Source organism: Sporosarcina aquimarina (genome assembly GCF_019748715.1).
Classification (GTDB): Bacteria; Bacillota; Bacilli; order Bacillales_A; family Planococcaceae; genus Sporosarcina; species Sporosarcina newyorkensis.
Genome location: NZ_JACLBZ010000017.1, coordinates 1 through 94,980 on the forward strand (window position 1 = coordinate 1; position 94,980 = coordinate 94,980).

Genomic DNA, 94,980 nt, shown 5'->3' on the forward strand with positions numbered 1-94,980 from the left:
GCTCTAGGCCCTGCGAATAAACACCGGTTGCCCCGAATACGATTTCTGGTAGTTGACCGTCTAGTTTCCTAACCGCACACTAAGTAACCCGAACCTTTTGTATTTTTTGCGATCGTTCGTCTTTCATTATGAACAAATTAGTTTTGTCCCAGCCCCTTTTTTATTGGTAAAAATATCAGGGGGTAAGTGGCTGGTATGGTATAATTATGGAAAGGTTCGACTTTTGAATTAACTTCTGTCTTTCCTTAGGACTAAAGCAGAGGAGGATGAAAATGGAGGATATAAATTGGTTGAAACAAGCTATCTCTAAATTAGATGAGCAAGAAGCAAAGGCGCTATTGCATGTGTTGCTAGTGCGTTCTGAACAGCATGAAGAAAATGAACTGAGCGAAATACTGCAGTCGGTGAAAGAATCATTGCGTCGTCTTTCAAAAAATGATGGGAAAATAGAAGGTCTGGAGACTGTACATATTGTGTTCGGAGATTCTACGGGAGGGAGTTTAAAAGCTTCATTTCGTGAAACTTCATACGAATTAACAGAGGAGATTATCGTATTATCCGACAACTTTTCGGTCGGTCCTATAGAATCCCTTCATACAAGAAAAGGGCTTGAATCTCGTTTTCAATGGTTTAAGGAGAATTATCATCCGTTCTTCGATGATTTTAAACAGTATAAAGCAGGTATGGTAAAAGCGGTTGAGAAAATAAAAGCAATAACACCTGATCAACAGGTCGTTATTTGGACCGGTGAGAACGCTGCAGAGCAAACAGGGTTACGCATCGTACTTTATTTATTGGACAAGAAACCAAATAAAGTCCTAGAGCTCAATACATTTAAAGCTTTCCATGAAAACTTTATGTATTCGCAACTTGAAGAGGAGTTGTTTCCTCGTACATCTGGCGAACTGACTCCCGAGCGACTTCTGCTATTCTATGAACAATTTGAACTTAGACCAATGCGTTTAGCGAAACGGCATGCGCTTTGTGACGAAGGGAAGAACTTATTGCGAATGGAAAGTCTTTTGAGAACATGGGAGCATGGGGAACTGTGGCATTCAAATGTCGATCGAGACGATGATATCATTATTCGTTGTGCAAAGTACCTGCATAAAGAACAAAGTACATATAATTTTATGAAATCAGCTCGCTTGATTGGCGAAGTGATCGGTCATATGCAGCAATATACGGGAGATGAGTGGATAGAATTTCGACTCCGAGCGTTGATTTCCAAAGAAGTTTTTGTATACAGAGGGGATCTTCAGGCAATGCGGCTATATGAAGTAAAATTAAATGAAGAGTTCCTGCGTTGAGTTTCATAAAGTACTGAATTTTTTTAATACGAAATAATTAGGAGGAAATATCATGACAAAACATAAGATTTATACAATGAGTGTTGCAAAGGTCTATCCCCATTATATTGTGAAAGCGGAGAAAAAAAGGCGTACCAAATCAGAAGTCGATGAAATCATTCGTTGGTTGACAGGATACAGTCAAGAAGAGTTTGAAGTACAACTGGAAAACCAGACAGACTTTGAGACCTTCTTCGCGGAAGCTCCTCAATTGAATCCTGCAAGGGCTTTGATCAAAGGAGTAATCTGTGGTATTCGAGTGGAAGAAATTGAAGAACCGATAATGCAGGAAATCCGCTATTTGGATAAGTTAATCGATGAGTTGGCAAAGGGAAAAACGATGGAGAAGATTTTGCGGAAAGGATAATTAAAAGCTAGGGATAGTGATTTTTAATTGAGCTTTCTTTTGTTAGGAATACAGGATCTGTAAAGAAGTAACGTCATATTTTATGAAAATTATTAAAATCGAAAATGACTGAGGTGAAAATTATGGTGTTTAAAAAAGTTTCACTCCATATGATATGGCCAACCTTATTTTTTATCGTACTTGTTTCCAACTTTGCATTATACCGTTCTTCTTTGGGAATCAGCATATTGCCGGCTAATACCAATCCTGTGGTTCTGGGTTCACTAATTGACCTAACCATTGTAGCCCCGATTTTATTTTTAGCTTGGCAACGAAAATTAAGTTGGAAGTCTCTTCTTACCTTGATGGCAGGAGGACTGATCGTCGCACGATTTATGATTCCGATGCAATATCTAGCTCCCTTTAAGACGCTTACACTAGTAGGTTTTGTTATGGAGGGTGCGATCGTTTTACTCGAGGTATTATTGTTGTTCACTCTCTTTAACTATTTACCTGAAATCATCCGCATTGTAAAGAAGAATCCAATTCCGCTTTTATTCTCTTTTTCAAATGCGGTAGAGCAAAAAGTAAGAAAACATCCGATTATACAAGTTATATGTTCCGAAATGCTTATGTTCTATTATGCTTTTAGTCTTTGGAAAAAAGAACCTAAGTATAAAGAAAATACGTTTACTCTCTATAAAAATTCAAGTTTAATAGCATTTCAAGTGATGATGATCCACGCCATCGTGGTGGAAACACTGGGTGTTCATTGGTGGTTGCATGATAAATCTTTGGTTTTATCGCTAATATTGTTAGTTTTAAATATATATTCTGTTGTTTTATTTTTAGGCGATATTCAGGCAATGCGCTTTAATCCCCTGCAAATTGAAAATGATCGTATGTATGTTTCATTGGGATTAATGAAACGTATGGAAATAAGGTGGGAGGATATCGAAGAGGTAATAGAAGATCGTTCTATATTGGAAAAAAAGCTGTCAAAGAACACTATTGATTTTGTGGCCCGCGATTTTGAGAAGACTTATCCAGATGTCATAATAAAATTAAAGCATCCAGGAGAAGCAACTTTGCTAATGGGCATAAAGAAAAAATATGAGCAAGTTGCTATACGAGTGGATGACTCAGTCAAATTTAAAGAAGTATTAAGAACAAAATTATAAGCCAAAAGCATTAATACTGATCTGCCGGCGTTTCCGAGATAATATATTTAACTGAACTTAAAACTATGAACTGTAGATGCGGTAGTAAATCTCCCACAAATGGTCGTGCTTGTTGGACAAAATTATACCTGAAGCGGATCGGAGTACAATGTTAATCTAATCAAGAAAGGATTGATTAACGATGAGTGTTCACCTTTTTAATTTCTTGTTTTATATTTTCCCGACAATCATTTTTGTCATTGCTTTAATTGGGATTGGATGGAGTGTGAGGAAAAGTAAGAGATATTTGATCGGTTATATTCTACTCTTGCTAGGTGCGGGAACCCATTACTATGGGTTACTAATCGTGCGGGCATGGGATGGGATGGCAATATCCCTGTTTTTGGGGGGTGGCTCTATTTTACTTGGTTTGTTAGTTCTTTTTATAACTTTAATTTATACGAAACTGGCAGCTAAACTAGTTTAAAATAAAATCCTCGTTCAACAGTAGTATCTGTGGCAGATCATTGGTCAAATATTTGTGGGTAGTTTCATCCTTTTATTATGTAGTGCAAAATTTATTAGGAAAGGAAACTGCGTAATGAATCTAATCATCGTGTTGTTCAGCTCCATACCTAGCTTGTAAGTAGCTCTATAATCCTTTGAGGCACCTTGCAAGCTTGGGTTGATCAAAGGAGCTGAATATATGTGAAAGACCGGTCAAGAGCGTATACTCGCCACCAACGCGAGCGAATTATTAAAAAGAAAGTATCGATTTTACGGGATATTCTTGGATACGAAGAACGGCATTTGCCCATTCGGGGGACCTTAAGCAAAGGAAAAGTACACTGTTCATGCAAGCTTTGTCGATATGAGCAAGTTCATGGTATACCTAAAGCCAAACATCGGGTGATATGGGAGGCGATGGAGAAGGAAATGGACATCTAGTCAATAAAGAACTGCCCGAAAAGTCAGGTAGAACCGACCGTTCGGATAGTTCTTTTTATTATTATCTTAACTTTCAACTCTATGCTGTTCATATCGATGCTGTGCCGTCGCGCGCGTCAGTTCATCTAGCAATTGCGGGTCAATTACTGTCTCATAGGCATTCAGTGTTTGCTGTAGTTGCTCAGGAGTTCGAGCGCCAATTAATGCAGAGGCTACAGCTGACTGCTTCAATGCAAAAGCAATAGCGGCTGCATGCAGATCCGTTGTTTTTTCAGAAAGCGCCTGCACAGTCTTCTGAAGATCCGTTTCTGAATAGGACGCGAAACCATTCATCTTTTCAGCTCGTGCATTGCCTTCATCTGTCAACAAGCCTTTCGCAATTGTACCTCGTGTAATTACGGATGCACCGTGCTGTTCAATCATCGGGAAATATTCTTCAGGTCTACGGTCCAGTAGGCTGTATTGCATCATGACAGAGACTGCACTGCCCTGTGCCAGAAACCGCTTAATGACAGTAGGGCGTATGGAAGAAATGCCGTATTCCCGAATGATCCCTTCTTTTTTCAACACCTTGAACGCTTCAATCGTTTCTTCCACGTTGTCTTCCATCGTGCCTCCATGTAGTTGGTACAAATCAATATAATCGAGTTGTAAACGCTGTAGGCTTTGCTTTACTGCTTTCATGATATGTTGTTTTGATGGATCCCACTTCCAGCCTTCCTCGCCTGCTGTCCATTTATTACCCGCTTTCGTCGCAATAATCAGATCTTTTCGTCTTTCTTTTAAAATAGTTCCTACAAGTTCTTCATTTGTTCCTTTATCATACAGATCTGCCGTATCGAAATAGTTGATGCCATTATCAATGGCAGCATCGAGTACCGATTGAGCCGCTTTCAGGTCAGTAGGTAATGACATACAGCCGAGTCCCAGTTCGGAAACTTGTAAATCACTGGAACCTATTTTTCGCTTCTTCATTTGCATCCCTCCTATACCTTTCATGGTACAATGAATTCGAGATAGAAAACCAATGGAAAGGGTTGAAAGTTTTGAAGTTTGAAGAACGCACCCTATCGACAGAAAAGATCTTTACAGGTAAAGTGATTTCAATGCAAGTGGATGAGGTCGAACTGCCTGACGGAAAAATTGCGAAAAGAGAACTGGTGAAACATCCGGGCGCTGTCGCGATCATCGCAATTACCGCAGAACGTAAACTGGTCTTAGTGGAACAGTTCAGAAAAGCGCTGGAACGAACGATGCTTGAAATCCCGGCAGGAAAAATCGAGCCAGGAGAAAAACCGGAACTGACAGCGATCAGGGAACTGGAAGAAGAAACTGGCTACCGTGCGAATTCATTTAAATATCTCCAAACCTTTTCCACCTCACCGGGCTTCGCGGATGAAATTATTCATTTATACATAGCGGAAGATTTGGAAAAAGTCGATCAACCTGCTGCAGGTGACGAAGATGAATTTATCGATGTACTGGAAGTGACAGTGGAAGAAGCAGAAGAATTGATCGCGAACGAACGAATCTATGATGCTAAAACGGTTGTCGGGGTTTGGTATGTAAAAAGTCTTCAATTTGATTAAAATTGAGCTAATTTAGGACGGACAAGCATATGTTGTAAAAACGATGCGGAGGTGTCCTAATTATGGCTCGATCATTGTCTTTTATTTATTTATTCGTTATACTCGCAATCAGTTATATTGGAGGGGCGTTGTTATTCAGGGAGTGGCCGATCAATGCATTGGAAACAATCGTCGGATTATATGATCAGCGAGTAGTGAAAGGGTCAGAAGCGTCCATCTGGTCTCCTTTAATCGTGACGTTTACTTTCATTACGTTGATCATCATTCTGTCTAAATATAAGAGAGTCCGTTTTATCCTTCCGTTGATCGGGGCAACGAAGTGCGTACTCTTTGGCCTTTCCTCTACATATTTACTGTCGACTGGCATGAAGCTTGTAATGTATGCCGTTTGGTGGTTCCCGTTTCAATTGGTCGGTTGCTTTCTTTACCTTATCTTATGCACCGTATTGAACCCGCCATTCTTTGTTGCACCGGCACTCAAGAAAGATCGTCCGCTTTCTGCTATTCCGTTGCTGATCGGATTGCTTTTAATCATCCAGCTATTGGAACTATTGATCTTTTATTTTATAAAATAAGCTCTATTAATAACCAGATAGAACTGATCATTTCCTTTCTATTGTCAACTTGAAAGACAGTTTGGTATAATGGAGACAATTTGAGGGGGGCGTCGTATGGAAAGCCGAATCGAACGGATCAAGAAGCAATTGCACGGGGCCAGCTATAAGTTGACGCCTCAGCGTGAAGCGACTGTAGCCGTTCTTCTTGAGAATAAAGAAGACCATTTAAGTGCGGAGGATGTATTCCTCTTAGTAAAAGAGAAAGCTCCAGACATTGGGCTTGCTACTGTTTACCGCACGTTGGAATTACTGACTGAATTAAAAGTTGTCGATAAAATTAATTTTGGCGATGGCGTTGCACGCTATGATTTGCGGGAAGAAGGCGCAGCGCGTTTCCATCACCATTTGATTTGCCTGGAATGTGGCGTCGTTGATGAAATTCAAGAAGACTTACTTGGTGAAGTGGAAAAAGTAGTGGAGAGCCGTTATGGATTTACGGTGAAAGACCACTGGCTGACCTTCCACGGAATTTGCAAACGTTGTAAAGATACAGAAAAGAAGAAAGAGGACGATGGGATGGCATAAGTGCTATCCTTTTTTACTTTTTCATTGGAAAGGGGTCACCTTTTATGAAAGAAGCACGGTTTGCGCTGGAAGACTATGTACACTTTTTGACAGTGGAGCGTCAGCTAGCACAGAATACAGTGAAATCCTATCAGCGAGATCTGACTTCCTACATACGCTATCTAGAAAGTTTACAGTTGGAAACGCTTAATTCGATTGAACGTTCCACTGTTTTACAGCATATAAAAAAGCTAAAGGAAAGCGGCAAGTCTTCTCGCACACTTTCACGACATATTTCTTCAATCCGTTCGTTCCATCAATTTTTAGTGAGAGAACAACTCACGACACATGACTGTACCATCCATTTGGAACTTCCGAAAATTGAACAGAAGTTGCCGGATGTCTTGTCCATCCCAGAAATAGAGCAGCTGATGGATGTAGTGGATTGTACTGCACCCCAAGGATTACGAGATTTAGCACTTCTGGAGTTGTTATACGGGACCGGAATGAGGGTAAGTGAATTGATAGCGATTGATTTGGCTGATCTTCATTTGACAATGGGATTTGTCAGGGTCTTTGGTAAGGGAAGCAAAGAACGGATTGTGCCATTGGGACGTTCTGCAATTGATGCTTGTGGCAGTTATTTGAATGACGCGCGCCCGAAGTTTATTGGAGCCGGGCAGGACCCGGATGCTTTATTTGTCAATATGCATGGAAAGCGATTGACAAGACAAGGCTGTTGGAAGATTCTCAAGGATGCGGGGCAGAAAGCGAATATTCAAAAGGTGATTTCTCCGCATTTGTTGCGCCATTCATTCGCCACTCATTTAATCGAAAATGGAGCAGATTTGAGGGCAGTCCAGGAAATGCTTGGTCATGCTGATATTTCTACGACACAGCTTTATACGCATGTCAGCAAAAAGCGTTTGAAGGATGTATACAGCATGTATCATCCAAGAGCGTAATCCACTATATTGGAGGTTTTTTTATGAAAAAATTACGTTATAACCGAGTTCATTTAATCGTACTAGATTCAGTAGGCATTGGGGAAGCACCCGATGCCGAGGCTTTCGGGGATGTTGGAGCCAATACTCTTGGACATATCGGGGAAGAAATGGATGGTTTAAAGATGCCGAATCTGGAGCGGCTGGGACTAGCCAATATTGCGCCTGTCAAAGGATTGGTACCTCAAAAAGATGCATTGGGATATTATACAAAGATGGAAGAGGCATCAGTCGGTAAAGATACGATGACAGGGCATTGGGAAATCATGGGCTTACGCATAGATAAGCCGTTCAAAGTGTATCCGAATGGTTTTCCGCCAGAATTGATCGAGGAGCTGGAATTGAAAACGGGCCGTAAAGTGATCGGTAACAAGCCGGCAAGCGGAACGGAAATCATTGAAGAACTCGGTCAAGAACATATGGAAACGGGTGCAATCATTGTTTACACTTCTGCGGATCCTGTTCTTCAAATTGCTGCCCACGAGGAAATCATTCCAATCGAAGAACAATATCGTATTTGTGAAATTGCCAGAGAATTGACGTTGCGTCCGGAGTATCTGGTTGGACGTATTATTGCGCGTCCATTCGTTGGTGAACCGGGTAATTTTAAACGGACGACAAATCGTCATGATTACGCGCTGAAACCGTTCGGTAAAACAGTTATGAACGAGTTAAAAGATAAAGGATATGACGTTATCGCAATCGGTAAGATTGCAGATATTTATAATGGAGAAGGCGTGACAGAAGCCATTCGTACAAGCGGGAATATGGATGGAGTGGATAAACTGGTCGATGTGATGCAAAAAGAATTCGAAGGAATCAGCTTTATCAATCTAGTCGATTTCGATGCACTTTATGGCCATCGTCGTGATCCGATCGGTTACGGCAAGGCATTGGAGGAATTCGATGCGCGTATGCCGGAAATTATGGCAGCCCTTCAGCCGGACGATTTATTGATCATTACAGCAGATCACGGTAATGATCCAGTTCATGAAGGTACAGACCATACGAGAGAATATGTACCGTTGCTCGTCTATTCACCTGGCAATAAAGGGGCTGGGGAATTGCCGATACGTAAAACATTCTCTGACGTCGGCGCAACCATAGCTGAGAATTTCCAGGTAGACAAACCTGAATACGGAGAGAGCTTTTTATCTTTATTGAATAGGGAGGACTAATCGGCATGCTGCGCATAGTGGATATCATTGAGAAGAAACGAGACGGGGAAGTACTGACAAAAGAAGAAATCGAATTTTTTGTCACTGGCTATACAAATGGATCCATACCGGATTATCAGGCAAGTGCGTTTTTGATGGCTGTCTTTTTTCAGAAGATGACAACGGAAGAGCAAGGCCATTTAACAATGGCTATGGCAGAGTCAGGCGATCAGATAGATTTGTCAGCCATTGAGGGAGTGAAAGTGGATAAGCATTCCACTGGAGGCGTGGGGGATACGACTACGTTGATTTTAGCTCCGTTAGTCGCCGCTTGTGGTGTGCCGGTTGCCAAAATGAGTGGTCGAGGACTTGGCCACACAGGCGGTACGCTTGATAAGCTCGAAGCAATTGAAGGATTCCATGTGGAAATTTCGACGGAGCAGTTCATTCAGCAAGTGAATGAACTAAAAATCGCCGTGATCGGACAAAGCGGAAACTTGACACCTGCCGATAAGAAGTTATACGCGCTGAGAGACGTCACGGCGACAGTGGACAGTATCCCGCTTATCGCAAGCTCCATTATGAGTAAGAAACTTGCGGCGGGTGCAGATGCGATTGTCTTGGATGTCAAGACGGGCGCCGGCGCGTTCATGAAGACATTGGAAGACTCTCGTCAGTTAGCGGACGCGATGGTGGCAATCGGCAATGAAGTAGGACGTAACACGAGTGCCGTCATCTCGGATATGAGTCAACCGTTAGGGCTCGCTATAGGTAACGCGTTAGAAGTAAAAGAAGCGATTGAGACACTGCAAGGTAAAGGACCAGCCGATTTGACGGAACTTTGCTTAGTTCTTGGCAGTAAAATGTTGCTGGCTGCCGGCAAAGCAGCATCCGATGTAGATGCACGGGCTCAGTTGCAAAGCGTCATTAAAAATGGTGAAGCGTTACGCCTATTCGGCGAATTAATCAAAGCACAAGGCGGTAACGCGGAAGTTATAGCAAATCCTGATCTCCTTCCGCACGCACAGTATCAAATCGAAGTACCTGCTAAACAAAGCGGCTATGTAAGCGAGATCGATGCAGACGAGGTAGGAGTAGCAGCAATGCTGTTAGGAGCCGGTCGCGCCACAAAAGAAGATGTCATCGATTTGTCAGTTGGAATTGTCTTATGCAGAAAAATCGGAGACTACGTCAAAGAAGGCGAACCACTCGCCATTCTTCATTCGAATAAGCAGCAAGTGGACGATTCTATCAAGCTGCTGCAGGACCATATATACATCTCCGCCGAAAAAGCAGAAGCACCATCCTTAATTCATTCTTTATAAATAATAAAGCCATATGTCCAGGTGATTCCGCGAAGAAGGAATCTGCCGGGACATATGGCTTTTTTTGTTGTTTATGTGTAAAACAGTTTTTCAATGTACATACTCTTATTTAGCTTGAGATAGTTTAACCAATTGTAAAGCTAAGTGAACTCCAGTGTACTCTTGGCGGGAGGCAATCCCTCAGCGGCGCAGCGGTATCAATGTGCATCCCAGTGTCCCTTATCTTGGACACATTAAAAGTCGAGCGACGAGACAACAAAAGAGTAATGTCGTTGAATACACTTCGGCGCTAGCGGATGGCTCCCGCGATAAGCCAGTCAGGAAGACCGCCTGTCTGTCTCATCACTCCGCCTACCGCTTGTAAGGCGCCTACGTTCAGTAAGAGGAAGAGATAAGGTAACTTCTCCTTGCAAACTGAATTCAGACTACTAAGCAGACACTGAAGCATTGAAAATTTTAAACGCTACGCACCTTATTTTCACCATACCAGCGCAGCCGCAACTGCGGGGTCAGCCGTAGCCATGAGACAGCTAGCATGCTTTTGCTAGTTGGCTCTTGGCGGGAGGCAATCCCCCAGCCGCGCAGCGGTGTCAATGTGCATCCCAGTGTCCCTTATCTCGGACACATTAAAAAGTCGAGGGACGAGACAACAAAAGAGTAACGTTGTTGAACTTACTTCGGCACAAGCGGTAGGCGCCAACGTTCAGTAAAAAGAAAAAGCAGACGCATGATTTTTGCCGTACCAGCGGCGCCGAGACTACTTTTCAATGTCGTAAGTTAAGAAGTTTTAACGTCTCATGACTAGTTTTGTCAAAAGTAAAGGATTCGGGTTCTAAATGTGGAATGATAGCTTCATGAAGGAGGCGTTTGAACACATGGCAACTATTACCCAACTGGAAAATGGCATTGTTTTGATCACGCTGGCAGGTGAACTCGACAACCATGAAGCCAATCAAATTAGAACTGAAGTATCAACCGCAATATTCACAGGAAAAACACGCGCAATCATTTGGGACCTATACAAGCTAGGCTTTATGGACAGCGCAGGCATTGGCCTCATACTTGGCAGAATGCGTGATCTTGCACCCGTCAACGGAGAAACCTTGATACTTAATCCGTCACCAACAATGGAGAAAATCTTTCAATTTTCAGGCCTGAGCGCTGTGATTAGAAAATGTACAGTCGAAGAAGCAATCGACGAAATCGGAGGGGTTGTACATGAAAAATGAGTTGACCTTATCGTTTCTGGCGATCGAAGAAAATGAAGCACTTGCACGCATGGCGATGACTTGCTTCATCACACCGTTAGATCCGACTTTAGAAGAAATTTCCGAATTTAAGACCATCGTATCTGAAGCTGTCACGAATGCGATTATTCATGGCTATGAATGCGATGGAAAAAGTTTGGTAACCATTCATGCGACGATTGAAGACCGCCTCATCAAAATGACTGTAAAGGATGAAGGAATGGGGATTTTTGACGTAGAGCAGGCGATGGAGCCGATGTTTACGACAAAGCCGCAAATGGAGCGTTCAGGCATGGGCTTTACTATTATGGAAAGTTTCGCTGATTGTATCCGTGTAGATTCTACCCTCGGAGCCGGGACTATCGTGACATTCGAAAAGAACTTTTCGCCGGTCACAGAAGTAAGTAGAATGAGGTGACATATGGAAGCATCTGTTGAGAAGCAACACGCTCTACTGTCCCAAGAGAAGATGAGAGAACTCATCAAAGAATCACAAACGGGTGACAAAGAAGCTAGAAGAATGATGGTAGAAGGCAACACGAGACTTGTGTGGTCTATCGTTCAGCGATTCGCTTCGCGTGGTGCGGATTTAGAAGATTTGTTTCAAATTGGCTGTATTGGCTTGATGAAATCAATAGATAAATTCGATCTTTCGTATGAGGTGAAGTTTTCAACGTATGCAGTTCCGATGATCGTAGGAGAAATTCAACGCTATTTGCGTGATGACGGTATGGTGAAAGTAGGCCGGACTATCCGTGAGCTGAGCTATAAGATTCGACATGCGACGGATGATTTCATTAAGAAAAATGGTCGCTCCCCTTCCATCTCGGAAGTAGCGGAATTACTCGAAGTAACGGTGGAAGATGTTATATTAGCGTCTGATGCGTTGCGTGACCCGGCTTCGTTACATGAGCAGTTATATGAAAGTGATGGAGATAGTCTGACCTTAATGGATCAGCTACGTGACGACCGTTCAGAGCGGGTTTTCGATCATATTCCATTGCGAGACATCATTACTCGTTTGAATAAACGGGACCAAACAATTATTTATATGCGTTACTACTTAGATTACACCCAAAGTGACATCGCTGAACGGATCGGTATCTCACAAGTACAAGTTTCCAGATTGGAAAAGAAAATCTTGGCCCAGATGAAAACTTGGATGGGAGCGAATGCCGAAGAGGCACTCGAGAAGGTGAGGAGAAAATAATTTGACCAAGAATCTATTTAAGTCTATAAGAGAAGGGGAAAGGTGGTTCATCAACCAGTTTGGCGAAGACGAAACATATGACGCTACACGTCGGTTGATTCACCTGTGGGATAAAGAGATACTTCTTCTGTATATGAATGGACTAGTAGATGGCGAGGTCTTAACTACCTTACTGACAGAAATGCAATACCGCAATGAATTATTTAAAGATGCTTCTTCCGACGAAGGAACAGATCGTGCGATGATCGATTATTTTCCATATCATGCGCTTGAGGTAGTCGAGGATGAAGATACGCTGGCAAAGGTTATATTAAGCGGATTAGCCGTTTTCGTCATGAGTGATGGATTCACATTCACTTTAGATGTTCGAAATTATCCAGGAAGACAACCAGAAGAGCCGGACACCGAAAAAGTTATTCGCGGTTCAAGGGACGGTTTCACGGAAAATATTTTGACCAACACGTCGTTAATTCGCAGAAGATTGCGTGCTACAGAGCTTCGTTTTGAAATGCATGAAACATCTGTAAAAGGAAAAACGGATATTGCCATTGCTTTTTTGAAGGGCGCAGCGAATGAAGAGCATTTGGATTTCGTGCGAAAACGGCTGGATGATCTAAAAACTGATGGCCTCACGATGACGGACAAATCATTGGAAGAATTCTTATTCAAACAAGGATTCCATCCAATGCCGTTCGTTCGTTATACCGAGCGGGCAGATATTTGCGCGGCTCATTTACTGGAAGGTCATATCGCGATTATTGTAGATACATCACCTTCCGTCATTCTGGTGCCTGTCACACTTGTTCATCATCTGCAGCACGCAGAAGAGTACAGGCAAGCACCCTTGATCGGAACATTTATTCGTGGAGTGCGTTTTATCGGCACATTTTTCAGCTTAGTGATGCTGCCGTTTTGGTATTTACTCTCTACCAAAAGTGAATTCGTTCCGGAAGCCATTAAATATATAGGACCGAATGAATGGGGTGAAGTGCCGTTATTTGTGCAGCTGATCTTGGCGGATGTAGGGATAGAGATTTTACGGATGGCGGCCATCCATACACCGACCCCGCTATCTACTGCGATGGGGTTGGTGGCTGCTATTGTCATCGGACAAGTTGCAATAGACGTGGGACTTTTTTCTTCTGAGGTCGTATTGTATGTCGCTGTCAGTGCAATTTTGACATTCGCGATTCCTTCTTTTGAATTAAGTATAACGACGAAAGTTTTTCGGGTTTTCTTGTTAGTTTCCGTAGCTTTGCTTGGAGCACCTGGGTTTTTCCTTGCGTTTGCTTTTATTTATTACTATTTATGTTCTTTGAAACCGATGAATGTGCCGTATTTGTGGCCGTTCACCCCATTCTTCCCGAAAGCCTTGCTTCGTGTATTGATTCGATTCCCGATGACAATCGATGATCCGCGGCCGTTTGTTACAAAATCCCCTAATCGTGACAGGATGTCTTGAATGCTTAGGACCTGTTTGGATCGAACATTGCCTCTTTCCGTATTCTTATGATAAAGTTTATCTAAGAGAATTCGGGAGGGGTATGTAAGATGCATCTTTATGGGACACAAACGGTGGATGAAAAAGGCCATTTAACAATCGGAGGAGTGGAAGTCACCGAGATTGTTTCACAATACGGAACGCCTGTCATGGTATATGACACGGAGTTGTTCAAGGAACGCGCGTCAGGTTTCAAAGAGACATTTGAGAAAAAAGGCATGAAGGCGCAAGTGGCGTATGCGAGTAAAGCTTTTTCTTCCATTGCGATCTATCAATTGGCAGAGCAGCAAGGGCTGTCTCTTGACGTCGTATCGGGTGGAGAATTATATACTGCTGTTGCAGCAGGCTTTCCTCGCGAGCGCATCCACTTCCATGGAAACAATAAAAGCAGAGAAGAGATTACTTATGCATTTGAAGAACAAATCGGCTGTATCGTAATCGATAATTTTTTGGAAATCGACATCATTAAGGAAATCGCTTCTGAGCGCAAGCAGAAAATGAATGTCTTGATTCGCGTTACACCAGGAGTAGAAGCTCATACCCATGATTATATTACGACTGGACAAGAGGATTCGAAGTTTGGTTTTGATTTGAAAAATGGACAAACTGATCAAGCCTTTAACGCGTTGCTCGATCATGAATTCGTTAATTTTCTAGGGATGCATTGCCATATCGGATCACAAATATTCGAAACGGATGCATTTAAATTTGCGGCAGAAGTATTGATGGAGAAAATGATGGAGTGGCGAACAGTTCATCAGTTTATTTGTCCGGTATTGAATTTAGGCGGCGGATTCGGCATTCGTTATACTGAGGAAGACCATCCACTTGAGCCGGCAGTGTATGTGGAAGAAATGGCTGAAGTTGTGAAGTCGATGGCAGGGGAATACGAATATCCGGTTCCTGAAATTTGGATTGAACCTGGCCGGTCTCTTGTCGGCGATGCCGGCACGACGATTTATTCTGCTGGCAGCACGAAAGAAGTGCCTGGTATCCGGACATATGTAGCAGTTGATGGCGGGATGTCTGACAATATTCGCCCGGCATTGTATGATGCGCACTATTCAAGTGCCATCGCCAACCGGATGAATGAGCCGCACGATCAACAGTGGACTGTCGCTGGGAAATGCTGCGAGTCAGGGGACAAATTGATTGAAGAAGCCTTTTTGCCTAGAGTGGAGACTGGTGATCTGCTAGCTGTTTTTTGTACGGGTGCGTATACGTATTCCATGGCCAGCAACTACAATCGTTTGCCTAGGCCAGCTGTTGTATTCGCGGAAAAGGGTCAGCACCAACTAGTGGTGAGACGGGAAACCTATGAAGACATTATTAAATTGGATCTTCCGCTACATCAGCAAGCGAAGGAGATTTCTCAATGAGGAAGAAGAATCTGATCCTTTTCCTAGCGATTCTCGTCATTGGTTTAATTTGGGGAGCTGCCTATTGGTATTTTGTTGTGCCAGTGATTGATCCCCGGTAACTGTAAAGTGATGAGTTGAATATAATGGAATGTTCATGTAAACTGTACAAAGGATTTCTGAAAAGAAGGGGTTACTATTGAAACTTATACGTTTTAAAAAGGCGCATGAGAAAATTGCTATGGGTTTTTTATCGTACATCCCTAGCGAAAAAATGTTGCGTAAACTACAAGAAACCATCCAACTATATCTTTGTGATGAGGATTGGCAGCTATTTCTTTATAAAGAGTCAGAGGATTATATCGGATTGATTGGTGTAGAGGTACATGAACACGATAAAACCTACACCATTCAGCATATTTCGGTCAATCCATCTTTTCGTAGCGAAGGAATTGGCTATGATATGGTAAAAGAACTGGCGCTAATCTATCCCGGCTATCAATGTCAAAGTACTGATTTCACTGAGCAGTTTATAGAAAGATGTAAACGAAAAGAAGAAGGCGCAGATATTTAACTGCTGCCCTTCTTCTTTTCTTCGCGTTGAATGAGAATATCAGACCGATCTCTTTGCATATGTTTATGAATGACAGATGCGCTGTTCTTCGGAAGAAGTGAAATCGTCGGCTTGGCTTTTTCAGACAGTTCCAGAAGTGCTGGTGAAATCGGCAGAAGGAATGGAGTAAAGATTGCATCGCCCTCAAGACGGTCCAAGCTGTCTTTCAAGTGGTCGATCAGTTGATTCACTGCTACCTCTTCTTTGTAGACGCTGTATTCAATCGGCATTTGTTGAAAACGATGAAGTGCTTTTGTCAATGTGCGAGCCGCACCTGTTAAGTTGCCTCTGCGCCAATGGTATAATCCAGTAGCCATAAGAATATAGCCGGTCAAGGGATGTTCTTTCGAAAAATCCTCTTGCATTTTCCAATATTCTTCTAGCACTTCGTGGCATTCGAAATAATCTTGATTGTCGTTGAAATACACAATAAAATGTAGAAATAGAGGATGAGAGTAAGGATGCATCCTAAATCATTCCTTTCTGTTAAGGTAGGTAGTTAAAATGAGTTATAGTGTGAAATTAGAAGTTTTTGAAGGGCCGCTAGATTTATTATTGCATTTGATCAATCGATTGGAGATCGACATTTATGATATCCCCATGGCGGAATTGACACACCAGTACATAGAGCATCTATATGCCATGCGCGTTCTCCAATTAGACGAACTAAGTGAGTATCTTGTATTGGCGGCCACTCTCCTGGAAATTAAGAGTAAAATGTTGTTGCCGGTCAATGAAGAGGAAGCATTTGACGATGATTTCGACTATGAGGAAGAGGACCCTCGTGAAGAGCTCATTGCCAGATTGATTGAGTACCGGAAATACAAAGAAGCGGCGAATGTATTGCGAGAATCTGCTGCGGACCGCGATGAGCATTTCACGAAAAAGCCTGAAGATCTATCGGGCTATGGAGAACTGCCAGTTCAGGAATCAGAAGATCCGTTAAACGTCTTTGATTTAATCGGTGCTTTCCAAAAGATGCTTCATAGAAAAAAACTTCGCTTGCCCCTAACAGCGAGTATAACAAAGACAGAGCAATCTGTCGGGGATAAGATGTCTGTCATTATGAGTAAGCTGGAGACTTGTGGCGGTGAATGCGAGTTTCATGCGCTTTTTGAGACCGAAACTACAGCAGAATTGGTGTTGACATTCCTATCACTGCTCGAACTGATGAAACTTCAGGAAGTTACAGTTCGACAAAGCAATAATTTCGAAGAGTTGCTAATCTCATTGATTCAAGGAGATGTATAAATTGGAAATAGAATCACAGCTCTTGAGCATGACGGAGAGTTTTTTATTTGTAGCAGGTGAGGAAGGACTGACTCTTACTCATTTGGCTGCTTTATTGGAACGTAATGAAGATGAGACGCTAAAAATACTGACTGCTTTGCATGAGGACTATGATCAGGACTCGAAGCGAGGCATCACCTTGAAAAGTTATGGCGGCAGCTACCGATTGGTGACGAAAAGTGAATTGGCAGATGAGATCAAGAAGATGTTGGAGAATCCGAAGCCTTCAACATTTACTCAAGCAGCATTGGAAGTTCTTGCGATCATCGCATATAAACAGCCGGTTACAAGGGTTGAAGTAGATGATTTGCGGGGTGTGAAATCTGAACGGGCTCTGCATTCATTGACAGGTAAAGGTTTTGTGGCGGAAGTTGGGCGAATGGAAGGACCGGGAAGACCGATTTTATACGGTACGACGGATTTCTTCCTCGATCGTTTTGGTCTTGCGTCTTTAAAAGAATTGCCGCCACTTTCTTTGGAAGAAGAAAAGGAGCAGGAAGATCCAGACTTATTTATGACAAAGTTTCAGGAAGCATTCTCAATTCAAGACGAAGGAGGAATTGACGCTTGAGAAAGTCTTCAGTCATTGTTTTGTTGTTGTTGGGATTCGTGCTATTCGCTTCACCCCAAGCTGCAAGTGCGGCAGGATCAGCTTGGGCAGTGATCGACGCTGAAAACGGCAGACTGCTAAAAGGAGAGAATGAACATCAACCCTTGCCTATTGCGAGTCTAACGAAGATGTGGACGGCCTATACATTTTTGGAGTCGCAATCGGAAAGTCAGGAAACAATCATTTCAAAAGAAGCGGCGTCCGCAGAAGGTTCATCAATCTACTTGGAATATGGCAACGCTATGCAAACGGACGATTTACTCTATGGACTGATGCTTCGTTCAGGGAACGATGCTGCTCAAGCACTAGCTGAACATGCGGGCGGGTCTGTAGAAGGCTTCGTTCACTTGATGAATGAAAAAGCGCAAAGCCATGGATTAGAACAAACCTATTTTACAAACCCATCCGGCCTACATGATGATCGACATTTATCTTCAGCGTACGATACGGCTAAAATGCTTTATTATGCGATGGAAAACCCGAAATTCCGGAAGATTGCTACTACGACGAATTATCCATTTGAGACGGAACACGGCAAAAACAGCTGGCAAAATAAGCACCGTTTGCTGCTATCCGAACCTACAGCAATCGCTGGCAAAACGGGCTTTACAAAGGTGGCCGGTCGAACATTAGCTACGTATTTCGAAAAAGATGGTAAGTCCGTTATTGTTGTAACGTTAAATAACGGAGACGACTGGAAAGTACACAAACATTTATCGCAACAAGCGTTTTCCGAATATCAAAACCATACCATCGCAAAAAAAGGACGCTATCAAATCTTCCCTCATATGACCGCAAAACTAGATACTCCCATTAAATTACTCGTATCAAAAGAAGAGAAAAAACACCTATCCAACGTTTTACAAATACCCCAAACCGAAGAAACTCAAAAAAAAGGTTTCTGGTCGATTTACTTGGACACAGAACCGATCAAGACAGTAGCGGTCGATATCGAAACGGAAAAGTGAATTGAATACACACAATTTCGAAGATTGTCCTGTCTAGGTCAGTCTTCTTTTCATTTACCGCAAAGTGTGACATAATTTTTTCAGTATCAATTAAAGTAGAATAAGTTAGGTATGTCGTTTTTTACCGACCTTCATACAGAAGTAACAACGCATCATCTACACGCAGAGTTCTATTTAGGTAACATCAAGGAGGAAACCATGGAAAGATTACAAAAAGTATTGGCGCAGGCCGGCATCGCATCTAGAAGAAAGGCAGAAAAACTCATCGTTGACGGCTTGGTCAAAGTAAATGGCAAAGTCGTGACGGAACTTGGAACAAAAGTTAGCAGAATGGACACAATTGCAGTAGAAGGTGTTCAACTGACAAAAGAATCGCCTGTCTACTACTTACTCTATAAACCACGTGGCTATATTTCCACTGTACAAGATGACAAAGGACGCAAAACAGTAATTGACTTAGTACCGGAAGTTAGCGAACGGATTTTCCCTGTCGGCAGACTGGACTATGACACGTCGGGCGTGTTGTTGCTGACAAATGACGGAGATTTCTCTTATTTGATGACACATCCGAAATTTGAGATTCAAAAAAGGTATGTCGCAAAAGTTAAAGGAATCCCTACGCGAGAAAATCTTAAAAAACTAGAGACAGGCATTGAGCTGGAGGATGGTAAAACAGCGCCTGCTCAGGTGAAAATGACAACTGTCGATAAAAAAACCAACTCTGCGATTGTAGAGATCACCATTCATGAAGGACGCAACAGACAAGTCCGCCGAATGTTCGATGCGATTGGCTGCCCTGTGCAGAAGCTAAAGCGTGAGCAGTTCGCCAATTTGACGACACGCGGGCTGAATGCAGGAGAAGCGCGAGAATTGACGACCCATGAAATTAAACAACTGCGTGTTCTTGCGGAAACCGGGAAGATCGGCTAAGAAAGCCTCAAAAGTTCACAAACCTATCACTAGTGCGACGTCAACTGAATTTGCGTTTTGGTATAATAGCGATTGGAACGTATTTACGACGGGAGGTATTATGATTGGCCAAGAAAAATAAAAAACAGATCAGGCTAATTAGCAGGACAGTCCTTCTATTAATTATGGCAGCCATCATTGTATATGCGATTACTTCAAAAGACAGAGTGAAGGTCTTAGCAGAAGGGGACAAGGCTCCTGACTTCGAGCTTGTAGATCTGGAAGGAAATGCACATCGTCTATCGGATTATAAAGGTGAAGGTGTGTTTTTGAATTTCTGGGGAACTTGGTGTCCGCCATGTAAGAAAGAAATGCCTCATATGGAGGATATGTACAAAGATTTTGAAGCAAAAGGTGTACATATACTGACAGTCAACGTAGGAGAGCCGAAAGTAAAGGTAGAACTCTTCCGAGATGACTTGAACCTCTCATTCCCGATGTTATGGGATAAGAATAAAACAGTAATGGATCTTTACAACATCAAACCGCTGCCTACCACCTTCTTGATTAATCCCGAAGGCAAGATTACGAAGATTATTAAGCAAGGGATGAGTGAACAGCAAATAAGGGAGTATTTAGAAAGTATTCAACCAAAGTAAGGAGTTTGTTACTCAATGAGCAATATTAAATGCCAATGCGGTCATGAAAACCCTTATGGTACGGAACTTTGTGAGAAGTGTGGGCGTCCTTTGTCTGAAAAGGCAAAGAAAAGTGACATAGTGGATATGCGATACGAAGGATCTTCCAGAAGATCCCAGACGTATAAAAGCTCGATTGTCGATAAAATATGGAACTTTTTCTCCAGTGTGAAGATTGGTGTCAGTATAATTGTAGCTGTACTGGCTGCTTCAGCGATCGGAACCATTTTTCCGCAGAAATTCTACGTCCCCGCTACAACGGATGCCGAGTATGCGGAATACTACGAACGTCTATATGGTGTGGTAGGAAAGATTTATTATCAGCTCGGCTTTTATGATATGTACAATAGTTGGTGGTTTAAAGTACTGATTGTCATGCTGGCAACTTCAATTATCATTGCGAGTATTGACCGTGTGGTACCTTTATATAAATCACTGAAAAAGCAACGTACACGTCGCCACCCATCCTTCATGAAGCGCCAGCGTATTTATGGAGAAGGGGATGTAGAAAACACGGAAGAGGCTCTTGCCAAGGCAGAAGAGAAGTTGAAAGAACTGCGCTATAACGTGAAAACAGAAAATGGTGCTATTTTAGCAGAAAAACATCGTTTCTCACGTTGGGGCCCTTATGTAAATCATACTGGTTTGATCATTTTCTTTGCGGGAGTTCTATTGAGAGGGATTCCTGGCTTCTACGTCGATGAAGCGATGTGGCTGCGTGAAGGGGAAACGCGTAATATTGTAGGAGCGCCTGGCTATGTACTCGAAAACCGAGGATTCATTTTAGAGAATTATACGAAGGACGAAGCTGAAGAAGTTTTCGGTGAGGCTCTAGATAAAGTGGGCTCGATTGTAAAGACGTATCAGACAGATGTCACCCTTTACAAAGAAAAAGAAGGCGCATTACCGGGGAGTGACGACCTCGAAAAAATGCAGGATTATTCTATTGTAGTCAACAAGCCGTTGAAATTTAATGGCTATAATGTTTTCCAGATGGACTATAAGCTGAATGAATTGAGTACCATGACTTTTCATTTGGTGAACAAATCAACGGAAAAATCATTAGGTGAGTTCACAGTTGATTTGAGTAAGCCTGAAAAAGAGTATGATCTTGGAAATGGTTCGTCCGTTAAGATGATTGGATTCTATCCGGATTATGACGGAGTGAAGGACGGTGAACCTTACTCTAAATCGCCAGTTCCGAATAATCCAGCGTTCATTTTCCAAATGAAGACACCGGATAAGCCGGAAGGTGAAAGAAGTTTCGTTGCGATTCGCCAAACGCTGGAAGTGGAAGAGAACGATTATGCCGTTAAATTTGCTTCTGCTGAAACACGTAACATATCAGGTTTAACGATCCGAAAAGACAAAACGCTCTATATTTTGCTATTGGGTGGTCTGATCTTCATGATTGGTGTCATCCAAGGATCTTATTGGCAACACCGCCGGATTTGGGTCCAAAAAGATGCGGAAGGTCATATATTGGTTGCGGCCCATACGAATAAAAACTGGTTCTCTTTACGAAAAGATCTGGATAAAGTTCGAGAGTCTGCCGTCTTGCCTGCTTATATAGATCGTCAAGATCCTGAATTGGACAAGCAAGAACAGGAAGGGGACGAAAAGTAATGGATTTAGTTGCTGTCAGTAGTAACTTGTTGTTTGTATCATTTGTTTCTTATTTAGTGGCGACATTATTTTTTGGCGGAGCCATCAAAAAATCGAAAACTGAAAAGGCCTACCATAACAGTAAGTGGGGAACGATTGGATTAGTCATTACAATTATTGGATTCCTTGCTCACTTAGGCTATTTCTTTACGAGATGGGCCGCATCAGGCCACGCACCTCTCAGTAATATGTTTGAGTTCACGACTGCATTCGGGATGATGCTCGTAGGGGCATTTATTCTGTTATATATTATATACCGGACACCTTCGCTTGGGTTATTTGCTTTGCCGATTGCGATTATCATTATTTCATACGCAACGATGTTCCCGAGAGAAGTTACTCCGCTAATCCCTGCATTGCAGAGTAAATGGTTATTCATCCATGTAATTACAACGGTTATTGGTGAATCAATACTAGCAATCAGTGCTATAGCAGGCCTTGTGTTTTTAGTGAAAAATATAGATATGACAAAGAAATCTAAACAACGTTTTTGGATTGAAGCTGTTATGTATACATTAATACTTGTACTTGGTTTTGTCGTAACATCCACGACATTCAAGGTAATGAATTATGAAGCAGAATTTACGTATATTGATAAAAATCAGGCACCTGCTGAAATTACGTATCATGTTCCTCCGTTATTCGGAATGAATGAATACGAAGCGATGACGCCCGATGCTATGACTCCTTGGATTGAGATGCCGCCAATTGTAAACGCACAAAAGTTATCCTCTCTTGTCTGGGCCGTTGCGGTAGGTTCTGTGCTTTATCTGTTATTACGTTTAATTGCACGCAAACCAATCGCCGCAGTATTCCAACCGCTTGCAAAGAAAGCGAACTCTCAGCTGATGGACGAGATCGGCTATCGTTCAGTCTTAATCGGTTTCCCTGTCTTCACGCTCGGTGCATTGATTTTCGCAATGATTTGGGCGCATGAAGCATGGTCACGGTTCTGGGGCTGGGACCCGAAAGAAGTTTGGGCGCTCATCACTTGGTTATTCTACGCTGCATTCCTTCACCTGCGTTTGTCTCGCGGTTGGGAAGGAGAAAAATCAGCATGGCTGGCAGTGATCGGTTTCGTGATCATTATGTTCAACTTGATTGCAGTTAACTTGATTATTGCAGGCTTGCATTCATACGCGTAAGCTTAGACTGCATGGCAAAACTTGTCATGCAGTCTTTTTATCTGAATTCAGATGAAAACTCTCACCTCTATTGTTTGTAAGATGTATGTGAATTTATTACTGAGCGGTAGGTATTCAGACGCCTGCTGAGCACAGATATAGCTTCCGGCAGATGTCATGGATTTTTAATGGATCATTACGAGTGCGCTCGAAAGAATCCGGACGCAATTACGCCGAGGCGTAATTGATTTCTTTTAAACACTAGAAATTGTACAATGGACATAGAAGATTGTCGAAAGGGGTAATGATTTGTGGAAGAAACAGTGAAATTATTAGTAGTGGATGATGAGGATCGGATTCGCCGACTGCTGAATATGTATCTATCTCGCGAAGGTTATGAAATCGACGAAGCGGTGGATGGAGCAGAAGCTTTGGAGAAAGCGTTTGCTGAACAGTATGATTGCATATTGCTTGATGTCATGATGCCTGAAAAAGATGGGTTGGAAGTGTTGGCAGAACTGCGTGAACATAAGCAAATGACACCTGTCATTCTTTTGACTGCAAAAGGTGAAGAATCCGACCGTGTAGGCGGATTTGAAAGCGGTGCGGATGATTATATCGTCAAGCCATTCAGTCCGAGAGAAGTGGTACTGCGTGTTAAAGCGATGCTTAGAAGGTCGGTTTCTTTCCCGAATGTTTCATCGTCTACCACATCGAAAGATTTAGTCGTATTCCCTCAATTAACAATCGATCACGATGCACACCGTGTAACGGCGGAGGGTAAAGAAGTGAATTTGACGCCGAAAGAATATGAATTGCTCTATTTCTTGGCGAAATCTCCGGATAAAGTGTTCGATCGCGAGCAGTTATTGAAGGAAGTTTGGCACTATGAGTTTTTTGGAGATTTGAGAACGGTAGATACGCACGTCAAACGACTTCGAGAAAAGTTAAGTCGTGTATCTGAAAGGGCAGCCAAAATGATCGTCACCGTCTGGGGCGTCGGTTATAAGTTCGAGGTTCCGAACGAATGATTAGAATATGGAATTCAATTGTCGGGAAGCTATGGGCCACCATATTGCTTCTCGTTTCATTTGTCCTGTTTATCGTGACATTGCTTCTGCTGGAGTTTCTGGATAATTTTCATACGAAACAAGCAGAAGAATCCTTGCAGAGGGAAGCTGCCACCATCAGCAAAATTGTCAATGATCATGAAGGACAAACTACGAGTTCCATGCATTTGATCATAGAAGACATACTGGACACCGAGACCAATGCGATAATAGTGGGTCAAGAAGGGCAAATTCTTTATTCGTTCCATACGGCTGCAAGTAAAGAAGAAATTGAAAAAAAATTGTTATCTGAACGAAGTCTTTTTGAATCACCGGAAGTTGGCGATCAGATTGTAAAGGAAATGATCCTTCCATCTTTAGACGAAGACGAAGTAATGGGGCAATATTTGATTCTTTCTTATCCTTATGAACAATTTTCAGGAGAAAAAGCAAGTGTCCTCATGTACCAAAGTTTGGACGCAGTACACCGCACGACGAAAAGTACAACTAATATTGTATTCTTATCAGCATTCATTGCATTCATACTAACTACATTTTTTGCCTTTTTCTTATCGACACGGATTACGCTGCCGTTACGGAAAATGAAACAAGCTGCATTCGAATTGTCCAAAGGGAATTTTGATACTCATTTGCCAGTTGCACAAAACGATGAAATTGGTCAACTCGCAACAGCATTTAATCAAATGGGACGTCAATTAAAATACAATATGGAGTTAATCAAACAGGAGAAAGAACAATTATCCAGTATTCTAACTTCCATGACAGATGCAGTTGTTACGTTTAATCAGGATTATTCGATATTGCTGAAGAATCCACAAGCCGAGCTGTTATTAAAAAAATGGTATGGCTACAATGAGAAAAAGCATCATCCTCTGCCAAAGGAAGTCTTCCATATGTTGGAGCATGCGATCTCATTTTCGGAGGAAGTGGAAGATGAGCTTGAATTAGGTGGACAGTTCTATGTCATTTCCATCAGTCCTCTCTATAGCGAAAATAATATTCGAGGTGCGGTCGCTGTATTTCGGGATATGACGGAACAGCATAAATTGGATAAATTGCGTTCAGACTTTATTGCCAATGTCTCCCACGAATTACGGACTCCTATTTCAATGTTGCAGGGGTACAGTGAAGCGATTATTGACGATGTGGTCAGCAGTGAGGAAGAACGCATGGAAATGGTTCGAATTATTCATGATGAATCCAAGCGAATGAGTCGCTTGGTGACAGACTTGCTGGACTTGGCAAGAATGGAATCGGGTCATATCCAGTTGCATGAGAACCCATTACCGATCTTCGAATTTATGAATCGTATGGTAACAAAATTTTCTCAAGTAGCAAAAGACGCGCAAGTGAATCTCACCTTAAATACAGAAGAATCATCAAATCTAGTTATACTTGCCGATGAGGATCGCCTTGAACAAGTATTTACCAATTTGATTGATAATGCGATTCGTCATACACCTAATGGAGGTGAAGTGACACTAGGAATCCATCGATCGAATGGGATGCTTGATCTGTCGGTTTCTGATACAGGCGTAGGGATTCCTGAAAAAGACTTACCATTTGTCTTTGAACGTTTTTATAAAGCAGACAAAGCGAGGACGCGAGGTAAAGGTGGGACAGGTTTAGGTTTGGCTATCGCAAAAAACATCATGGATGCACATCACGGATCAATTTTGGCGAAACATGGAGATGAGAAAGGAACCGTCTTCATTTGCTCACTTCCATTTGATTCTCCAAAGAATTGAAACCTTTCCTCAAATGAATCGACTACTATAATAGAGCGAGGGGATTAAATGGATGATTCCGTTTTCCTGCGATTGTACGAAGAATATAACCGAGATGTATTTAATTTTTTGATCTATTTGACTCGTAATCGAGACATAGCCGAAGATTTAATGCATGAAGTATATGTTCGCGTACTGAAATCATACAGCAACTTCGAAGGAAAAAGTTCAGAGAAAACATGGCTGTTTGCAATTGCGAAAAATGTCTCGATTGATTATTTCCGTAAACAAGCAACCATGAAGAAGCATACAGATCTTCATTTCGATTGGGAAACACAGGAATTGGTTGCACACGATCTCCTGCCTGAGCAACTTATCGAATCGGATGAAGAGAAACGACTAGTTTTGGAAGAATTGCATAACTGTACAGGCGATCAGAAAATGGTCATTTTCATGCGGTTCTTCCAAGACCTCACGATTGCTGAAACTGCAGAAGTTTTGGAATGGACAGAGGGTAAAGTAAAAACTACCCAGCATCGTGCAGTAAAGGCTTTGAAGGAAAAGGTAGAAGCACGTTCGGTGAGAAAGGGGCGATCAAATGAGTAATGATAAGTGGAATGAAGAAAAAATTGAAACTACATTACGCGAAATGCCTACGATTTCAGATCACCGCTCTAAAGAGGATGTACTAGCAAGACTTAAGAAAGATCCGAGAGTAAACGAAGAACCCCAGCCAAAGAAGAAGCGGATGAAAGCGAAATGGCAGCCGATTCTTGTGGCTGTTGCAGCGATTTTATTGCTCAGTATTTTAGTGCCGACGTTTCTCAATCCATCGAATCAAGTATCGATGGATAAAGCAGAACCGGTGGATAATGCGGACCCTGCTCCGGCATCACTGGAAGAAAATTCAGAATCAACCGAGTCAAGTCAAGATATGGCGACATTCTCTAAAGCTTTACCGACGGCCCCTCATTATGCCGTCTATCCGTCTGACGTAGCTAAACAGAAGGCTTTTCATATAGGTCTGGCGACGAATCAGGCAACGGTTGTACCTGTGACCTTCCTTATATCGAATGAGTTGGTAGAAAGTGATTTAGGAACGATACAGCCGGATGCTGTTGCACTTTACAATATGTATGCCGGAAAACTAGATGAGGAATCACTCGGCTTCACTGAGTATCACCCGTTTAACGCGGTGATTTCATCGAATGAAAAACAAGTATGGATGAAATTTGCTGCAGACCATTCGTACGACATGGCGAGCGCTACGCTAGAGATGTTGAATCAAGCCGTTCAAGATACGTTTTACGGATTTGATGAAGTCAAATTTCTTCGAGAAGACGGATCGCCTATTGTATTTGATCAGATCGGTGAAGCGAGCAAACCTATTGTGCTGAAAGGCTCTAAATCGCAACAAGCCTATTATCGATTCACTCAAGAAAATGGGGAAGAGTTGCTTTCTTCGAATTTCGGTAAATCCTTTAAATCGCCACAAGAAGCTTTGTTGAGTATGAAGAAAAAGCCGAATGACATTTATTCTAGTGTCGTTCCAGAAGGCGTAGATTTTAAAGTCTCGGAAGACAAGGAAGTGCTCCATGTGGAATTTAGTGATGTATTAGATTTGGATAGTATGCAAGTGGAAGAGGCTATGCAATTAATCGAAGGTATTTTATTGACTGCTGCAAGCTTTGATCGACAAGTACAGTTCGATCAAATAATGCAAGAGCAATGGCAGGATTTTGATTTTACACAGCCGCTGCCGAAACCAATTGGAGCGAATCCGAAATTCCTTATTCTCAAATAATTCTGTTTTGTAGACTCAAGTAGTTTACAAAACAGTTTTTTTTAGTTACAATAGGAATATAACATAATATTGATTCATCTTCGGGGCAGGGTGTAATTCCCGACCGGCGGAAATAAAATAGTCTTCTATTTTTAGCCCGCGAGCTTAACAGCTGATTCTGGTGAGATTCCGGAGCCGACAGTATAGTCTGGATGGGAGAAGGTGAAGGTGCAGCCATCTTTTTGTGTACGCAAAATGATGCTTGTTTAAACTCGGATAAATCCTTGAAAATTTATCTGTTATTAACAGTGCATTTAACTCTCCCTAAAGCGATTTGCTTTAGGGATTTTTAGCGAAGCAGCAGATGAGCAAGCCTTTCCTCTTTTGAAGTGAATCGCAAAAGGAGAGAGGAACAAATGAAAAACATGAAGTTACGCAAGTTAATTTTGATTGCTGTTTTAGGAAGTATATCCACCGTTTTAATGCAGTTTAACTTTCCATTGCCTGCATTGCCTGGATTTCTGAAGTTTGATTTCAGTGAAGTTCCAGCTGTCGTCGCAATCATGACAATGGGACCAGTTGCAGGGATCGGTGTGGAATTATTGAAGAATATCATGTATTGGTTTTTATCCGGTAGTCCAACGGGTGTTCCTGTAGGTGAAATTGCAAACTTTGCAACAGGTGTCATGTTCATCATGCCGATTTATTGGATCTACATGAAATATCGTTCGACAAAAGGGCTGGCGGCAGGTTTGATCGCAGGTACAACAGCAATGGCGATTGGTATGAGTGTCTTGAATTACTTTGTGTTTTTCCCGATGTACACTTATTTCCTTGGTATGCCAGCTGTAACAGGTGATGCACTTTATAAAATGGTCATTTTAGGGATCTTGCCATTCAACCTCATTAAAGGTGTCATATTATTGGCGATTTCGTTGATGTTATATAGAAGTATGGAGAAGTGGATTCTCCAGCAACAGAAGAAGTTATTAGTTTAATTAAACAAACGGCAGTTTCTTTTTAAAAAGGGGCTGCTGTTTTATTTTTTGATTTGGTGCTCGTAACATGGTAAACAATGTTGGATTACAAAGTTTAGTTGTTATACCAATAGGTTTTAAATTGTCTAACCAAAAAACGATAAACCTTAATCCCCCGAGGTTTATCTCTAAAGGTAAAGGAGCCAAGGGTATATGAACAGTCCAATTTAAGAATCCCAAGCTTTCTAAGTTAATTAATTTTAATTGGGGGATATACAATTGAATAAAAACTTCATTTTACTCATAACAGGGCAGTCACTTGCAAGTATTGGTGATGTTCTGTATATGGTTGGCATTATAAGCACGATTTTTGCGTTAACAGGATCTGCAACGGCTGCGTCCTTTGTGCCTTTTACAATTACGTCCTCGATGTTTTTATCGAGTCTTTTGACACCTCTAGTAATAGATAAAGTTAATTTGAAGTGGTTACTGACTGGATCACAATTGGGAAAAACAGGCCTGATCGTAGTACTAGGACTATTTTTAAGTGGGATATCAGGAGCAAATTATTATTTGGTGTTTCTTGTCATCTCTGGCATTGCGTTCCTTGACGGATGTGCTAATCCGATAAAACTAACCATGATACCGCAGTACGTAGAGCCAGAAAGATTAGTTCGAGCGAACGGTGTAGCTGAAACGATATCCCAATTCATTCAAACGGTGATGTGGTTTGTAGGCAGTTTATTTTTGATTTTCATGGATGCACAGCAGTTAATTTGGGTTGTTAGTCTCATGTTTGCACTATCAAGTATCATGATGTATTTATTGGATAATGTAGAACGTCAGAGAGCGAAACAGGAAAGAAAGCTCGATCGGATTAAAGTTGGTTGGAAAACCTTGTTTGATGTCCCTGTATTACGGAAAATAGCATATATGGAAGTCTTGGAAACCGTGGCTGCTACAGTTTGGATTGCCGCTATTTTGTATGTGTTTGTCAGTGATGCACTGCACGTAGACGAAAAATGGTGGGGCTTCATCAACGGCTCCTTCTTTTTAGGGCTAATAATCGGAAGCATCTATTGCATAAAATACTCTTCTCTAGTCGAAAGAAAGCTTGCCAAAATAATTTTCATTGGCTCTTTATCTAGCTTTTTTATAACTATATTATTTAGTGCAACCAGCAATCCGATGATTGCTTTATTGTTGGCAGTTGGAATTGGTTTATTCGGGCAGTTAAAGAGCATTCCTCAACAAACAGTAATTCAAACCAGCGTAGCGAAGGAAAAGTTGTCTACTGTATATACATCTTTGGGGGCGATTTCTACAGGGATATTCGGAATATCCTCTCTTGGTATGGGTATTCTGGCAGATTTATTTGGGGTCAGGAGTGTTTTTCTTGTTTCGGGACTAATGCTTGCTATCGTCACGTTGATTGTATATAAGAATAAGCATTTGTTTGTTCGGAACATAATGGAATAGTATTTTAACATGTGGGTTTGTTGTTTTACGAACCCACATTCTCACTTAGTTAATTAATTTAATATCTTCTGCAAAGAGTGCTATAGCTAAATGAAAATTGTGCCATCAGATCATTTATCAACTTACAGATGATAAATTAGTAAGTCACATTATTTTACTAGGAGGAGCTCCCATGAATCTTGGAACTGAATATTTGAAAGTTGTGCAGGAAAGGTTTAGAAGTGTTAAAGATCTTGGAGATAAGACGATAAATCAATTGACAGAAGACGACATTCATTGGAAGTTAAACGAAGCTTCCAATAGTGTTGCGGTTATAGCCAAGCATTTAAGCGGAAATATGATATCTCGATGGTCGGACTTTTTAACTTCGGATGGAGAAAAAACCTATAGGAATCGTGATCAGGAATTTGTGGATCATGTTTTATCGAAACAAGAATTAATAATAGTTTGGGAAAATGGTTGGAATACTCTATTCGGCACATTACAAGATTTAGATGATAAAGATTTAGTAAAGAAGGTAACAATTCGTGGTGAAAGTCATACGGTGCTAGAAGCGATTGAAAGGCAAATGGCTCACTATGCTTATCATATAGGGCAGATAGTTTATATTGGTAAGCAGTTAAAAGGGGACATTTGGGAATGCCTTAGTATCCCCAAGGGAGCGTCTGAAGAATACTTACAGGAAAAGCTGAAAAGGCAAGAGTCATAAAGTTCTTGATACTTCACGTCATATCCCGGCCGCAATCCAATGTACTTTAATTGTTTAGAAACATATTCTTTTCATAACAATCAAAAAACAACACATCCTGCGTTCGGAAGTGTTGTTGTTCATGAATCAATCTTCATATTTTAATGGATCGCCTTCAAAAGGAGCATCCGCAATTTTAATTGAATCAGTTGGACAGCCATCGAACGCATCTTCGAGATCTTCCATCAGTTCTTCTGGAACTTCAGTGTTTCCCATGTTATCATCTAAAATAACAAACGCGATTCCCTCGTCGTCATAATCATAGATATCCGGTGCAGCAGCCCCGCATGCACCGCAAGCTATACATGTATCCTGATCGACAATTGTGTACTTTTTGCTAGACATTGTCTTTCTCCCTTCTTCCATTCACTCAACCTATTTTGCATCTACTCTATTCTAAAGCTGTTTTCATCACTTTTCAACAATAAAACTCTATTTCTTCGGGAGGAAGCGTAATTGGTTTTTATTTCAATCTTATTAACGATGTTTCAGCGCCTTCATGGCGAACGATCTGCACAAGGAGTGTATCATATTCTTCGCGGCAAAAGATCCGGGCAAACATTGCAGGATGTCGAAAACTATCAATTGAAACCATTTTATTCGTTATTTCCAAACCTATCAACCGATGGTTATCGTCGACAAATTGAACGTTTGATAGCAGAAGGTTTAATACGTATTGAAAATCAAGTCGTTTACGTTACAGATAAAGGCCGCAAGAATATGCTGCATGCGCCATGGCGTTTCAATGGGTGGGAATACCGTGGCGGAGAAAGGGAATTCGTTAAGCGGCTGGCACTTACTGTACAAACATTATCGTATATTCGGACCGGGCAGACAATGTTTGCGCCGATACAAAAGGAGTTGCATATACAGCAATTCGTCAAAGAATTCCTTCGCAGACAGACGGTATCGGTGGATGAACTTGCAAAAAGAGTCCATAAAGAATTGGTACAGATTCTATCTGAAGCGAATCTGACCGATCTGCAACGAACGATTCTTTCATATAGGTTGACTGGTGTGCAATTGACGGCTTATACATGGGAGCAAATAGCGGAAGCGCTGAATTCGCCTGTCACAAGTGTTCAAATCTATTTCCTGGAAAGCTTACATATCGTACTAGATTTCATTGAAGAACATGAGGACATGCCTTTAGTGAAAAGCTTGGCTGTAGGGTGCAGAGTGGAGAACTATTTGACGCAATCTGCAGAACGATCGCGTAAATTGGTTCAACAAGGGTATTCTATAGAGCAGATTGCTTCGCTGCGCAATCTGAAACTCAGTACAATAGAGGATCATATGGTGGAAATGGCTGCAAATGTAAAAACTTTTCCGTATGAAGAATTTGTCACCGCTGAACAGATCCAGAAAGTTTGGCAGCAAATTGACCGGTTGCAGACAAAACGATTGCGTGTATTAAAAGAGCGGTGTGCGGAACTATCATATTTTCAGCTTCGGTTAATTATCATCCATGGAAAGCGGGTGGACAGTTGATGGACATACAAGACGTTTTACAGCAAAGGTTTGGCTATGTTGCATTTCGGCCCGGACAGGAAGAAGTGATCCGTCATATTGTAGCTGGCAGGGATGCGGTCGCGATTTTTCCCACCGGGATGGGCAAGTCACTTTGTTATCAACTTCCTGCCTACGTAATGGATGGCGCAGTAGTCGTAATCTCCCCACTGGTTGCATTAATGGAAGATCAAGTCGCTAATTTACGTAATCATAAAGAAAAAAGAATTGTTGCGATAAATTCATTTTTATCGAGACAAGAGAAAGAATTGGCTCTGAATACATTGCATCAGTATAAATTCATTTTTCTGTCACCTGAAATGCTTATGCAAACAGCGGTTCAACAATTGATCGAGCAATTGAACGTGGCGTTTTATGTAGTGGATGAAGCACACTGTATATCGGAGTGGGGATTCGATTTTCGTCCGGATTATTTGCGGATGAAAGAAATTTTCGCAGGATCGAAAAGGGCACCTGTTTTAGCTTTAACCGCGACGGCAAGTGAAAAGGTAATAGAAGATATCACGTCTTATCTGCAGCTCAATCAACCGCATATCGAACGTCAGCCGATCGATCGGCCTTCTATATCTTATCGTGTATTGCATTTAGAAAATCAATTGGCGAAAACAGACTGGATCATTGAAAGATTGTCCGTTACGATCGGTCCAGGCATTATCTATGTCGCTTCTAGAAAGCGAGCGGATGAATTGGCGGCGGTCCTGCAAGAAAAAGGGATCCGGGTGGCGAGTTATCATGGAGGCAAGGAACAAGATGAACGTTCCATCATTCAAGAACAGTTTGTACAAGGTGACCTAGAGTGGATTTGTGCAACCAATGCGTTTGGGATGGGAATCCATAAAGACGATATCCGTCAAATTATCCACGAGCATTTACCGGCTACTCCATCCGCTTATGTACAAGAGGTAGGCAGGGCGGGACGCGATGGAGAAAAAGCAGCCGCAACACTTCTTTACAGTGAAAGAGATATACAAAAATTGAAATTCATCGTTTTTGAAGACTTACCTGACGAACAACAAATCCGTTATTATCATTCATTGATGCAGACGGGGGTAAGTGGATCGCTTGCGACTGAACAATCCGGACTGACAGAAGTGGCGGCCCGACTGCTGGATTATTATTTCGAGCAGTTTGACGAGGAAAATGTCATTCGTCAAATTCGTCAAATCTTTCAAGTGAAAGAACGACAAATCGCGGACATGGAGAGATTTGTGAGAAGTGAAGATTGTTTAAGAGAAAAGCTTCTCAGTTATTTCGGTGAAAAATCTGCTACAACTTTCGATTGTTGTTCACAATGTCAGAATATCGCCGATGAATGGCTGGTTAGGACGACAGTTGAACAAAAACGTTCGACTAAATTGGATTGGAAAGAAAGACTGCATCAATTACTAGGCTAAGCCTTCTGTCCTTATTTACTTTTCCGACAAAATTCGGCATAATGGAAGTATGAATACGTTCGGATGATGTCTATTTCTTGATAGTTTTGAGAAATGAATTACATCACATAATTGGAACTGACATTATGAGATGTGAAGGAGAAGTTGCATATGAAAAAAGATGACTATGAACTGGATTTTGAGCAAAATCGTAAAGAGATTACTATAGAAAAAGAGTCTGATAAACTACCTTCTCGTTCAGAAATTCATAGAAAGAAAAAGAAGGAGAATCAGAATCGGACGAAGTTAATTAATATTCTTCTTGCTATATTTACGTTAATACCGATTGTGATTTTAGTATACGTTTTATCCGATTTATATTCGCCTGCCGTCCCGAACCAAGTGCCGGTCGAAAAATCGAAGGTTTCAGTCAGCAATAATTCCGTTGCAGATGGCAATTTGACCGGAGTTGCTAAGGGAAATAAAGAGCAACCGGCAGAAACAAAAAAACCAAATGCGGATGCTGCTAAAAAGCCTGCAGTCGAAGTAAAGCCTGAAAAGCCGGTGGAGAAACATAAGCAGCCAGCCAAGCAACCGGAGCCGAAACCAGAAGCAAAACCAAAACCAAAACCAAAACCTGAAGCAAAGCCAAAACCAGTGGAAAAGCCAGCACCCAAGCCGGTGGAGAAGCCTGTGGAAAAACCGGCGCAAAATAAACCTGCTACGGGTGTTAGACATCATGTCGTCAAACCGAACGAGACGCTGTACCGTATTTCTGTCAATTATTATGGAAGTGGCGCTCATGTTCAGAAGATTCAACAGGCGAACGGCTTATCGTCCAATAATATAAGTGTGGGGCAGACACTTGTGTTGCCTTAGGTTACGTACAATTGAGCAACATTTTATGACTTTTATCTAAAAATTGATATGATAATGATGGTTTTTTTACTAATATTTTAAAAGCAAAGTGGATGCTTTGCTTTTTTCTATGGGAGCTGTGTGATGAAAAGGTATCAAACGACTTTGTTATCCGTCTTAATGTCTGGCGCTGGCCTGCTGGCATATATGTTTTCACTCGCACATCGGAACAGAGTGTTGACGCACACAGTTGCTTTAGAAGGCGCAACTGCCAAGAAGTTGACGGTTTTTTTTATTTCTGATATTCATAGGCGCCGGCTTTCAAACGGGCTGATAAATAAACTTCGTACTTTTCCTGTTGACGCAGTCATTGTAGGGGGAGATGTGGCTGAAAAAGGAGTGCCGCTTTCTCGTATAAAACGAAATTTTCAACTGTTGGCCACGGTTGGTCCTCTTTATTATATTTTCGGAAACAATGACCAAGAGGTGGGAACAGAGGAGCTCTTGAAAATCATTGAAGAGTCAGGCGGAGTGACGCTTGTCGATCAAACGATACGTATTCCAGGGCATCCGACATGGGGACTATGCGGATTGGAAGACCCTTCAAATGGTACAGTTGATGTCGATCAGGCAGTTGCCTCGACAATTGGTTTTAAACATCTCATTTTAGCAGCCCACAATCCTTCTCTATTTCGTAAGATTGAAGGGCGTATGAAGCCGGATCTCATGTTGGCTGGTCATACGCATGGGGGACAAATCCGTTTAGGTAAATGGGGATTGCAAGATTTAGGTGTTTTTCAAAAAACAACAAATGGTGCCAAGTTGATTAGTAATGGTTTTGGCACTACGATGGTGCCATTACGGCTTGGTGCAAAACCTGAATGTCATGTAGTGGAAATATATTACTGAGCAGATGGGGTAAGGAGAGTAGATTTCATGTATTCTGTTGACGCAGTAATTGTCGGCGGCGGTCCGTGTGGCTTATCCGCAGCAATCGAATTACAAAAAATAGGGTTGTCCGTAATTGTCATTGAAAAAGGAAATATCGTTCATTCCATTTACAATTATCCGACCCACCAAACATTCTTTAGTTCCAGCAGCAAATTATCGATCGGCGATATTCCATTCATTACGGCGATTGATAAACCAAAGCGAAATGATGCATTGGTGTACTATCGCACGGTGGCTCAACTTAAGAATTTGCGAATCAATAGCCACGAACGAGTAGAAAACGTTCAAAAGCAAGGGAACGGATTCATTGTCCAGACTGATAAAGCGACATATGAAGCTTCCTATGTAGTGGTGGCAACGGGTTATTACGATCAACCGAACAGTCTGAACGTCAAAGGTGAAGAGTTGCCGAACGTTTATCATTACTTTAAGGAGGCCCATCCTTATTTTAATAAAAATGTTGTTGTGATCGGCGGCAAGAATTCAGCCGTTGACGCGGCTTTGGAGTTGCAGCGAGCAGGGGCGCATGTTTCGGTTATTTATAGAAAAGACAGCTATTCAGCGAGTGTAAAACCATGGATTTTACCAGGGTTTGATAGTTTGGTGCGAAATGGACAAATTCAAATGTATTTTAATGCGTGTGTCACGGAGATTACGGAGACGGCTGTAACCGTCACTCAGCAAGGAAAGACGTTTGATTTGGCAAGTGATTACGTCTTTGCGATGATCGGTTATCATCCGGACCATCCTTTTTTACGCAGAATAGGTATACAAGTGGACGAAGCGTCAGGACGTCCGATTTTTAATGAAGAGACGATGGAAACGAATGTGGAAAACCTTTTTATCGCAGGTGTGATAGCTGCGGGCAATAATGCCAATGAAATATTTATCGAGAATGGCCGCTTTCACGGCGGGATGATTGCAGCAGCGATCAAACAACAGAACGAATGAGAAAGCCGCCGGACTGAAAAACGTCCGGCGGTTCTTTAGTAGGAGAACTATAATACTAGAGTGCTGCAAGTAGGTTTTGTGATACACTAGCGTCATGGGGAGGCGCCTATGTTTATTCTACTTACTGTCGCGATTGCGCCAGGGCTAGCACTTTTCAGTTACTTATATCTCCGAAAGCAAATCGCAAAAGAGCCATCGCGAACATTGTTTCATGCGTTTATGTATGGAGCTATTATGACTTTTCCGATTTTGTTCATTCAGCACGTTTTTGAAGAGGAACATGTATTTTCTAATGAATTTTTACGTAACGTTTTATTTACTAGTAGTTTAGAAGAGTTTTTCAAATGGATCATCATTTTTATCCTTGTATACAAAATCATTGATTTTGAGGATGCGTACGACGGAATTTTGTATGGCGCTAGTGTTTCGCTAGGTTTTGCCACCGTTGAAAATATTTTATATCTTCTTTCATTCGGACTGGACACAGCATTTATCCGTGCGTTGCTGCCCGTATCGAGTCATGCTTTATTTGGCGTTGTGATGGGCTATTATTTTGGTAAAGCCAAGTTTTCGATAGAATCCGAAAAAGGCAGATGGGTTTGGATTGCCTTTTTAGCTCCGTTCACGCTCCACGCATTCTATAATGCAATCTTGTTCTTATATGACTATTGGCTATATTTAATGATTCCTTTTATGCTGTTCCTTTGGTGGTTTGGTTTGACTCGTGTGAAATATGCCCATACATTTGCGATGCAACAATTTAGAAAGAAAATAAATGCAAAACCAGAAAATCCGTCTACTTAGGCGGATTTTTTATTTTTTATCATAAAATTTAAAGCATTGGACAAACTAGAACAAAGCAGAAAAATTTGGAGGTGGATGTTACATGAAGCGAGTTGCTGTACGCTTCCTATTTTTACTCATCGCCGGTGTAATGGTTCTTTCATTATTTGTCATTCAAACGGAAGCATTCAGTGCGCGTGACTTGGCAAAAGGTGCTAAAGGCGATGATGTTATTGAATTGCAGGCAAGGCTGCAGTACATCGGATTTTATCATGGTGAAATTGATGGTAACTTTGGTTATGGAACATACTGGGCATTACGGAACTTTCAAGAACAATATGGCATGCCGGTAGACGGTATTGTTGGTAAAAACGTCAAGAAGAAGTTGCAGGGAATCTCCGATTACGATGAGAAGTATGTCAAAGGGCAAATTGCAAAAGGGAATCAATTTACGTATTATGGCGGCCAGCCTTTAGAGGCGCAAGTCAAGAAAGGCAGCAAACCGCAGAAACAAATGCAGACACCTGCGAAATATTCGGATCAGGATATAAAGTTATTGGCCAATGCGGTTTATGGGGAAGCACGGGGGGAGCCTTATGAAGGGCAAGTTGCGGTGGCAGCTGTAATTTTGAATCGGATTGAACATGCTGATTTCCCAGATACCGTCGGGGGAGTTATTTTCCAACCAGGAGCCTTTACCGCTGTATCAGATGGACAAATTTGGCTGACCCCGAATGAAAGGGCAAAAGAAGCTGTCATCGATGCGATCAATGGCTGGGACCCATCTGAAAATGCGATTTATTATTTCAATCCAATTACAGCAACGAGTAAGTGGATCTGGTCACGACCGCAAATTAAGAAAATCGGACTGCACATATTTTGTAATTAAAGGAAAGGAGGGCGAGGCGACGATATGAAAAGAATGCTCTTTATTATGACCTATTCATTCATAGTACTCGGGATTTATGCCTTTGGTAAAACTCAAGAGACCGAGCAGTTATCGGTGGCTTTAAATACACAGTATTCAAAAAGTATTTCGGACGCTTCACAAAAGCTAGGCGAACTTGAAGAATCGGTTAAAAAATCATTGCTGTTTGAAGACGAAAAAAGCTCAGCTAAAGAGCGAGAAGATGTTTGGCGACTGTCATCGGATATCAAAGCTTCAATAGGTGCTCTTCCTGTGAATGAGAGCTTTTCAACTTCTTGGATGAACTATTTAGGCCGTCTCGGGAATTATGCGAAAGAATCTACAGAGCAAGGCAATAAAGATGATTATTATGCTGTCATGAAACGGGCTTCGGATAACTTGGATGAACTCTCAAGTGAATGGCAAGTGGCTACTTCTGATTTATTATCAGGCGATATGACAATGCAGCATTGGGAGAATAAACTTGGCAGCAACGTCGAAAATGAAGGTAATTGGGGTAAAATGGGGGCATCCATCAAACAATACGGAGAAGCTGTATTTCCTTTGACGGCAAGTGAGTCGGATGCGCAAAAGAAAAAAGAATTACGTAATATTAAAGACCAGAAAATTACAGAAGACGAGGCAATCGAACGATTTAAAAAGCTTTTACCTGAAGTCTCGAATGATGTAATTGCCGCAGAGAAAAGCAGAAAAGGAGCACCCTATCCTTTTTATCACATTCGTTTTTCCGAAAATTCATCAATTGGATATATTGACATCACCCAAAAAGGCGGACATATCTTATCGTATTTGGTAGAACGTCGAATGGGAAAACCAACAAAGTCATTTGAAGAATTAAAGAAAATGGCTGCGGTGTTCCTAGATAAGGCGGATTACAAAGACGTTGTATTGGAGGAGTCCAGGGAAAATGATGTGGCATGGCATTTTGTTTTCGTCAGGGTGAATCCAGATAACAATGCAAAAGTATTTTCTGATCCGATTCATATTAAAATGGCGAAGGATAATGGGGAAGTATTAGGGATGGATACATCTGAATATATTCGTAAAGAAACACTAAAACCGCAACCCATCCGGGACGTGAATTGGAAAGAGTTTTTCCGAACGGGCGTAAAGGTAATGGAAGAAGAGCTTGCATATGTTGAAAATAAGCAATTAGAGCAACGTTTGGCTCATTATCTTACAGTCGTTTCCAATGATAAAAAACCAGAGACCTATAAAATTGTAGTGGATACGGACACATTAGAAGTAATTAAAACCGAAAAACAATAAGAAATAGATTGGAAAACTCTTCACCGCGTGACATAATAGTATCAAAAGTAACTATTGGCAGGTGGAGAGATGAAGTTAACAATTGGTACGGTGTTGACGATTGAGAAGGATTACACAGAGGAATCCGAGAAGTTTAAATCCCGTGTTGTAGATATCGAAGAAGATCATACTCATTTTATGATGGACTATCCAATTAGCATGGAGACTGGGAAAACGGCTTTCTTCATTGATGGCACCCAGTTATTGATCACATTTGTTGATGACCTCAAAATGTCCTATGCATTTCGTACCGAAATTCACAGCAGGATGAATCGAACAATTCCGATGTTAAAACTGAAATATCCTGGAGATAAAGAACTGATCAAGATTCAGAGACGTGAATTTGTCCGAGTCGAGACATCATTGGATGTAGCCTTACAAGCTGATTCAGAATCGTTGCAATTGGTTTCATCCGACTTGAGTGCAGGCGGGTTGGCAGTCAATATGAAAAATCATGAGTATTTCCCCCAACAAACAGAGTTGGATTTGATGATTGTACTTCATTTTTCCAAAAATGAAATCAAATATATTTCCTGCAAGGCGAAGGTCGTAAGAAATTGGGAGCAGGACACTCGCCGGCTAAGCTCTTTAAAGTTTGAAGAAATTGATGAAAAAGATCGCCAGCATATCATTCGGTATTGTTTTGAACGTCAATTAGAGTTGCGTAATTCTTAAGGAAAAGTCTATCTTCAAAAGACTTTTCCTTTTTGCATATGGTACAATAAAGGCGAAAATGGAGGGGTTTTTAGCATGACTGGTGGAATGAGAATTGCAATCGACGGACCTGCGGCAGCCGGTAAAAGTACAATTGCTAAATTAGTGGCGAGAAAATTAGGATACACTTATATCGATACAGGAGCGATGTATCGGGCCATCACGTATAAAGTACTTCAAAATGCCGTGGATCCACATGATGAAGAAGCCATCGCTCAACTTGTGGGACAAGCAGAAATTGAGTTGCAACAAGGTGAGCAAGCGCAAAAGGTAATTTTGGACGGTCGCGATGTGACGGAGGTCATTCGTTCACATGAAGTGACTTCCCAAGTTTCCGCAATTGCGGCACTTACGTCAGTTCGTCAACTTTTAATGAAAAAACAACAGAACTTAGCAAAAGATTCATCTGTCGTAATGGACGGCAGGGATATCGGCACGTCTGTGCTGCCAGATGCGGAATTGAAGATCTTCATGACGGCATCCGTGGAAGAACGAGCAGAGAGACGTTTATTAGAAGAAAAGCAACGGGGCAATACAGTGGATTATGAAACATTGAAAGGAGAAATATCAGCGCGAGACAAGGCAGATAGCGAACGCGAAATTTCTCCATTAAAAAAAGCAGAAGATGCGATTATAATTGACACAACGGGGAAAACAATAGAAGAAGTGACAAATAGTATCGTTGAATATGCCGAAAAGAGGTTAGCTCGATGAACTTATATCCTTTAGGCAAATTTTTGATCAGTACGATTTGTTATCCACTTTATCGAATTAAAGTAATTGGCAAAGAAAAATTCCCTAAAGAAGGCGGGGTGCTTTTATGCACCAATCATATAGATAATCTTGATCCGCCTGTAGTCGGAATCACTTGCCCGAGAACCGTTCATTTCATGGCGAAAGAAGAACTGTTCAAAAAGCCGATTCTCAAGTCCGTTCTGCCGCGAGTACAAGCGTATCCAGTGAAAAGAGGCATGAGCGACCGTGACGCCTTCCGGACGACGATCAAATTACTTCGTGATGGGAAAGTTGTCGGCCTATTTCCTGAAGGTACAAGAAGCAAGACAGGGGAGCTCGGTAAGGGGTTAGCGGGAGCAGGTTTCTTTGCTTTAAAAGGAGGCGAAGCAAAAGTAGTACCTTGTGCAATCATCGGCCCGTATAAAGCTTTTTCACAACTGAAAGTCGTTTATGGCGATGCAATTGACATGACGCCTTTTCGCGAAAGAAAAGCTTCTGCTGAAGAAGTGACAGAAGCGATTATGGCAGAGATCTCCAAGTTGATAGCGCAACACAAATAAAAGAATAAGTGCAATTTTTTGTTTTTAAGTGTAGATTCGAATACTATAGAGATAAGATTCATTATGGAGGAGGACTACATATGACTGAAGAGATGAATATGGATGAAGTAAAAGAATACCGTGAAGGTGATCATGTAACAGGTGTAGTTACAAAGGTTGAAGAAAAATCGGTAACTGTTGAAATCGCAGGCGCTCCATTTGATGGCGTCATTCCGATCAGTGAACTCTCAAGCTTGCATATTGAAAAAGCAGCCGATGCAGTCGAGGTCGGTGATGAATTGAAGTTAGCGATTACAAAAGTTGAGGACGATGCATATGTTTTATCGAAGCGCCAAGTTGACGCGGAAAATGCATGGGATTCATTAAAAGAACAATTTGAGAACGGTGAAATCATCGAAACAGAAGTAAAAGACGTAGTGAAAGGCGGACTTGTCGTAGACTTGGGAGTTCGTGGATTTATCCCGGCTTCACTAGTTGAAGATCATTTCGTTGAATCATTCGAAGATTATAAAGGACGTACGATGACATTTAAAATTGTGGAGATGGATCAAGAAAAAAATCGATTGATTCTATCACATCGCGCGGTCGTCCAAGAACAAAACGATAAGAAAAAAGAAGAAGCACTTTCGTCGATCCAAGAAGGCGATGTTTTAGACGGTACTGTACAACGGATCGCTTCATTCGGAGCTTTTGTTGATATTGGCGGCGTAGATGGCCTTGTCCATATTTCACAAATTTCCCATGGACATATCGAAAGTGTCTCCGATGTCTTGAAAGAAGGAGACGAAATTAAGGTAAGGGTCTTGTCTGTAGATCGCGATGCTGAACGTGTATCTCTATCCATCAAGGACACGCTGCCTGGACCTTGGGAAAATGTCGCTGAAAAAGCGCCGATCGGTTCTGTATTAGAAGGAACAGTAAAGCGTCTAGTGGCATATGGTGCATTCGTGGAAATCTTCCCGGGTGTCGAAGGACTTGTCCACATTTCAAGGATTGCACATACGCATATCGGTACACCTCACGAAGTGCTTGAAGAGGGGCAGACGGTTCAGGTGAAAGTACTCGATGTCAATCCAGAAGAGAAACGAATTTCATTAAGCATCAAAGATCTTTTGGAAAAAGAGGACGATCCTCGCGAAGAGAACTTCAGCTATGAAATGCCTGAAGAAACAACCGGCTTTTCATTCGGAGATGTCATCGGCGATCAGCTGAAGAAATTCAAAGAATAATATTATCAATGATGAGTCGATTGTGATCAACTAACAACAACTTAATTACTATGTATGATGAGAATGATGATGCTTTCATATGCATCATCATTCTTTTTGTGTATAATATTCAAAGATAGGTCGGAAGGGTGTAATGAAACAAATGAAAAAACCAACAGTAGCAATCGTAGGGAGACCGAACGTCGGGAAGTCGACAATTTTCAATCGCATCGTAGGCGAACGGATCTCCATAGTGGAAGATGTGTCCGGCGTGACACGAGATCGCATATACAGCCCGGCGGATTGGCTGAATTATGAATTCAATTTAATCGATACGGGCGGAATTGACATCGGTGACGAACCATTGCTGGAACAGATCCGTGCTCAAGCTGAAATCGCCATCGATGAAGCGGACGTCATCATCTTTTTGACGAACGGGAGAGACGGCGTAACCGATGCGGATGAACAAGTAGCCAGAATGCTTTATAAAACAAAAAAGCCGATTGTCTTGGCAGTTAATAAAGTGGATAATCCGGAAATGAAAGAAATGATTTATGATTTCTACTCACTTGGTTTTGGAGAACCATATCCGATATCCGGTTCGCACGGGCTAGGTCTGGGTGATTTATTGGACGCGGTCGCAGAAAGCTTTAAGGAAATGGATCTTGAAGAGGAAGATGAAGACACAATCCGTTTTTGCTTGATAGGACGGCCGAATGTCGGAAAATCGTCACTTGTTAACGCGCTTCTCGGGGAAGACCGCGTAATTGTCAGTGATATTGCTGGTACGACTACCGATGCGATCGACTCTGTTAAAGAAGTGGATGGGCAGCTTTTCAAGATAATCGATACTGCCGGTATGCGTAAAAAAGGTAAAGTGTATGAAAACATGGAGAAATACAGTGTGCTCCGTGCACTGAAGGCTATTGATCGATCTGATGTCGTCCTAATCGTCCTTAACGCGGAAGAAGGAATTCGTGAGCAGGATAAGCGGGTCGCAGGATATGCTGAAGAGGCTGGGAAAGGTGTCTTGTTCGTTGTGAACAAATGGGACACATTGGAGAAAGACGATAAGACGATGAACAAATTTATCGACGATATCAGGGACCAGTTTCGTTTCTTGGATTATGCACCGATTCTTTTTGTGTCTGCTAAAACAAAGCAAAGAGTGCATACATTATTCTCCAATATTCAAATGATTAGTGAAAATCATGCATTGCGCATCCAGTCGAGTGTCTTAAATGAAGTAATCGAAGATGCTGTAGCGAGAAACCCTGCGCCTGCTGATAAAGGGAAACGTTTGCGGATCTATTACGCGACACAAGTTGCCGTCAAGCCGCCGACTTTTGTTGTATTCGTCAATGAACCATCGCTTATGCACTTTTCTTATGAACGTTTCTTGCAAAATAGATTGCGGGAAGCTTTTGGCTTTGAAGGTACGCCGATTCGCTTGATCACGAGAGCAAGAAGCTAAGTACTAGATAAGAAAGGGTTGGGGTAATGGAAAACATCTCTATAATAGGAGCAGGAAGCTGGGGAACAGCTCTTGGATTCGTACTCGCTGAAAATGGGCATGACAGCTTGATTTGGACAAGACGTGCTGAGCAAGCGGATGAAATCAACCAACAGCATTCGAACAGTCAATATCTGCCTGATGTGAAGCTGCCCGAAAATCTTACATCCACTAGTGAACTGGACAAGGCGGTGCAGCATGCGAATATAATCGTCCTTGCTGTTCCGACAGTTGCCATGCGTCAAACGTGCAAAAAAATTCAAGCTGTACTTAAAACTCCTACAATTTTTGTTCACGTCTCAAAAGGTATTGAACCAGATTCCTTAAAACGGATTTCGGAAATTATTGAAGAAGAAGTGGATGAATCGCTTCGCTCTGCAATTGTCGTATTATCAGGTCCGAGCCATGCGGAGGAAGTAGTGCTCCGTCATCCAACGACTGTGACAGCCGCTTCATCCAATATGGAGGCGGCAGAGCGTGTACAGGATTTATTCATGAACAATTATTTCCGAGTCTATACCAATGCTGACGTAGTGGGTGTTGAGCTTGGCGGTGCGTTGAAGAACGTCATTGCGTTGGCTGCAGGAATATCGGATGGTCTGGGTTATGGCGACAATGCCAAAGCCGCACTTATTACACGAGGCTTGGCTGAAATTACGAGATTGGGTGTTAAGATGGGAGCGGAACAACAAACGTTCTCAGGTTTGACAGGTCTCGGTGATCTTGTCGTAACGTGCACGAGTGTCCACTCACGAAATTGGAAGGCGGGCAATCGCCTTGGCAAGGGACAGTCACTGGAGAAGGTGACGGATGAAATGGGAATGGTGATAGAAGGCGTGCGCACAACAAAAGCTGCCTATCAGCTGGCAGACCATTTCGACACGACCATGCCGTTGACGGAAGCTTTGTACTCGATTTTATTCGGAGGCATTCCACCGAAGCAAGCAGTCGACCAATTGATGAGCCGCGGGAAGAAACAAGAAATCGATATGTTCTTTGGCGGTATATAAATAGTAGGAAGGTGACAATTTTGTCCTCGTTAGATAAAATGTGGCTATCTTTTTACGCGATGGGTTTTATGGCGATTTCAATGGGCTTGATCTATACAAGTCGTTATAAATTGAAAAATCGCGTACTTAAAATCTTGTTTGCCATTATAGCCTATGTATTATTAATTACTTCGTTCTTTGCGATGGTCTATTTAGTATTCAATGGACCTACTGGAGGAGCATAAAATATGAATAGAAAAGTAATCGTATTAACTGTCATGTTGTGTGTTGGATTGCTGTTGTCGGGCTGTATATCACGTACACCTGAAGAAAAACAAGTAAGTGAAACGCCATATCCTGACCAGTTGGAAACAGTTCAAAAAGCAGTGGATAGTTACCAAGAACAAGCAGGTGGTCTATTGCCGATCAAAACGCGTGACATGGAAACCGATCAATATATCAAATATCCAATAGAGTTTTCAAAAATCGTACCGGATTTCACTGAAAAAATTCCATCCAATGCTTTCGAAAACGGTGGAATCTTTCAGTATGTCCTTACAGACGTTGAAGAAAACCCGACTGTGAAACTTGTAGACCTCCGAATAGCAGAGAAATTACGTGATTTGAATTTGCGGAAATTCATCAATGGCGAACTGCCATTTTTAGACCCGGTAGGCGAGTTTGTCTATGAAGTGGACTTTAAGAAAATGGGTTTCAAAGAACCTTTAACTGTAGAAAGCCCATACTCTAACGCTCACCTGCCAATTGTCGTAGCAGGAGACGGCCATTTCTACGTGGACTACTCCATAGATTTGAATAAGATTCTTACGGAAGAAAAACCTGAAGTCGAGCAAGGAACGGACATCCGCTACCTGCTTTCCGAAACCTCAGCCATTCTACCAGCCTACTCATTGCCATATACTGTGAACGAAGACAATGAGCCGGTATTTATGAAGAAATAATTTTTTTGTTTTGCTGGAAGTTGTTCAACTGATCGCAGTGGAAGTTTTGTTTTTGTATCACTTTGCAGAACGGACTATCTAGTTGATTGGAGTGGAGGGCGGCGACTCCTGCGGGATTAGCGTGACAGGTGAGACCCTGGACTGAGCGAAAGCCGTAGCGAAGGACGGCTTTTGCGGGTAAAAGCGAAGCGTTAGGAGCACACGCTCTTAGAAGGAAGCGGCTCACCGCACGTCCCGCGGAAAGCGTCCGCCCGCAACGGAAATCAATGGTGCCCCCACACTTAGTCATAAATAGCTAGATATTGAAAAACGTTTCATGCTTTATTATGCATGAAACGTTTTTCTGTTTCATAAACTACTATGCGGAGAAAAAGGAGGGCGAAAGATGAAAGAAGAATTATATGAAAATCTTGCTAGAAGAACAGACGGTGATATTTATATAGGTGTGGTAGGCCCTGTGCGTGTAGGTAAATCCACCTTTGTCAAACGAGTCATGGAAGAAGTCGTTATTCCGAATATGACCGATGCAAACGACCGTATACGCGCGCAAGACGAGTTGCCTCAGAGTTCCCCTGGCCCGGTGATCATGACGGCAGAACCGAAGTTTGTGCCCGCTCAAGGCACAAACGTATCAATTGGAGAAGGAGAACTGGCATTTCAGATTCGACTAGCGGATTGCGTAGGCTATGTAATCGACGGCGTCAAAGGCTATGAAGACGAGGAAGGACCGAAATATGTTCATACCCCTTGGCACAATGAACCGATCCCGTTCGAAGAGGCGGCAAGGATCGGCACAGACAAAGTCATCCGGGATCATTCAACGATCGGAATATTGCTGACAACGGATGGTACCGTTAATAATATTTCTCGCTCTGCTGCGGAAGTCGCGGAGAATGAAATCGTCTCTAAGCTGCAGGAAATTGGTAAACCGTTCGTCATTGTATTGAACTCAAAAATGCCTGCGCATGAGCGTGCACTGGATTTAAAACAGCAACTGCATGAAAAATATGGCGTTCCTGTCATTGCGATCAGTGCTGATCAATTGAACGCTGCGGAAATTCAGCTGATCTTAAAAGAAGCACTGTATGAGTTTCCGATCACTGATATTGAACTGCAACGTCCGGACTGGATGGAAGAGCTGGGGGATGATCACAAACTGAATGCTCGAATCGACCATGTCATCAATGATGGTTTCCTGGGTGTTTCAAAAATACGTAAAGTACAGGAGATTGCTGAATTATTGCAAGAAGAGGAGTTTGTACGGCAGGCTGACGTCGTAGAAGTCGATGCAGGTAAAGGAAAAGCGATCGTTAATATAGATATGGATGAACGTGCTTATATTGCCGTATGTGAAGAGTTTATGGGTAAAGAGATGCGATCCAAAAAAGATTGGCTCGTCTTCATAAAAGAAGCCGTGAAAGCCAAGAAGTCCTATGATATGTATGCGGAAGCGATTGATACAGCAAAGCAGTCGGGCTATGGTGTTGCCCTCCCTACGATCGCAGACTTCCAGCCGACACCGCCAGAGCTGATCAAACAAGATACATTCTATGGTGTCCGAATGAAAGCGAAGGCGCCTTCGCTGCATATAATACGAATCGATATGGAAGCTGAATTTTCTCCGTTGATCGGTTCGGAATTCCATAGTCATCACTTACTTAAAGAATTGAAAAATGCTTATTTACATGATCGGGATGCTCTATGGGAAACACAGTTGTTTGGAACCCCGCTGCATGAAGTGATGAAAGAAAGTATTCGTTTCAAGACCGCAGCGGTCCCGGACAAAGCTAGAAAACGACTGAGAGAAACAATTGAACAAATGGTGAATGACGGCAATAAAGGCATGATCACATTTATCGTCTAATGAATCAATTACGCCTCAGTGAGGAAGTGTCCAGATTTCGAATCGAACCTGTTCGTATAACTCTTTTCGAAATCTGTGACGTTCAATTCCAAGCGCCCGTCTCTCGGGTCACTTCGGGAAAGTCTCCAGTGCCTGTCAAGACTAATCAGGGCTTTCCACTTTTGACGACATTTGCTGAACAAGGAACTACTCCGAATTCATCCCATCTCCTATTGGAGAAAGAAATAATCTGCTGAATAAAGATAATGTAGAGAAAGATCCGACAAAAGCGGGTCTTTTTTCTATTGTTTTTCCTTTAAAAAGGGAGAAAAGCACAGAAAAACTGTTTATCGCGATAAAGCGCAATAATATTGTTGCACCGCCGTTTTTCTTATGTTACTCTTTTTACAGTGTTAACAGCAATAGCATCCCCTTTTGAGAGGAGGTGAACGGTGTGAATAAAACAGAATTAATTAACTCTGTAGCAGAAGCGGCAGGTCTGACGAAAAAAGACGCGACTAAAGCTGTTGAAGCTGTATTCGATACAATTCAAGCGACTCTTGCGAAGGGTGAGAAAGTTCAATTGATTGGTTTCGGAAACTTTGAAGTTCGTGAACGCGCTGCCCGTAAAGGACGTAATCCACAATCGGGTGAAGAGATCGAAATCGCTGCAAGTAAAGTTCCAGCTTTTAAAGCAGGTAAAGCACTAAAAGACGCAGTAAAATAATTCGAGATTTTACATAGGAGTCCGTCCAGCGAATCTGTCAAACAGATGGCAATGGATGGACTCCTTTACGTTTGTACATAATCAATTACACTCGGTGTAGTGGCGTCCCGGTTTTGAAGTAAGTGTGCTCGGTTCACTCCTTTCAAAAACTGTGAAATCCGCCGGCGTGTCTGTTGGATAAAGAAAAGTACCCTAACTGTACGGAATGTGTAGAATATGCTACTATTTTGGTGAAATAGGTTTTGTTCCTATAAGGAGGACATACTGTGATGAATGAGCAAGATTTAAATAAAATAGAACAAGCAGTCACGATGATCTTGGAAGCCATCGGCGAAGATCCAAGCCGTGAAGGCTTACTTGATACGCCCAAGCGTGTCGCCAAAATGTATCATGAAGTATTTGAAGGATTGAATAAAGATCCAAAAGAATATTTTGAAGTAGTCTTTCATGAAAACCATGATGAAGTCGTACTAGTAAAAGATATTCCATTTTACTCTATGTGCGAACATCATTTGGTCCCGTTCTTCGGAGTTGCCCACGTTGCGTATATTCCGCGTGATGGAGTGGTGGCTGGATTAAGTAAATTAGCTAGAGCCGTGGAGACGACTGCAAAACGCCCGCAGCTGCAGGAACGCATTACATCGACAGTCGCAGATGCGATGATGGAAATGCTGAATCCGATCGGTGTCTATGTCATCATTGAAGCTGAGCATATGTGCATGACGATGAGAGGTATTAAAAAACCTGGTTCTAAGACGATCACAACAGTAGCTAGAGGAATTTATGAACATGACGACGTAAAACGTGCTGAAATTCTATCTCTGCTCAAAACGAACTGAGGCCTTTGCGGAACGCTCGATTTATATGCTATCATTAAGACCATATAGAGACTGGAGATGCAAAGATGACACAACCTGACTATTTAGTTATTAAAGCGAAAAAAGACGGAGTAAATGTCATTGGGTTGACGAGAGGCAACGACACAAAGTTTCACCATACTGAGAAGTTGGATCGAGGAGAGGTCATGATTGCTCAGTTTACAGAGCATACATCTGCCATTAAAATTCGGGGTGAAGCTGAAATCCATACAGCTCATGGAATCGTTTCGAGCGAAGAAAAAGAATGACCGGCAATTTAAGGCTGATGGGAATGGAGTTTACTGATGGATACAAAAGGATTCACTGACCAAGTCGACAATTATATACAAAACTTGCGAAGCGCTATTTATCAACCGATTGTCGAGCGAGATGCGGGACATGCACCAATCGATAGACAAAAGGCATTTTTGCTTTTACTGCCTATGTTGAATGGAGAGTCATGGACGGATGAAATGCATCAAGCGTCTTTAGCAATTGGCGCAATTCACACGGCGTTTGATATTCATGATCAAATCGATAGTACAGATGCTTCATCCAAGGAACAGCAGCTGATGGTGCTTGCTGGTGATCATTTCAGTGGCATTCATTATAAGCTATTGGCATCCATTCCAAACTTCCATCTCATCCGTTCTTTATCTGTTGCGATCGGCAGGATCAATGAATGCAAGACAACTTTGCTGCAAGAACCTCCAAATTCCATTGAGGATCGGTTACAATTGATTGGTGAAGTGGAAAGTGCTTGCATAATAGAGTTTTATCATACGTTCGGTTTTACCCGATATATTTCTATTGTTGAAGTGCTGTTTCCTTTAATTTGGCTGATAGAAAGCGGTCAACAGGACTTGAATCGAATGAAATTTCCGCATTTAGCTCCGAATGCAAGAGATACGGAAAAATGGATTCAGCAATTGCAGGAAAACTTAGATGATAGATTACACAATAACTTTTATTTACATAAACCTTTAGTCGATCAAGTACTGAAGATGGCAAAGCAAGGGGCAAGCAAACTGATTTAGAAAGTAGGGGCAAATCGTGGCGGTCTCAAAAGAAGAAAAAGTTCATAACGTCTTTGAAAAGATTTCAACAGACTATGATAAAATGAATTCCGTAATCAGTTTCAATCAGCATATAAAATGGCGGAACGATATTATGGTTCGGATGAATGTGCAGCCGGGCTCAAAGGCATTGGACGTCTGTTGTGGCACAGCGGATTGGACGGTAGCGTTAGCTAAAGCGGCAGGTCCTGCTGGCGAAGTGACAGGACTTGATTTCAGCGCAAATATGCTGGAATCAGGCAGAGAAAAAGTGGCTCCCTATCCGAATATTGAGTTAGTTCAGGGGAATGCCATGTCACTACCTTTTCCAGATAATTCATTTGATTACGTAACGATCGGATTCGGCTTGCGGAATGTGCCGGATTATCTAACTGTTCTGAAAGAAATGCATCGCGTACTAAAACCAGGTGGAATGGCTGTGTGCCTGGAAACCTCTCAGACTAAAATACCTGTTTATCGTCAGGCGTTTCGATTTTATTTTAAATACATCATGCCGTTATTCGGGAAGCTCTTCGCAAAAAGTTATAAAGAATATTCCTGGCTGCAAGAATCGGCGAATGATTTTCCGGGGATGAAAGAGCTGGCACAGCTTTTTGTCGAAGCGGGCTATCAAGAAGTTTCGTATAAGTCTTACAGTGGCGGGGCTGCGGCGGGACATATCGCATACAAATAATGAGTAAATGGGAGAAGGTAATGGGTTTGGAAAAAATTAAGTTGATGTCACTTTACACGGATTTCCGGAAAGATGTGGCCTATATTGAAAAAGAGCTTGAACGTTCCGTGCAATCTTCTTCTCCCATTGTTCGTCAAGCTTCTTTACATTTATTAAAAGCTGGCGGGAAAAGAATTCGTCCCATTTTCGTTATTTTGGCCGCACAATTCGGCAACTACTCCCTCGAAAAAGCAGCAAAGGTAGCTGTGTCGCTTGAATTAATTCATATGGCATCTCTTGTACATGATGATGTCATAGATGATTCCGACATGCGACGCGGTTTAGAGACGGTTAAGGCGAAGTGGAATAACCGTGTAGCCATGTATGCCGGTGATTTCATCTTTTCACGTGCGCTGACTTCTATTGGCAGCATTGAAAAAGAAGCGGTACACCGAATTTTGGCGGAGACGATGTTGGAAATATGCAAAGGTGAAATCATTCAAATTGATTTTCAGAGACAAACCGACCAAGGCATGCGGGATTATCTGCAACGTATTAAGCGGAAAACGGCACTATTGCTAGCTTCCAGCTGTGAACTGGGTGCATTGAGTGCGGATGCGGATGCGGAAACTGTACGGAAACTCAGAAGATATGGCTATTTCACAGGAATGGCTTTTCAGATAGTGGACGATATCCTCGACATCACGTCAACAGACGCGGAGCTTGGTAAGCCAGCGGGCAGTGACTTATTGAATGGTCATATTACGTTACCTATTTTATACATAAAAGACGATGCTGAATTCAGACCGTATATGGAACGTGCATTCGCTGGAAATATGCTGGAGTCCGATCGGCAAAATATGCTACTCTACATCCGGCAGAGCGACGCAATAGACAAAGCACAGCATGTCAGCGATCTTTATTTAGAAAAGGCGCTAAAAGAACTTGATGGTCTCCCGAATGGCAAGTCGAAAAAAGCATTAATCCAAATTGCAGACTTCATCGGGCAACGAAAATATTGACGAATCTTGTTTATAGTTGAAAGAAAAAGACGTCAGTGGTACGATTTAAAAGGGTTATTCCCCGATAGACAGATGAAGGAGTGTTTTGACAGATGGAAAGAACATTTTTAATGGTAAAACCAGACGGCGTACAACGTAACCTGATCGGTGAAATTGTCAGCCGCTTTGAAGACAAAGGGTATCAAATGGTAGGCGGGAAATTAATGAACATTTCCGAAGAGCTTGCACAACAACATTATGGTGAACATAAAGAACGCCCATTCTTTGGTGAACTTGTAGACTTTATCACTTCTGGACCAGTATTCGCAATGGTTTGGGAAGGTGAGAATGTCATCTCAACTGCACGTTTGATGATGGGTGCTACGAATCCAAAAGAATCTGCTCCTGGAACTATCCGTGGAGACTTCGCTGTAACGGTAAGCAAAAATATTATTCATGGTTCAGATTCACCTGAGTCAGCAAGCCGCGAAATCAACTTGTTCTTCAAAGAAGAAGAGCTTGTGACTTATGACAAATCAGTGAACAGCTGGATTAACTAATCGCCAAAAACAGCCGAGCGAATTTCGCGTGGCTGTTTTTCTTATACATACGGCATGCTTTTTCCGTTATAATAGGAACATACATAGAAAGATAGGGCAGTAGGAGGGCTTTGCATGTCTGATTATTCGATATTAATTCAAGGGATTAAAAGGAAGACCGGCATTGATTTATCGTTATATAAAGAAGCCCAGATGAAACGTCGATTGACTTCCTTATATGAGAAGAAGGGCTTCCGGGACTTCAGAGAATATTTTGAAGCGATTCAATCTGACAAAGAGATGTTGGATGAATTCTTGGACCGCATGACGATTAATGTTTCTGAATTTTACCGCAATGCAATCCGGTGGAATGTGCTGGAGAACAAGATACTACCGCAATTATTGGAGAAGAATAAGAGATTGAAAGTGTGGAGTGCTGCTTGTTCCACTGGCGAGGAGCCGTATTCATTGGCAATGGTGATGGCAACGCACATTCCATTGCGAGATATTTCAATTTTGGCTACTGATTTGGACGCTGGCGTCATTAACCGTGCCAAAGTAGGGTTATATGGCGAACGTTCGTTAAAAGAAGTGCCAAAATCAATCGTCAGTAAATACTTCGTCAAAGAAGGGCAATCGTATCAAGTGGTAGAGGAGATCAAGAAAACCGTAACATTCAAACAGCATAATTTGCTGGAAGATCGTTACGATTCGAATTATGATCTCATCGTTTGCCGTAATGTCATGATTTATTTCACAGAAGAAGCAAAAGACCAGATTTATACGAATTTTTCTAAGGCATTAAAGCCAGGGGGCGTTTTATTTGTCGGCAGTACAGAGCAGATATTCAACCCTGAAAAATACAACTTTGAATCAGTGGATACATTCTTTTATAGAAAAAAATAATACGAACATTCAAGGGGGAACTGAACATGCGTTTTATTACAGCTGGAGAATCACATGGTCCACAATTGACAGCTATCATTGAGGGCTTACCTGCACAAATGGAATTGACGGCAGACATGATCAACAAGGAATTAAAGAGAAGACAAGGCGGTCATGGAAGAGGTCGAAGAATGCAGATTGAGAAAGACCGTGTAGAAATTTCTTCAGGTGTACGGCACGGTAAGACAATCGGTTCTCCTGTCACACTAACAGTCGTAAACGATGACTGGAAGCACTGGACGGGGATTATGGGTATCGAACCTTTGGCAGAAGATATGAATCCTGAGGACGTCAAACGTCAAATTACGAGACCGCGCCCAGGCCATGCAGATCTAGTCGGCGGCATGAAATATGGACATCGCGATTTACGGAATGTGTTGGAACGTTCTTCTGCACGTGAAACGACAATGCGGGTTGCAATCGGCGCGGTTGCCAAGCAATTCTTGCGTCAGCTAGGCATAGAAACAGTTGCTCATGTGACAGAAATCGGAGGAATCGAGACGGATCCTTCTACATATGCAAACCTTACGATTGAAGACTTGCGTCAGACTGTCGAGGAAGACCCAGTGTATTGTGCAGACAAAGAAGCTTCGGCCAAAATGACAGAGGCAATTGATGATATTAAAAAGCGGGGCGACACGCTTGGTGGAGTCGTCGAAGTGATTATTGAAGGGTGTCCTCCTGGGATTGGCAGCTATGTACAATTTGATCGGAAAATGGACGGCAAATTGGCTGGCGCGATGATGAGCATCAATGCGTTCAAAGGTGTTGAAATTGGATTAGGCTTTGAGATGGCAAGGATGCCGGGCAGTGAAGTGCACGACGAAATTAGTTGGGATTCAGAGCGGGGGTACTACCGTAAGTCCAATCGCTTAGGCGGACTGGAAGGCGGTATGACGACTGGAATGCCTATCGTTGTACGAGGTGTAATGAAGCCGATTCCAACATTGTACAAGCCGCTTGAGAGTGTTGATATAGATACGAAGGAGCCGTTTACAGCAACAATCGAGCGATCGGACCCTTGTGCAGTGCCTGCAGCGTCTGTCGTGGCAGAGCATGTCATTGCGACAGAAATGGCTAAAGCGATCATGAATGAGTTCCGTTCTGATACGATGGACGGTCTGCAAAAGGACATTGAACAATATAGACAGTATGTAAAGGAGTTTTAAGATGGAAAAGTTAACGGTTTCCGTCAAAGAGCATCAGTACAATGTTTATGTGGGTTCAAAAACGTATGAATTATTTGCTTCAGAATACGCGGACCTGATTAACAGCACGGATAAAATCGGCATTATTGCAGATTCACATGTAGCTGAACTGCATCTTCCGTTATTGAAAAATGCGCTTGCACGCACAGGACGCGAGATTTCGGTCAAAATCGTGCCGGGTGGCGAAAGCTGTAAAAGTTCCGACGTGTATGTTGATTGCCAGTCGTTTCTGCTGACGGAAGGATTCACACGTAATTCGCTTCTCATTGCTTTTGGCGGCGGCGCCTGCGGAGATTTGACTGGTTTTGTTGCAGCAACTTTCATGCGAGGCATTCGCTTTATTCAATGTCCAACAACAGTGCTCGCTCATGACAGCGCGGTTGGAGGAAAAACGGCGATTAATATGCCGGAAGGAAAGAATATGGTAGGAGCTTTTCATCAGCCGGCTGCAGTGTTGTTTGATACAGATGTCTTCAAGACGCTGCCGGCTTCTGAAATGCGTTCAGGGATGGCTGAATTGATTAAGCACGCGTTTATTTCCGATGCGGTCTGGACTGAGCAGCTTCTCGTAGAAGAACAATTTTCCACGCCATCGATCGAGTGGTTAGAAAGTGAATTAATGCAAGGGATACATGTGAAAGCGCAGATTGTCGGAGAAGATGAATTTGAGCATTCCACGCGTAAGTTTTTGAACTTCGGCCATACGTTCGGCCATGCGGTGGAAGCGGCATCGGGATACGGCAAATTGAGCCATGGGGAATGTGTCATGATTGGGATGGGTTATGCGTTTCTTCTTAGTGAAAAACATGGGGATATTTCGGCTGATTTCACGAATCAATACTTACAATTTGCGAAGCAAAACGGCTATACATTTGAACCGGTATTTTCATATAGCTTCGATGAGTTGTTGTCGTATATGCAGAAAGATAAGAAGGCTTCATTCGGAAAGATGAATTTTGTCTTGTTAAAAGAAATCGGACAGCCATTTGTCAAGGAAATTACTACTGAGCAATGCAGGGAAGTGTTTGAAGAGTTTAAGCAGAAACTAGAGAGCGGGGGGATTGTGTGAGTGTCAGAGGTATTCGAGGCGCGACGACTGTAGAAAAAGACGAAGCACAGGAAATATTGAAGGCAACTGAAGAACTTGTGTTGGAAATGGCGAAGGTGAACCGGTTTGATCCAGAAGATATCGCTTCGGTCATCGTGTCTACGACGGTGGATGTCAAAGCGGCATTTCCCGCTAAAGCCATTCGTTCGATAGAAGGTTGGACGTATGTTCCTGTCATGTGTACACATGAAATCGATGTTCCAGGTTCCATGCGTAAATGCATCCGGGTCATGATGAACGTCAATATCGAAACGAAGCAAAGTGATATCCAACACATCTACCAAAATCATGCAGTTCAATTACGACCGGACCTACAAAAATAACTCATTTCTAAAAGGGGGCCCCAAAATGAATTGGAAGCCGATTTTATCAACTATGAAACCATATACTCCAGGCCGTTCAATTGCTGAAGTAAAACGTACATACGGACTGCAGGAAGTAAACAAGCTCGCATCAAATGAAAATCCGTATGGTTCTTCTCCCGCAGTCGCAGAGTATCTACGCTCTAAAGCGGATCAATTTGAAATGTATCCAGATGCGTTCACTGCTGGCTTGCGCACGAAGCTGGCAGAATTTCATCAGGTCGATCCGATGGAAATTTTATTCGGTAACGGTTCCGATGAAATGGTAACGATGATCTCAAGAGCGCTTTTGCAGCCAGGTACAAACACCGTAATGGCTTCCGTTACATTTCCTCAATATGCACATAATGCGAAAATTGAAGGTGCTGAAATCCGTCAAGTGCCTATGCTCGATAATGGGGATCATGATTTAGAAGGGTTTTTGAAGGCAGCGGATGATCATACAGCCATTATTTGGGTATGTAATCCGAATAACCCAACAGGTAACTTGCTATCGAGCAAAAAGATCAAAGATTTCTTAGATCAGGCACCTAAAACGGCTCTTGTGGTTCTTGATGAAGCGTACTTTGAATATGTCACGGATCCTGGACAGGAAGATGCGATGAATTGGATCCATGATTACGACAATTTAATTGTGTTGCGGACGTTCTCCAAGGCGTACGGGCTGGCTAGTTTCCGTCTTGGCTATGGCGTTACGAACAAAGCCAATATGGCAGAATTAAATAAAGTACGCAATCCATTCAATAATAACTCTCTGGCTCTTGCAGCGGCAGAAGTGGCGCTTGGAGACCAGCAGTTTCTTCAAGACTGTGTGAAGAAAAATCACATAGAACGTAAACGGTATGTCGACTATGCAGAGAAAAATTCTATAGCCATCTATCCTTCCGAAACAAACTTTGTATTGATAGAAGTACCGATGGATTCCGATGAAGCTTGTGAAAAACTGTTACAGCATGGGTTTATCGTACGCAGCGGGAAATTGCTCGGTACTCCGGGGTATGTCCGTGTGACGGTAGGGACTGAACAGCAAAATACCGATTTCTTCAAAGCATTTGATCAATTATTAATTACTGAATAAGGATAGATGACGATGAAAACGACTGTAAGTATTATAGGACTGGGATTGATCGGAGGATCACTCGGTCTCGCATTGAAACGAAATCCAGATGTTCACCTAGTTGGTTTCGACCGCTCGTATGCGACTGCTGACGAAGCGTTCCGACGAGGCATCATTGACACAATTGCACCTTCAGCAAAATCAGCCTGCGAGCAGGCTGACTTTGTCATTTTCGCAACGCCTGTCAATACGACAGTGGCGATTTTCGAAGAGGCACTGGAGTGGACATTCAAAGAACATGCGATTGTCACAGATACCGGCAGCACGAAGAAACCAATCATGGATGCAGCTGTCGCCCTACAAGAAAAAGGCATTACTTTCATTGGCGGCCATCCAATGGCGGGTTCCCATAAAAGTGGTGTTTCCGCAGCAATGGAACATCTTTTTGAGAATGCCTATTATATTTTGACTCCAAGTAAAACAACGACTGAACATCAAATTACGCTTCTTGAAACGTTGCTTGAAACAACGAAAGCGAAACTCATCGTGCTGCAGGCTGAAGAGCATGATCGGATGACGGCCATTATCAGTCACTTTCCGCACCTTGTTGCCTCTTCATTGGTCGGCCGGTTGGCTGCACAAGAAGAGCAACAGCCTTTTGTCAAAAGGCTGGCGGCAGGCGGTTTCCGTGACTTAACTCGCATTGCATCTGCAGATCCTGTTATGTGGCGGGACATCACAATCCAAAATAGAGATGAACTGCTCACCCAAGTGGATGGCTGGCTGGACCAAATGAATACTATTCGGTCGATGCTTGTAGAAAATAACCCGGATCAAATTTTCGATTTCTTTTCTCAGGCTAAAACGTATCGGGATAAACTGCCTTCAACGTATGAGGGAGCGGTTCAAGGTGCATTGTATATGACATTTGATTTGCATATTGATATACCTGACCACCCAGGAATCATTTCTGAAATTACAAAAATCCTGGCTGACGCGGATATCAGTTTGACGAATATCCGGATTGTGGAAACACGCACGGACGTCTATGGGATTTTGGTGATCAGCTTCCAATCGTCAGCTGAGCGCAAGCGAGCCCGGCAAGTGCTGGCGCAAGCAACGGATTATTCCATGCATGTTCTTTGATTTATGCATGTATTTTTAAAGGAGGAGAGCGGTATGTCAGAACAAAAGACGGTTTCATTTGAACGACCTGTCCTCCGTGGAACATTGCAAGTGCCAGGAGATAAGTCGATTTCTCATCGTGCAGTCATGCTCGGTTCCATCGCTACAGGAAAGACGACAATCTCAGGTTTTTTGGATGGAGAAGATTGTCTGAGTACAATCGATATGTTTCGAAAACTCGGCGTATCGATTACCCGTGAAGGAACGGATGTTGTAGTGGATAGTCCTGGTATTTCCGCATGGCAAACTCCGACTGAAACATTGGATGCAGGTAATTCAGGAACGACTGCACGTCTTATGCTCGGTATTTTATCCGGATCTCCTGTTACTTCAACGATGTGCGGAGATCAGTATTTATCCAAACGTCCAATGAAACGCGTGACTGGACCACTCGGGTTAATGGGAGCTAACATTACAAGTGATGAACACGATGACTACTTGCCGTTGACAGTACACGGCACAAAGCTTGCGGCAATTGACTACCAAATGCCTGTTGCCAGTGCACAGGTGAAATCCGCTGTGTTGCTGGCAGGTCTTCAGGCAGAAGGTGAAACATCTGTCACTGAAATGGTTGTTTCACGAGATCATACAGAGCGTATGTTAAATCAGTTTGGTGCTGAGCTTACACAAGAAGGAAAGACAATTCGCATTCAGGGCGGGCAGCAATTATCCGGGACGGATGTGGTCGTGCCTGGGGATATTTCATCCGCAGCTTTTTTCATGGTCGCGGCCGCTATGGTAGAAGATAGCGAAGTATCATTCGAAAAGGTTGGATTGAATCCGACGCGTACAGGTATACTTGATGTATTGAAGGCTATGGGCGTGCGTTTGGAGCAGTCACAGGAGCAAGGTTTTTCTGGCGAACGCTACGGTACCGTGAAAATTATGTATTCGAAGTTAAACGCTACGGAAATTGGCGGTGAGCTGATTCCGAGATTGATCGACGAACTTCCGGTATTGGCTTTATTGGCCACGCAAGCAAAAGGCAGAACAATTATTACGGATGCCGAAGAATTACGTGTCAAAGAAACCGATCGCATAGAAGCTGTCGCAACAGAACTGCGCAAACTTGGTGCGGACATTGAAACAACTCCCGATGGTATGATTATCAACGGACCGACGCCGTTAACTGGTGCTACCCTTCAATCGTATGGCGATCATCGGTTGGGAATGATGGCGGCGATTGCCGGTTTGATCACTTCTGGTCCGGTTCATATTGAAAATCCTTCATGCATCGCAATATCTTATCCGCAATTCTTCGAGGATCTTTCAAATCTCGCGAATGGATGAAGTTCAACAGAAAGTTCAGGTGAAAAAATGAATACATTGCAAGATATGGAGCAGCTCTTATTGGATGGGGACTTGAATGCCCTGAACGATGGAATAGAAAAGCTTCAAGCTACAACGGAATACGATCTTCTGTATGACGTCGCAAATCTTTTGATCGAGTATGGATTTATCGGGCAAGCAGATGGGATTTTCTCTCACTTGCTGCTCGTTTTTCCCGATGAAGCACAGTTGAAAATCGATCGTGCCGCTGCATTGCTTGAATTGGGTGAAGAAGATGAAGCATTGCTCTTATTGACGGAAATTGGACCGGATGAAGAAGAGTATGTGCAGGCACTCCTTACGCAGGCGGACTATTATCAAATGGTTGGTCTGGCGGAAACTGCGCTTGCCAAGGTCCGTGAAGCGAGTGAGTTGGCTCCGCATGAACCAGTCATCCAGTTGGCCCAGGCAGAGTTGCTGTTGGATTCCGGTCGGTACAGTGAAGCGGTACGGCTCTATAAAAAGCTTCTCGAAACGGCTGAAGAATTGGCAGGCGTCAAATTGACATCTCGCCTTGCGGAAGCCTACAGTGCGGGTGCAGCATACGAAGAAGCGATTCCGTACTATGAAGAGTTGCTCAATCAGGAAACGAATCCTGAAGAGCTGTTTGGACTAGGATTGGCCTATTATCAGACAGAACGTTATGCTGATGCAATTAGTCGATTAAAACAGTTGATTGAAATGGATCCTGATTATTTTTCCGCTTATATGCTTGCGGGTCAAAGTCATGCTCAGTTGAACGAAGATGACAAAGCCTTGGAATTTTATAAAATGGGGATCGAGCGGGATACATTTGATAAGGAGCTACAGCTTGCTGCTGGAAAGTCTGCTTTGAAACTTCAGTTGCCGGAAGAGGCTGAACGCTATCTGAAAGAGGCACTCGTTCTTGATCCGGAATATATCGATGCGCTGGTGACTCTGGCTTCCTTGTATAACCAAAGGGAAGAAGATGAGCTGTTAATCGAATTACTGACATACTCAGAAGCCGATCAGTTGGAGATCCCTCTCCTCCATGCATTCCTTGCGTATGCTTATGAACGGACAGAAGTATATAAAGAGGCATATGAAATGTACCGGAAAGCATATGATGGGATGAATGAAGATGCTGGCTTTTTAGACAGTTATGCGAAATTCTTACTGGAGGAAGGCAAACACGCAGAAGCGCAGCGAGTGATTCGACAACTCGTCAAGATCGCTCCCGATGCAGAAGAGTGGACAGCATACTTAGAAGCGCAATCTGAAGAGGAGGTGTGAAATGAAAGCCATGGTTCCTGTAACCGCTAAAAAAGATTTTTTGAGGTGGTTTTTAAAACGCTACAGATTGAAGCGGCGGGAATGTGTATGGATTTTAAATTATCTTCTTAGCAATGAGCATTTATTGACCAATGTTCACTTTACAGACGAGGCTCATCACTGTCCGCGGTCAATGATTATCTCCACCACAGAAGTAGACAGTATCCCATTTCGATTTTACAAAGGAAATTTAATGACTGCAGATGCCGAGAAATCATTTCACGATTTGCGGTTGCATCCTGATGAAAAAATGTTCATTCAATTGAACTTCAGGGATAGCAATAAATGTCCGGAGTATGCGAGTGTTGCAGAAGAAAATCCATATCTGCCTGAAGACATTCTAACCAAAAAGAGAGACCAGGAAATAGCCGAACGCCTGCTTGAAGAAAGCGTGACGCTCATGACCAATGAAATGTTATTAAAGAGGATTGATGAAGCGCTTGATAATGGGGACCGGGAGCTCTTTATCAGCTTGACTGCTCTGTTGAACGAAATGAAAAAAGACAAAAACCAATGACTTCACCGAACGCGGTGGAGTCATTGGTTTGCCTTGCTGGAAATTTTGAGCTAAACTCTTATGAAGCAATGACGGGAGGGAAGAAAATGAATTGGGTACCAAAAGATGTGGATACATATATCAGTCAAAAAGATTATATCGATACACTCGTAGTGCCATTGATCTCAATTGATACAAGGCCGGAAACAATGAAAAATAGCGCATCTTCCTCAGAGTTTTTAATGAATCTATCGATGTTCATCGAGAAGCAATTCAAAGGCAGAATGATGTTCCTGCCTCCTGTCTCGTACACGCAGTCAACAGATCTCCAACAACTCGCAGATACGCTGTCGGAAGATCTCAAGCAATCGCCTTTCACATACATCTTCTACTTGACAACCGATTCGAAATGGACGTCTGTGACGTTAGAAGAAAAAGTGATCTGGCTGCCATCCATTCCGTTAGAAACAATGGACAACCATTTGCGTCAAACGATCATGGAAGATCAACTGAGACAAGTCCTTACGCACTTTATGGAAGAGTGGAACGTGCAGTGAGTCAGCTTTAGAACATTAAAAGCTAACAAAGTGAGCGGTCCGGGATTTGCGCTCCAGACGGTACGCTTTCCGGGGGGGGGGGGGCTCACCGCGCGCCCCGCGGAAAGCGTCCACCCAGAGTGAAAGCTGTAACGAAGAACGGCTTTTGCGAGCACATCTTTGGTCTAAATCCCCGGACCGCTAGCTAAAATTTTACTTATACTAGCCCAGTCCAGTTAAGAAAGAATTTCATCCAAACCACCTATTTGAGAAAAATTAAAGAACCTTTCTCGTTTGTCACCAAATCTTAATATTTGTTCACAAACTTAAAGGCCATCTAAAAGCATTATTGAATTTACTTTCATCTTGATATATCATAGATATGTCCTAGTATTACAATTAGCAAAAGAATGTCCGTGGGACTGACTTTGGAGTAAGAGGAGGGAAATTACTGATGAGCAATAAAGTGTCTAGACGCACGTTCCTTAGCTATACACTAATGGGAACTGGTGGGTTCATGGCTTCTGCGATGCTGATGCCGATGATTCGCTTTGCAATTGATCCTGTATTGGCGAGTGCTGGCGGTTCGGATTTTATCCCGACACCACAAAAAGCCGACGAGTTAACTGAAACTCCGGTTCGCGTAGACTATACAATCAAAGATCGACAAGACGCATGGTATACTTCTGATGTATCGAACACGGCTTGGGTCTACAAAGAAGGCGACAAGGTCATAGCACTTTCTCCAGTTTGTAAGCACCTTGGGTGTACAGTGAACTGGGAAGGCGATGAGCATAAAAATGAGTTTTTCTGCCCATGTCACGCAGGACGTTACAAAAAAAATGGTGATAACATTCCAGGAACACCGCCGCTTGGACCGCTTGATGAGTATGAAGTTGAAGTCATCGACGGGTTTGTCAATCTTGGTGGAGTAATACCGAACACATTAGTCTAAAGGGTAAGGGGGTACGACCGTAGTGTTAAATAAAATTTATGATTGGGTGGATGAACGGTTAGATATCACTCCAATTTGGCGAGATATCGCTGACCATGAAGTACCTGAGCACGTAAACCCTGCACATCATTTTTCTGCATTCATCTATTGTTTCGGAGGTTTGACGTTTTTCGTAACGGTGATCCAAATCTTGTCTGGTATGTTCCTGACAATGTATTATACACCGGATATCGAGAACGCATGGAAATCAGTTTTCTACCTTCAAAATGATGTTGCATTCGGTGAACTTGTGCGTGGGATGCACCACTGGGGAGCTTCGTTAGTTATCGTCATGATGTTCCTACATACTTTACGTGTATTCTTTACAGGGTCTTATAAAAAGCCTCGTGAATTGAACTGGATCGTCGGCGTCATGATTTTCGGCGTCATGATGGGTCTAGGGTTCACAGGATATCTATTGCCTTGGGATATGAAGGCTCTATTCGCAACAAAAGTTGGGATTGAGATTGCCGCGTCAGTACCTTTCATCGGAGAACAGATTAAAATTCTTCTCGCGGGTGATTCCACGATATTAGGTGCACAGACGTTAACAAGATTCTTCGCGATTCATGTATTTTTCCTACCGGCTGCTTTGCTTGGGTTGCTTGCAGCACACTTTATCATGATCAGAAGACAAGGTATTTCCGGACCACTATAAGAACCAATTTATTGGTTAGGGTCATCTGAAATTTAAGAAGGAGGGAATAACATGCACCGCGGAAAAGGGATGAAATTTGTTGGAGATTCGCGCATCAAAGCTACGAATAAAATGCCGAACACTCCAAAAGATTACTCAGAATATCCGGGTAAAACCGAAGCATTCTGGCCAAACTTTCTATTGAAAGAGTGGATGATCGGAGCGATCTTCTTGATCGGTTACCTAATCGTCACACTTGCACACCCGTCACCGCTTGAGCGTCAAGCGGACCCGACGGATACAATGTATATACCGGTTCCAGACTGGTATTTCCTATTCATGTATCAATTATTGAAATATGAATTCGCATCCGGTCCTTATAACGTGATCGGTGCGATCATCATTCCTGGTTTGGCATTTATGGCATTAATGCTGGTTCCTTTCACGGATACGACGAAAGAGCGACGTCCGTTTAAGCGTCCATTGCCAACAGGCTTCATGATTCTTTCATTCTTGGCGATGTTCTACTTGACTTGGGAGTCCGTTGTGAACCACGACTGGGAAGCAGCAAAAGTTCAAGGTGCGATCGTTGATGAAGTGGAATTTGATGAAACAGCCGAGGGCTATGAGATTTATCAAGGTTCTTCCTGTATTGGCTGTCACGGGGACTCATTCCAGGGTGGTTTGGGATTACCGTTGACGAACACAGGCATGACTGCAGATGAAATTATTGAAATTGCTCATGATGGCCGTGGATCTATGCCTCCTGGTACATGGGAAGGTTCGGATGAAGATCTTCAAGTACTTGCTGAGTTCATTGAAGGTTTGAATACGGATTGATGAAAAAAGAGTCAGGAAACTGACTCTTTTTTTCTATATATCCAGTTTGAATGATGCATAATCATAATACATACAGAATCAGCAATAAAAACGAGGGGGTATGTTTTTGCGCATCCTATTTACGCAACTGTGGTTCATCCTGTCCCATAAATCATTTTTATGGATACTTCTATTCATCAATATATTCGGTACGGTATACGGATATGACTGGTATATGTGGCAGCTGGAAATAACGGAACCAAAATTTTGGATATTTGTTCCCGACAGTCCGACAGCTACTTTGTTTTTCTGTTTGGCGATCATTGGTTGGTTAGTGAAACGAAACTTCAAGTTAATGGAAGCGCTCGTATTGATTACGCTCGTTAAATATGGCGTCTGGGCAGTCGTAATGAACTTTCTTACATTAGCGGAAACAGGTTCGATCGGTTGGGTAGGCTGGATGCTCATTGGTTCTCATTTTGCGATGGCTGTTCAAGGTGTCCTCTATATACCGAATTATCGATTCACTGGGCGGCACATTGCAATTGCCGCCATCTGGACATTGCATAATGATGTCATCGATTATGTCTTTGGTCAAATGCCGATTTATCACGATTTGATGAAGTTTAGTCCACAAATCGGATACTTCACGTTTTGGTTGTCCATCGCATGTATTGGAATTGCCATGTGGAGCTTCAAAACAAGATTGGACCCGCTGCAAACTAATCGGTAGTTAAAAGTTGCAGTAAGCCGACAAAGATTATAAAATTGAAGAAGATAGAAAGGGGAGAGATTGACGTGTTCTGGCTCTATTTTGGTATGATCATATTGCTGCCTATCTATGCGCAATTTAAAGTGAAAAGCACATATAATAAATACTCAAAAGTACGTTCCACGTCAGGGATGACTGGAGCACAAGTAGCTCGTCTCATTTTGGACCAAAATGGTTTACATGATGTGAAAGTAGTGGAAAGTAAAGGTTTCTTAAGTGACCACTATAACCCGATGACAAAGATTGTTGCATTATCTTCAAGTAACTATCATGAAGCATCGGTTGCAGGTACCGCGGTAGCTGCACACGAAGTGGGCCATGCGATTCAAGATAAGGAAGACTATTCATTCCTGCGTTTCCGTCACAGATTAGCACCAGTTGCGAATCTTACTTCGAATGCATCCTGGGTCTTCATCATGATCGGTTTAATTTTCTCAAGTATGAATTCATTGCTTGGGATCGGAATTTTGCTGATGGCTGTTGGGGTCGTATTCCAAGTTGTTACATTGCCTGTGGAATTTAACGCATCGTCTCGTGCTATGGATCAAATCGTGGAATTAGGGGTTATTCGTAATGACGAAGAACCGTATGCAAAGAAAGTATTGAGCGCAGCTGCGATGACGTATGTTGCTGCTACTGCAGTTGCTGTTCTCGAGCTACTGCGTTTAGTACTGATTTTTGTAAATCGCGACTGATCACTTAAATGAACATGTACGATGAAAATCCGTCCGCTGACATAGTGTCAGCGGACGGATTTTTTAATCTTGAATCGGACGTTTTTGTTCGTCCAATGTAAAGCCTTCTCCCATCACGTCATGAACTTCCATTAACGATACAAAGGCTTCCGGATCGACAGAGTTGATGATGTTTTTCAGTCGGATCATTTCGTTTTTCCCAACTACACAGTAAAGGATTTCACGGTCTTCCTTTGAAAAATGTCCATATCCTTTAAATACCGTCACGCCTCTGCCCATGACAGTGCCAATCATTTCCGCCATTTCATCTGGATAATTCGTGACGATAAATGCCCCTCTCGCCGAGTAAGCACCTTCCTGCACGAAGTCAATGACCCTGGCGCCGACAAATAAAGCGACCAACGTATACATCATGGAACGATAATCCAAATAAACCGCCCAGCTCAGTAAAATAACAACTGCATCAAATGCAAACATCGTTTTTCCCATTGTGATGCCGAACTTCTTATGAGCAAGCCGTGCAATGATGTCCGAGCCGCCAGTCGTACCGCCGCTTCTAAAGATAATACCGAGGCCGACACCGATAAAAACACCGGCGAATAAAGAAACAAGAAACAAATCGCCCTCCATATGAATCTGCATTTGATACTTCATGAAAATTTTGATGAATACCGAAACAGCAACCGTTCCAATTACCGTATATATGAAAGATCTTCTACCCAGCATCTTCCACCCAAGAAAAAACATCGGAATATTTAGCACCAAGTTCATTAGAGCAGGATCCCATTGAAACGCAAATAGCAAAATCAGTGTAATCCCAGTGAATCCACCTTCCGCCAATTCATGCTGAATCGTGAAGTTGACGAGCCCAAAACTAAAAATGGCTGCACCAAGTAAGATTAACAATATATTGCGAATACGGATGCCAGAAAACAACGACAACACTCCTTCTATGACAAATATAATTTCCCATTTAACATAATCAAGGATTGACAGTACAATTCTATTTAACTCCTCGATATGCAGGACCTAAGCACAAATCACGCGCCTGCTCACATAGTAATCTTTCCCCGCGATTTGACCAATATAGACAGTATGTGCTAAATATTTTATTTTGACAATAGTGAGTAGAATGCATACGATAGAAAGGGGAGTTGATATAGTAATGGAACCATCCAAATCAATGGTACAATTACAACAAGATGTTGATGCATACATAACAAGTTTTAAAGAAGGCTATTTTCCTCCAATGGAACTAATGGCAAGATTGACGGAAGAGCTAGGCGAATTATCTCGTGAAGTTCAAGATCGCTATGGTATGAAGAAGAAAAAATCTTCGGAAGCCGTACGGACACTTGAAGAAGAAACAGGCGACCTATTGTTTGTCCTGATTTGCTTCGCTAACTCGCAAAACATAGATTTAACGGAAGCACTTGAAAATGTACTGACGAAATTCAACACTCGAGATGCGAATCGATGGACGAAAAAGGAGGAAATGGAATGACGATTAAATTAGCGATAGCTGGCGCACGCGGACGAATGGGTGGCACAGCAGTTCTGGCCGCGAATGAAGCAGCTGATATAGAAGTGGTGGCAGCACTCGATTACAAATATGATGGCCAATTTTTACATAATGAAACGGTAACAGAAATGGAAGATGGGATACCGATTTATACATCACTAACTGCATTAAAAGCAGCACATAATCCCGATATCTTGCTCGACGTCACGGATCCAGATGCTGTTTTCGTAAACGCAAGTGAGGCATTAACACTCGGCATGCATGTCGTCATCGGGACGTCTGGCCTGACAGCGGAAATGTTAACGGATTTAGAGAGACTTTCGAAGGAACGGCAGAAAAGCTGTATCATTGCGCCGAACTTTTCGATCGGTGCTGTATTGATGATGAAATTTGCCCAGCAGGCAGCCCGCTATTTAGGCGACATCGAAATACTCGAAATGCATCACGACCGTAAACTGGATTCTCCGTCCGGCACAGCAGTCAAAACAGCCGAGATGATTCGGGAGGTGCGTGCAGCGCATATTCAAGGGCATCCTGAAGAGCAGGAAACGATTCCGGGAGCTAGAGGCGCAGATATAGAAGGAATGAAAATCCATAGTATCCGACTTCCCGGGCTGCTTGCGCATCAAGAAGTATTACTTGGAGGAGAAGGCGAACTGCTGAAGATACGTCATGATTCATTCGATCGGAAATCATTCATGCCAGGGATTTTGCTGGCTATTCGTGAAGCGGTCTCGACAACACAGTTCGTTTACGGACTAGAAAAGATTATCGACTAAACTTCGGCAGTGAGGCGGTTGAACGTATGCAACAACAAAGAAGATTAAAAGTAGGCGTGATTTGTTATCCCTCATTAGGTGGTTCGGGAGTGGTGGCAACAGAACTTGGGAAGAAAATGGCAGATAAAGGTCATGAAATGCACTATATAACATCCAGCAAGCCTTTCCGTTTTCTGGATGCCCATCCGAATATCCAATTTCATGAAGTGAAAATTGAAGGGTATGCTGTGTTTAAGTATCCACCCTATGATATCGCGCTCGCTAACCGCATTGCGCAGGTTATTCAAACTGAAGGGCTTGACTTACTGCACGTTCATTATGCTGTACCACATGCGATTTCCGCAGTTTTGGCTAAAGATATGGCAGACTCGGCGATCGGAATCATCACGACACTTCATGGGACGGATGTCACCATTTTAGGTTATGACCCCGCGCTGAAAAACACATTATCATATGGAATCAATAAATCAGATCGAGTCACAGCAGTTTCAGATTCACTAAAAAACGAAACGATTGAACTGCTGCATCCGACGACAGAAATCGAAACGATCTATAATTTTATCGACGAAGAAAAATATTTTCCGCATGAAACGGTATACCTGCGCGAAGAGCTTGGGATTGCGCCGGATGAAAAAATATTGATTCATATTTCGAACTTCAGGAAAGTGAAGTGTATTCCCGACATCATTGAAAGCTTTGAATTAATCCGCCGGAAGCATAACGTCAAATTGCTGTTAGTTGGCGAGGGACCAGAAAAATTTGAGTTGGAGCAGGATGTGCAGAAGGCTGGACTTCAGGAAGACATTTTATTCTTAGGTAAACGGGACGACCTGCCAGAGCTGCTGTCGGAGAGCGATGTCATGTTGCTGCTATCAGAAAAGGAAGCGTTCGGGCTTGTCTTACTCGAAGCTTTCGCGTGCAGAGTCCCTGCCGTTGCAACGGCAATCGGCGGCATACCGGAAGTGGTGGAAGACGGTTATAATGGTTTTCTTGTCGAATTGGGTGATGTACAAGCGGTTGCGGAGAAAGTTTCTCAGCTTTTAACGGACGATCAGCTGTATAAGCAAATGCAGGAAAAAGCGGAACTGACTGTGCAACAACATTTTAGTTCAGAATACATCGTTTCACAATACGAAGCATTATATTATGAAGTGGCGGAGATGAAATGACAACTTCTTTTGGTTCACTTGCGAGTCGTGAAGTGGTTCAGCAATTACAATCGGCGGGCTACGAAGCTGTATTTGTCGGAGGAGCAGTGCGAGATTTTGCGTTAGGCAAGGAGCCTACCGATATCGATATCGCAACGTCTGCTACGCCTGAACAAGTCAAAGAGGTATTTGACCATACAATCGATATAGGCATCGCACATGGAACGGTGTTAGTTCTCATGATGGATGAACCGATTGAAGTCACTACCTTTCGGACGGAAGGTACTTATAGCGACCATCGGAGACCCGACGAAGTCTTTTATGTCACTTCACTGAAAGAAGACTTACAACGTCGTGATTTTACGATTAATGCGCTGGCAATGACGCTGGAAGGTGAAATGGTCGATTTATTCGGAGGGCTTGACGACCTGGAGAAGCGCTTGATCCGCTCTGTAGGTTGTCCGGCTGAACGATTTAGCGAGGATGCATTGAGAATTTTTCGGGCATTACGCTTTTCGTCTGTTTTGGATTTCCGAATCGAGGAAAAGACTTTGGAAGCGATGAAAAAGCTGGCACATGAATTGAGTCATATCGCCATGGAGCGCATCAAAGTAGAAATGGATAAATTATTGCAAGGGAAAAACTCTTCGATCGCTTTCCAATACAGCAGGGAAATCGGATTGCCGACGCTTTTCCCAAAATTATTTTCTTCTTTTGCTCAGCTGGATTCGTTCACACCTTTTTTGAATGCACGTCATGGCTGGGCTGCGATGCTCTTGCTCAGTAATGTTTCGTCGGCAGAGTTCGCGAGGAAATTTAAACTTTCGAACGAAGAGAAACGTTTTCTAAAGCAAATAGAGGAAGCATCTGCCATCCGGGTCGATCATTCGTTCCAAGATCTCGAACTTTATCGATATCCTTTGGAAGTGCTTGACATTGGTGAAAGAATCCATAATGCTCAATTTCCAGATGAAACGACACGGACTCTCGAACAATTAGCCGAACGGAAAAACAATTTACCGATCAAGCAGCGTTCAGAGCTTGCGTTCACCGGCAATGACCTGCTCGTTTGGTTGGGGCGGCGTGGCGGGAAGTGGACGAGCGAATGGATTGGAAAAATTGAGGAAGCAGTTGTGGAAAGAAGAGTTGAAAACGACGCAAAGGCGATAAAGGAATGGTTTTTATATGAAATTTTCCGTGAAGAATGAACTGTTGAAGAGACTGTTTGCTGCGCAGGGAAAACCGGTGTCCGGACAAGATATTGCCGATGAATTCGGTCTTTCTCGCACCGCAATTTGGAAATACATTAAAGAATTAGAAGAAGAGGGCTATGAAATTGGCTCGTTGCGTAAAAAAGGCTATTATTTAATTGAAATTCCTGACATTGTCAATCAGGCCAATATTCACGAGCATTTAGAAACGAAAACATACGGTCAGACGATCCATTATTTTAAAACCTGTCCAACGACCCAGAAAATTGCCCACGAAGAAGCACAAAACGGTGTAGAGGACGGGACGTTGATCATTTCGGAAGAACAGACAGCGGGGAAAGGCCGACTTGCCAGACCTTGGACGTCAAATGCAGGACGAGGCATTTGGATGAGTCTGATCATCCGACCGAATCTTGCGCCTCAACAAGCTCCGCAGCTTACTCTTGTGGCTGCTGTCGCGATTGTGCGTGCGATTGAAGACATAACCGATATCCATCCGGTCATTAAGTGGCCAAATGATATTCTGATCAACAATAAAAAAGTGACGGGCATTTTGACGGAGCTGCAAGCTGACCCAGACCGTATAAAAGCTGTTATTCTTGGCATGGGCATTAACGTTAACCAAGATCTGACGGATTTCCCGGAAGAGTTGCAAACGATTGCTACTTCATTGAAAATTGAAAAAGGCGAAGAAGTTGATCGGGCAAAACTGGTGGCCAAAATCTTGGAGTACTTGGAGCAATACACATCACTTTATGTGGAGAAAGGTTTTGCTCCTATAAAACTATTGTGGGAAAGCTATGCCTCGATAACAGGCAAGCGTGTCCGGGCCAATATGGTGAACGAAACTGTTGAAGGCGTGGCACTTGGTATTTCGGCAGAAGGAATGTTGGAGCTACAACTGGCTGACGGATCGGTCCGGGGAATTTACTCTGCCGATATTGAAGTGAAAAATTAAAACTATACAGAATCTTACTGTTTTGATATAGTATACATCGAAGGGCGGTATCATTGAAGAGCTGCACCTGTTTTGAAAATGAAATAGTGATGAGATCTGCCTTGATCTGCAAAGACAGGGACGGAGGACGCAATTTATGTACGCTTACGCAACCCTTCTGTCCAATTTTGGATCAGCAGGGTTTTATTTTTGTTTTAAAGATAAATAGCCCCCGCTGAAATTCGTTAAAAGGAGAAGATGAACAGTGAAATCAACAACGGATTTTTCAAAGATGAAAGTCGCTGGTGAAAAGATCAGCATGCTGACGGCTTATGATTTTCCAACAGCACAAATCGCAGAACAAGCGGGGGTCGATGTACTTCTCGTCGGCGATTCTCTTGGGATGGTCGTATTGGGCTATGATTCTACAGCACTTGTGACGTTAGAAGAAATGATTCATCACGGAAAAGCGGTTAGACGAGGCGCTAAAGAAACATTTGTTATTGTCGATATGCCGTTCGGTACGTATCACGGATCGGAGGATACTACACTACAGCATGCACTGCGCTTATTCCAAGAAACAGCTGCGAACGCGCTAAAGGTAGAAGGCAGCGGTGCAGTAGTTGATAAAATCAATTTACTGACGTCTGCTGGAATTCCGGTCTGTGGGCACTTGGGGCTCCTTCCTCAGTCGGCAGGTGTTACTGGCGGATATAGAGTACAGGGCAAGACAGCTGCAGCAGCGAAACAATTGATCGAGGATGCAAAAGCATGTGAAGCGGCTGGTGCGTTCATGATTGTCTTGGAATGCATTCCTTTCCAACTGGCAAAAGAAGTGGCGCAGGCCGTTTCGATTCCGATCATCGGTATCGGGGCCGGTGCAGATACCGATGGACAAGTACTTGTGTTCCATGACATGGTTCGCTATGGTAATCACAAATTGCCGAAGTTTGTAGAAAGCTATGCCGATGTAGGTAAAGATATCGAAGGAGCAATAAAGCTCTATAATATGGCCGTAAAAGAGGGGGCATTCCCTTCCGAAAGCCATCGCTTCACGATGAAAGAAGAAGAACTCGATGCTTTATACGGAGGTAAAAAGTTATGAATGCGGCTGGTACGATGCGAATCGTCCGCACGGTGAATGAGCTGCAAGCTATAGTGAACCCAAAACAGCGCAATGGCCGTACAGTTGGTTTTGTGCCAACGATGGGTTTTCTTCATGAAGGTCATCTGACGCTGGTGGAACATGCGAGAAGAGATCATGATATCGTTGTCATGAGCATTTTCGTCAACCCGGCGCAATTTGGTCCTGGTGAAGATTATGAAGCATATCCACGTAACGAGCAACGTGATGCGGACCTTGCATCTGCAGCGGGCGTCGATTATTTATTTATCCCATCTGTAGAAGAGATGTATCCTAATAAGAGCACGATTCGTATCCTTCCTGGAGAGCAAGCGACGCGTCTATGCGGTGCATCCAGACCCGGCCATTTCGATGGCGTGTTGAAAGTGTTGTTGAAACTATTTAATATCATTGATCCGGATGAATCATATTTCGGAATGAAAGATGCGCAGCAGTTGGCGATCATTGAAACGTTCGTGCGTGATTTTAATTTACGGACGGTGATCTCCCGTGTTCCCACGGTACGGGAAACAGACGGGCTTGCGAAAAGCTCCCGAAATGTTCGTTTGACAGAACAGGAGCGGAGTGAAGCAAGCGCGATTTATAAAGCATTAAGTCTTGGAAAGAAAAGTTACTATGACGGAGTACCATTGCAAGAAGTAGAAAAGATCATTCGGACGGCTATTGAAAAAGACACGTCAGGAACGATCGACTATGTGACCGCGCTAGCTTATCCTTCATTGGATGAAAATTTCAGTGAAGCGGAGGAAGTTATTATCGCGGCAGCTGTGAAATTCACTTCAACACGATTAATAGATAATATTATTATGTCAACCATAAAGGATGAGAAAAATGATTAGAACGATGATGAATGGAAAAATCCACCGCGCAACAGTTACGGAAGCCAATCTGAATTATGTGGGCAGCATTACCATCGATGCAGCATTACTCGAAGCCGCCGGCATGTTGCCGAATGAAAAAGTGCAGATCGTCAATAATAATAATGGTGCACGCTTTGAAACTTATATTATCGAAGGGGAACTAGACAGTGGCGTGATCTGTGTCAACGGAGCGGCAGCGCGTCTCGTGCAGCCGGGAGATATTGTCATCATCTTGAATTATGTCTATTTATCTGATGAAGAAGCACGCGTACATCAGCCGAATGTCCTAATCATGGATGAAAATAATCGCATAAAAGAGCTGATTACCGAGAAGCCTGGCGTCGCTCTTCTCTAGGAATGCAAAAAGGGAACTTATTTGAGAAACTTCAAATGGGTTCTCTTCTTTTTGGGTAGAGGGAAGACGTGAGTAGCTGATCCAAGTATGATACAATTTGCTAGAGAAACCAATACAGGAAGTTGATGATGGTATGTCTACAAGCAAATATGCAGTTGTTGATCTGGAAACAACGGGTCACTCACCTTCAAAAGGCGACCGGATCATTCAAATTGCTATAGTCTTTATTGAAAACAATCAAATTATCGATACATATATGCGTTATGTTCATCCGCAACGCACCATTCCACCATTCATCCATCAACTGACTTCAATCGGTGATGAAGATGTAGCGGACGCGCCTCCTTTTGAAGAGATTGCCGAGGAGGTGGCGGATATGCTTGCGGGGTGTGTGTTTGTTGCACATAATACCGACTTTGATGTTTCCTTCTTACAAAAAGAACTCGTGCGCTGCAGGGTATCGAAGTGGCAGGGTAAGAAAATCGATACGGTAGAGCTTGCGAAGATTTTATATCCGACATTGCCGGGATATCGATTGCAGGATATTGCGGAAGCTCTGAACATACCACTGCACCAAGCACATCGAGCAGACGATGATGCAAAAGCTACTGCAGAATTCTTTTTAAAAGCATTGGCTAAGATCCATGATTTGCCGAAAGAAACGCTCGGTCGGCTGCATGAACGTTCATTTGCAATGAAATCGGATCTGTCGACATTGTTTTATGAAGGACTGCGCTCTGTACAAAGCAAAGAAACAGCTAATGAGTATTCATTGTTTCGTGGGATTCCTTATCGGAAAGAACAGGAGATGGCACCATGTCCTACTGAGCTGCCGACATTCCCTTCGAGTGACGAAACAAAAGAACAATTTTTACAGAAGATCAATGCCAAGTATCATGTGAGAAGAGGCCAAGCCGAATTAATGGATTTGACATGGCAGGCTTTTGTAGAGAAGAAACAAGTGGCTGTCGAGATTCCGACAGGTGTTGGAAAAACCATGGGCTATTTAATCCCTTCAATTATTCAGGCGTCTGCTACGAAAAAACCGATCGTCATAAGCACCTACACAAACCATTTGGTCGACATGTTAGCGGAGGAAGTGCAGAATCTTGGGAAAGCGTTGCAAATGAACATTCCGACTACTGTTGTCAAAGGAATGGCGAATTACATTTCATTCGGAAAGTTTGAAGAGTTATTACGTTTCAATGATGAGGTCTATGATGACTCCATAACGATCATGCAAGTGCTGGTCTGGCTGACGGAGACGACAACAGGTGATTTGGATGAAGTGAATGTTTCAGGGGGCGGTCAGCTGTTTATAGACCGAATTCGCAAGCGTTCCATGAAGTTGAAACGGGATGAGCGAGTGGTCGATTTTTATTCGCGGACTTTGGAGCGTTGTCGAAATTCGATGCTATTGTTGACGAATCACGCGATGCTGATGAACGACAAAGAGCGACACACGCCCCTGTTCCAGTCGGTGGGAGGACTTGTGATCGATGAGGCACATCAATTGTATCAAGCGGCCATTCGAACGCAGGAGCAAGTTTTCTCCTTTACAAATTGGAAGTACGTGATGAGCCAATTGAATTCATTCAGCAATGGGCAATTGCTTTTTGATATACAAGAGATCCTGACGCGTTTTCATTTCAACCATAGGCATTCCACTGAAAAACTGCAGAGTGCGTATGACGCGTTCATGCTTGCTTTTGATGAGTCAATGCTGATCTTGGCGAACACGAAAATGGAGCAGGAGAACCGTCGGACGACACGTTCAGTGAAACCCCTGAAGAAGCATTTGCTGCAACATGAAAGCTTCCGTGTGGTGCTGCGGAAATTGAATGACTTTTTGCATGCCGCAGAAAACTATATCAGACCTGTACAGCAGCACGCGAGTGAACTGACACTTGACGAACAAGCCGCGCTGAATGAATGGCTGTATTGGTTGGATGAAATGAAAATAAAAGCAGTGGATTGGGTAGAGCTTTTTTTGGAGGATACCGAGTCTCATATGACAATTTGGATGGAAAGAGACAGCAGAAGCTTGCCTGGGAGTTTGCAGATTAAAAAGAGCCCGATTCATGCAGCTTCCGTTGTCCGTTCATTCATTGATCAATTTGAAGGGCAGGCGGGGATCGTCTGGACGTCCGGTACGTTAACAGCAGGTCAGGACGAACGATTTGTGTTGGATCAAATGGGTGTGCCTGAAACGGTTCCGATTTATGTATTTGATGCGCCAAGCGATTTTTATGCAGGGGCGAATACGTTTATTGTGGAGGATATGCCAGATATACAGCAAGTTTCAGACGACGAATACATTGCGGCAGTTGCTGATGCCTTGATTCAGACGGCCGTCGCGATTGATGGACGTGTGTTTGCTCTGTTCCTATCCCACGATATGCTGAAGAAAACATACGAAGAAATCGTGGATAGCGAATCGTTACAGGATGAATATACATTAATAGCGCAAGGTGTAAGTTCAGGCAGTCGGCACAAGCTTCTTAAGACATTCAAACAATCAGAGAAAGCGATTCTGTTTGGAACGACAAGTTTCTGGGAAGGCGTTGATGTTCCGAGTGATGAGCTGTCAGCTGTTGTCGTCGTGAGATTGCCGTTCACCTCTCCTGAAGAACCTCTCTTTAAAGCGCGTTCTGCTGCATTGCAGGCAGAGCAAAAAAATGCATTCACACACCTCGGCTTGCCGGAAGCAATCCTTAGATTCCGACAAGGATTCGGCCGACTGATCCGCTCTTCAGATGAACAAGGATTTTTCATCATCCTAGATCGGCGAATCGATACAAAATCATACGGCAAATCATTCTTGAATGCATTACCACAGTCTCATGTAAAAAAAGTATCGCTAGAGAGTCTGGTGAATGAGATAGAAAATTGTTATACTGATTTATGAAAGTGTAAAGCGCCGTCTAGCATCGACAGGCGTTGGAGGGCTTGAAAATAAAGGTGTTTTTTACCTTTAATTTAAGTCCGAAACGACCCGAGAGGCTGGCGCTTAAAGCTAGATGTCTCAAAATTGGTTTTACCAAAATCGAAAGTAGGTTAGAAAATGAATCGAAAAAAATTGGCGGTTCATTCGACAGGAAGGGTTGCTTATGCTCAATTGGATTAAGTTTTTATCCATCTTTTTATTCACCCTTTTTGTAACGATTACGATCATAGTTTTTTATCAAGCTGAAAAGCCATTTGCTTCTACAAGAGATGCAGCGATGGATCTCGTGCTCAGCGAAGGAGCGCTTACGACAGTGGACCGGGCAGATATTTATCATGGCACCACCGCATTGGTCTCTGTTTATGGTACAGATGAAAAAGGCAAGAACAAAGTAATTTTAGTGGATGAAAAGGCAGGAAAAGTCGTCCGTACGATTACGCCCTCTACAGGCATTACAAAGCAACAAGCCGCAGACATCGTTAAAAAAGAAGATAAGGTCCAAAAGATCCTACACACTTCACTCGGAATGGAAAAAGAAAACCTTTTTTGGGAAGTGACATATCTTGGGGAAGATGACAGTTTGAATTATGTCTATCTTAATTTTAAAGATGGCAAGTGGCAAAAGCGAATTATGCATTTATAGATTACTGTTGAATTAGGATTAAAGGAGAGCGGTCAATTTGAGAAAACAATTAGCATCGAGAGTAAGTACTTTAACACCATCTACAACACTAGCGATTACTGCGAAAGCAAAAGAAATGAAGGCATCCGGCATTGATATCGTCGGACTCGGGGCGGGCGAACCGGACTATAATACGCCTGAAAACATTTTGGAAGCAGCTTATCAATCGATGAAAGATGGCAAGACGAAATATACTCCAGCCGGCGGTCTTCCGGAATTGAAAGATGCGATAATTGGCAAATTGAAAACAGATCAAGGGTTGACGTATGAACGCAATGAAATACTGGTTGGCGTCGGTGCGAAGCATGTACTATTTACCTTGTTTCAAGTATTGCTGGATAAAGGCGATGAAATTATCATCCCATCACCTTATTGGGTGAGCTATCCAGAACAAGTAAAGTTGGCAGAAGGCGTGCCGGTATTTATCGAGGGGACGGCAGCTGAACAATTCAAAGTGACGGCAGCACAAATTAGCGAAGCGATAACGGAGAAAACCAAAGCCGTCATCATCAATTCGCCGGGAAATCCGACAGGCATGATCTACACGAAAGAAGAATTGCAGGCGATCGCGGATGTGTGCCGTGAAAAAGACATTTGGATCATTTCGGATGAAATCTATGAAAAACTCGTTTATGATGGCAAACAGCACGTGTCTATTGCACAATTGTCAGAAGACGCAAAAGCGCGTACATTCATCATTAATGGCGTATCGAAGTCTCATTCGATGACGGGCTGGCGCATTGGCTATATCGCGGGTGACGCAAGCGTTGTAGGCGCGATGACGAATTTGGCGAGCCACTCGACTTCAAACCCTGTAACAACATCACAATATGCGGCGATCGAAGCATATAACGGTCCGCAAGATGCAGTCGAAATCATGCGTGCTGCTTTTGAATCCCGTATGAATCAGATTTATCCGAAGCTCTCGGCTATTCCTGGTTTCCATGTGTTGAAGCCACAGGGCGCATTCTATTTCTTGCCTGACGTAAAGGAAGCACTGGAGCATACCGGCTTTGCATCCGTCGATGAATTCGCAAAAGTGCTGTTGACAGAAGCAAATGTAGCGGTAATTCCTGGGTCCGGTTTTGGATCAGACACGACCATTCGGTTATCCTACGCTACATCGATCGATCAGCTTGAAAAAGGCGTGGAACGTATTGAAAAGTTTGTAAAAGATCACTGGAAAGCTTAACCTTCACACTTTGGAAAGTACGGAAGCAAATTTTCATTTGCTGATGAGAGGAAGTTTCATACATGCAACAAGATGAGCGGCTGAAAATTTGGATTGAGCAGGGAAATGTCTCTATTTCCCAGCTCTTTTTTCAACATTATAAACAACTGCTGATTTCAGATAGTGACGCCATGGTGATTTTGCATATTATCGCATTTCAAGGAGAAGGAAAACATTTTCCTACTCCGACTGATATTGCGAACCGTATGCAGCAGCAAGAGAAGGATGTAACGGACTCTTTACAACGTTTGATGCAAAAAGGAATTTTTTCGATTGTACAAAGTACGGACGAACATCAAGTTTTGCACGAGCGCTTTTCTTTACTGCCTCTATGGGAACGACTACTAGAAATTATCGCGAAAAATCAGGCGCAGATAACAGAGCAACAGCAACAAAATGATGAAGGGGAAATCTTCTCTTTATTCGAGCAAGAATTCGGACGTTTTCTTTCTCCTATGGAGTGTGAAACAATCGGGATGTGGATCGATAAGGATGGCCACTCGGCTGAAATTATCCGCGCCGCATTGAGGGAAGCCGTACTGGCCCAAAAGATGAGCTTACGCTACATCGACCGCATTTTATTTGAATGGAAAAAGAAAAATGTACGAACGATGAAAGATGTTGAAAGGCAAGTTCAATCGTTCCGTCCTGTCGCGGCTGCTACGGTAACACAGCAGACGACAAAAAAATCTATAAAACGTGTACCTTTCTATAATTGGTTGGAAGAACGAGAATAGGGGATACTATGTTAACAAAAACACAATGGCAAGTCTGCCTGCAAACGTTCGAAGAGATGTTTCCGGATGCTCATTGTGAGCTCGTGCATAAAAATCCGTTCGAGTTACTTATCGCAACGTTATTATCCGCCCAATGCACTGACGTATTGGTGAATCGCGTAACTGCTGATCTATTTCAAAAGTATACGGTCCCGGAAGATTATCTCGGAGTTTCCATTGAGGAATTACAGCAAGACATTCGTTCGATCGGTCTCTACCGCAATAAATCAAAAAATATCCAAGCGCTTAGTGAGATATTGATTGAAGAACATGGCGGGGAAGTGCCGGCGAGTCGCGATGTCATGATGACACTGCCTGGCGTTGGCCGGAAAACTGCAAACGTCGTAGTATCTAACGCATTTGGCGTTCCAGCCTTAGCGGTGGACACGCATGTGGAACGCGTAGCAAAACGGCTCGGCATGAATCGTTGGAAAGACCGTCCCATCGATGTGGAAGAAAAAATCATGCGTTGGACACCGATGGAAAAGTGGACGCAGACGCATCATCAAATTATTTTCTTTGGGCGCTACCATTGCAAAGCACAAAATCCAAACTGTCCGGAATGCCCACTGTTGCATTTGTGCAGGGAAGGTCAGAAAAGGATGAAAGCGAAATGAATCATGAAGAACTCAAAGAGTCAGTAAGACAAACACTCGAGTTGTGGAGCGAACAGAAGCCGAATCTTGAGAAAGCCTACGCAGTGCGGGATGAAAGCCGCATGCTTTTAGTGCAGCCGGCGATTGAACAATTGGAACGGCTAATCGAGCAGAGCGGAACGGAAGAACATCCACATACAAACAGAATTCAGTATGTGTTGGAGCCGAATAATTACACGGAACGCATAGAGTTTATCAAACTTCAAAACACAAGTCATTATGCATTGGTTCAATTGAACATGCTCTACGATGAAGTAAAGAAGAAAGCAGCCCGACTGCGTGTGCGGCGGTAATATATAGGTTCAAAACAAGGAGAAGCTATCACTGAGGGTCAAAATGACTTTCAGAGACAGCTTTTTTCATTGAATGTAGATACGCACTAAAGTGCCGTTAACGAAACCAACCCGATTTCGTGCCTATATTTCAACACCTTGAAACTGATAGACAGCTTTTCCGACACAAAAAAGAGCCGCCCGAAAAGTCAGGTGAAAATGACTTCTCGGGCGGCTTTTATTTAGTTATTGTTAGATTGTGAAGAATTCGGGGTGGATATAGAAGGGTTGGAATCTTGGCCTTGATTCCCTTGCCCTTGGTTGCCCTGATTCCCCTCGTTCCCTTGATTTCCTTGATTCCCTTGGTTGTCTTGATCGTTCGGATTTCCTTGGCCATCTTGATTGCCTTGGTTACCCTGGTTTCCTTGGTTATTTGAGTTGTCTTGGTCGGGATTACCTGGGTTATTTTGATCGGGTTGGCCATCGTTGTCAGAATCACCCTGATCAATGTTTGGATCTTCAAATTCATTGTCTGGATCCTCATCCGGCTCCTCTTCGACGTCCGGCTCATCTGCTCCTTCTAGCAGCAGTTGGGTGGAAGTCGCGCCGCTTGTATAGCCACCCATGCTGGCAGTCACGCTGAATGTATAGGTCTTGCCTAATTCTGCTCCCTGGAAGACTGCTTGGTGATCGGCAGTAGTTGTGATACTTTGCGCTGCGCCTCCGTCAATCGATACGCTAACGTTGAACTCAGGATCTCCAAGATCTTCAAATTCATCTGGAACGTCATAATTCCACTGCAATTCAATGGAATTTGAATCGGCATCAAATTGTGCTGTCAAGTCAGTTGGACTCGGCAATTCAATCTGTTCTGGCACTTCTTGTATGGTAGGAAGTGTTCCCCTGACGAATAATTCCGTCCGCACTAAATTGCTCGGAGTGAACGAACTAGCCAAGGCGAGTGGATTACTGCCTTTGACAATTTTTGCTTCTTCCACTGAGTTTGGCTGTGTGAATCGGTCAGGATTGTTTGCAATGCTGCTCATGACCGTTTTGAATAATTTTTGCGGTACGTGTCGGCCTTTATCATATGTTGTAATTGGCGTTACATAATCCGCATAGCCACCCCATGTGGAGATCGTATACTCCGTCGTGTAGCCTGTGAACCAAGTATCGGGTACGTCTGTGTTTTTCATATTATGCTTTTTCATCGTATCGGCAGAGTAGTTGGTCGTCCCGGTTTTACCTGCGATGTCCATTCCGCTAATTGCAGCGTTTATAGCTGTTCCTTCAGAAGTTAAGACGTCACGCAACATATCTGTAATCATATACGCTGTAGAATCTTTCATCGCCGTCACGGGATCTGGACGAAGATTTTTCTCTGTTTTCCCATCACGTAGCGTGATTTTCGTCACGGCATGTGGTTTCGTGTAAATCCCGCCATTGCCGAATGCAGCATAGGCACCGGCCATTTGCACAGTGGAGAATCCGCCGCCACCGCCCAATGCGTCGCTGGAATTGATCGTGTCATAAGGTAAGCCAAGTGTCTCAGCAAACGCTTTGGCATTTTTTGCTCCGACTTCCTCGAACGTTTTAACGGCAGGAATATTTCTGGAATAGTATAATGCCTCCCGCATTGTCAATGACCCAAGGAATCGTCCGTCTGCATTATTGATGGATTTGTTCGTGCCTTTATATTTATATGGTTCATCTACAACTGTTTGACCTGTAGACCAGCTGAAGTTCTCAATTGCCGGGGCATAAGAGAGAATAGGTTTAATGACTGAACCAGGTTGACGTTTTTGCTCCGCGAAGTTCAAGTTCCGTCCCGCGTACTCACGTCCTCCGCCAACAGCGACAATGGCACCGGTTTTTGTATCCAGCACGGTCATGCCCGCCTGCATTTTTTCCGATTCATAATAACTCGGATCATCGAGGGCGGCTTCTACTGTTTCCTGTACTTTAGGATCGAGTGAGGTTTGTACCGTGATGCCTTCTGCCAATAAATCGGATAGACCAGCTTCCTCTAGCTCATCCAATACGGCGTCTACGTAGGCAGGGTACTTACCATTCGCTTGACGTTCTTCTTCAGGTAATAAAGTGGCTGTGACAGGTATTTTCTTAGCTGCTTCCATCTCTTCTTTTGTGATCTTTTCGTGTCTGTACATAAGTGTCAACACGATGTTTCGGCGCTTCTCCGCACGTTCTGGATGTTTGAACGGATTATAGCCATTCGGATATTGAGGCAATCCTGCAAGCATTGCAGTCTCTTGCAAATCCAATTCATTGAGCTTCTTGCCATAGAAATAGTTTGCTCCTGTACCGAAACCATATCGGTTACCGGACATTAATATTTTATTGAAATACATTTCGAAAATTTCTTCTTTTGAATACTCTCTTTCCAATTTAAACGCAAGCCAAGCTTCTTGAGCTTTTCTTTTTAATGTCTTTTCATCCGTTAAAAATGAGTTTTTGATTACTTGCTGCGTGAGGGTAGAAGCACCTTGGGAACCAAAACCGCTTCGTAAGTTTCCGAGTACTGCTCCGCCTAGACGATAGAAATCCAACCCGTGATGTTTGAAGAAACGGATGTCTTCAGTTGCTAAAATAGCATTTTTCATTTGTTCGGGTATTTCATCATACGGTACATAATCTCGTTTCTCCGCACCAAATTTCAAGAATATATCTCCATCTTTTGTTAGAAAGTTGGACGTGAGCGGATCTTTTAGAAGCTCTTCATCTAAATCAGGTGCTGTACTCGCATAATAGGCGAACAATGAAGCGCCTCCGACTAAGACGGCGAGACCTAGTATGACAACCGCCATTATGATTTTCTTGAACCATCCTTTAGGCGCTTTTTTACGAGGCTTTTTTCTTTGCTTCGCTTCCTCTTGCTTCCTTCTAGCGGTTCTTGAGTTTATATTGTCACTCATGCTTTTTCCTGCCTTTCAATGTCTTGATCTATTCGTTCGCGTTGAAGCCATTGTTCAACGGCTTGTAAGTAATCTAGCCTGGGTTGGTAACCTGTTGAAATCTCAATGGATCGTTCTTTCATTTCCTCCAATGTGATCGACTTTCTTCCGCCGTCTTCCATACGTTTCCATAGAGGGTGAAATTGTTCGAACGGCAATAAGAAGTATCGGTCAAGTGAACTGAAATGAATAATAAAAAAAGCAAGGCCCAATTGATCTATTACGTGCTTCATATGAAGCACTTGATGTGAATGAATATTTTGCAAAGGAAAAGATGTTTTATTCTTTGTCTCTTTCGCTTCGAAATCCACATAGCGGCCTTTATAGACCCCGTTATAGTCTGTAGTGGAAGGTGTGCGGAAATACGCTTCCGTGATGACTGCCGCGCTTCTAGCTGGATATCGGACATTGACTATTTGAATGGGGACCGGCTTTTTATGGATTACCGCCCTTTCATTAGCCAAATAATATTCATTCGTGTCGTTTAGTTCGTCTTCCAATGATTTACCTCGGTTACTGAAGGAGTGGGCAAAGGTTTTCTTTTTTGCTGCTGGTACGGACGGATTATACTTTTTTCCGTTAGGATAACGAATCGCCAATGTGACCACCTCGCGCTCTTAATCATACCATACCCACTACTAGACGAGTTACCAAAAAGAAAGTTTCACAGCAATGTAAAGCTTTGAAAAATAACTTGCGGAATACTTGTTCGTAATAAGTGGAGTAGGGGCTGGCTTTCTGATAAAATATAGATAAGCATAGAGTGATGAAGGAGTTTTAAACAATGAGTTTAGTTGAAGAGACAAAGAGCTTGCTTGCCATTTGTGACGAATGTGAGCAGCGTTTTTATACAATGAGAGAAACCGATCATTCACCGGAGTTTTTTGAAGAAGTGAAACCTTATGCGGACCGCAGCCATCGTGCGATCGCGGATTGGTCTGCGGATATGAAGGTTTGGATCAAGGTCGCGAAACCGCGATATGTTCATGAAGTGCAGATCGATTCATTAAAAGATTCGATGACGCAATTCGTCGTCCAATCTTTTTATAAAGAGACCGGGAAGAAGCGTTTTATCTTATCTATCAATGCTGCGCGCTATACATTGCAGACTGTTTTGAATGCAATGGGCAATGAAACCGGAGAGGGCCGTCCGAATGAATAAACAAAATATACCTGAAACCATTCAACGATTATTTGCTGATCCACGTTTTGGGCCGAATATTTCCTATATCGAAACGTTGAAGGAGCAAGAAGCAAAACTTGCTGAATTTCCGCCTGCTTTGCATCCTTCCATTCGACAAGCGTTGGCGGGAAAAGGTATTTCCCAGCTTTATAGCCATCAAAGGCAAGCGTTCGACGCAGTCAGTGAGGGTAACTCGATTACGGCGATCACTCCGACAGCGTCAGGGAAGTCGCTTTGTTATCATCTGCCCGTGCTGCAATCCATCTTGGATAATCCTTCTTCGCGCGCATTGTATTTATTTCCGACCAAAGCATTGGCGCAAGACCAATTGGCGGATTTGCATGAATTGATCGAAGAGAGCGGGGAGACGATTTTAAGCCATACGTATGATGGGGATACGGCACCAGGATTACGGGCAAAAGTTCGAAAATCCGGGCATATTATTTTGACCAATCCCGATATGCTGCATTCGGCGATCCTGCCTCACCACACGAAATGGATCTCATTGTTTGAGAACTTGAAATATATTGTGGTGGATGAACTTCACACATATAAAGGAGTGTTCGGCAGTCATGTCGCGCATGTGTTGAGGAGATTGCAGCGCATTTGCCGGTTTTATGGCAGTGATCCAATTTTCATTTGTACCTCTGCTACGATTTCAAACGCGAAAGAATTAGCCGAGAACTTAACGAATCGGGAAATGGTGCTCATCGATCAAAACGGCGCACCACGCGGAAAAAAACACTTCGTTTTCTACAATCCGCCGATTGTCCATGATGTCTTTGGCATACGAAGAAGTGCGGTCCTTGAAGTGCGGGATTTAGGCGCATTTCTTTATCAGCAGCATATTCAGACGATTATCTTCGCACGCAGCCGGGTCCGCGTAGAAATGCTCGTTACGTATATGAAAGAACTGACGAAAAAGAAGTTATTTGATGAGACGGTGATGGGGTACCGCGGAGGCTATCTTCCGACGGAGCGCAGAAAAATTGAAAGCGGACTGAAAAACGGTGATATACGCACGGTCGTCAGCACGAACGCTTTAGAGCTTGGAATCGACATCGGTCAGCTGCAGGCCTGTATCATGACGGGATATCCGGGTAATATAGCAAGTGCCCTGCAGCAGGCAGGACGAGCGGGAAGGCGGCAGGAAGACGCGTTAATTATTTATGTAGCGCAATCGATGCCGCTCGATCAATACATTATTAAGCATCCGTCGTATTTGCTGGGTCAACAGCCTGAAGAAATTCATATTCATCCGGATAATATGTTGATTTTAATGGATCACTTGAAATGTGCTTCATTTGAATTGCCGTTTTCTTCAACAGAAACATACGGTGAGTTCGAAGTGCAGGAACTGCTGGCATTTTTGCAGAGCGAAGGCGTGCTAATGCAAACATCGGATAAATGGCACTGGATGACGGATCGTTTTCCAGCAGGAGAAATCAGCTTGCGATCTGCTTCACAGGAAAATGTGGTTATCATCGATCAGTCATTTCCGAAAGAAACCCGGGTCATTGGAGAAATGGATCGTTTCAGCGCGATGACACTTTTGCATGAGGAAGCGATTTATTTGCATCAAGGTACGCAGTATCAAGTGGAGAAGTTGGATTGGGAAGAAAAGAAGGCGTATGTTACTGTCGTGGACGTTGATTATTTCACAGATGCGAATTTAGCGGTGGAATTGAAAGTGATTAGTGAAGATAAGAGGCAGGACGCGGGAGAACGGATGTATGCGTTTGGTGATTTGGCGGTGCTTGCGATCCCGACGATTTTTAAGAAGATTAAGTTTGGGAATAGTCACGACAATATCGGTTCGGGTCCAATATCATTACCTGCAGAGGAACTGCATACCAACGGCACCTGGCTTGCATTCAATGTACCGGAAGGGTGGGAGAAGTCCAATCTGACTGATGCCATGAGTTCGGCAGCCTATGCTATCCAGTCGCTCATTCCTTTATTCGTGAAGTGTGACCGAAACGATATACACGTCGTGCCACAGGTGAAGGCTACGCATACTCAGAAGCCGACTTTCTATATCTACGACAGCTACCCGGGTGGCATCGGACTGAGTGAGAACATCTTCAGCCGTTGGAATGAGCTGCTGACCATGACGGCGGAGCATATTAATGATTGTCGCTGCGAAATTGGCTGTCCAATTTGTATTGGCGCACAGGAAGCGGGACAGACACAAAATAAGTTGAATGCCGAACAGTTGCTAAGAGATTTGGTCAATTAAAAGGGGAGTCGAAGCGTTCACCGCTTCAACTCCTCTTCTTCCATTATTTTATATATCATTTTCCGGTTGATCCCCGTAAGCTTCTCCAATTGACGACCGCTTAACTTCGGATTTTTTCGCAATTCATCCTGCAATACGATCACCCGCTGTTTCTTCAAATCAGGACATTGTTTGTTCGGTGCCAAATGTTTGAACGAACCAAATCGTTCCTGGTCCAGCTTCAAAGTTGAAGGCTGGCTTCCAATCATCTTGCTAAGCGCTTCAAGTGACAATCCTCGATGCTGTGTCAGGGTCTTCTGCGCCAGGGCATAACGCTCACGAGCATTCTCTAAAATTTCCCTTTCCTTTGCTTCCTCCATCGATTCAATACGGATCTTCACATCCACAGTTACTTCCTGTGGCAGCAGAGCATGCAGAATCAACAAATCATCCCCTAGCGTAGCAGAAGGGAATAGGCTGCCGATCAATTTCTGCTGATCAACAGGATCAAGCAGTTCTTCAAAACGGCTAGCTACACCGAAAAACTCTGCAACTGTATCAAAATTCAACTTATCCTTCTGAATCAAATTCCTCTTTCGTTTTCGTTCCTTCAAATCATTCTGTATTTGATGTGCTTGTTTCTCCAATAGACGATGACGTTCATCCAACTTTTCTTTTGACCATTTATCATCCAGATAGAGATCCAGCAGCTTGTCCATCTTGGAATGCACATCTGATTTCATTTTCTCCAACCGTTTTACATCGGCAGCCAGACGTGACAGCTCAGCTTCATCGAAATCAGAGTCGATATACTCAGCAATCTTACTAGTATCGGTCAGGATGTCCTTAACTGCTTTTGTGATGCGGTGCTTGATGCGTTTATCATTAATAGTCGGCTTTACCTGGCATGCACGATAGGTCTCTTCGTTTGAATGCGTCAATACATATAAACCATATCTCTGCGACTTGTCTCTATTGTAAGTGTATTGTTTTTTCACGCTGATTTCTTTCTGACAGGAATCACAAATAATTTTCACATCTCGGAGAAAGTGGGGGTCTGCCGGTTTGCAACGGTATCGCTTACTAAGTTCATTTTGAATTCGTGCATACATCAGCTCAGTGCGCAATGGGGGATAGACGTTAGGTACAGTAATGGTCTCCCCGTTACTAAAAGATTTCTGCAACGTGCCGTGATAGGCAGGATTCTTTAACTTGCTAAGGACTTGCTGGCTTGTCCATTGCTTGCCTTCAGCCGTCTTGCAGATCTTATTTAACTCTCTTGCAATAGCTGTAGCACCGATACTCTTCCGGCTGCTTGCCCCACACTTTGCCTTCCCGGGTCTTTTGACGTTTCCCTCGCATCATTTTCCTTAGTAGATCACGACGGGAACGTTGAGCGAGTAAGTTCTTCAAATCTGATATGAACTCATCATCCTCATTGGCCAAGTCCACCACGCTGCCGGGTTCTGCAATCTTCACACGGTTCTCACGAAGCACACCCTTCAAGTACTCCCACTTGATCGTATCTAGACGGGAGAGCCGGTCCTGTTCGATGCAAAGGACGACATCAATCTTGCCGTCCTCGACCAGATCCAGCATCGCTTCCAAACCGTCCTTGTCCAGTTTGGTTCCACTGTCCACGTCTTTAAAGATATCGACGATGTGCCAGTTTTGGGATTTGGCGTAGCGTGTTAGCTCGATTGTCTGGGCGTTTAGGCTGTAGCGGTCTTCCTGAAGCTTGGTGGATACGCGGATGTAGATGGCTGCTTTCATAATTAGTCACTCCTATTAAGAATGTACGTTCTTTTAACTTTTTAAAAAAGAGCCCTTTAGAAAAGGGCTACGGAAAGAGAACCAAAGTTTGTATATTTAATGTATAATAAGACTAACCTAATAAAGCTAAGGAGGGAATTTTATTGGATCCCAAAAAAGTGATTAACCACAATATAGATGAGATGATGAAACTTGAAAATGAATATCAACAATTAAAAAAAGAAAATCACTTTAAAAAGAAAAAGATTCAAAATTCAATGTCCGTCAAAGCTGCTAGGTTCAATGATAATAGAGATAAACGTGCATCTCATTTTGATTTTATTCGTAATAAATAGCTATTGGAGTTACTAACACATCTCCTTTTTTTATTATATTGAAGTTACCTAAGATAATATCAAGCATCATTGTCGGTATAATATCTAAACTATCGCCATCTAGCATCGGCATGTTCGTTATACCATCATAAACTATTTCCTTCTCCCCTAAAATTCTTACTAGATATCTTATATTTCTATTTTTATCAGTTCGAAATGTTAAAGATTCAACAGACTCACGCAACATATCTTTCTTTAATAATCCAATTTTATCATTGGCTTTAATTACAACTAATCTATCCAATAGATCTGAAGAGAAATCACTCATTTTATTTAATAAGCTAATCGTATTAACTACGTGTTGTGTTTGCTCATGAGTTTCATATACCTTTTCCGCTAATGTTCTTTTATTTTGGTCTTGTGAAGGATTATAAGGCTTAGATACTATTTTTTTAGCTGTCTCATATGACATCCCTGTTTTTTTAACATCATCAAGCATCATATTTTCTAGAAAGTCAGCATTTAATGACTTTTTAATTAGATTAAAATCATAAAAACGATATTTAGATTCGCCAAGATGTAAGTCGCTTTCTTTAAGTTTTCCATTCTCAGTTAATAAGTCGTTCTCTGTCAGTTTCTTAATCAATAAATCTAATGAGTAATCATGAAAGGCTTTATTCAAAATATCTTTTTGGCCTTCTAAAATAGTTTTAGAATAATTGTTAGCTTCCTCCCCGCTGTTTCCCAAGTTAGTACCTAAGCTGAATTCGCCGCCAGGCAACATACCTGTACTAACTTTGACTCCTGCAGTAATGCCAGACTCTTTACCTCTAGTTGTCTGAATTTCTTCACTTTCAGTTTCTTCTCCTGAGTTTTCCAACGTGAAACTATGAACTAATCCCTCGTCTAATTGCGCTAATAAAGAGTTCATAATCTCAGTATCTAAGTAAATAATCTCTTTCATTTTTAATTACCTCCAATTATTATGCAAATTTATTTCGTATTAGAAAACACTTACAATTTGAAATATGAAATGTTAATTCTCAATCCACTCCACCGTCCCTAACTTCCCACCAGCCGCGGCAAGCCCGTCCACCCGATGCATGAATATCAATTCCATCCGATAGGCTGCAAACTTGCAAACTCATCCTAACCAGGAAGTAGTCGGCTACTTCTGAAATGACGATGGGCTGATCGAAGGCGGCCATTCGTTTTGCCTGGCTCTCGCATTTGCTGAGGGCGTATGGATCGGCGCTGAGTTGTGTTTGGTGACGGGCGTACAGGTGGCAGAATTCTTCTACAAGCAGCAGCTTCTTCTCGATGGCGTTCAATCCCTCTTTTAGAAAGATGGTGCCCCGCCTACTGCGTTTGCCTGGCAGGGAGCAGGCTTTGAGATGATGAATTGTGTCGTACTGGATGAACGGCTCGGTAAATGGCTTGTCCACCGGCAGTATGCGGATGCCGTAGCGCCAGCAGATGTCATACATGTCGATCTCATCCGGGTATGTATAATGAAAATGGGAGAGGACCTTGTCGGCCCGTTCCTCCCAGTAGTCTGTGTGTTGTCTGAGTTGCACGAAATCACAACCTTATTTCTTGAGTTTCCAACCGCCTAATATTCTTGGTGTTGCAAGGTCGGATCCATAGCTATCTACGAAATATACAGACACCAGATCCTCGTATTTACCAGAGTTGTTCACTAGGTTCATAACCAATTCCCCAATTTGATCTACGAACCTTTCTTTTTCATGATCTGGCGAGTAGTACCAGGCGTCACTTATTACTACGTTGACGATATCCCAATTACCTTGCCTTGGCTTCACGTCCAGGATGATTCCACCACCCAATTCTTTCATTTCAGCAATTGCCTGATTAAAAGATTTATCTTGCTCAGTCTTAACTGCTTCTACAGAAGGATAGGGTACAGTGACTGTTTCGAAAACAGCATTTTTACCACCTAGCTGATTTTCGGAGGCAAGGTCTCCGGTCATTTTGTTTCCTGTTTCACCATAGATATTTTTAATATCTTCAGGCTGCGGATGCTCGTCCAAATTGAAACGGAACATAGCGTTCGCTGCAAAATGGGCAGGTTTCCAATCGGCAGGAATATCGAATGAAGTTTCCGCAATGCCATCTTTCACTTTTACAAAACCGCTCTTATGATTCAAGTTACCGTCTATCAAAGATACTTCCAATAAGCTTCCGTCCGGTATGTTGGTATCAATTTCAACTTGTATTTTTCCTTTTCCGGCAGTTGCTTTTACAGTACCTTTTACATTAAGTTGCTCTTTTTTCTTTTTCTCAGCAGCTTGTTTCTTATTTTCTATGTCCGCTTTTTCAGCAGCCACTTTTTTTGCAACCTCATCTTTTGAAGCTTTTTCTTTCTTTTCGTCATCTTCTTTTTTGCTATCTACAGCAATTTTTTCTTTGCTGTTCGCAGTTTCTTCTGCAGGTGGAAGTATTGATCCTGCAATCAAGATTGTCATGAAGCCTATACCCGTAGCAATGCCCACCTTCTTTTTAGGCCTTTTTCTAAAGAAAGCAATAATCAGCATGACCAGACCGATTAGAAATGTAAATGCACCAATTACAGCCAAGAATTCTCCCACTCTAATCCCCCCTAGTTAACTCGACTCACATGTACAACTTAGTGATATATTCCCATGTCTTATGTAAAAATAAATACGGTTAAAAACCGTGGTAGTACCAGGTATTTAATTTTCTAATTCCCCAAACTCATTCCTGTAATCTTCATCATCGTCTTCCAAAAACATCTGCCTTATCTTATAAAGCTTAATCAATTCTTTCACTTTCTTCTCTGGGTCAGAGGCCATGTCATGAAATATAACAGGATACTTTTTCAGTTCATTGAAAAGTTTCACTTCTTCTACAGAAAGAATTATCTCTTGACCAACAGCAATGACGTCTTCATTTGAAAATTTATTGTTGGTTAGTCCATGTAAGTACTCTGTAGAACAAGTTAAAGCTAAAGCCAATCGTGCCACATCATCATGATTAGGATCACTATAGCCTCTTTCCCAATTTGAAATAACTTGAGAAGAAACATTTACCAGGCTACCTAAATTAGTTTGTGTTAGCTTCGATTGTTTTCTTTTGGTTTTGATTCTTTCACCTATACTTATAGTAATCACCTTTTGAAATAATTGAATTACCAAAATAATAACAGTAACTAACGGAAATAGATATAGAACTAACGGAATATGAGGATAAAGTATTTATAATTTTTAGTTATAACAGAGAACGTTAGTTTGGAAGCTAAGAAAATAATATATGTAAACTTAGGAGAGATAAGAATTGTTGAAGGGATAAATATAGTAGATATGATAACCCAAGTAGCTTATGTGTCACAGGCGGAATGCCTTTGTGAGTATGGTTGTGTCAGATCTGTATCGCGCATAGGAAACAGGGGAGATGAATAATAAGAGTCGAGGGGAGGGACTTTTGAAAGAGTTGACGGGATAAAAGTAGAAGTGGAAGCCGATCTGATGACGGCTACCACTTCTTTTTTAATAAAGTTGAAAGGTATTCCCGCTCCATTCTTTATTCGATTCATTTTGTAATTCAAATCTCAATCAAAAACGAAAGGATCATCGGTCTTCTTTTCGTTCGCTCAAATAATAAACTCTCCACTGATTTCTTTACACTCTGTCTGATAGCCGTTCGTTTACTGCCATGTATCGAGCTCAAATTAGTGACCGTTGTTTTAACAATTTCATTGACTTCTTTAATGAGTTCCTTCGCATCGGGTTCATAAACAAAGCCTCGCGAGATGGTATCTGGTTCGGAAATTAGTTGACCATCCGTTTTACTAACCGTGATAACAATGATGAGCATCCCTTCTTCTGACAGGACTCTTCGGTCACGCAGCACAATATTTCGCACATCTCCTACACCTAATCCGTCAACAAACACACGGCCAGCGTGAACTCTTCGTGTTTGATATGCCTTAGTATGATCGACATCTACGACATCTCCGTTGTTGATAATAAAAATATTTTCTCGATCTACGCCAACAGATTCGGCCAGTTGCTTATGCTTATAGAGCATTCTATATTCTCCGTGAATGGGAATGAAATACTTCGGTTTCATCAGTGTAAGCATGAGCTTCAGTTCTTCTTGGTTTGCATGGCCGGAAACATGCATACCGGTTGAAGCGCCTGACCCATAAATTACATTTGCTTTCAGAAGATATAAATTATCGATAATCCGTGAAACATTCTTCTCGTTACCCGGGATAGGGGATGAAGCTAAAATAACGGTATCGTCTGGAAGTATTTCCACGTGTCTGAAATTGGAACTCGACAACCGCGACAAAGCTGCCATCGGTTCACCTTGACTGCCGGTGCACAAAACGGCGACTTTTTCAGGGTCCATTTTACCTATCTCGTATGGTTCGATCAACATATCGTCAGGGATTCTCAAATGCCCAAGTTCCGTGGCAACGCTTACCACATTTATCATGCTTCTGCCTAGTAAAGCGAGTTTTCTACCCGTTTTTTGTGCTGCATCGACGACCTGCTGAACACGGTGTACATTGGATGCGAACGTAGAGATAAAAACTTTTTTCTGTGCCTTTCGGAATTCTTCTTCAATATGTCCTCCGACCGTTATTTCCGAAGGGTTAAATCCAGGGCGCTCCGCATTGGTGCTTTCAGACAGTAATACGAGCACACCGTTTTTTCCGATTTCCGCCATCTTGTGAATGTCTGGCGCATCATTATTCACAGGGGTTAAATCAAACTTAAAATCCCCAGTATGAACAACTGCCCCAATAGGTGTATGGAAAACGATTCCTACACAATCGGGAATACTATGATTTGTCCTGAAAAACGAAATGTCCACGTTTCCGAATGATAACTTAGATGCTGCGTGGAAGATTGTTAATTCCGTATGACGAAGCAAACCATGTTCCTTCAATTTAAGGTTTATTAACCCAGCTGTTAATTCCGTTGCATACACGGGGATATTCAGCTGCTTTAAGAAATAGGGGATGCCTCCAATATGATCTTCATGTCCGTGTGTAATGATAAGAGCTCTGACTTTGTCTTTATTTTGTTGTAAGTACGTAATATCTTGGATAATCAAATCAATTCCCAGAAGACTTTCGTCAGGAAATTTTGAGCCGCAATCAATAACAAAGATATCATCTTCATATTGCACTACGTACATGTTTTTCCCGATTTCATTAATCCCGCCTAAAGCAAAAATCGACAAAGTATTTTCGAGATTGGTCATTAGTCGTCTCTCCCTATGTTTCATGAATACCTTAAGTATGTCCGTTCATAGGGAATTTATTACTTTCCGACAGAAGACGCCCACTTCAAGGAATGTGTAGGGCGTAGCCCAATGGGTAAGTGGGTGATAAATATCGGTTGGCGCTAGCCAAAGAGTATGTCAGTCGGTTATAATGAGAACGTACATTCTTTTTGGTGGAGGTGAATTTCATGCTGATCCACAAAGCTTATCGGTTTCAAATTCATCCGAACAAAGAACAACGTATTTTAATCGC

The 94,980-nt window shown here is 42.7% G+C and carries 101 protein-coding genes, 1 pseudogene and 1 riboswitch; of the genes and pseudogenes, 88 read left to right on the top strand and 14 right to left on the bottom strand.

The window, feature by feature from the left end; genetic code table 11:
- The first annotated feature begins 272 nt into the window (after nucleotides 1–272).
- The 5 genes from H7J92_RS09570 (at nucleotide 273) to H7J92_RS09590 (ending at nucleotide 3,803) form a co-directional block, all read left to right on the top strand.
- Entirely contained in the window at nucleotides 273–1,310 is a 1,038-nt protein-coding gene (locus H7J92_RS09570) for a DUF1835 domain-containing protein (protein WP_245799408.1), read from the top strand.
- Nucleotides 1,311–1,362: 52 nt separating this feature from the next.
- Complete coding sequence (locus H7J92_RS09575) at nucleotides 1,363–1,716, top strand: DUF2200 domain-containing protein (RefSeq protein WP_009497198.1); 354 nt, start codon at nucleotides 1,363–1,365, stop codon at nucleotides 1,714–1,716.
- A 122-nt stretch (nucleotides 1,717–1,838) separates the two neighbouring features.
- A complete protein-coding gene (locus tag H7J92_RS09580; protein WP_040758193.1) occupies nucleotides 1,839–2,876 on the top strand; it encodes a hypothetical protein in 1,038 nt (345 codons plus the stop codon).
- 181 nt (nucleotides 2,877–3,057) lie between these two features.
- Entirely contained in the window at nucleotides 3,058–3,342 is a 285-nt protein-coding gene (locus H7J92_RS09585; RefSeq protein ID WP_009497196.1) for a hypothetical protein, read from the top strand.
- Between the two features lie 221 nt (nucleotides 3,343–3,563).
- A complete protein-coding gene (locus H7J92_RS09590; protein ID WP_078816430.1) occupies nucleotides 3,564–3,803 on the top strand; it encodes a hypothetical protein in 240 nt (79 codons plus the stop codon).
- Nucleotides 3,804–3,869: 66 nt separating this feature from the next.
- Here H7J92_RS09590 and H7J92_RS09595 read toward each other — a convergent pair whose 3' ends face one another.
- A complete protein-coding gene (locus tag H7J92_RS09595; protein WP_246602772.1) occupies nucleotides 3,870–4,778 on the bottom strand; it encodes an aldo/keto reductase in 909 nt (302 codons plus the stop codon).
- A 62-nt stretch (nucleotides 4,779–4,840) separates the two neighbouring features.
- Here H7J92_RS09595 and H7J92_RS09600 point away from each other — a divergent pair, with 62 nt between their 5' ends.
- The 12 genes from H7J92_RS09600 to H7J92_RS09660 all read left to right on the top strand — a co-directional run bounded on the left by H7J92_RS09600 (nucleotide 4,841) and on the right by H7J92_RS09660 (nucleotide 15,889).
- Complete coding sequence (locus tag H7J92_RS09600) at nucleotides 4,841–5,392, top strand: NUDIX hydrolase (RefSeq protein WP_009497193.1); 552 nt, start codon at nucleotides 4,841–4,843, stop codon at nucleotides 5,390–5,392.
- 62 nt (nucleotides 5,393–5,454) lie between these two features.
- Nucleotides 5,455–5,967: a hypothetical protein gene (locus H7J92_RS09605; protein ID WP_221836749.1), complete on the top strand. Its 513-nt coding sequence runs from the start codon at nucleotides 5,455–5,457 to the stop codon at nucleotides 5,965–5,967.
- 96 nt (nucleotides 5,968–6,063) lie between these two features.
- On the top strand, nucleotides 6,064–6,534 hold the full coding sequence (fur, locus tag H7J92_RS09610) for a ferric iron uptake transcriptional regulator (RefSeq protein ID WP_009497191.1): 471 nt from the start codon (nucleotides 6,064–6,066) through the stop codon (nucleotides 6,532–6,534).
- A 44-nt stretch (nucleotides 6,535–6,578) separates the two neighbouring features.
- Nucleotides 6,579–7,478 (top strand): site-specific tyrosine recombinase XerD, encoded by a 900-nt coding sequence (gene xerD / locus H7J92_RS09615; RefSeq protein ID WP_221836751.1) that lies wholly within the window; start codon nucleotides 6,579–6,581, stop codon nucleotides 7,476–7,478.
- A 23-nt stretch (nucleotides 7,479–7,501) separates the two neighbouring features.
- Nucleotides 7,502–8,695, top strand: coding sequence for a phosphopentomutase (gene deoB, locus H7J92_RS09620; RefSeq protein WP_078816435.1), 1,194 nt, complete (start codon nucleotides 7,502–7,504; stop codon nucleotides 8,693–8,695).
- A gap of 8 nt (nucleotides 8,696–8,703) precedes the next feature.
- Entirely contained in the window at nucleotides 8,704–9,999 is a 1,296-nt protein-coding gene (locus H7J92_RS09625) for a pyrimidine-nucleoside phosphorylase (protein ID WP_078816990.1), read from the top strand.
- Between the two features lie 875 nt (nucleotides 10,000–10,874).
- Nucleotides 10,875–11,228, top strand: a complete 354-nt coding sequence (locus H7J92_RS09630) for an STAS domain-containing protein (RefSeq protein ID WP_040758189.1) — start codon at nucleotides 10,875–10,877, stop codon at nucleotides 11,226–11,228.
- Nucleotides 11,218–11,664 carry an anti-sigma F factor gene (gene spoIIAB / locus H7J92_RS09635; protein WP_009497185.1) on the top strand — a complete coding sequence of 149 codons (447 nt, stop codon included), beginning with the start codon at nucleotides 11,218–11,220 and terminating at the stop codon, nucleotides 11,662–11,664. The genes H7J92_RS09630 and spoIIAB overlap by 11 nt, the downstream gene beginning before the upstream one ends.
- Before the next feature lie 3 nt (nucleotides 11,665–11,667).
- Entirely contained in the window at nucleotides 11,668–12,456 is a 789-nt protein-coding gene (locus H7J92_RS09640) for a SigF/SigG family RNA polymerase sporulation sigma factor (protein ID WP_009497184.1), read from the top strand.
- A 1-nt stretch (nucleotide 12,457) separates the two neighbouring features.
- On the top strand, nucleotides 12,458–13,918 hold the full coding sequence (locus H7J92_RS09645; RefSeq protein WP_221836753.1) for a spore germination protein: 1,461 nt from the start codon (nucleotides 12,458–12,460) through the stop codon (nucleotides 13,916–13,918).
- An 89-nt stretch (nucleotides 13,919–14,007) separates the two neighbouring features.
- Complete coding sequence (gene lysA / locus H7J92_RS09650; RefSeq protein ID WP_009497182.1) at nucleotides 14,008–15,336, top strand: diaminopimelate decarboxylase; 1,329 nt, start codon at nucleotides 14,008–14,010, stop codon at nucleotides 15,334–15,336.
- Between the two features lie 178 nt (nucleotides 15,337–15,514).
- Nucleotides 15,515–15,889: a GNAT family N-acetyltransferase gene (locus tag H7J92_RS09660; RefSeq protein ID WP_009497181.1), complete on the top strand. Its 375-nt coding sequence runs from the start codon at nucleotides 15,515–15,517 to the stop codon at nucleotides 15,887–15,889.
- On the opposite strand, the gene H7J92_RS09665 is transcribed toward H7J92_RS09660, so the two are convergent.
- Nucleotides 15,886–16,395 (bottom strand): DUF309 domain-containing protein, encoded by a 510-nt coding sequence (locus tag H7J92_RS09665; RefSeq protein ID WP_009497180.1) that lies wholly within the window; start codon nucleotides 16,393–16,395, stop codon nucleotides 15,886–15,888. The two genes, H7J92_RS09660 and H7J92_RS09665, sit on opposite strands and share 4 nt — an antisense overlap.
- A gap of 37 nt (nucleotides 16,396–16,432) precedes the next feature.
- Here H7J92_RS09665 and H7J92_RS09670 point away from each other — a divergent pair, with 37 nt between their 5' ends.
- The 14 genes from H7J92_RS09670 to H7J92_RS09735 all read left to right on the top strand — a co-directional run bounded on the left by H7J92_RS09670 (nucleotide 16,433) and on the right by H7J92_RS09735 (nucleotide 30,937).
- The gene (locus H7J92_RS09670) at nucleotides 16,433–17,179 is read left to right on the top strand and encodes a segregation/condensation protein A (RefSeq protein WP_078816437.1); all 747 of its coding nucleotides are present in this window, start codon (nucleotides 16,433–16,435) and stop codon (nucleotides 17,177–17,179) included.
- On the top strand, nucleotides 17,172–17,789 hold the full coding sequence (scpB, locus tag H7J92_RS09675) for an SMC-Scp complex subunit ScpB (RefSeq protein ID WP_078816438.1): 618 nt from the start codon (nucleotides 17,172–17,174) through the stop codon (nucleotides 17,787–17,789). The genes H7J92_RS09670 and scpB overlap by 8 nt, the downstream gene beginning before the upstream one ends.
- Nucleotides 17,786–18,796 carry a D-alanyl-D-alanine carboxypeptidase family protein gene (locus tag H7J92_RS09680; protein ID WP_221836754.1) on the top strand — a complete coding sequence of 337 codons (1,011 nt, stop codon included), beginning with the start codon at nucleotides 17,786–17,788 and terminating at the stop codon, nucleotides 18,794–18,796. Before scpB ends, H7J92_RS09680 begins: the two co-directional genes overlap by 4 nt.
- A gap of 198 nt (nucleotides 18,797–18,994) precedes the next feature.
- Complete coding sequence (locus tag H7J92_RS09685; RefSeq protein WP_078816440.1) at nucleotides 18,995–19,726, top strand: pseudouridine synthase; 732 nt, start codon at nucleotides 18,995–18,997, stop codon at nucleotides 19,724–19,726.
- A 104-nt stretch (nucleotides 19,727–19,830) separates the two neighbouring features.
- Nucleotides 19,831–20,364 (top strand): thiol-disulfide oxidoreductase ResA, encoded by a 534-nt coding sequence (gene resA, locus H7J92_RS09690; RefSeq protein ID WP_078816441.1) that lies wholly within the window; start codon nucleotides 19,831–19,833, stop codon nucleotides 20,362–20,364.
- Nucleotides 20,365–20,379: 15 nt separating this feature from the next.
- Entirely contained in the window at nucleotides 20,380–22,029 is a 1,650-nt protein-coding gene (gene resB / locus H7J92_RS09695; protein ID WP_221836755.1) for a cytochrome c biogenesis protein ResB, read from the top strand.
- Nucleotides 22,029–23,213 carry a c-type cytochrome biogenesis protein CcsB gene (gene ccsB / locus H7J92_RS09700; protein WP_078816443.1) on the top strand — a complete coding sequence of 395 codons (1,185 nt, stop codon included), beginning with the start codon at nucleotides 22,029–22,031 and terminating at the stop codon, nucleotides 23,211–23,213. Before resB ends, ccsB begins: the two co-directional genes overlap by 1 nt.
- 290 nt (nucleotides 23,214–23,503) lie before the next feature.
- A complete protein-coding gene (locus H7J92_RS09705) occupies nucleotides 23,504–24,223 on the top strand; it encodes a response regulator transcription factor (RefSeq protein WP_078816444.1) in 720 nt (239 codons plus the stop codon).
- Nucleotides 24,220–26,010: an ATP-binding protein gene (locus tag H7J92_RS09710; protein ID WP_078816445.1), complete on the top strand. Its 1,791-nt coding sequence runs from the start codon at nucleotides 24,220–24,222 to the stop codon at nucleotides 26,008–26,010. Before H7J92_RS09705 ends, H7J92_RS09710 begins: the two co-directional genes overlap by 4 nt.
- A 48-nt stretch (nucleotides 26,011–26,058) precedes the next feature.
- Entirely contained in the window at nucleotides 26,059–26,595 is a 537-nt protein-coding gene (locus H7J92_RS09715; protein ID WP_221836756.1) for a sigma-70 family RNA polymerase sigma factor, read from the top strand.
- Nucleotides 26,588–27,793, top strand: coding sequence for a GerMN domain-containing protein (locus H7J92_RS09720; protein WP_221836758.1), 1,206 nt, complete (start codon nucleotides 26,588–26,590; stop codon nucleotides 27,791–27,793). Before H7J92_RS09715 ends, H7J92_RS09720 begins: the two co-directional genes overlap by 8 nt.
- A gap of 72 nt (nucleotides 27,794–27,865) precedes the next feature.
- Nucleotides 27,866–28,000, top strand: a riboswitch (FMN riboswitch).
- Nucleotides 28,001–28,188: 188 nt separating this feature from the next.
- Nucleotides 28,189–28,770 carry an ECF transporter S component gene (locus H7J92_RS09725; RefSeq protein WP_078816448.1) on the top strand — a complete coding sequence of 194 codons (582 nt, stop codon included), beginning with the start codon at nucleotides 28,189–28,191 and terminating at the stop codon, nucleotides 28,768–28,770.
- Between the two features lie 252 nt (nucleotides 28,771–29,022).
- Nucleotides 29,023–30,228, top strand: a complete 1,206-nt coding sequence (locus H7J92_RS09730; RefSeq protein WP_221836832.1) for an MFS transporter — start codon at nucleotides 29,023–29,025, stop codon at nucleotides 30,226–30,228.
- Nucleotides 30,229–30,400: 172 nt separating this feature from the next.
- Nucleotides 30,401–30,937, top strand: coding sequence for a DUF1572 domain-containing protein (locus H7J92_RS09735; RefSeq protein WP_221836760.1), 537 nt, complete (start codon nucleotides 30,401–30,403; stop codon nucleotides 30,935–30,937).
- Nucleotides 30,938–31,063: 126 nt separating this feature from the next.
- Here H7J92_RS09735 and H7J92_RS09740 read toward each other — a convergent pair whose 3' ends face one another.
- Nucleotides 31,064–31,321: a ferredoxin gene (locus tag H7J92_RS09740; protein WP_078816451.1), complete on the bottom strand. Its 258-nt coding sequence runs from the start codon at nucleotides 31,319–31,321 to the stop codon at nucleotides 31,064–31,066.
- Between the two features lie 111 nt (nucleotides 31,322–31,432).
- Here H7J92_RS09740 and H7J92_RS09745 point away from each other — a divergent pair, with 111 nt between their 5' ends.
- The 39 genes from H7J92_RS09745 to H7J92_RS09935 all read left to right on the top strand — a co-directional run bounded on the left by H7J92_RS09745 (nucleotide 31,433) and on the right by H7J92_RS09935 (nucleotide 66,470).
- On the top strand, nucleotides 31,433–32,467 hold the full coding sequence (locus tag H7J92_RS09745; protein WP_078816452.1) for a YpbB family protein: 1,035 nt from the start codon (nucleotides 31,433–31,435) through the stop codon (nucleotides 32,465–32,467).
- Nucleotides 32,467–33,900, top strand: a complete 1,434-nt coding sequence (locus H7J92_RS09750) for a RecQ family ATP-dependent DNA helicase (protein WP_221836762.1) — start codon at nucleotides 32,467–32,469, stop codon at nucleotides 33,898–33,900. The genes H7J92_RS09745 and H7J92_RS09750 overlap by 1 nt, the downstream gene beginning before the upstream one ends.
- A gap of 150 nt (nucleotides 33,901–34,050) precedes the next feature.
- Entirely contained in the window at nucleotides 34,051–34,758 is a 708-nt protein-coding gene (locus H7J92_RS09755) for a LysM peptidoglycan-binding domain-containing protein (RefSeq protein WP_221836764.1), read from the top strand.
- A gap of 123 nt (nucleotides 34,759–34,881) precedes the next feature.
- Nucleotides 34,882–35,646, top strand: coding sequence for a metallophosphoesterase (locus H7J92_RS09760; protein WP_221836767.1), 765 nt, complete (start codon nucleotides 34,882–34,884; stop codon nucleotides 35,644–35,646).
- Between the two features lie 27 nt (nucleotides 35,647–35,673).
- Nucleotides 35,674–36,639, top strand: a complete 966-nt coding sequence (locus H7J92_RS09765; protein WP_078816456.1) for a YpdA family putative bacillithiol disulfide reductase — start codon at nucleotides 35,674–35,676, stop codon at nucleotides 36,637–36,639.
- A gap of 108 nt (nucleotides 36,640–36,747) precedes the next feature.
- The gene (prsW, locus tag H7J92_RS09770; RefSeq protein ID WP_221836770.1) at nucleotides 36,748–37,443 is read left to right on the top strand and encodes a glutamic-type intramembrane protease PrsW; all 696 of its coding nucleotides are present in this window, start codon (nucleotides 36,748–36,750) and stop codon (nucleotides 37,441–37,443) included.
- An 82-nt stretch (nucleotides 37,444–37,525) separates the two neighbouring features.
- On the top strand, nucleotides 37,526–38,311 hold the full coding sequence (sleB, locus tag H7J92_RS09775) for a spore cortex-lytic enzyme (protein WP_139365914.1): 786 nt from the start codon (nucleotides 37,526–37,528) through the stop codon (nucleotides 38,309–38,311).
- Nucleotides 38,312–38,335: 24 nt separating this feature from the next.
- Nucleotides 38,336–39,619: a PepSY1/2 domain-containing protein gene (locus tag H7J92_RS09780; protein WP_078816458.1), complete on the top strand. Its 1,284-nt coding sequence runs from the start codon at nucleotides 38,336–38,338 to the stop codon at nucleotides 39,617–39,619.
- Between the two features lie 69 nt (nucleotides 39,620–39,688).
- The gene (locus H7J92_RS09785) at nucleotides 39,689–40,333 is read left to right on the top strand and encodes a flagellar brake protein (RefSeq protein ID WP_221836772.1); all 645 of its coding nucleotides are present in this window, start codon (nucleotides 39,689–39,691) and stop codon (nucleotides 40,331–40,333) included.
- 75 nt (nucleotides 40,334–40,408) lie between these two features.
- Nucleotides 40,409–41,086 (top strand): (d)CMP kinase, encoded by a 678-nt coding sequence (gene cmk / locus H7J92_RS09790; protein WP_078816460.1) that lies wholly within the window; start codon nucleotides 40,409–40,411, stop codon nucleotides 41,084–41,086.
- The gene (locus H7J92_RS09795; protein WP_221836774.1) at nucleotides 41,083–41,667 is read left to right on the top strand and encodes a lysophospholipid acyltransferase family protein; all 585 of its coding nucleotides are present in this window, start codon (nucleotides 41,083–41,085) and stop codon (nucleotides 41,665–41,667) included. Before cmk ends, H7J92_RS09795 begins: the two co-directional genes overlap by 4 nt.
- A gap of 80 nt (nucleotides 41,668–41,747) precedes the next feature.
- Entirely contained in the window at nucleotides 41,748–42,896 is a 1,149-nt protein-coding gene (gene rpsA, locus H7J92_RS09800) for a 30S ribosomal protein S1 (protein ID WP_078816462.1), read from the top strand.
- Between the two features lie 142 nt (nucleotides 42,897–43,038).
- On the top strand, nucleotides 43,039–44,349 hold the full coding sequence (gene der, locus H7J92_RS09805; protein ID WP_040758831.1) for a ribosome biogenesis GTPase Der: 1,311 nt from the start codon (nucleotides 43,039–43,041) through the stop codon (nucleotides 44,347–44,349).
- 26 nt (nucleotides 44,350–44,375) lie between these two features.
- Nucleotides 44,376–45,398 (top strand): NAD(P)H-dependent glycerol-3-phosphate dehydrogenase, encoded by a 1,023-nt coding sequence (locus H7J92_RS09810; RefSeq protein WP_009497150.1) that lies wholly within the window; start codon nucleotides 44,376–44,378, stop codon nucleotides 45,396–45,398.
- Nucleotides 45,399–45,409: 11 nt separating this feature from the next.
- Nucleotides 45,410–45,622, top strand: coding sequence for a DUF2768 domain-containing protein (locus H7J92_RS09815; protein ID WP_425441317.1), 213 nt, complete (start codon nucleotides 45,410–45,412; stop codon nucleotides 45,620–45,622).
- A gap of 3 nt (nucleotides 45,623–45,625) precedes the next feature.
- Nucleotides 45,626–46,339 (top strand): hypothetical protein, encoded by a 714-nt coding sequence (locus H7J92_RS09820; RefSeq protein WP_078816463.1) that lies wholly within the window; start codon nucleotides 45,626–45,628, stop codon nucleotides 46,337–46,339.
- Nucleotides 46,340–46,724: 385 nt separating this feature from the next.
- On the top strand, nucleotides 46,725–48,203 hold the full coding sequence (gene spoIVA, locus H7J92_RS09825; RefSeq protein ID WP_009497147.1) for a stage IV sporulation protein A: 1,479 nt from the start codon (nucleotides 46,725–46,727) through the stop codon (nucleotides 48,201–48,203).
- 433 nt (nucleotides 48,204–48,636) lie between these two features.
- Complete coding sequence (locus H7J92_RS09830; RefSeq protein WP_009497146.1) at nucleotides 48,637–48,909, top strand: HU family DNA-binding protein; 273 nt, start codon at nucleotides 48,637–48,639, stop codon at nucleotides 48,907–48,909.
- A 269-nt stretch (nucleotides 48,910–49,178) separates the two neighbouring features.
- Nucleotides 49,179–49,748, top strand: coding sequence for a GTP cyclohydrolase I FolE (gene folE, locus H7J92_RS09835; protein ID WP_221836834.1), 570 nt, complete (start codon nucleotides 49,179–49,181; stop codon nucleotides 49,746–49,748).
- A 65-nt stretch (nucleotides 49,749–49,813) separates the two neighbouring features.
- Nucleotides 49,814–50,035 (top strand): trp RNA-binding attenuation protein MtrB, encoded by a 222-nt coding sequence (gene mtrB, locus H7J92_RS09840; protein ID WP_009497144.1) that lies wholly within the window; start codon nucleotides 49,814–49,816, stop codon nucleotides 50,033–50,035.
- 36 nt (nucleotides 50,036–50,071) lie between these two features.
- On the top strand, nucleotides 50,072–50,803 hold the full coding sequence (locus H7J92_RS09845; protein WP_078816464.1) for a heptaprenyl diphosphate synthase component 1: 732 nt from the start codon (nucleotides 50,072–50,074) through the stop codon (nucleotides 50,801–50,803).
- 16 nt (nucleotides 50,804–50,819) lie between these two features.
- Entirely contained in the window at nucleotides 50,820–51,515 is a 696-nt protein-coding gene (locus H7J92_RS09850) for a demethylmenaquinone methyltransferase (protein ID WP_009497142.1), read from the top strand.
- Between the two features lie 26 nt (nucleotides 51,516–51,541).
- Nucleotides 51,542–52,516, top strand: a complete 975-nt coding sequence (locus H7J92_RS09855; RefSeq protein ID WP_221836777.1) for a polyprenyl synthetase family protein — start codon at nucleotides 51,542–51,544, stop codon at nucleotides 52,514–52,516.
- A 92-nt stretch (nucleotides 52,517–52,608) separates the two neighbouring features.
- Nucleotides 52,609–53,055 carry a nucleoside-diphosphate kinase gene (gene ndk / locus H7J92_RS09860; RefSeq protein WP_009497140.1) on the top strand — a complete coding sequence of 149 codons (447 nt, stop codon included), beginning with the start codon at nucleotides 52,609–52,611 and terminating at the stop codon, nucleotides 53,053–53,055.
- Between the two features lie 114 nt (nucleotides 53,056–53,169).
- The gene (locus H7J92_RS09865) at nucleotides 53,170–53,940 is read left to right on the top strand and encodes a CheR family methyltransferase (protein ID WP_009497139.1); all 771 of its coding nucleotides are present in this window, start codon (nucleotides 53,170–53,172) and stop codon (nucleotides 53,938–53,940) included.
- A 26-nt stretch (nucleotides 53,941–53,966) separates the two neighbouring features.
- Nucleotides 53,967–55,148, top strand: a complete 1,182-nt coding sequence (aroC, locus tag H7J92_RS09870; protein ID WP_009497138.1) for a chorismate synthase — start codon at nucleotides 53,967–53,969, stop codon at nucleotides 55,146–55,148.
- Nucleotide 55,149: 1 nt separating this feature from the next.
- A complete protein-coding gene (gene aroB / locus H7J92_RS09875) occupies nucleotides 55,150–56,256 on the top strand; it encodes a 3-dehydroquinate synthase (protein WP_009497137.1) in 1,107 nt (368 codons plus the stop codon).
- The gene (gene aroH / locus H7J92_RS09880) at nucleotides 56,253–56,618 is read left to right on the top strand and encodes a chorismate mutase (RefSeq protein WP_009497136.1); all 366 of its coding nucleotides are present in this window, start codon (nucleotides 56,253–56,255) and stop codon (nucleotides 56,616–56,618) included. Before aroB ends, aroH begins: the two co-directional genes overlap by 4 nt.
- Nucleotides 56,619–56,643: 25 nt before the next feature.
- Nucleotides 56,644–57,735, top strand: a complete 1,092-nt coding sequence (gene hisC, locus H7J92_RS09885) for a histidinol-phosphate transaminase (RefSeq protein ID WP_040758178.1) — start codon at nucleotides 56,644–56,646, stop codon at nucleotides 57,733–57,735.
- Between the two features lie 12 nt (nucleotides 57,736–57,747).
- Nucleotides 57,748–58,860 (top strand): prephenate dehydrogenase, encoded by a 1,113-nt coding sequence (locus H7J92_RS09890; protein ID WP_221836780.1) that lies wholly within the window; start codon nucleotides 57,748–57,750, stop codon nucleotides 58,858–58,860.
- A 33-nt stretch (nucleotides 58,861–58,893) separates the two neighbouring features.
- A complete protein-coding gene (gene aroA, locus H7J92_RS09895) occupies nucleotides 58,894–60,189 on the top strand; it encodes a 3-phosphoshikimate 1-carboxyvinyltransferase (protein WP_221836784.1) in 1,296 nt (431 codons plus the stop codon).
- 27 nt (nucleotides 60,190–60,216) lie between these two features.
- Nucleotides 60,217–61,482 (top strand): tetratricopeptide repeat protein, encoded by a 1,266-nt coding sequence (locus tag H7J92_RS09900; RefSeq protein WP_221836786.1) that lies wholly within the window; start codon nucleotides 60,217–60,219, stop codon nucleotides 61,480–61,482.
- Nucleotide 61,483: 1 nt separating this feature from the next.
- On the top strand, nucleotides 61,484–62,038 hold the full coding sequence (locus H7J92_RS09905; protein WP_221836789.1) for a ReoY family proteolytic degradation factor: 555 nt from the start codon (nucleotides 61,484–61,486) through the stop codon (nucleotides 62,036–62,038).
- Nucleotides 62,039–62,124: 86 nt separating this feature from the next.
- A complete protein-coding gene (locus H7J92_RS09910; RefSeq protein ID WP_246602774.1) occupies nucleotides 62,125–62,574 on the top strand; it encodes a DUF2487 family protein in 450 nt (149 codons plus the stop codon).
- 430 nt (nucleotides 62,575–63,004) lie between these two features.
- Nucleotides 63,005–63,508, top strand: a complete 504-nt coding sequence (locus H7J92_RS09915; RefSeq protein ID WP_040758175.1) for a QcrA and Rieske domain-containing protein — start codon at nucleotides 63,005–63,007, stop codon at nucleotides 63,506–63,508.
- A gap of 22 nt (nucleotides 63,509–63,530) precedes the next feature.
- Complete coding sequence (gene qcrB, locus H7J92_RS09920) at nucleotides 63,531–64,205, top strand: menaquinol-cytochrome c reductase cytochrome b subunit (protein ID WP_009497128.1); 675 nt, start codon at nucleotides 63,531–63,533, stop codon at nucleotides 64,203–64,205.
- 51 nt (nucleotides 64,206–64,256) lie between these two features.
- On the top strand, nucleotides 64,257–65,024 hold the full coding sequence (locus H7J92_RS09925; protein WP_009497127.1) for a menaquinol-cytochrome c reductase cytochrome b/c subunit: 768 nt from the start codon (nucleotides 64,257–64,259) through the stop codon (nucleotides 65,022–65,024).
- A 100-nt stretch (nucleotides 65,025–65,124) separates the two neighbouring features.
- Nucleotides 65,125–65,736, top strand: a complete 612-nt coding sequence (gene lhaT / locus H7J92_RS09930; RefSeq protein WP_221836795.1) for a lipoprotein heptaprenylglyceryl N-acetyltransferase LhaT — start codon at nucleotides 65,125–65,127, stop codon at nucleotides 65,734–65,736.
- 59 nt (nucleotides 65,737–65,795) lie between these two features.
- Nucleotides 65,796–66,470, top strand: a complete 675-nt coding sequence (locus H7J92_RS09935; protein WP_281250639.1) for a zinc metallopeptidase — start codon at nucleotides 65,796–65,798, stop codon at nucleotides 66,468–66,470.
- Between the two features lie 63 nt (nucleotides 66,471–66,533).
- On the opposite strand, the gene H7J92_RS09940 is transcribed toward H7J92_RS09935, so the two are convergent.
- On the bottom strand, nucleotides 66,534–67,406 hold the full coding sequence (locus H7J92_RS09940) for a YitT family protein (RefSeq protein WP_078816471.1): 873 nt from the start codon (nucleotides 67,404–67,406) through the stop codon (nucleotides 66,534–66,536).
- A gap of 229 nt (nucleotides 67,407–67,635) precedes the next feature.
- Between H7J92_RS09940 and H7J92_RS09945 the strand changes: the two genes are divergently transcribed.
- From H7J92_RS09945 to H7J92_RS10010, 14 genes are all read left to right on the top strand, one after another.
- Nucleotides 67,636–67,974 carry a nucleotide pyrophosphohydrolase gene (locus H7J92_RS09945; protein WP_040758173.1) on the top strand — a complete coding sequence of 113 codons (339 nt, stop codon included), beginning with the start codon at nucleotides 67,636–67,638 and terminating at the stop codon, nucleotides 67,972–67,974.
- Entirely contained in the window at nucleotides 67,971–68,771 is an 801-nt protein-coding gene (dapB, locus tag H7J92_RS09950) for a 4-hydroxy-tetrahydrodipicolinate reductase (protein ID WP_221836798.1), read from the top strand. Before H7J92_RS09945 ends, dapB begins: the two co-directional genes overlap by 4 nt.
- Nucleotides 68,772–68,797: 26 nt before the next feature.
- Nucleotides 68,798–69,940: an N-acetyl-alpha-D-glucosaminyl L-malate synthase BshA gene (gene bshA / locus H7J92_RS09955; RefSeq protein WP_221836802.1), complete on the top strand. Its 1,143-nt coding sequence runs from the start codon at nucleotides 68,798–68,800 to the stop codon at nucleotides 69,938–69,940.
- A complete protein-coding gene (locus tag H7J92_RS09960; RefSeq protein WP_009497120.1) occupies nucleotides 69,937–71,127 on the top strand; it encodes a CCA tRNA nucleotidyltransferase in 1,191 nt (396 codons plus the stop codon). The genes bshA and H7J92_RS09960 overlap by 4 nt, the downstream gene beginning before the upstream one ends.
- The gene (locus H7J92_RS09965; RefSeq protein ID WP_221836805.1) at nucleotides 71,105–72,088 is read left to right on the top strand and encodes a biotin--[acetyl-CoA-carboxylase] ligase; all 984 of its coding nucleotides are present in this window, start codon (nucleotides 71,105–71,107) and stop codon (nucleotides 72,086–72,088) included. Before H7J92_RS09960 ends, H7J92_RS09965 begins: the two co-directional genes overlap by 23 nt.
- Nucleotides 72,089–72,332: 244 nt before the next feature.
- Nucleotides 72,333–73,172: a 3-methyl-2-oxobutanoate hydroxymethyltransferase gene (gene panB / locus H7J92_RS09970; protein ID WP_221836807.1), complete on the top strand. Its 840-nt coding sequence runs from the start codon at nucleotides 72,333–72,335 to the stop codon at nucleotides 73,170–73,172.
- Complete coding sequence (gene panC / locus H7J92_RS09975; RefSeq protein WP_009497117.1) at nucleotides 73,169–74,050, top strand: pantoate--beta-alanine ligase; 882 nt, start codon at nucleotides 73,169–73,171, stop codon at nucleotides 74,048–74,050. Before panB ends, panC begins: the two co-directional genes overlap by 4 nt.
- Complete coding sequence (gene panD, locus H7J92_RS09980) at nucleotides 74,043–74,426, top strand: aspartate 1-decarboxylase (protein ID WP_221836810.1); 384 nt, start codon at nucleotides 74,043–74,045, stop codon at nucleotides 74,424–74,426. Before panC ends, panD begins: the two co-directional genes overlap by 8 nt.
- A gap of 133 nt (nucleotides 74,427–74,559) precedes the next feature.
- Nucleotides 74,560–77,334, top strand: a complete 2,775-nt coding sequence (gene dinG / locus H7J92_RS09985; RefSeq protein ID WP_221836812.1) for an ATP-dependent DNA helicase DinG — start codon at nucleotides 74,560–74,562, stop codon at nucleotides 77,332–77,334.
- Nucleotides 77,335–77,536: 202 nt separating this feature from the next.
- Nucleotides 77,537–78,016: a cell wall elongation regulator TseB-like domain-containing protein gene (locus H7J92_RS09990; RefSeq protein ID WP_221836814.1), complete on the top strand. Its 480-nt coding sequence runs from the start codon at nucleotides 77,537–77,539 to the stop codon at nucleotides 78,014–78,016.
- A gap of 37 nt (nucleotides 78,017–78,053) precedes the next feature.
- Nucleotides 78,054–79,247 carry a pyridoxal phosphate-dependent aminotransferase gene (locus tag H7J92_RS09995; protein ID WP_221836815.1) on the top strand — a complete coding sequence of 398 codons (1,194 nt, stop codon included), beginning with the start codon at nucleotides 78,054–78,056 and terminating at the stop codon, nucleotides 79,245–79,247.
- Nucleotides 79,248–79,309: 62 nt separating this feature from the next.
- Nucleotides 79,310–80,023, top strand: coding sequence for a DnaD domain-containing protein (locus tag H7J92_RS10000; RefSeq protein WP_221836817.1), 714 nt, complete (start codon nucleotides 79,310–79,312; stop codon nucleotides 80,021–80,023).
- 8 nt (nucleotides 80,024–80,031) lie between these two features.
- Nucleotides 80,032–80,679: an endonuclease III gene (nth, locus tag H7J92_RS10005; protein ID WP_078816475.1), complete on the top strand. Its 648-nt coding sequence runs from the start codon at nucleotides 80,032–80,034 to the stop codon at nucleotides 80,677–80,679.
- A complete protein-coding gene (locus tag H7J92_RS10010) occupies nucleotides 80,676–81,011 on the top strand; it encodes a YpoC family protein (RefSeq protein ID WP_221836819.1) in 336 nt (111 codons plus the stop codon). Before nth ends, H7J92_RS10010 begins: the two co-directional genes overlap by 4 nt.
- A gap of 221 nt (nucleotides 81,012–81,232) precedes the next feature.
- Here the strand turns inward: H7J92_RS10010 and H7J92_RS10015 are convergent, their stop codons facing one another.
- Complete coding sequence (locus H7J92_RS10015; protein WP_221836821.1) at nucleotides 81,233–83,923, bottom strand: transglycosylase domain-containing protein; 2,691 nt, start codon at nucleotides 83,921–83,923, stop codon at nucleotides 81,233–81,235.
- On the bottom strand, nucleotides 83,920–84,561 hold the full coding sequence (gene recU / locus H7J92_RS10020; protein ID WP_221836822.1) for a Holliday junction resolvase RecU: 642 nt from the start codon (nucleotides 84,559–84,561) through the stop codon (nucleotides 83,920–83,922). Before recU ends, H7J92_RS10015 begins: the two co-directional genes overlap by 4 nt.
- A gap of 185 nt (nucleotides 84,562–84,746) precedes the next feature.
- Between recU and H7J92_RS10025 the strand changes: the two genes are divergently transcribed.
- Together H7J92_RS10025 and H7J92_RS10030 are read left to right on the top strand one after the other, a co-directional pair.
- Complete coding sequence (locus H7J92_RS10025) at nucleotides 84,747–85,124, top strand: YppE family protein (protein ID WP_221836823.1); 378 nt, start codon at nucleotides 84,747–84,749, stop codon at nucleotides 85,122–85,124.
- Nucleotides 85,117–87,384: a DEAD/DEAH box helicase gene (locus H7J92_RS10030; RefSeq protein ID WP_221836824.1), complete on the top strand. Its 2,268-nt coding sequence runs from the start codon at nucleotides 85,117–85,119 to the stop codon at nucleotides 87,382–87,384. The genes H7J92_RS10025 and H7J92_RS10030 overlap by 8 nt, the downstream gene beginning before the upstream one ends.
- Nucleotides 87,385–87,401: 17 nt before the next feature.
- Here the strand turns inward: H7J92_RS10030 and H7J92_RS10035 are convergent, their stop codons facing one another.
- The 3 genes and pseudogenes from H7J92_RS10035 to H7J92_RS10040 all read right to left on the bottom strand — a co-directional run bounded on the left by H7J92_RS10035 (nucleotide 87,402) and on the right by H7J92_RS10040 (nucleotide 89,136).
- Nucleotides 87,402–88,361: a hypothetical protein gene (locus H7J92_RS10035; protein ID WP_246602775.1), complete on the bottom strand. Its 960-nt coding sequence runs from the start codon at nucleotides 88,359–88,361 to the stop codon at nucleotides 87,402–87,404.
- Nucleotides 88,362–88,499: 138 nt separating this feature from the next.
- Nucleotides 88,500–88,664 (bottom strand): annotated as a pseudogene (locus H7J92_RS18060) (recombinase family protein); the annotation flags it as partial.
- Nucleotides 88,630–89,136: a recombinase family protein gene (locus H7J92_RS10040; RefSeq protein WP_221836825.1), complete on the bottom strand. Its 507-nt coding sequence runs from the start codon at nucleotides 89,134–89,136 to the stop codon at nucleotides 88,630–88,632. The gene H7J92_RS10040 and the pseudogene H7J92_RS18060, both read right to left, overlap by 35 nt.
- Nucleotides 89,137–89,279: 143 nt before the next feature.
- Here H7J92_RS10040 and H7J92_RS10045 point away from each other — a divergent pair, with 143 nt between their 5' ends.
- Nucleotides 89,280–89,471, top strand: a complete 192-nt coding sequence (locus H7J92_RS10045; RefSeq protein ID WP_078816481.1) for a hypothetical protein — start codon at nucleotides 89,280–89,282, stop codon at nucleotides 89,469–89,471.
- Here the strand turns inward: H7J92_RS10045 and H7J92_RS10050 are convergent.
- The 5 genes from H7J92_RS10050 to H7J92_RS10070 form a co-directional block, all read right to left on the bottom strand.
- Nucleotides 89,455–90,414, bottom strand: coding sequence for a DUF6414 family protein (locus H7J92_RS10050; RefSeq protein ID WP_078816482.1), 960 nt, complete (start codon nucleotides 90,412–90,414; stop codon nucleotides 89,455–89,457). The two genes, H7J92_RS10045 and H7J92_RS10050, sit on opposite strands and share 17 nt — an antisense overlap.
- A gap of 79 nt (nucleotides 90,415–90,493) precedes the next feature.
- Nucleotides 90,494–91,027 carry a hypothetical protein gene (locus H7J92_RS10055; RefSeq protein WP_221836826.1) on the bottom strand — a complete coding sequence of 178 codons (534 nt, stop codon included), beginning with the start codon at nucleotides 91,025–91,027 and terminating at the stop codon, nucleotides 90,494–90,496.
- Between the two features lie 12 nt (nucleotides 91,028–91,039).
- Entirely contained in the window at nucleotides 91,040–92,059 is a 1,020-nt protein-coding gene (locus H7J92_RS10060; RefSeq protein ID WP_221836827.1) for a ZIP family metal transporter, read from the bottom strand.
- Nucleotides 92,060–92,164: 105 nt separating this feature from the next.
- The gene (locus H7J92_RS10065; RefSeq protein WP_245799410.1) at nucleotides 92,165–92,626 is read right to left on the bottom strand and encodes a helix-turn-helix domain-containing protein; all 462 of its coding nucleotides are present in this window, start codon (nucleotides 92,624–92,626) and stop codon (nucleotides 92,165–92,167) included.
- Nucleotides 92,627–93,032: 406 nt separating this feature from the next.
- The gene (locus H7J92_RS10070) at nucleotides 93,033–94,706 is read right to left on the bottom strand and encodes a ribonuclease J (RefSeq protein ID WP_221836830.1); all 1,674 of its coding nucleotides are present in this window, start codon (nucleotides 94,704–94,706) and stop codon (nucleotides 93,033–93,035) included.
- A 209-nt stretch (nucleotides 94,707–94,915) separates the two neighbouring features.
- Here H7J92_RS10070 and H7J92_RS18065 point away from each other — a divergent pair.
- Nucleotides 94,916–94,980, top strand: a 65-nt coding sequence (locus H7J92_RS18065; protein WP_221836836.1) for a helix-turn-helix domain-containing protein, incomplete at its 3' end; no start/stop codon positions are given.

Coding starts and splice junctions, on each gene's coding strand:
- H7J92_RS09925 (WP_009497127.1), top strand. CDS start 64,257: ATGCACCGCGGAAAAGGGATGAAATTTGTTGGAGATTCGCGCATCAAA.
- bshA (WP_221836802.1), top strand. CDS start 68,798: ATGCAACAACAAAGAAGATTAAAAGTAGGCGTGATTTGTTATCCCTCA.
- H7J92_RS09905 (WP_221836789.1), top strand. CDS start 61,484: ATGAAAGCCATGGTTCCTGTAACCGCTAAAAAAGATTTTTTGAGGTGG.
- H7J92_RS10030 (WP_221836824.1), top strand. CDS start 85,117: ATGAATAAACAAAATATACCTGAAACCATTCAACGATTATTTGCTGAT.
- H7J92_RS09575 (WP_009497198.1), top strand. CDS start 1,363: ATGACAAAACATAAGATTTATACAATGAGTGTTGCAAAGGTCTATCCC.
- aroC (WP_009497138.1), top strand. CDS start 53,967: ATGCGTTTTATTACAGCTGGAGAATCACATGGTCCACAATTGACAGCT.
- deoB (WP_078816435.1), top strand. CDS start 7,502: ATGAAAAAATTACGTTATAACCGAGTTCATTTAATCGTACTAGATTCA.
- H7J92_RS09640 (WP_009497184.1), top strand. CDS start 11,668: ATGGAAGCATCTGTTGAGAAGCAACACGCTCTACTGTCCCAAGAGAAG.
- H7J92_RS10000 (WP_221836817.1), top strand. CDS start 79,310: ATGCAACAAGATGAGCGGCTGAAAATTTGGATTGAGCAGGGAAATGTC.
- H7J92_RS09740 (WP_078816451.1), bottom strand. CDS start 31,321: ATGTCTAGCAAAAAGTACACAATTGTCGATCAGGATACATGTATAGCT.
- H7J92_RS09735 (WP_221836760.1), top strand. CDS start 30,401: ATGAATCTTGGAACTGAATATTTGAAAGTTGTGCAGGAAAGGTTTAGA.
- H7J92_RS09865 (WP_009497139.1), top strand. CDS start 53,170: ATGTCTGATTATTCGATATTAATTCAAGGGATTAAAAGGAAGACCGGC.
- H7J92_RS09990 (WP_221836814.1), top strand. CDS start 77,537: ATGCTCAATTGGATTAAGTTTTTATCCATCTTTTTATTCACCCTTTTT.
- H7J92_RS09755 (WP_221836764.1), top strand. CDS start 34,051: ATGAAAAAAGATGACTATGAACTGGATTTTGAGCAAAATCGTAAAGAG.
- H7J92_RS09965 (WP_221836805.1), top strand. CDS start 71,105: ATGAAATTTTCCGTGAAGAATGAACTGTTGAAGAGACTGTTTGCTGCG.
- panD (WP_221836810.1), top strand. CDS start 74,043: ATGATTAGAACGATGATGAATGGAAAAATCCACCGCGCAACAGTTACG.
- H7J92_RS10050 (WP_078816482.1), bottom strand. CDS start 90,414: ATGAAAGAGATTATTTACTTAGATACTGAGATTATGAACTCTTTATTA.
- scpB (WP_078816438.1), top strand. CDS start 17,172: ATGTATAAATTGGAAATAGAATCACAGCTCTTGAGCATGACGGAGAGT.
- H7J92_RS09795 (WP_221836774.1), top strand. CDS start 41,083: ATGAACTTATATCCTTTAGGCAAATTTTTGATCAGTACGATTTGTTAT.
- ndk (WP_009497140.1), top strand. CDS start 52,609: ATGGAAAGAACATTTTTAATGGTAAAACCAGACGGCGTACAACGTAAC.
- H7J92_RS09890 (WP_221836780.1), top strand. CDS start 57,748: ATGAAAACGACTGTAAGTATTATAGGACTGGGATTGATCGGAGGATCA.
- panC (WP_009497117.1), top strand. CDS start 73,169: ATGAATGCGGCTGGTACGATGCGAATCGTCCGCACGGTGAATGAGCTG.
- H7J92_RS09570 (WP_245799408.1), top strand. CDS start 273: ATGGAGGATATAAATTGGTTGAAACAAGCTATCTCTAAATTAGATGAG.
- H7J92_RS10025 (WP_221836823.1), top strand. CDS start 84,747: ATGAGTTTAGTTGAAGAGACAAAGAGCTTGCTTGCCATTTGTGACGAA.
- dapB (WP_221836798.1), top strand. CDS start 67,971: ATGACGATTAAATTAGCGATAGCTGGCGCACGCGGACGAATGGGTGGC.
- H7J92_RS10015 (WP_221836821.1), bottom strand. CDS start 83,923: ATGAGTGACAATATAAACTCAAGAACCGCTAGAAGGAAGCAAGAGGAA.
- H7J92_RS09810 (WP_009497150.1), top strand. CDS start 44,376: ATGGAAAACATCTCTATAATAGGAGCAGGAAGCTGGGGAACAGCTCTT.
- aroB (WP_009497137.1), top strand. CDS start 55,150: ATGGAAAAGTTAACGGTTTCCGTCAAAGAGCATCAGTACAATGTTTAT.
- aroA (WP_221836784.1), top strand. CDS start 58,894: ATGTCAGAACAAAAGACGGTTTCATTTGAACGACCTGTCCTCCGTGGA.
- spoIIAB (WP_009497185.1), top strand. CDS start 11,218: ATGAAAAATGAGTTGACCTTATCGTTTCTGGCGATCGAAGAAAATGAA.
- H7J92_RS09945 (WP_040758173.1), top strand. CDS start 67,636: ATGGAACCATCCAAATCAATGGTACAATTACAACAAGATGTTGATGCA.
- nth (WP_078816475.1), top strand. CDS start 80,032: ATGTTAACAAAAACACAATGGCAAGTCTGCCTGCAAACGTTCGAAGAG.
- H7J92_RS09845 (WP_078816464.1), top strand. CDS start 50,072: ATGGATACAAAAGGATTCACTGACCAAGTCGACAATTATATACAAAAC.
- lysA (WP_009497182.1), top strand. CDS start 14,008: ATGCATCTTTATGGGACACAAACGGTGGATGAAAAAGGCCATTTAACA.
- H7J92_RS09750 (WP_221836762.1), top strand. CDS start 32,467: ATGGACATACAAGACGTTTTACAGCAAAGGTTTGGCTATGTTGCATTT.
- lhaT (WP_221836795.1), top strand. CDS start 65,125: ATGTTTTTGCGCATCCTATTTACGCAACTGTGGTTCATCCTGTCCCAT.
- H7J92_RS09760 (WP_221836767.1), top strand. CDS start 34,882: ATGAAAAGGTATCAAACGACTTTGTTATCCGTCTTAATGTCTGGCGCT.
- H7J92_RS10040 (WP_221836825.1), bottom strand. CDS start 89,136: ATGAAAGCAGCCATCTACATCCGCGTATCCACCAAGCTTCAGGAAGAC.
- H7J92_RS09720 (WP_221836758.1), top strand. CDS start 26,588: ATGAGTAATGATAAGTGGAATGAAGAAAAAATTGAAACTACATTACGC.
- H7J92_RS10010 (WP_221836819.1), top strand. CDS start 80,676: ATGAATCATGAAGAACTCAAAGAGTCAGTAAGACAAACACTCGAGTTG.
- spoIVA (WP_009497147.1), top strand. CDS start 46,725: ATGAAAGAAGAATTATATGAAAATCTTGCTAGAAGAACAGACGGTGAT.
- fur (WP_009497191.1), top strand. CDS start 6,064: ATGGAAAGCCGAATCGAACGGATCAAGAAGCAATTGCACGGGGCCAGC.
- ccsB (WP_078816443.1), top strand. CDS start 22,029: ATGGATTTAGTTGCTGTCAGTAGTAACTTGTTGTTTGTATCATTTGTT.
- xerD (WP_221836751.1), top strand. CDS start 6,579: ATGAAAGAAGCACGGTTTGCGCTGGAAGACTATGTACACTTTTTGACA.
- H7J92_RS09780 (WP_078816458.1), top strand. CDS start 38,336: ATGAAAAGAATGCTCTTTATTATGACCTATTCATTCATAGTACTCGGG.
- H7J92_RS09715 (WP_221836756.1), top strand. CDS start 26,059: ATGGATGATTCCGTTTTCCTGCGATTGTACGAAGAATATAACCGAGAT.
- H7J92_RS09665 (WP_009497180.1), bottom strand. CDS start 16,395: ATGCATCCTTACTCTCATCCTCTATTTCTACATTTTATTGTGTATTTC.
- H7J92_RS09910 (WP_246602774.1), top strand. CDS start 62,125: ATGAATTGGGTACCAAAAGATGTGGATACATATATCAGTCAAAAAGAT.
- rpsA (WP_078816462.1), top strand. CDS start 41,748: ATGACTGAAGAGATGAATATGGATGAAGTAAAAGAATACCGTGAAGGT.
- sleB (WP_139365914.1), top strand. CDS start 37,526: ATGAAGCGAGTTGCTGTACGCTTCCTATTTTTACTCATCGCCGGTGTA.
- H7J92_RS09710 (WP_078816445.1), top strand. CDS start 24,220: ATGATTAGAATATGGAATTCAATTGTCGGGAAGCTATGGGCCACCATA.
- mtrB (WP_009497144.1), top strand. CDS start 49,814: ATGACACAACCTGACTATTTAGTTATTAAAGCGAAAAAAGACGGAGTA.
- cmk (WP_078816460.1), top strand. CDS start 40,409: ATGACTGGTGGAATGAGAATTGCAATCGACGGACCTGCGGCAGCCGGT.
- H7J92_RS09765 (WP_078816456.1), top strand. CDS start 35,674: ATGTATTCTGTTGACGCAGTAATTGTCGGCGGCGGTCCGTGTGGCTTA.
- dinG (WP_221836812.1), top strand. CDS start 74,560: ATGTCTACAAGCAAATATGCAGTTGTTGATCTGGAAACAACGGGTCAC.
- H7J92_RS09960 (WP_009497120.1), top strand. CDS start 69,937: ATGACAACTTCTTTTGGTTCACTTGCGAGTCGTGAAGTGGTTCAGCAA.
- H7J92_RS09595 (WP_246602772.1), bottom strand. CDS start 4,778: ATGAAGAAGCGAAAAATAGGTTCCAGTGATTTACAAGTTTCCGAACTG.
- H7J92_RS09785 (WP_221836772.1), top strand. CDS start 39,689: ATGAAGTTAACAATTGGTACGGTGTTGACGATTGAGAAGGATTACACA.
- hisC (WP_040758178.1), top strand. CDS start 56,644: ATGAATTGGAAGCCGATTTTATCAACTATGAAACCATATACTCCAGGC.
- der (WP_040758831.1), top strand. CDS start 43,039: ATGAAAAAACCAACAGTAGCAATCGTAGGGAGACCGAACGTCGGGAAG.
- prsW (WP_221836770.1), top strand. CDS start 36,748: ATGTTTATTCTACTTACTGTCGCGATTGCGCCAGGGCTAGCACTTTTC.
- H7J92_RS09725 (WP_078816448.1), top strand. CDS start 28,189: ATGAAAAACATGAAGTTACGCAAGTTAATTTTGATTGCTGTTTTAGGA.
- folE (WP_221836834.1), top strand. CDS start 49,179: ATGAATGAGCAAGATTTAAATAAAATAGAACAAGCAGTCACGATGATC.
- H7J92_RS09580 (WP_040758193.1), top strand. CDS start 1,839: ATGGTGTTTAAAAAAGTTTCACTCCATATGATATGGCCAACCTTATTT.
- H7J92_RS09900 (WP_221836786.1), top strand. CDS start 60,217: ATGAATACATTGCAAGATATGGAGCAGCTCTTATTGGATGGGGACTTG.
- H7J92_RS09670 (WP_078816437.1), top strand. CDS start 16,433: ATGAGTTATAGTGTGAAATTAGAAGTTTTTGAAGGGCCGCTAGATTTA.
- H7J92_RS09585 (WP_009497196.1), top strand. CDS start 3,058: ATGAGTGTTCACCTTTTTAATTTCTTGTTTTATATTTTCCCGACAATC.
- H7J92_RS09630 (WP_040758189.1), top strand. CDS start 10,875: ATGGCAACTATTACCCAACTGGAAAATGGCATTGTTTTGATCACGCTG.
- H7J92_RS09685 (WP_078816440.1), top strand. CDS start 18,995: ATGGAAAGATTACAAAAAGTATTGGCGCAGGCCGGCATCGCATCTAGA.
- H7J92_RS09605 (WP_221836749.1), top strand. CDS start 5,455: ATGGCTCGATCATTGTCTTTTATTTATTTATTCGTTATACTCGCAATC.
- H7J92_RS09820 (WP_078816463.1), top strand. CDS start 45,626: ATGAATAGAAAAGTAATCGTATTAACTGTCATGTTGTGTGTTGGATTG.
- resB (WP_221836755.1), top strand. CDS start 20,380: ATGAGCAATATTAAATGCCAATGCGGTCATGAAAACCCTTATGGTACG.
- H7J92_RS10070 (WP_221836830.1), bottom strand. CDS start 94,706: ATGACCAATCTCGAAAATACTTTGTCGATTTTTGCTTTAGGCGGGATT.